At 39.5% G+C, this 115,343-nt stretch carries 105 protein-coding genes (2 of these 105 running past the window's edge); 103 read left to right on the top strand and 2 right to left on the bottom strand.

The features are described from left to right. The 10 genes from J2S10_RS08355 to J2S10_RS08400 all read left to right on the top strand — a co-directional run. Positions 1 to 87 carry the end of a carbamoyl phosphate synthase small subunit gene (locus tag J2S10_RS08355; protein WP_307406408.1) on the top strand. 1,005 nt of this gene lie to the left of the window's left edge, so 87 of the gene's 1,092 nt are visible here — the last part of the coding sequence; its start codon lies beyond the left edge, outside the window; its stop codon occupies positions 85 to 87. Further along, positions 80 to 3,286, top strand: a complete 3,207-nt coding sequence (carB, locus tag J2S10_RS08360; protein ID WP_307406409.1) for a carbamoyl-phosphate synthase large subunit — start codon at positions 80 to 82, stop codon at positions 3,284 to 3,286. The genes J2S10_RS08355 and carB overlap by 8 nt, the downstream gene beginning before the upstream one ends. Then, positions 3,283 to 4,053: a dihydroorotate dehydrogenase electron transfer subunit gene (locus J2S10_RS08365; RefSeq protein WP_307406412.1), complete on the top strand. Its 771-nt coding sequence runs from the start codon at positions 3,283 to 3,285 to the stop codon at positions 4,051 to 4,053. The genes carB and J2S10_RS08365 overlap by 4 nt, the downstream gene beginning before the upstream one ends. Further along, positions 4,050 to 4,991, top strand: coding sequence for a dihydroorotate dehydrogenase (locus tag J2S10_RS08370; RefSeq protein ID WP_307406415.1), 942 nt, complete (start codon positions 4,050 to 4,052; stop codon positions 4,989 to 4,991). The genes J2S10_RS08365 and J2S10_RS08370 overlap by 4 nt, the downstream gene beginning before the upstream one ends. Next, a complete protein-coding gene (gene pyrF, locus J2S10_RS08375) occupies positions 4,963 to 5,679 on the top strand; it encodes an orotidine-5'-phosphate decarboxylase (protein ID WP_307406417.1) in 717 nt (238 codons plus the stop codon). The genes J2S10_RS08370 and pyrF overlap by 29 nt, the downstream gene beginning before the upstream one ends. Then, a complete protein-coding gene (gene pyrE, locus J2S10_RS08380; RefSeq protein ID WP_307406419.1) occupies positions 5,676 to 6,305 on the top strand; it encodes an orotate phosphoribosyltransferase in 630 nt (209 codons plus the stop codon). The genes pyrF and pyrE overlap by 4 nt, the downstream gene beginning before the upstream one ends. Positions 6,306 to 6,415: 110 nt before the next feature. Beyond that, positions 6,416 to 7,930, top strand: a complete 1,515-nt coding sequence (locus J2S10_RS08385) for a helix-turn-helix domain-containing protein (protein ID WP_307406421.1) — start codon at positions 6,416 to 6,418, stop codon at positions 7,928 to 7,930. Between the two features lie 206 nt (positions 7,931 to 8,136). Beyond that, positions 8,137 to 9,810 (top strand): urocanate hydratase, encoded by a 1,674-nt coding sequence (gene hutU, locus J2S10_RS08390; protein ID WP_307406422.1) that lies wholly within the window; start codon positions 8,137 to 8,139, stop codon positions 9,808 to 9,810. Between the two features lie 21 nt (positions 9,811 to 9,831). Beyond that, complete coding sequence (gene hutI / locus J2S10_RS08395; protein WP_307406425.1) at positions 9,832 to 11,130, top strand: imidazolonepropionase; 1,299 nt, start codon at positions 9,832 to 9,834, stop codon at positions 11,128 to 11,130. Beyond that, the gene (locus J2S10_RS08400; protein WP_307406427.1) at positions 11,102 to 12,094 is read left to right on the top strand and encodes an agmatinase family protein; all 993 of its coding nucleotides are present in this window, start codon (positions 11,102 to 11,104) and stop codon (positions 12,092 to 12,094) included. The genes hutI and J2S10_RS08400 overlap by 29 nt, the downstream gene beginning before the upstream one ends. 41 nt (positions 12,095 to 12,135) lie before the next feature. Here the strand turns inward: J2S10_RS08400 and J2S10_RS08405 are convergent, their stop codons facing one another. After that, positions 12,136 to 13,851 carry an Rqc2 family fibronectin-binding protein gene (locus J2S10_RS08405; protein ID WP_307406430.1) on the bottom strand — a complete coding sequence of 572 codons (1,716 nt, stop codon included), beginning with the start codon at positions 13,849 to 13,851 and terminating at the stop codon, positions 12,136 to 12,138. Between the two features lie 163 nt (positions 13,852 to 14,014). Between J2S10_RS08405 and J2S10_RS08410 the strand changes: the two genes are divergently transcribed. The 17 genes from J2S10_RS08410 to spoVM all read left to right on the top strand — a co-directional run bounded on the left by J2S10_RS08410 (position 14,015) and on the right by spoVM (position 31,859). After that, complete coding sequence (locus J2S10_RS08410; protein WP_307406434.1) at positions 14,015 to 16,693, top strand: cation-translocating P-type ATPase; 2,679 nt, start codon at positions 14,015 to 14,017, stop codon at positions 16,691 to 16,693. 96 nt (positions 16,694 to 16,789) lie between these two features. Next, a complete protein-coding gene (locus J2S10_RS08415; protein WP_307406785.1) occupies positions 16,790 to 17,665 on the top strand; it encodes a YicC/YloC family endoribonuclease in 876 nt (291 codons plus the stop codon). A gap of 59 nt (positions 17,666 to 17,724) precedes the next feature. Beyond that, positions 17,725 to 17,988 (top strand): extracellular matrix/biofilm regulator RemA, encoded by a 264-nt coding sequence (remA, locus tag J2S10_RS08420; RefSeq protein WP_307406436.1) that lies wholly within the window; start codon positions 17,725 to 17,727, stop codon positions 17,986 to 17,988. Positions 17,989 to 17,999: 11 nt separating this feature from the next. After that, positions 18,000 to 18,614, top strand: coding sequence for a guanylate kinase (gene gmk / locus J2S10_RS08425; RefSeq protein ID WP_307406787.1), 615 nt, complete (start codon positions 18,000 to 18,002; stop codon positions 18,612 to 18,614). 1 nt (position 18,615) lies between these two features. Beyond that, positions 18,616 to 18,834, top strand: a complete 219-nt coding sequence (gene rpoZ, locus J2S10_RS08430; protein ID WP_307406438.1) for a DNA-directed RNA polymerase subunit omega — start codon at positions 18,616 to 18,618, stop codon at positions 18,832 to 18,834. A gap of 199 nt (positions 18,835 to 19,033) precedes the next feature. Continuing rightward, positions 19,034 to 20,254: a bifunctional phosphopantothenoylcysteine decarboxylase/phosphopantothenate--cysteine ligase CoaBC gene (gene coaBC / locus J2S10_RS08435; RefSeq protein WP_307406440.1), complete on the top strand. Its 1,221-nt coding sequence runs from the start codon at positions 19,034 to 19,036 to the stop codon at positions 20,252 to 20,254. Next, positions 20,241 to 22,652 (top strand): primosomal protein N', encoded by a 2,412-nt coding sequence (gene priA / locus J2S10_RS08440; RefSeq protein WP_307406442.1) that lies wholly within the window; start codon positions 20,241 to 20,243, stop codon positions 22,650 to 22,652. The genes coaBC and priA overlap by 14 nt, the downstream gene beginning before the upstream one ends. Before the next feature lie 111 nt (positions 22,653 to 22,763). After that, positions 22,764 to 23,249: a peptide deformylase gene (gene def, locus J2S10_RS08445; protein ID WP_307406444.1), complete on the top strand. Its 486-nt coding sequence runs from the start codon at positions 22,764 to 22,766 to the stop codon at positions 23,247 to 23,249. Further along, positions 23,246 to 24,190, top strand: coding sequence for a methionyl-tRNA formyltransferase (gene fmt / locus J2S10_RS08450; RefSeq protein ID WP_307406446.1), 945 nt, complete (start codon positions 23,246 to 23,248; stop codon positions 24,188 to 24,190). Before def ends, fmt begins: the two co-directional genes overlap by 4 nt. Position 24,191: 1 nt before the next feature. Then, positions 24,192 to 25,541 (top strand): 16S rRNA (cytosine(967)-C(5))-methyltransferase RsmB, encoded by a 1,350-nt coding sequence (rsmB, locus tag J2S10_RS08455; RefSeq protein ID WP_307406447.1) that lies wholly within the window; start codon positions 24,192 to 24,194, stop codon positions 25,539 to 25,541. A gap of 3 nt (positions 25,542 to 25,544) precedes the next feature. After that, entirely contained in the window at positions 25,545 to 26,636 is a 1,092-nt protein-coding gene (gene rlmN / locus J2S10_RS08460; RefSeq protein ID WP_307406449.1) for a dual-specificity RNA methyltransferase RlmN, read from the top strand. Positions 26,637 to 26,642: 6 nt separating this feature from the next. Further along, the gene (locus J2S10_RS08465) at positions 26,643 to 27,392 is read left to right on the top strand and encodes a Stp1/IreP family PP2C-type Ser/Thr phosphatase (RefSeq protein ID WP_307406451.1); all 750 of its coding nucleotides are present in this window, start codon (positions 26,643 to 26,645) and stop codon (positions 27,390 to 27,392) included. Between the two features lie 6 nt (positions 27,393 to 27,398). Further along, positions 27,399 to 29,366: a Stk1 family PASTA domain-containing Ser/Thr kinase gene (gene pknB, locus J2S10_RS08470; RefSeq protein WP_307406453.1), complete on the top strand. Its 1,968-nt coding sequence runs from the start codon at positions 27,399 to 27,401 to the stop codon at positions 29,364 to 29,366. Between the two features lie 79 nt (positions 29,367 to 29,445). After that, a complete protein-coding gene (rsgA, locus tag J2S10_RS08475) occupies positions 29,446 to 30,327 on the top strand; it encodes a ribosome small subunit-dependent GTPase A (RefSeq protein WP_307406455.1) in 882 nt (293 codons plus the stop codon). Positions 30,328 to 30,329: 2 nt separating this feature from the next. Continuing rightward, a complete protein-coding gene (gene rpe / locus J2S10_RS08480; RefSeq protein WP_307406457.1) occupies positions 30,330 to 30,974 on the top strand; it encodes a ribulose-phosphate 3-epimerase in 645 nt (214 codons plus the stop codon). 57 nt (positions 30,975 to 31,031) lie between these two features. Continuing rightward, positions 31,032 to 31,679: a thiamine diphosphokinase gene (locus tag J2S10_RS08485; RefSeq protein ID WP_307406459.1), complete on the top strand. Its 648-nt coding sequence runs from the start codon at positions 31,032 to 31,034 to the stop codon at positions 31,677 to 31,679. 96 nt (positions 31,680 to 31,775) lie between these two features. Further along, the gene (gene spoVM / locus J2S10_RS08490; protein ID WP_035445740.1) at positions 31,776 to 31,859 is read left to right on the top strand and encodes a stage V sporulation protein SpoVM; all 84 of its coding nucleotides are present in this window, start codon (positions 31,776 to 31,778) and stop codon (positions 31,857 to 31,859) included. 191 nt (positions 31,860 to 32,050) lie between these two features. On the opposite strand, the gene rpmB is transcribed toward spoVM, so the two are convergent. After that, positions 32,051 to 32,239: a 50S ribosomal protein L28 gene (rpmB, locus tag J2S10_RS08495; RefSeq protein ID WP_307406461.1), complete on the bottom strand. Its 189-nt coding sequence runs from the start codon at positions 32,237 to 32,239 to the stop codon at positions 32,051 to 32,053. Positions 32,240 to 32,536: 297 nt separating this feature from the next. Between rpmB and J2S10_RS08500 the strand changes: the two genes are divergently transcribed. The 76 genes from J2S10_RS08500 to J2S10_RS08875 all read left to right on the top strand — a co-directional run. After that, positions 32,537 to 32,899 (top strand): Asp23/Gls24 family envelope stress response protein, encoded by a 363-nt coding sequence (locus J2S10_RS08500; protein ID WP_307406463.1) that lies wholly within the window; start codon positions 32,537 to 32,539, stop codon positions 32,897 to 32,899. A gap of 35 nt (positions 32,900 to 32,934) precedes the next feature. Beyond that, the gene (locus J2S10_RS08505) at positions 32,935 to 34,614 is read left to right on the top strand and encodes a DAK2 domain-containing protein (protein WP_307406465.1); all 1,680 of its coding nucleotides are present in this window, start codon (positions 32,935 to 32,937) and stop codon (positions 34,612 to 34,614) included. A gap of 139 nt (positions 34,615 to 34,753) precedes the next feature. Continuing rightward, positions 34,754 to 35,416, top strand: coding sequence for an L-serine ammonia-lyase, iron-sulfur-dependent subunit beta (sdaAB, locus tag J2S10_RS08510; RefSeq protein WP_307406467.1), 663 nt, complete (start codon positions 34,754 to 34,756; stop codon positions 35,414 to 35,416). A gap of 237 nt (positions 35,417 to 35,653) precedes the next feature. Next, positions 35,654 to 36,544, top strand: coding sequence for an L-serine ammonia-lyase, iron-sulfur-dependent, subunit alpha (sdaAA, locus tag J2S10_RS08515; RefSeq protein ID WP_307406469.1), 891 nt, complete (start codon positions 35,654 to 35,656; stop codon positions 36,542 to 36,544). Beyond that, a complete protein-coding gene (gene recG / locus J2S10_RS08520) occupies positions 36,534 to 38,582 on the top strand; it encodes an ATP-dependent DNA helicase RecG (RefSeq protein WP_307406471.1) in 2,049 nt (682 codons plus the stop codon). Before sdaAA ends, recG begins: the two co-directional genes overlap by 11 nt. 169 nt (positions 38,583 to 38,751) lie before the next feature. Then, a complete protein-coding gene (gene fapR, locus J2S10_RS08525; RefSeq protein ID WP_307406789.1) occupies positions 38,752 to 39,318 on the top strand; it encodes a transcription factor FapR in 567 nt (188 codons plus the stop codon). A 12-nt stretch (positions 39,319 to 39,330) separates the two neighbouring features. Continuing rightward, the gene (gene plsX, locus J2S10_RS08530; protein ID WP_307406473.1) at positions 39,331 to 40,335 is read left to right on the top strand and encodes a phosphate acyltransferase PlsX; all 1,005 of its coding nucleotides are present in this window, start codon (positions 39,331 to 39,333) and stop codon (positions 40,333 to 40,335) included. A 13-nt stretch (positions 40,336 to 40,348) separates the two neighbouring features. Continuing rightward, complete coding sequence (fabD, locus tag J2S10_RS08535; RefSeq protein ID WP_307406475.1) at positions 40,349 to 41,296, top strand: ACP S-malonyltransferase; 948 nt, start codon at positions 40,349 to 40,351, stop codon at positions 41,294 to 41,296. Then, entirely contained in the window at positions 41,293 to 42,036 is a 744-nt protein-coding gene (gene fabG, locus J2S10_RS08540; RefSeq protein ID WP_307406477.1) for a 3-oxoacyl-[acyl-carrier-protein] reductase, read from the top strand. The genes fabD and fabG overlap by 4 nt, the downstream gene beginning before the upstream one ends. Before the next feature lie 71 nt (positions 42,037 to 42,107). Continuing rightward, positions 42,108 to 42,341 carry an acyl carrier protein gene (acpP, locus tag J2S10_RS08545; RefSeq protein ID WP_307406479.1) on the top strand — a complete coding sequence of 78 codons (234 nt, stop codon included), beginning with the start codon at positions 42,108 to 42,110 and terminating at the stop codon, positions 42,339 to 42,341. 161 nt (positions 42,342 to 42,502) lie between these two features. Then, positions 42,503 to 43,246, top strand: a complete 744-nt coding sequence (gene rnc, locus J2S10_RS08550) for a ribonuclease III (RefSeq protein WP_307406482.1) — start codon at positions 42,503 to 42,505, stop codon at positions 43,244 to 43,246. Positions 43,247 to 43,298: 52 nt separating this feature from the next. Continuing rightward, complete coding sequence (gene smc / locus J2S10_RS08555; protein WP_307406486.1) at positions 43,299 to 46,865, top strand: chromosome segregation protein SMC; 3,567 nt, start codon at positions 43,299 to 43,301, stop codon at positions 46,863 to 46,865. A 16-nt stretch (positions 46,866 to 46,881) separates the two neighbouring features. Beyond that, entirely contained in the window at positions 46,882 to 47,868 is a 987-nt protein-coding gene (gene ftsY / locus J2S10_RS08560) for a signal recognition particle-docking protein FtsY (protein ID WP_307406488.1), read from the top strand. Between the two features lie 199 nt (positions 47,869 to 48,067). Beyond that, positions 48,068 to 48,400 carry a putative DNA-binding protein gene (locus tag J2S10_RS08565; protein ID WP_307406490.1) on the top strand — a complete coding sequence of 111 codons (333 nt, stop codon included), beginning with the start codon at positions 48,068 to 48,070 and terminating at the stop codon, positions 48,398 to 48,400. A gap of 12 nt (positions 48,401 to 48,412) precedes the next feature. Continuing rightward, positions 48,413 to 49,765 carry a signal recognition particle protein gene (gene ffh, locus J2S10_RS08570; protein WP_307406492.1) on the top strand — a complete coding sequence of 451 codons (1,353 nt, stop codon included), beginning with the start codon at positions 48,413 to 48,415 and terminating at the stop codon, positions 49,763 to 49,765. 89 nt (positions 49,766 to 49,854) lie between these two features. Then, positions 49,855 to 50,127 (top strand): 30S ribosomal protein S16, encoded by a 273-nt coding sequence (rpsP, locus tag J2S10_RS08575; RefSeq protein ID WP_307406496.1) that lies wholly within the window; start codon positions 49,855 to 49,857, stop codon positions 50,125 to 50,127. Positions 50,128 to 50,139: 12 nt separating this feature from the next. Then, complete coding sequence (locus J2S10_RS08580) at positions 50,140 to 50,370, top strand: KH domain-containing protein (RefSeq protein WP_307406498.1); 231 nt, start codon at positions 50,140 to 50,142, stop codon at positions 50,368 to 50,370. Positions 50,371 to 50,464: 94 nt separating this feature from the next. After that, on the top strand, positions 50,465 to 50,851 hold the full coding sequence (locus J2S10_RS08585; protein ID WP_307406500.1) for a YlqD family protein: 387 nt from the start codon (positions 50,465 to 50,467) through the stop codon (positions 50,849 to 50,851). Between the two features lie 14 nt (positions 50,852 to 50,865). After that, positions 50,866 to 51,381 carry a ribosome maturation factor RimM gene (gene rimM, locus J2S10_RS08590; protein ID WP_307406502.1) on the top strand — a complete coding sequence of 172 codons (516 nt, stop codon included), beginning with the start codon at positions 50,866 to 50,868 and terminating at the stop codon, positions 51,379 to 51,381. Further along, positions 51,381 to 52,124, top strand: a complete 744-nt coding sequence (gene trmD, locus J2S10_RS08595; RefSeq protein ID WP_307406504.1) for a tRNA (guanosine(37)-N1)-methyltransferase TrmD — start codon at positions 51,381 to 51,383, stop codon at positions 52,122 to 52,124. Before rimM ends, trmD begins: the two co-directional genes overlap by 1 nt. A 145-nt stretch (positions 52,125 to 52,269) precedes the next feature. Beyond that, positions 52,270 to 52,614, top strand: a complete 345-nt coding sequence (gene rplS, locus J2S10_RS08600) for a 50S ribosomal protein L19 (protein WP_307406791.1) — start codon at positions 52,270 to 52,272, stop codon at positions 52,612 to 52,614. Positions 52,615 to 52,838: 224 nt separating this feature from the next. Beyond that, complete coding sequence (gene lepB / locus J2S10_RS08605) at positions 52,839 to 53,396, top strand: signal peptidase I (RefSeq protein WP_307406506.1); 558 nt, start codon at positions 52,839 to 52,841, stop codon at positions 53,394 to 53,396. 19 nt (positions 53,397 to 53,415) lie between these two features. Continuing rightward, on the top strand, positions 53,416 to 54,294 hold the full coding sequence (gene ylqF, locus J2S10_RS08610) for a ribosome biogenesis GTPase YlqF (protein ID WP_307406508.1): 879 nt from the start codon (positions 53,416 to 53,418) through the stop codon (positions 54,292 to 54,294). A gap of 58 nt (positions 54,295 to 54,352) precedes the next feature. Beyond that, positions 54,353 to 55,150: a ribonuclease HII gene (locus tag J2S10_RS08615; protein WP_307406510.1), complete on the top strand. Its 798-nt coding sequence runs from the start codon at positions 54,353 to 54,355 to the stop codon at positions 55,148 to 55,150. Positions 55,151 to 55,368: 218 nt separating this feature from the next. Beyond that, entirely contained in the window at positions 55,369 to 56,529 is a 1,161-nt protein-coding gene (gene sucC / locus J2S10_RS08620) for an ADP-forming succinate--CoA ligase subunit beta (protein ID WP_307406513.1), read from the top strand. 23 nt (positions 56,530 to 56,552) lie between these two features. Beyond that, complete coding sequence (sucD, locus tag J2S10_RS08625) at positions 56,553 to 57,455, top strand: succinate--CoA ligase subunit alpha (RefSeq protein WP_307406515.1); 903 nt, start codon at positions 56,553 to 56,555, stop codon at positions 57,453 to 57,455. A 171-nt stretch (positions 57,456 to 57,626) separates the two neighbouring features. Then, positions 57,627 to 58,508, top strand: coding sequence for a DNA-processing protein DprA (gene dprA, locus J2S10_RS08630; RefSeq protein ID WP_307406516.1), 882 nt, complete (start codon positions 57,627 to 57,629; stop codon positions 58,506 to 58,508). Between the two features lie 505 nt (positions 58,509 to 59,013). Further along, the gene (topA, locus tag J2S10_RS08635) at positions 59,014 to 61,092 is read left to right on the top strand and encodes a type I DNA topoisomerase (protein ID WP_307406518.1); all 2,079 of its coding nucleotides are present in this window, start codon (positions 59,014 to 59,016) and stop codon (positions 61,090 to 61,092) included. Positions 61,093 to 61,260: 168 nt separating this feature from the next. Further along, a complete protein-coding gene (gene trmFO, locus J2S10_RS08640) occupies positions 61,261 to 62,568 on the top strand; it encodes an FADH(2)-oxidizing methylenetetrahydrofolate--tRNA-(uracil(54)-C(5))-methyltransferase TrmFO (RefSeq protein ID WP_307406520.1) in 1,308 nt (435 codons plus the stop codon). 61 nt (positions 62,569 to 62,629) lie between these two features. Continuing rightward, complete coding sequence (xerC, locus tag J2S10_RS08645) at positions 62,630 to 63,529, top strand: tyrosine recombinase XerC (protein ID WP_307406521.1); 900 nt, start codon at positions 62,630 to 62,632, stop codon at positions 63,527 to 63,529. A 98-nt stretch (positions 63,530 to 63,627) separates the two neighbouring features. After that, positions 63,628 to 64,170, top strand: a complete 543-nt coding sequence (hslV, locus tag J2S10_RS08650; protein WP_307406523.1) for an ATP-dependent protease subunit HslV — start codon at positions 63,628 to 63,630, stop codon at positions 64,168 to 64,170. Positions 64,171 to 64,190: 20 nt separating this feature from the next. Further along, on the top strand, positions 64,191 to 65,597 hold the full coding sequence (gene hslU, locus J2S10_RS08655) for an HslU--HslV peptidase ATPase subunit (protein ID WP_307406525.1): 1,407 nt from the start codon (positions 64,191 to 64,193) through the stop codon (positions 65,595 to 65,597). A 123-nt stretch (positions 65,598 to 65,720) separates the two neighbouring features. Next, a complete protein-coding gene (gene codY, locus J2S10_RS08660) occupies positions 65,721 to 66,500 on the top strand; it encodes a GTP-sensing pleiotropic transcriptional regulator CodY (protein WP_307406527.1) in 780 nt (259 codons plus the stop codon). A 204-nt stretch (positions 66,501 to 66,704) separates the two neighbouring features. Continuing rightward, entirely contained in the window at positions 66,705 to 67,409 is a 705-nt protein-coding gene (gene rpsB / locus J2S10_RS08665) for a 30S ribosomal protein S2 (protein WP_307406529.1), read from the top strand. A gap of 267 nt (positions 67,410 to 67,676) precedes the next feature. Next, the gene (tsf, locus tag J2S10_RS08670) at positions 67,677 to 68,558 is read left to right on the top strand and encodes a translation elongation factor Ts (protein WP_307406531.1); all 882 of its coding nucleotides are present in this window, start codon (positions 67,677 to 67,679) and stop codon (positions 68,556 to 68,558) included. 271 nt (positions 68,559 to 68,829) lie between these two features. Further along, positions 68,830 to 69,558 carry a UMP kinase gene (gene pyrH, locus J2S10_RS08675; protein WP_307406532.1) on the top strand — a complete coding sequence of 243 codons (729 nt, stop codon included), beginning with the start codon at positions 68,830 to 68,832 and terminating at the stop codon, positions 69,556 to 69,558. Next, the gene (gene frr / locus J2S10_RS08680; RefSeq protein WP_307406534.1) at positions 69,558 to 70,115 is read left to right on the top strand and encodes a ribosome recycling factor; all 558 of its coding nucleotides are present in this window, start codon (positions 69,558 to 69,560) and stop codon (positions 70,113 to 70,115) included. The genes pyrH and frr overlap by 1 nt, the downstream gene beginning before the upstream one ends. Before the next feature lie 268 nt (positions 70,116 to 70,383). Further along, positions 70,384 to 71,163 (top strand): isoprenyl transferase, encoded by a 780-nt coding sequence (locus tag J2S10_RS08685; RefSeq protein WP_307406536.1) that lies wholly within the window; start codon positions 70,384 to 70,386, stop codon positions 71,161 to 71,163. 33 nt (positions 71,164 to 71,196) lie between these two features. Further along, positions 71,197 to 71,985 (top strand): phosphatidate cytidylyltransferase, encoded by a 789-nt coding sequence (locus J2S10_RS08690; protein ID WP_307406538.1) that lies wholly within the window; start codon positions 71,197 to 71,199, stop codon positions 71,983 to 71,985. 33 nt (positions 71,986 to 72,018) lie between these two features. Continuing rightward, positions 72,019 to 73,161 carry a 1-deoxy-D-xylulose-5-phosphate reductoisomerase gene (dxr, locus tag J2S10_RS08695; RefSeq protein ID WP_307406540.1) on the top strand — a complete coding sequence of 381 codons (1,143 nt, stop codon included), beginning with the start codon at positions 72,019 to 72,021 and terminating at the stop codon, positions 73,159 to 73,161. A gap of 17 nt (positions 73,162 to 73,178) precedes the next feature. Beyond that, positions 73,179 to 74,438 carry an RIP metalloprotease RseP gene (gene rseP, locus J2S10_RS08700; protein ID WP_307406542.1) on the top strand — a complete coding sequence of 420 codons (1,260 nt, stop codon included), beginning with the start codon at positions 73,179 to 73,181 and terminating at the stop codon, positions 74,436 to 74,438. A gap of 89 nt (positions 74,439 to 74,527) precedes the next feature. After that, complete coding sequence (locus J2S10_RS08705) at positions 74,528 to 76,231, top strand: proline--tRNA ligase (RefSeq protein WP_307406545.1); 1,704 nt, start codon at positions 74,528 to 74,530, stop codon at positions 76,229 to 76,231. A gap of 316 nt (positions 76,232 to 76,547) precedes the next feature. After that, complete coding sequence (locus J2S10_RS08710; RefSeq protein WP_307406547.1) at positions 76,548 to 80,873, top strand: PolC-type DNA polymerase III; 4,326 nt, start codon at positions 76,548 to 76,550, stop codon at positions 80,871 to 80,873. A gap of 214 nt (positions 80,874 to 81,087) precedes the next feature. Next, positions 81,088 to 81,558, top strand: a complete 471-nt coding sequence (rimP, locus tag J2S10_RS08715; RefSeq protein WP_307406551.1) for a ribosome maturation factor RimP — start codon at positions 81,088 to 81,090, stop codon at positions 81,556 to 81,558. 41 nt (positions 81,559 to 81,599) lie between these two features. Continuing rightward, positions 81,600 to 82,721, top strand: coding sequence for a transcription termination factor NusA (gene nusA, locus J2S10_RS08720; protein WP_307406553.1), 1,122 nt, complete (start codon positions 81,600 to 81,602; stop codon positions 82,719 to 82,721). 18 nt (positions 82,722 to 82,739) lie between these two features. Continuing rightward, on the top strand, positions 82,740 to 83,024 hold the full coding sequence (rnpM, locus tag J2S10_RS08725) for an RNase P modulator RnpM (RefSeq protein WP_307406555.1): 285 nt from the start codon (positions 82,740 to 82,742) through the stop codon (positions 83,022 to 83,024). Beyond that, a complete protein-coding gene (locus tag J2S10_RS08730) occupies positions 83,021 to 83,323 on the top strand; it encodes a YlxQ family RNA-binding protein (protein WP_307406557.1) in 303 nt (100 codons plus the stop codon). The genes rnpM and J2S10_RS08730 overlap by 4 nt, the downstream gene beginning before the upstream one ends. A 19-nt stretch (positions 83,324 to 83,342) precedes the next feature. Next, entirely contained in the window at positions 83,343 to 85,625 is a 2,283-nt protein-coding gene (gene infB / locus J2S10_RS08735; RefSeq protein WP_307406559.1) for a translation initiation factor IF-2, read from the top strand. Further along, positions 85,622 to 85,903, top strand: coding sequence for a DUF503 domain-containing protein (locus J2S10_RS08740; RefSeq protein WP_307406562.1), 282 nt, complete (start codon positions 85,622 to 85,624; stop codon positions 85,901 to 85,903). Before infB ends, J2S10_RS08740 begins: the two co-directional genes overlap by 4 nt. 17 nt (positions 85,904 to 85,920) lie before the next feature. Beyond that, positions 85,921 to 86,292, top strand: a complete 372-nt coding sequence (gene rbfA / locus J2S10_RS08745; protein ID WP_307406564.1) for a 30S ribosome-binding factor RbfA — start codon at positions 85,921 to 85,923, stop codon at positions 86,290 to 86,292. A gap of 182 nt (positions 86,293 to 86,474) precedes the next feature. Next, positions 86,475 to 87,398 (top strand): tRNA pseudouridine(55) synthase TruB, encoded by a 924-nt coding sequence (gene truB / locus J2S10_RS08750; protein ID WP_307406566.1) that lies wholly within the window; start codon positions 86,475 to 86,477, stop codon positions 87,396 to 87,398. 29 nt (positions 87,399 to 87,427) lie between these two features. Beyond that, complete coding sequence (gene ribF, locus J2S10_RS08755) at positions 87,428 to 88,387, top strand: bifunctional riboflavin kinase/FAD synthetase (protein WP_307406568.1); 960 nt, start codon at positions 87,428 to 87,430, stop codon at positions 88,385 to 88,387. A 165-nt stretch (positions 88,388 to 88,552) separates the two neighbouring features. Continuing rightward, positions 88,553 to 88,822: a 30S ribosomal protein S15 gene (rpsO, locus tag J2S10_RS08760; protein ID WP_307406570.1), complete on the top strand. Its 270-nt coding sequence runs from the start codon at positions 88,553 to 88,555 to the stop codon at positions 88,820 to 88,822. A gap of 227 nt (positions 88,823 to 89,049) precedes the next feature. Beyond that, the gene (pnp, locus tag J2S10_RS08765; protein ID WP_307406571.1) at positions 89,050 to 91,167 is read left to right on the top strand and encodes a polyribonucleotide nucleotidyltransferase; all 2,118 of its coding nucleotides are present in this window, start codon (positions 89,050 to 89,052) and stop codon (positions 91,165 to 91,167) included. A gap of 131 nt (positions 91,168 to 91,298) precedes the next feature. Then, on the top strand, positions 91,299 to 92,246 hold the full coding sequence (locus J2S10_RS08770) for a polysaccharide deacetylase family protein (RefSeq protein ID WP_307406573.1): 948 nt from the start codon (positions 91,299 to 91,301) through the stop codon (positions 92,244 to 92,246). 96 nt (positions 92,247 to 92,342) lie between these two features. Next, entirely contained in the window at positions 92,343 to 93,581 is a 1,239-nt protein-coding gene (locus J2S10_RS08775) for a M16 family metallopeptidase (RefSeq protein WP_307406575.1), read from the top strand. 102 nt (positions 93,582 to 93,683) lie between these two features. Beyond that, positions 93,684 to 93,926, top strand: a complete 243-nt coding sequence (locus J2S10_RS08780; RefSeq protein ID WP_307406577.1) for a YlmC/YmxH family sporulation protein — start codon at positions 93,684 to 93,686, stop codon at positions 93,924 to 93,926. Positions 93,927 to 94,168: 242 nt separating this feature from the next. Further along, positions 94,169 to 95,071, top strand: a complete 903-nt coding sequence (gene dpaA / locus J2S10_RS08785; protein WP_307406579.1) for a dipicolinic acid synthetase subunit A — start codon at positions 94,169 to 94,171, stop codon at positions 95,069 to 95,071. Then, positions 95,068 to 95,667, top strand: coding sequence for a dipicolinate synthase subunit B (dpaB, locus tag J2S10_RS08790; RefSeq protein ID WP_307406581.1), 600 nt, complete (start codon positions 95,068 to 95,070; stop codon positions 95,665 to 95,667). Before dpaA ends, dpaB begins: the two co-directional genes overlap by 4 nt. Before the next feature lie 201 nt (positions 95,668 to 95,868). Beyond that, complete coding sequence (gene asd, locus J2S10_RS08795) at positions 95,869 to 96,921, top strand: aspartate-semialdehyde dehydrogenase (RefSeq protein ID WP_307406583.1); 1,053 nt, start codon at positions 95,869 to 95,871, stop codon at positions 96,919 to 96,921. A 35-nt stretch (positions 96,922 to 96,956) separates the two neighbouring features. Beyond that, a complete protein-coding gene (gene dapG, locus J2S10_RS08800) occupies positions 96,957 to 98,201 on the top strand; it encodes an aspartate kinase (RefSeq protein ID WP_307406585.1) in 1,245 nt (414 codons plus the stop codon). 102 nt (positions 98,202 to 98,303) lie between these two features. Further along, positions 98,304 to 99,176, top strand: a complete 873-nt coding sequence (gene dapA, locus J2S10_RS08805; RefSeq protein WP_307406587.1) for a 4-hydroxy-tetrahydrodipicolinate synthase — start codon at positions 98,304 to 98,306, stop codon at positions 99,174 to 99,176. A 160-nt stretch (positions 99,177 to 99,336) separates the two neighbouring features. Beyond that, entirely contained in the window at positions 99,337 to 101,004 is a 1,668-nt protein-coding gene (locus tag J2S10_RS08810) for a ribonuclease J (protein ID WP_307406589.1), read from the top strand. A 111-nt stretch (positions 101,005 to 101,115) separates the two neighbouring features. Beyond that, on the top strand, positions 101,116 to 101,871 hold the full coding sequence (locus J2S10_RS08815; RefSeq protein WP_307406592.1) for a ClpP family protease: 756 nt from the start codon (positions 101,116 to 101,118) through the stop codon (positions 101,869 to 101,871). After that, positions 101,868 to 102,107: a YlzJ-like family protein gene (locus tag J2S10_RS08820; protein ID WP_307406594.1), complete on the top strand. Its 240-nt coding sequence runs from the start codon at positions 101,868 to 101,870 to the stop codon at positions 102,105 to 102,107. Before J2S10_RS08815 ends, J2S10_RS08820 begins: the two co-directional genes overlap by 4 nt. Before the next feature lie 135 nt (positions 102,108 to 102,242). Continuing rightward, positions 102,243 to 104,588, top strand: a complete 2,346-nt coding sequence (locus tag J2S10_RS08825) for a DNA translocase FtsK (RefSeq protein ID WP_307406596.1) — start codon at positions 102,243 to 102,245, stop codon at positions 104,586 to 104,588. Positions 104,589 to 104,981: 393 nt separating this feature from the next. Continuing rightward, on the top strand, positions 104,982 to 105,707 hold the full coding sequence (locus tag J2S10_RS08830; RefSeq protein ID WP_307406598.1) for a GntR family transcriptional regulator: 726 nt from the start codon (positions 104,982 to 104,984) through the stop codon (positions 105,705 to 105,707). Positions 105,708 to 105,800: 93 nt separating this feature from the next. Further along, a complete protein-coding gene (locus J2S10_RS08835) occupies positions 105,801 to 106,907 on the top strand; it encodes a BMP family lipoprotein (protein ID WP_307406600.1) in 1,107 nt (368 codons plus the stop codon). 219 nt (positions 106,908 to 107,126) lie between these two features. Further along, on the top strand, positions 107,127 to 108,662 hold the full coding sequence (locus tag J2S10_RS08840) for an ABC transporter ATP-binding protein (RefSeq protein ID WP_307406602.1): 1,536 nt from the start codon (positions 107,127 to 107,129) through the stop codon (positions 108,660 to 108,662). Further along, entirely contained in the window at positions 108,655 to 109,701 is a 1,047-nt protein-coding gene (locus J2S10_RS08845; protein ID WP_307406605.1) for an ABC transporter permease, read from the top strand. The genes J2S10_RS08840 and J2S10_RS08845 overlap by 8 nt, the downstream gene beginning before the upstream one ends. Then, positions 109,702 to 110,661, top strand: coding sequence for an ABC transporter permease (locus tag J2S10_RS08850; RefSeq protein WP_307406607.1), 960 nt, complete (start codon positions 109,702 to 109,704; stop codon positions 110,659 to 110,661). 208 nt (positions 110,662 to 110,869) lie between these two features. Continuing rightward, a complete protein-coding gene (gene yfmF, locus J2S10_RS08855; RefSeq protein ID WP_370876177.1) occupies positions 110,870 to 112,156 on the top strand; it encodes an EF-P 5-aminopentanol modification-associated protein YfmF in 1,287 nt (428 codons plus the stop codon). Beyond that, positions 112,156 to 113,448 carry an EF-P 5-aminopentanol modification-associated protein YfmH gene (gene yfmH / locus J2S10_RS08860; protein ID WP_307406610.1) on the top strand — a complete coding sequence of 431 codons (1,293 nt, stop codon included), beginning with the start codon at positions 112,156 to 112,158 and terminating at the stop codon, positions 113,446 to 113,448. Before yfmF ends, yfmH begins: the two co-directional genes overlap by 1 nt. Positions 113,449 to 113,524: 76 nt before the next feature. Continuing rightward, complete coding sequence (ymfI, locus tag J2S10_RS08865) at positions 113,525 to 114,247, top strand: elongation factor P 5-aminopentanone reductase (protein WP_307406613.1); 723 nt, start codon at positions 113,525 to 113,527, stop codon at positions 114,245 to 114,247. A 77-nt stretch (positions 114,248 to 114,324) separates the two neighbouring features. Next, positions 114,325 to 114,582 (top strand): DUF3243 domain-containing protein, encoded by a 258-nt coding sequence (locus J2S10_RS08870; protein ID WP_307406616.1) that lies wholly within the window; start codon positions 114,325 to 114,327, stop codon positions 114,580 to 114,582. A 172-nt stretch (positions 114,583 to 114,754) separates the two neighbouring features. Further along, positions 114,755 to 115,343: the 5' portion of a DUF3388 domain-containing protein gene (locus J2S10_RS08875; RefSeq protein ID WP_307406620.1), read on the top strand. It continues 203 nt past the right edge of the window; the window shows 589 of its 792 coding nt (coding positions 1–589); the start codon lies at positions 114,755 to 114,757; the stop codon falls past the right edge of the window.

Genomic DNA, 115,343 nt, shown 5'->3' on the forward strand with positions numbered 1-115,343 from the left:
CCGGGACCGGAAGATGCAAACGGATTATTTGAGCAGTTTCTTGAATTGATGGAAGCGAATAAACAGGAGGTTACAGCACATGCCTAAACGTACAGATATTAACTCCATTTTAGTAATCGGATCCGGACCGATTGTCATCGGGCAAGCAGCTGAATTTGACTATGCCGGAGCACAGGCTTGTATAGCCCTCAGGGAGGAAGGCTATAGCGTGATTCTTGTAAACTCTAATCCTGCAACGATTATGACGGATACAGAAATTGCTGATAGAGTTTATATTGAACCATTAACTGTTGAATTCGTTAGTCGAATCATTCGTAAAGAACGCCCTGATGCCCTCCTCGCAACACTGGGCGGGCAAACAGGTCTTAATCTGGCCGTTGAGTTATCAAAGTCCGGAGTTTTGGAAGAGTGCGGTGTTGAAATCCTTGGAACCAAGTTATCGGCTATTAAGCAGGCAGAGGACCGCGAATTGTTCCGCAGCTTAATGAATGAATTAAACGAACCTGTACCGGATAGTGAAATAATCCATGAATTAGATGAAGCAAAAGCTTTTGTTGAAAAAATAGGGTTCCCTGTCATTGTCCGTCCAGCCTATACGCTTGGAGGAACGGGCGGCGGTATTTGTCATAATCCAGAAGAACTTGAGGAAATCGTTACTAGCGGCTTGAAGAATAGCCCCGTTAACCAATGCTTGCTTGAAAAAAGTATTGCAGGCTTCAAGGAAATCGAATATGAAGTAATGCGCGATGCCAATGACAATGCGATTGTGGTATGTAACATGGAAAACATTGATCCGGTGGGTGTCCATACCGGCGATTCGATTGTAGTCGCACCAAGTCAGACATTAAGTGACAGAGAATATCAGCTTTTGAGAAATGTATCGCTTAAGATTATCCGCGCTCTTGGAATAGAAGGGGGCTGTAATGTTCAGCTAGCCTTGGATCCATATAGCTTCAATTACTATATTATCGAAGTAAATCCAAGGGTCAGCCGTTCCTCGGCGTTAGCCTCAAAAGCAACCGGATATCCGATTGCCAAGCTTGCTGCGAAAATCGCTGTTGGTTTAACGCTGGATGAAATGCTTAACCCGGTAACGGGTAAAACCTACGCTAGCTTTGAACCGGCATTGGACTACATCGTTACGAAAATTCCAAGATGGCCGTTTGACAAATTTGAATCAGGAAACCGTTCACTCGGTACGCAAATGAAAGCAACAGGCGAAGTCATGGCAATTGGACGTACGTTTGAAGAATCACTGTTAAAGGCCATCAGATCTCTTGAGGCTGGCGTCTATCATTTCGAATTAAATGGTGCAGCTGAAATTGATGATGAATTACTTGAGAAACGTATAAAGAAAGCCGGAGATGAACGGTTGTTTTACATTGCTGAAGGCTTAAAACGCGGATTAACGATTGAAACGATTCATCAATGGAGTAAAATAGACCTGTTTTTCTTAAAGAAAATGGCAAGGATTATTGAGCTGGAAGCAAAGCTTAGTGCGAATCCTTTCGATAAAGAAATTCTATTGGAAGCAAAGCAAAAGGGATTTACTGATAATAAAATTGCGGAGCTGTGGGGTAGTAAAGAAACAGAAATATACAACATGCGTAAGGATACTGGAATTGTTCCTGTTTATAAAATGGTGGATACCTGTGCGTCAGAATTTGAATCTGAAACACCTTATTATTACGGAACATATGAAGAGGAAAATGAGTCAATTGTTACTGAAAGAAAAAGCGTTGTCGTTCTTGGGTCAGGTCCGATACGGATTGGTCAAGGCATTGAGTTTGATTATGCAACTGTCCATTCAGTAAAAGCAATTAAAGAAGTAGGTTATGAAGCGATTATTATTAATAACAATCCTGAAACTGTATCAACTGATTTCAGTATTTCCGATAAGTTATACTTTGAACCGCTAACGATTGAGGATGTCATGAGTATCATTGATTTAGAAAATCCAATCGGGGTCGTGGTTCAATTTGGCGGGCAAACAGCGATAAACCTGGCTGCTAGCCTTGAGAAAAATGGAGTTAAAATTTTAGGAACAAGCTTAGAGGATTTAGACCGGGCTGAGAACAGGGATAAATTCGAACAGGCTCTCGAACGGCTAAACATTCCGCAGCCGCTTGGTAAAACAGCTTTATCGGTTGAGGAAGCGCTTGTCATTGCCGAAGAGATAGGCTATCCGGTACTTGTTCGCCCTTCCTATGTTCTTGGCGGCCGCGCGATGGAAATTGTTTACCGTAAAGAAGAATTGCTTCATTATATGAAAAATGCAGTAAAAATTAATCCTGAACATCCAGTCTTGATTGACCGCTATTTAACAGGGAAAGAAATTGAAGTAGATGCCATTTGTGATGGTAAAAATGTCCTGATCCCAGGAATTATGGAGCATATTGAGCGGGCAGGGGTCCATTCTGGTGATTCCATTGCTGTATATCCACCGCAAACCTTATCTGATACTGTGAAGAAAACACTTGTTGAATACACAGAAAAAATGGCAAAAGGGTTAAATATTATTGGGTTGTTGAATATTCAATATGTAATATCCGGGGATCAAGTATTTGTGCTTGAAGTAAACCCGCGTTCAAGCCGTACAGTTCCATTTTTGAGCAAAATAACAAACATTCCAATGGCAAAAATCGCGACCAAAGCTATTTTAGGGGCTTCAATCCTTGATCAAGGCTATACACCAGGGCTTGTACCGGAAAAAGAAGGCGTATTTGTTAAGGTTCCGGTCTTCTCCTTTGCTAAGCTTAAAGATGTTGATATTACATTAGGACCGGAAATGAAATCAACCGGTGAGGTAATGGGTAAGGATATTACGCTTGAAAAAGCTCTTTACAAAGGATTAGTGGCATCCGGAATGCACATCCAGAAATTTGGCACTGTCTTGTTTACGGTCGCTGATAAAGATAAACAGGAAGCATTAAAGCTGGCAAAACGTTTTTCTGCTATTGGCTATCGTCTAATGGCAACTGGCGGTACTGCTCATGTCCTAGAGTCTGCCGGGCTCCCTGTACAGGTTGTGGGAAAAATTGGCTCAGAAGGGCAAACACTATTAGATGTCATTCATCATGGGGAAGCTCAGTTTATTATTAACACGCTGACAAAAGGAAAACAGCCGGAACGAGATGGATTTAGAATTCGCCGTGAAGCAGTAGAAAATGGCGTTCCATGCTTAACCTCTTTGGATACAGCCAATGCAATTCTTAAAGTAATTGAATCCATGAACTTCTCAGCAGAAGCAATGGCAGTAGAGGAAAAGGAGGCAGTTTTTGCATGATACAAAAGGAATTATGCAAAATCATCAGCCAGCGGGAAATCGCCGCAGACATTTTTGAGCTTACAGTGGAAGCAAAATTAGTGAATGAAATAACCGAACCGGGTCAGTTCGTGCATATTCGGGTCTCAAATAGAGACCCGCTTTTACGAAGACCGATTAGTATTTCTTCCTATAATAAAAAAAGCGGGCAATTTACGATGATTTATCGTAAGGAAGGAAAAGGTACTTCACTGCTTGCAGATTTAACCGAAGGAATGGTACTTGATATACTTGGGCCTCTAGGAAATGGCTTTCCTGTGGATGAAGTCACTGCAGGGGAAACTGCCTTGCTTGTTGGCGGGGGGATTGGTGTTCCACCCCTTTATGAACTTTCCAATCAATTGACGGCGGGAGGGGTTAAGGTAATCCACGTATTAGGCTTTCAAACGAAATCTGCCGTATTTTACGAACATGAATTTTTGAAAAATGGGGAAACATTCGTTGCAACCGTTGACGGTTCATATGGGTCAAAAGGGTTTGTCACGGATGTGATAAAAGATTTACGTTTTGATTGTATCTACACTTGCGGACCAACACCAATGCTCCGAGCAATCGAGCAAATGTTTTCAGATAAGAAAGTGTTTCTATCGTTAGAGGAGCGAATGGGCTGCGGAGTCGGGGCTTGTTTCGCTTGTGTTTGCAAAAGTGCGGATGATCCAACGGGTGTTTCCTATAAAAAAGTTTGCAGCGATGGACCTGTTTTCCGTTCAGGGGAGGTATTGATATGAATAAATTAAATATCGAGTTACCTGGCTTAAAGTTGAAAAATCCGATCATGCCTGCCTCCGGTTGTTTTGGTTTCGGTAGAGAGTACAGCCAATTTTATGATTTAAGCACCCTTGGGGCGATTATGATTAAGGCAACCACTGTTGAGCCTAGATTTGGGAATCCAACACCGCGGGTGGCGGAAACATCAGCAGGGATGCTAAATGCAATCGGGCTGCAAAACCCTGGCCTTGAAAAAGTCATTAGCGTGGAGCTTCCATGGCTTGCGCAATATGATGTTCCGATTATTGCCAATGTTGCCGGTTCGTTAGAAGAGGATTATACGGCAGTTGCCAAAGCTATTTCCAAAGCACCAAATATTCATGCACTCGAATTAAATATATCCTGCCCAAATGTAAAAACAGGCGGCATTGCATTCGGAACAATTCCGGAGGTGGCAAAGCAATTAACTCGTAAGGTAAAGGAAGTTTCAGAGGTTCCTGTATATGTGAAGCTATCACCAAATGTAACCAATATCGTAGAGATGGCAAAAGCTGTTGAAGATGGCGGTGCAGACGGACTAACGATGATCAACACACTGGTTGGAATGAGGCTGGATTTAAAGACTGGGAAGCCGATTTTAGCAAATGGTACCGGCGGTCTTTCCGGCCCGGCGATAAAACCGGTTGCGATTCGAATGATCTATGAGGTTAGCCAAGCGGTTTCGATTCCAATTATCGGGATGGGCGGGATTGAGTCAGCAGAAGATGCAATTGAATTTTTTTATGCCGGTGCAAGTGCAGTAGCAGTGGGAACAGCGAATTTCGTCGATCCATTCGTTTGTCGGACTATAATTGACGAGTTACCGGTTTTATTAGAAAAATTAGGCTTTGATCACATTAATGAATGCCGGGGAAGGAGCTGGAAGGAGCATGGACAACTCGCTTATCATCGCGCTTGATTTTGCTAATGGCAGTGAAGTCAGACATTTTTTGAAGCCCTTTAGCGGCAGACAACTTTTTGTAAAAGTGGGTATGGAGCTCTATTACAGGGAGGGTCCTTCGATTATTCATCTATTAAAAGAATCAGGGCATCGCATTTTTCTCGATTTAAAGCTTCATGATATACCAAACACGGTGAAAAGTGCGATGAAGGGACTTGCACGGCTTGACTGTGATCTGGTAAATGTCCATGCAGCAGGCGGGAAAGAAATGATGCAGGCTGCATTAGAAGGCCTGGAGGCAGGTACGGATGCCGGACGAAAACGGCCTGCCTGCATCGCTGTTACTCAGCTAACAAGTACTTCCGAGGAACAAATGAATAACGAACAGCTTATTCCTGTTTCTTTAAAAGAGTCTGTTTTACACTATGCATCGCTTACGAAAGAAGCCGGCTTAGACGGGGTTGTATGTTCTGCTTGGGAAGCTGCTTCCATCAGGGAAAAACTGGGTCCTGCTTTTTATACGGTCACCCCGGGAATACGTATGAAGTCAGATTCTGTTGGGGATCAAAAGCGCGTGGCCACACCTGAATTTGCAAGAAATGCGGGTGTAACCTCAATTGTAGTAGGACGTTCAATTACAAGGGCAGCAGATCCTTTAAAAAGCTACCAACAATGGTTGGAATCATGGAAGGGAGTACAACTATGAAACAGACAATTGCCGAAAGACTTTTAGAAATTAATGCCGTAGCATTAAAGCCAAATGATCCGTTTACCTGGACATCAGGACTTCGGTCTCCAATTTATTGTGATAATCGCTTAACCTTATCATACCCTGCTGTGAGAAGAGAGATTGCATCCGGCTTGCAAAAACTCATTGCAGAGCATTTTCCTGAGGCTGAAGTAATTGCCGGTACGGCGACCGCGGGAATTCCTCACGCTGCCTGGGTCAGTGAACTTTTGGATTTACCGATGTGTTATGTACGTTCGAAGCCAAAAGGGCATGGCAAAGGAAATCAGATTGAAGGTAAAGCCCAAGAGGGTCAAAAGGTAGTGGTCGTTGAGGATTTAATTTCTACCGGCGGCAGTGTGATTACAGCTGTGGAAGCACTAAGGGAAGCAGGTTGTGTAGTACTTGGTGCCGTGTCCATCTTTACATATGGGCTTGAAAAAGGGAAAGAACTACTAAGTCAGGCAGAGATTAAAACGGAATCCCTTACTGATTTTCCCGCTTTAGTAGAGGCGGCGGTTAAAAAGGAATATATCAGTGTGAATGATCAGGAAAGTCTGCTTTCATGGAGCAAGGATCCATCCGCGTGGAGTTCAAAATTTTAGGATTATTAAAGAGTGTCGGAGCAATCTGACACTCTTTTTTCGCCTAACGACCTTTTTTCTTGATATAATCATTTGTATGAAGAGGCTTTTTAAAGAAGGTGGACAGTAAAGTGGAAGGAAAATGGCTGATTGCGGATCGCGATTTAAACGAACGAGAAGGCTTAAAATGGCTGTTAAAAACATCTTCTCTCCCTGTTACGAACATTTTATTAGCTGCTAATTATCAAGAGTTTATCGTCTTGTTTGAAAAGGAAACACCTGATATTGTCCTTATGGAGCTTGATATGATCAGCAAGGAAGAATGGTCAACATTCCGGGAACTGATGCAAATTTATGATCCTGTTCTGTTGTTAACGAGTGCCGAAGCGACCTTTGAAAGGGCACGGCTGGCAATTGACATGCAGGCCTTAGATCTTATGATTAAACCTTTTTCAACGACAAAGGTGAAATCGGCTTATCAAAAAGTTTCGAAAAGACTTGGTAAAAAAAATAATTCAAATAGTGCTAATCATCCCAACCATTATAAAGATATTTCGTACGAATCTTTATTTATCGCCCATTCAGTTTCTATAGACTACCATCATTTGGCAGCATTTCAAACAGAAAGTATCGAAACGAATGATTTACTCCATTCATTTTTATCTGAGTTTCCGTTTAAGGACGAGCACGGTATTTTCGCTTTAAGTGATATGGTAGTCCTATTGTTCAAGGAATCCTGTCTTCATATAACAGAACAATGCCAAAAAGCGATGCGAAAATGGGAGGAGGAATTTTCTGATCCTCTTGCAATTGTTATCTTCAGCGGGAAATCTTCCTTGACGCTAAACCAAAAATACATGCAAACGAGAAGGATGCTCGAGTTTACTTATTATAAAGGATACCGTCAGCTGGTTGAGTTTGATTCCCCGCAGGACTGGGTGCATATTGATCCCTTCTTAGCTCCTCCAGAACAAAGAGCATGGATTGATATGCTGACAAATTTTGATTTAGAAAAAATAAAGACATGGCTTTACGATGAATTTTTAAAATTTCAGGATCCTTATCCTGACCCTGGATTAATACGAATCAGGCTGACTAGTATCCTTGCTCAAATTAGAAGGTATATGAAGACCTATAACCTCGATGAACAAATAAGTTTTGAAAACGAATACCGTTATATTTTCAATTCGATTTTATACGATAAGGTCTTATATCGAACAGTTCAAAATCTTATATTGTTTATCCAGAAAACCTTTAATGGCGCCGAGATTAGTTCAAGAAATTTCAAGCAGGACCCAATTGAGCGGGGAATTTCCTTTATGGAAGCAAATTTTTCAAATGCTGATCTTAAGCTGGAGAATGTTGCCCAATATGTAGAGCGAAATTCCTCGTATTTTAGTCATCTGCTTATTTCTAAAACCGGCATAGGTTTTACTGAGGTATTGGCCAGAATCAGGATGAAGGAGGCTAAAAGGTTATTAATCGAAACAAATAAACCAATTAAAGAAATTTCGTATCTGGTTGGTTTTCATAATTCGAACTACTTTAGCCGTATGTTTAAAGAGTTAATCGGTATTTCGCCAAGAGAATATCGCATGAATAAACTTGATATGATGAAAGGTGAAATGGCTCAGTCTGAAAACTGAGTCTTTTTTCTATGAAAGTAACATTTGAATCTAAAAATAATATCATTTATATAAAAATTTTATAAATATAAATCAAGACAATCTATATAATACTGTCCATAACAAAAAATATTATCTATTTTCTATGCTTTGATTCGTATTTATCAGAAGATTTCAATTCTATAATACAAATAGAGTAATCAAAGTATTTAAAAGGAGTGGAAAATATGGAAACGAAGACTTCAAAACCAAGAGTGATTGAAAATTATAAAGGCACAGAATTACATGCTAAGGGCTGGATACAAGAGGCAGCACTTCGGATGTTGATGAATAATCTTGATGCAGAGGTAGCAGAAAGACCTGAAGATTTAGTTGTTTACGGCGGTATTGGAAAAGCGGCTCGAAACTGGGAGTCTTATGACGCAATTGTGAAAACGCTTTTAGAATTAGAAGAAGATGAAACTCTGTTAATTCAATCCGGTAAGCCAGTGGTAGTTTGGAAATCTCATAAGGACGCACCGCGCGTATTGCTTGCAAATTCAAACCTCGTTCCTGCATGGGCAAACTGGGAGCATTTCCATGAGCTGGATAAAAAGGGGCTAATCATGTACGGACAAATGACAGCCGGCAGCTGGATCTATATCGGCAGTCAAGGAATTGTACAAGGAACATATGAAACCTTTGCAGAGCTTGCGCGTCAAGAATTTGAGGGGTCATTAAAACACACGATTACTCTGACTGCCGGTCTTGGAGGTATGGGCGGGGCACAACCATTAGCTGTGACCATGAACGATGGTGTATGTATTGCGATAGATGTAGATGAAACGAGAATCGACCGACGGATTGAGACGAGATACCTTGATGTTAAAACCGGCAATTTAGATGAAGCACTTAAATTGGCATTTGAAGCGAAAAAAGAAGGAAAAGGCTTATCAATTGGTTTATTAGGGAACGCAGCAGAAATTTTACCTTTAATGACTGAAAAAGGCTTTAATCCTGATGTATTAACAGACCAAACATCGGCACATGACCCATTAAATGGATATGTACCAGTAGGCTTTTCTTTAGAAGAAGCAGCGGAATTAAGAAAAGCATATCCTTCTAAATACGTACAGCTTTCAAAGCAAAGCATGGCAATGCATGTGAAAGCAATGTTAACAATGCAGCAAAAAGGTGCAGTAACATTTGATTATGGTAACAACATCCGTCAGGTGGCTAAGGATGAAGGCGTTGAAAATGCATTTGATTTCCCTGGCTTCGTTCCAGCGTATATCCGTCCATTATTCTGTGAAGGAAAAGGTCCTTTCCGCTGGGCAGCATTATCTGGAGATCCAGAAGATATCCGTAAAATTGATGAAGCATTACTTCGTGAATTCAAACATGATGAGCACCTTTGTAAATGGGTGAAAATGGCTCAAGAAAGAATCGCTTTCCAAGGCCTTCCAGCTCGGATTTGCTGGTTAGGATACGGAGACCGTGCCCGTTTCGGTAAAGTCATTAATGACATGGTTGCTTCTGGAGAAGTTTCCGCTCCAATCGTAATCGGTCGTGACCACTTAGATGCAGGTTCCGTTGCCTCTCCAAACCGTGAAACCGAAGCAATGAAGGACGGCAGTGATGCAGTTTCTGACTGGCCGATTCTAAATGCGATGATCAATGCTGTTGGCGGTGCAAGCTGGATTTCACTTCACCACGGCGGCGGAGTAGGCATGGGTTATTCACAGCATTCCGGAATGGTTATTGTTGCTGATGGTACGAAAGATGCTGAAGTTCGTTTGCAGCGAGTATTAACAACCGACCCTGGTATGGGTGTCGTCCGACATGCGGATGCAGGTTATGATATTGCCATTAAAACTGCAAAAGAGAAGGGCATTAAAATGCCAATGTTACAACAAGATTAAAACAAAGGGGATGGGAAGCAAATGAGTACACCAATTTTTATCAGAAATGCTTCTCAGCTCGTGACTTTACAGGGGAGTTCGAATGCTCCCCTTGTAAAGGGTGCGATGTCTGAGCTTGGTATTATTGAAAACGGCAGTATTTGGATTGAAAACGGAGTGATTCAAGCTGTAGGTAAGGATTCGGAGTTGGTCGAAAAGTATAAAGGCCGGCTTAACGAAGCAGATGTAGTCGATGCGTGCGGAAAACTTGTTACCCCGGGACTTGTTGATCCACATACACACATTGTTTTTGCCGGCAGCAGGGAAAATGAATTTAATATGCGCCTCCAGGGTGCTACCTATATGGAAATCATGAACAGCGGCGGGGGAATCCACGCCACAACAAGAGCGACAAAGGCCGCTACACATGAAGAACTTTTTAATGAAAGCTATGAACGTTTAAATAAATTTCTCCTTCACGGTGTTACGACTGTTGAAGCAAAAAGCGGATACGGAATGGAATGGGAAACGGAATTAAAACAGCTTGAAGTAGCAAAAGAACTAAACGAAAAGCATGTGATTGATTTAGTTCCAACCTTTATGGGCGCTCATGCAATCCCAAAAGAATTTAAAGAATGTCCCGATAAATTTGTGGACCTGCTGATTAATGAAATGATTCCAAAGGTGGCAGAACTCGGCCTGGCGGAATTTAATGATGTTTTCTGTGAACATGGCGTTTTCACACCGGAACAATCAAAACGAATTCTTGAAGCAGGAAAGCGTTACGGATTAATTCCAAAGATTCATGCCGATGAAATTGAACCTTATGAAGGAGCAGAACTTGCTGCTAAAGTAGGAGCAATTTCCGCAGATCATTTATTAAAGGCATCAGAAAAAGGTATGAAGGCTATGGCTGAAAATGGGGTAGTGGGCGTTTTACTTCCGGGTACAGCTTATTTCTTAATGGCTGAGTCGGCAAACGGCAGAAAAATGATTGATTTAGGGGTACCTGTGGCACTTTCAACAGATTGTAATCCCGGTTCATCACCGACGGTTTCACTGCCATTTATTATGAGCTTAGGCTGTCTGAAAATGGGAATGACACCTGCTGAGGTGATTACTGCTGCGACGATTAATGCGGCACATGCGATTAATCGCGGTAAGGAAATTGGGAGCTTAGAAGTTGGTAAAAAAGCTGACATTACTATTTTTAATGTGCCAAATTATATGAAACTTCAATATTCCTATGGTGTAAATCATACCGAAACAGTTGTAAAAAATGGTCAGGTGGTGGTAAGAGGAGGTCATTTGTTTGAAGAGCTTTCTCTCTCCAACCATTAATCCTCCCTGCTTTACCTGGGTAAGACCTGAGCAAGGAGAAGTTGCTAAGGTCCATGAATGGATACAGCCGATTTCGAGTGAAACAGATGTAGAAAAAAGCAAGGACGCTGACTTTGTTGTAGTCGGTGTCCCGCTTTCACGTTCATCGATCAGCGCATCAGGCGCATCGGAATTTCCTGACTACTTCAGACGTGCATGGAAGGGCTTCACTACCTATAATCTTGACTTTGACATCGATTTGTCTAAGATGACGGCTCTGGATGCAGGTGATGTTCCAATGCATGTCACCGATATTCAAAAATGCCACACCAACATCATCCAAGCATCGGCGGCGCTTCATACCCATTTCCAAACCTCTAAGGTATGTGCCATTGGCGGTGATCATTCGATTACCGCCATGATGGTTAAGGGTCTGCACAGAGCAAAACCGTCTGAAAAAATCGGCATTTTGCAATTTGATACTCATTTTGATTTAAGGGATCTTTCAGATCACGGTCCATCCAACGGGACACCAATGCGAAACCTGATTGAAAGCGGAGTCGTCGAAGGCAGCAATATGTACAACATCGGTCTGCACGGATTTTTTAATACGAAGGATTTAAAAAACTATGCAGATGAAAAAGGCGTCAACTACATTACTCTCCGCCAGGCAAGGAAAAAGGGGATTGAAGAAACTGTCCGTCATTGCTTAGATGAACTCGCTTCAAAGGTAGATACGATTTATTTAACCGTTGATATGGATTGTTTGGATATCGCATATGCTCCCGGGGTACCGGCTTCAACTCCCGGAGGAATGAGAACAGAAGAATTGCTTGAAGGAGTATTAGCCGCAGGAAGCCATCCAAAAGTAAAGGCGATGGACATCGTCTGCCTCGATCCGTTAAAGGATACATTAGTCCAGCCAACGGTAAAGCTCGGAACACATGTGTTATTAACCTTTTTAACCGGAGTCATGCTTCGATAAAAATAGTATATGAAAGACCCCGGAAAAGCCGGGGTCTTTCTTTAATTATTCTTCTTCAACTCCAAAACCGTTTCTTCATCGGGTGTGACATATACCGTTTGCTGATTCTCATAAATGACAAACCCCGGCTTCGCACCGCTGGGTTTTTTAACAAAACGTACCCTCGTAAAATCAACCGGAACAGAACTTGACTCACGGGCTTTACTATAATACGCTGCCAAAATCGCTGCTTCTTTTATCGTTTCTTCCGCTGGTTCTTTGCTGCGAATGACTACATGTGAACCTGGAATATCTTTCGTATGCAGCCAAAATTCATCCCTTGCCGCAAGTTTATTTGTCAGATAATCATTTTGTTTATTATTTTTTCCGACGATTATATCGGTGCCATTTGATGATAAGAAATGATCAAGAACCGGTTTGATATTCTGTACCTTTTTGCTGTTCCGCTTCCTGCGGTCACGAATATAGCCGCCTTCAACCAGTTCCTCGCGAATCTCTTGAACATCTTTTGGAGATGCTGCTTGCACTTGCTGCAGTAAATTTTCAAAATAAGCGACTTCCTCATTCGCTTTTTCAATCTGTTCAATTACAATGGAAACTGCATTTTTAGCTTTTTGGTATCTTGAAAAATACTTTTGGGCATTTTCAGATGGTGTCTTTCTTGGATCAAGGGGAATCGCGATTGTTCCTCCCGATTCATCATAGTAATTGATAACTTCAATTTCAGGCATGCCTTTTTTCGCAGCATAAAGATTCGCAGTTAATAGTTCTCCGTAACGTTGGTACTGTTCCGCTCGTTCAGCTTCTTTTAAAGTCACCTTTAGCTTATTAATTTTCTTTTCATTTTTTTCTTTTTCATTAATGATTAATCGTTCGATATCATTTCCTTGCTGCTTGACGCGGTCCCGTTCTGCCTTGCCAAAATAAAACCGGTCAAGCATTTCACTTAAGGTTGTAAATGATCTCGATTCACCCTTTAAATGAGTAAGCGGAAGCAGATAAAATGCTTCTTTACCACTTGAAGTCATAATTGAAGGAGAAATAATGCCATCCTGAATCTTTTTGAGCATATTAATGAATGTTTTTGGTATTGTTGTGCGATTGGCAAGGCCGCTTTGAAAAATTACTTCTTTGGCGAAAAGAGGTGAGATTCCCGCAAAATGCTCAACAAGCTGGCGATCAAGCCTACCGCTATTAAAATCAATTTTTCGTAAAACATCCTCTTCAATTGCTTGAAAGGGATTTTGCTTGTGCTGTTCCGGCGGATAGATATATGGTTGACCTGGCAAAATTGCCCTATGACTGTTAACAGCAAAAGAGACATGCTTGATGCTATCGAGAATAATGTTACGTGTTTTATCAACCAGGACAATATTACTGTGCCTTCCCATGATTTCAATAATTAACTGTTTATAGCTTATATCGCCGATCTCATTTCGGCCTTTTATTTCAAGAATAATCATCCGATCAGCTTCAACTTGATATAAATCTTCTAAAATATATCCCTCAATATGCTTCCTGAGCAGCATGCAAAACATCGGAGGTTCACTTGGATTATCGTAAGCTTCGGTTGTTAGCTGTACCCGTGCATAGCTTGGATGAGCAGATAATAACAGCTTTTGATTAACTCCGTTTGCACGGATTGTCAAGATTATTTCATTTTTATATGGTTGATGAACTTTATTAATTCGGCCGCCCTTTAAAGAACGGGAAAGCTCATCAACCATTGCTTTAGTAAATAAACCATCAAATGACATCGAAAACATCCTCTTCTATTTTCATATAGTTCAATTATAGCTTACATTTTTTATTTACGCCTCATTCTGAAGTTTCACTACAGATAGCATTTTTTTGGACAGGTCTGAATAAGCTTTCTTTAGAGAATGTCTCTTATTATTAAAGGGGAAGTGAGATGGTCGGATGAAGTTCCATGAAATGGAGATAAAACAAGTAGAAAAGGCCTTAGAAACCGACTTTTCGACTGGATTATTATCGGAAGAAGTAAAAAAGCGGATCAGCAAATATGGACTTAATGAACTGGACGAAGGAGAAAAGCAATCTGCTTTACTCTTATTTTTTAGTCAATTTAAAGACTTTATGGTCTTGATCCTGCTGGCAGCTACATTAATTTCCGGATTGCTTGGAGAATATATTGATGCCATTGCGATTATTGCAATCGTCATTATAAATGGGTTTCTGGGTTTTTTTCAAGAACGAAAAGCAGAAAAATCACTTTCTGCCTTAAAGGAATTATCCGCACCGCAGGTATCTGTGTTAAGGGAAGGTCAATGGGTAAAGGTACCTTCAAAAGATATTGTCATAGGAGATATTTTGAAATTTACCAGTGGGGATCGTATCGGGGCAGATGTTCGTGTAATCGAGTCAAGGAGTTTAGAAATTGAGGAGTCTGCTCTTACCGGAGAATCAGTTCCTGTATCGAAGCATATTGATCCCTTAACAACAGTGAATCCGGGAATTGGTGATATGGAAAATATCGCTTTTATGGGTACGATGATTACCAGAGGAAGCGGAATAGGGGTTGTCGTTGCAACTGGAATGAAAACCGCAATGGGCCAAATTGCAGATTTACTCCAAAATGCTGAGAGCGGGGAAACGCCGCTGCAGCGCCGTTTGGAACAACTTGGAAAAATATTAATTTCTGTAGCATTGCTGTTAACTGTCCTTGTTGTCGCAATCGGCGTTTTACAAGGACATGCATTATATGAAATGTTTTTAGCAGGCGTTTCACTGGCTGTAGCAGCAATACCTGAGGGATTGCCGGCGATTGTCACGGTTGCATTGTCTCTTGGTGTTCAAAAAATGATTAAAAAAAATGCGATTGTCCGTAAAATACAAGCGGTGGAAACACTTGGTTGTGCATCTGTTATTTGTTCAGACAAAACCGGTACGATGACACAGAACAAAATGACCGTTACCCATTTATGGAGCGGTGGACATACCTGGACCGTCGATGGAGTCGGCTATAAACCACAAGGGAATTTTTATCGAAATGAAAGACCACTTCATCCGAAAGATGAAAAAGCCTTACAGCAAATGCTTATTTTCGGTATGTTGTGTAATCATTCTGAATTAGTCATGAAAGAGGAAGAAATTATTTTAGATGGGGATCCAACGGAAGGAGCGCTTCTCGTCAGTGCCATGAAAGCGGGATTTGAACGGCCTACCCTGCTGAATGAGTTTACTATTATCAATGAATTCCCATTTGATTCAGCAAGAAAGATGATGAGCATGCACGTAAAAGATAAACAAGGCAGACATTTCATTGTTACAAAAGGAGCTCCGGACGTTATTCTCGGAATCAGTGAATCTATCCTTTGGGAAGAAAAAACACAATACTTAGGAAAAGAAATGAAAATCAGGGTCCAGGAAGCGATTAATGGTCTTGCCTCAAAAGCGCTTAGAACAATCGCAATCGCCTATAAACCTGTTCCGGCCAATACGGTTATTTTAAGTGAACAAGAAGCCGAGAAAAAATTAACCTTTATAGGTGTCCAAGGAATGATTGATCCTCCGAGACCTGAAGTGAAAGAAGCTGTAAAGGAATGCAAGGCTGCAGGAATTAAAACAGTCATGATTACCGGTGATCATGTAATAACGGCAAAAGCGATTGCGGCTCAGCTTGGGATTTTATCAAACAAAAGTAAAGTGCTTGATGGAAAAGCATTATCCAATATGTCGGTTGAAGAGCTGGAAGTAGTGGTTGACGAGGTTTCAGTTTTTGCCAGGGTATCTCCTGAACATAAGCTGAAAATTGTAAAAGCATTACAAAATAGAGGACATGTTGTGGCGATGACCGGCGACGGCGTGAACGATGCACCGGCAATCAAAGCGGCAGACATCGGGGTAGCAATGGGGATTACGGGGACAGATGTGGCAAAAGAAGCATCGGCTCTCGTTTTGTTAGATGATAATTTTGCTACTATAAAAGCAGCAATCATTGAGGGACGAAATATTTATGAGAATATTCGTAAATTCGTCCGTTACTTGCTTGCCTCTAACGTCGGTGAAATTTTGGTTATGTTGTTTGCGATGATATGTGGTCTGCCGTTACCACTGATCCCGATTCAAATTCTTTGGGTGAATTTAGTAACGGACGGTCTGCCTGCGATGGCACTTGGACTTGACCGGCCGGAAGAAAATGTGATGAAACGGAATCCGCGCAGCCCGAATGAAGGTGTTTTTTCCCGTGGATTAGGCTGGAAGGTGGTTTCGAGAGGGTTCCTGATTGGAATAGTTACATTGTTTTCATTTATCATTGTTTATCATAATGATACAAGTCGGCTCCAATATGCTCAAACCATTGCTTTTGCAACGCTTGTAATGGCACAGCTAATCCATGTTTTTGACTGCCGCAGTGAAAAATCGGTATTATCGCGAAATCCTTTCGGAAATCCATACCTTGTTTGGTCTGTAATTTCTTCATTAGCATTAATGCTCGTGGTTATTTACTATCCACCGTTACAGCCTATTTTCCACACACTTGCGATCCGTGGTCAGGACTGGCTGTTGATTCTGGGATTATCGTCGATTCCAACTTTTTTACTAGCCGGTTCATTTTTGTTAAGAAAAACAAAATAAATTGTGTTATAATCCAAAAGGTAGTAGAGTGAACAATTCTATTACCTTTTGTGTTTATTTAAAAAAGACCGTTTTTGTGGATTGGAAGTGCAAATGATGGTTATTAGTATGACGGGCTTTGGCAGAAGCAGGGTGGAATCTGATTCTTTTTCAGTAAATGTTGAAGTAAAAACGGTTAACCATCGTTTTTGTGAAATCAATATTCGCATGCCGAGGCAGTTGTTAAAAATCGAGGATAAAATAAAGAAAAAATTAAATCAGCAAATCCGCCGTGGCAGAGTAGAAGTATATGTGAGTATTGAAGGGGAAGGCGCTGTTACCCGTAAAGTCCATGTTGACTGGAAGTTGATTGAAGAATACTACCAATTCATTAAACAGGCACACGAGAAGTATGAGCTTGAAGGAAAAGTATCGCTTCAAGACCTGCTCAATCGCAGTGAGCTTTTACATATTGAAGAAAGTGAAGTAGGGAATGAAACGCTTGAAAATTTAGTCCTTACCGCAACGGAACAAGCTGTGAATTTGTTAAAACAAATGCGAATTGCAGAAGGGGAAGAACTCAAAAAGGATTTGCTCGCCTCTTTATCCCAAATAGAAACAAATGTAACTGAGCTTCAAAATTACGCGCCGCTTGTAGTTCAACTATATAAAGAACGTATAACGAAAAGAATGCAAGAATTTGTGAATGGGATGATTGACGAATCGAGAATTTTAACTGAAGTAGCTGTATTTGCCGATAAGGCAGATATAAATGAAGAAATTACGAGACTAAGAAGTCATATTCAGCAATTCATCCAAACTCTTAATGAAAATGAGCCCATTGGAAGAAAACTTGATTTCCTTGTACAGGAGATGAACAGGGAGGCAAACACAATTGGCTCAAAAGCGAATGATTCCAATATTGCGAAAAAAGTAGTGGAAATAAAAAGTTTGCTTGAGAAACTGAAAGAACAGGTTCAAAATATTGAATAGGACTTGTTTAGAAATGGTTTGACACGGTCAAAATATATTATTGATGATTGGATGATAACATGTCGATAAAATTGATTAATATTGGCTTTGGAAATATTGTTTCTGCCAATCGGATTATTTCCATTGTTAGCCCTGAATCTGCTCCGATAAAAAGGATAATCCAAGATGCCCGTGATCGGGGATCATTAATTGACGCAACATACGGAAGACGTACACGCGCTGTAATTGTAATGGACAGTGACCATGTCATTTTATCAGCTGTACAGCCGGAAACGGTTGCCCATCGCTTAACGGACCGTGATGATATTATTGATGAAGGGTAGGATTTTTGAACATGCAAGAAAAAGGATTGCTTATCGTACTTTCCGGACCATCCGGTGTTGGAAAAGGAACGGTTCGAAAAGAGATATTTTCATATCCGGATACGGCATTTGAATATTCCATTTCAATGACGACGCGCGCACCTCGCACCGGGGAAGTAAATGGAGTTGATTATTTTTTTAAGACCCGTGAAGAGTTTGAAGAATTAATTGGACAAGGCAAGCTATTAGAGTATGCCGAATTTGTGGGCAACTATTACGGTACACCTGTGGATTATGTTAGGGAAACCTTAGATAACGGCAAAGACGTCTTTTTGGAAATTGAGGTTAAGGGTGCCCGTCAGGTACGTGAAAAGTTTCCTGAAGGATTATTTATCTTCCTCATGCCGCCAAGTCTTTCCGAATTAAAAAATCGGATTGTGACGAGAGGTACGGAGACAGAGGATCTCATTAACAATCGGATGCTTTCTGCCCGCGAAGAAATTGAAATGATGGAATTATACGATTATGTTGTTGAAAATGATCAAGTTGAACACGCCTGTGAACGGGTAAAAGCGATTATTACTGCAGAACATTGCCGTAGAGAACGAGTCGAACATCGCTACAAAAAATTGCTGGAGGTTGATTAATATGTTATATCCTTCTATTGATTCCTTGCTTGAAAAAATTGATTCAAAATACTCACTTGTTTCAGTTGCTGCAAAACGTGCACGTGCCATGCAGCATGCAAGGGACGAAAGATTGCCCAAATATGTTTCCTATAAGTTTGTCGGTAAAGCTTTAGAGGAAATTTACAGCGGTGAACTTACGTATCGGATCTCAAAAAAAGCGGAAGCCAGTGCTGAGTAACCAAAAACTTAATTTGTACGTAAAAACGCAAGAAAGGTCTGACAACAAAGGGAAATTCCTTATCTGTCAGCCTTTTTTATTTGTTAGTAAACAAACGTTGATTTTTGTCGAATGATTGATATGAAAAAGGTGAAAATTTGCTGTTTTTCTATCATAATGGAGAAAAGAGAGTGTGTTAAATAGACTTGGGGGTTCAATGATGCTAAATGATAAAAAAATTTTATTATGTGTCACAGGAGGAATAGCTGTTTATAAAGCTGCAGCTTTGACGAGCAAGCTTGTACAAGCAGGTGCCCGGGTAAAAGTTATATTAAGTGATTCTGCCGCAAAATTTGTTACCCCATTAACCTTTCAAGCATTATCCCGCAATGAAGTATACCGTGACACCTTTGATGAAAAAAATCCTCAGGTAATTGCCCATATTGATCTTGCTGATTGGGCTGATCTGATTTTGGTTGCACCTGCGACAGCAAATACAATTGCAAAGCTTGCTAACGGAATCGCAGATAATATGATTACTACTACGTTATTGGCGACAACAGCACCGGTGTGGATTGCTCCGGCAATGAATGTCCATATGTACGACCATCCTGCTGTGAAAAAGAATCTTACCGTTTTAGCCGATTTTGGATACAAATTTATCGAACCCGGTGAAGGTTATCTTGCATGTGGATATATTGGTAAGGGGCGCTTAGAGGAACCAGAAAAAATCGTGGAATCAGTTCTAAATTATTTTCAAAATGATGTCGAATTGCTTAAAGGGAAAACAGTTGTAATTACCGCAGGCCCTACAAGGGAAAAAATTGACCCGGTCCGCTATATATCTAATCATTCAACAGGCAAAATGGGCTATTCATTGGCTGAAGAAGCGAAAAAATCGGGGGCGCATGTGGTATTAATCTCCGGTCCCGTTCAATTACCGCCTCCTCAAGGAATGGAAGTGGTGAAAGTAGAAAGTGCCGAAGAGATGTATAACGCTGTAATGAACCATTTTGGCGACGCGGATGTGGTGATTAAAACGGCAGCTGTTGCAGATTACCGTCCAAAAATTGCTTATGACCATAAGGTGAAGAAAAAGCCGGGCGATACATTCATTGAACTGGAACGGACCAAAGATATTTTGCTGGAGCTTGGGAAGCAGAAGAAGAAGCAAGTGCTTGTTGGATTTGCCGCTGAAACGGATAATGTGGAAGAATATGCCCAAAAAAAATTGTACACAAAAAATGCCGATATGATTGTTGCAAACAATGTAAAAGCTGAGGGAGCGGGATTTGGGACAGATACAAACATTGTGACCCTCTTTAAACGGCAAGGTGAAATTAAAGAATTACCTCTTATGTCAAAACGGGCGGTAGCGGAAAAAATTATTGAAGAAATTGCTTTTCTCTTGAAGGATTTGGATGAGAATGAAAATTGCTAGTGTGATTGTTGATGTTCCAACAAAACAAACAGATAAGACCTTTGATTATCTGATTCCGGATCAATGGATTGACACCATACAGCCCGGGATGCGAGTGGTAGTCCCTTTTGGTCCGAGAAAAATTCAGGGCTTCGTTACCGGGATCAAAATCCATTCTGAATTTCAGAAGTTAAGAGAAATAGTGGAGCCAATGGACCTTGAGCCTGTCCTTAATCATGAATTATTAGAGCTTGGAAACTGGCTGACTGAAAAAACGCTCTGTTTTAAAATTTTTGCCTTTCAGGTAATGCTGCCGGCGGCACTAAAAGCGAAATACGAAAAGAGTGTTGAGCTTGCAAACGGTGTGAAAACGAGTGACCTCCCCGGGCAACTTCAGACTTTTTTTAAAAGCAATAGTAAAATTAATTGGGAAGAGGCATTAAAAAGCGGAATTGTTCCATTGTTACAACGGGAAGCTTCTAAGGGGCATCTTGAAGTACTGTATGAAGTGAAGGAAAAAATGAAGAAAAAGCAGTTAAAATTTGTAAGCCCGCTACTTTCAATAACAGAATTACAAGATGAATTAGACCGTTTGCCTGCAAGAGCTGAGAAGCAAAAGGAGGTCTTAAACTTTTTTGTTCAAAATTATAAACCGGTTGAATTAAGGCAATTGTTAGTGGATTTAAGTATCTCCTCTGCAACCGTAAAAGCCCTTGTTGAAAAGAATTTTCTTATTGAACAGGATAGGGAAGTTTATCGGGACCCTTATGAAAATCGAACCTTTGAACGGACAAGCCCATTGCCATTGACGGATTCACAACAAAAAGCAATCCAACCGATTCTTAATTCGATTGAACAAAAACAACATGAAGTGTTTTTACTTTATGGTGTAACAGGAAGCGGGAAAACTGAGGTCTATTTGCAATCTATCCGGGAAGTTATTGAAAAAGGTCAGGAAGCGATTGTCCTTGTTCCGGAAATTGCGTTAACCCCGCAAATGGTAAATCGGTTTAAAGGCAGATTCGGGGACCTCGTTGCCGTTTTGCACAGTGGTTTGTCCTCCGGTGAAAAATATGATGAGTGGCGAAAAATTCAGCGCAAGGAAGTTAAAGTGGTTGTGGGTGCCAGGTCAGCGATTTTTGCACCATTTGAAAACCTAGGAATTATTATTATCGATGAAGAGCATGAAACGAGCTATAAACAGGAAGAAATGCCGCGCTATCATGCAAGAGATGTGGCCATTGAAAGGGCGAAAACGTATAATTGTCCAGTTGTGCTGGGAAGTGCGACACCTTCGTTGGAGTCTTTTGCCAGAGCGCAAAAGAAAGTTTATCAACTCCTATCCCTTCCAAGCCGAATGAATAATCAGTCGCTTCCATCAGTAGAAATTATTGACATGCGTGAAGAGCTTCGTTCCGGGAATCGGTCAATGTTTTCAAGTAAGCTTTTTGACATGCTGAAGGAACGAATTGAGCGTAAAGAACAATCTGTCTTATTTTTAAATAAACGGGGCCACTCTTCCTTTGTTATGTGCAGGGACTGCGGGTATGTCGTAAATTGTCCGAATTGCGATATTTCCTTAACCTTCCATAGTAAAGCTGGACAAATGAAATGTCATTACTGCGGTTATGAAAGCTTTGTGCCAAAGCATTGCCCGGAGTGTTCCAGTGAATATATCCGCTATTTCGGTACAGGGACTCAAAAGGTTGAAGAGGAGCTTGGAAAGATACTTCCTGAGGCAAGGGTCATACGGATGGATGTGGATACAACAGGACGAAAAGGCGCACACGAAAGACTTTTAAAGGATTTTCAGGATGGAAAGGCCGATATTCTTTTAGGTACCCAAATGATTGCAAAAGGACTTGATTTTCCGAATATCACGCTTGTTGGCGTCCTTTCAGCGGACACGATGCTGCATTTACCGGATTTTCGCTCATCGGAAAAAACCTTTCAGCTATTAACACAAGTTAGCGGGAGAGCAGGACGGCACGAATTACCCGGAGAGGTTATTATCCAAACCTATACACCTGAGCATTACAGCGTCGAACTTGCAGGTACTCAGGATTATGATCTCTTCTACTCAAAAGAAATGATGGTCCGTAAATCGCATCATTATCCGCCATTCTACTACTTATCACTCATTACAGTAAGCCATGAACAGCTAATGGCAGCCGTTGCGACGACTGAAAAAATCACTGCTTATATACGCTCGAGGGTTTCTGATGAAACAGTTGTCCTTGGACCGGCAGCCTCGCCAATCCCACGGATAAATAATAGATATCGCTATCAATGTTTGATAAAATACAAGCGGGAACCGGACCTGCCAATGACATTAAAAACAATACTTGACCAATATCAGAAGGATACTGCAAGTGGATTGCAAGTTTCCATTGATATAAACCCATTTATTTTAATGTAAAGTGCCCAATAAACCAAGCCTTTTAAAGGTTAGACTAAAGTTTTTTGGGTGAAAATGAATAATAATTGTACAATGCTACTCATGGAAGAACGGAATAATGGAGGAAGAAATTTGGCGATACGTAAAATTGTAAATTATCCTGCTGAGATACTTGAGCAGCCATGCAGAACCGTGATGAAGTTTGATCGGAAGCTTGGTAAATTGCTTGATGATATGTACGAAACAATGATTGAATTTGATGGGGTCGGACTCGCTGCACCTCAAATTGGAATTGATGAGAGAATCGCGATTGTCGATATTGATGATGATTCAGGGACAATTGAAATGATCAATCCGCAGATTTTAGAAACATCAGGCGAACAAACAGGTCCGGAAGGTTGTTTAAGTTTTCCCGGACTCTATGGTGAAGTGACAAGACCTTATTTTGTGAAAATTGAAGCCTTTAATCGAAAAGGGAGAAGATACACGCTAAAAGCAGAAGATTTCCTTGCCAGGGCGATTCAACATGAAATGGACCATCTGGATGGAATTTTATTTACATCCAAGGTGACGAGATACCTCGAACAGGATGAGTTAAAAGGAGTAGAAAGTGAATGACGAAAATTGTTTTTATGGGTACCCCCGATTTTTCGGTCCCTATATTGCGGCAAATCATCAGTGATGGTTTTAATGTTATTGGTGTTGTAACCCAACCGGATAGGCCAGTAGGCAGGAAGAGAATTTTAACACCGCCTCCAGTCAAAATGGAAGCGCTGAAACATGGTATTCCGGTATACCAGCCGGAAAAAATTCGCCAAAAAGAAGATCTTGAAAAAATTCTTTCCTTAAAGCCTGACTTAATTATCACCGCTGCCTTTGGCCAAATTTTACCGAATGAGCTGCTTGAAGCACCACCCAATGGTTGTATTAACGTTCATGCATCACTGCTTCCTGAATTGCGCGGCGGAGCTCCGATTCATTATGCTATTATGCAAGGAAAAAAGAAAACAGGCATAACGATTATGTATATGGTTGAAAAACTTGACGCAGGAGATATTTTGACAAGAGTTGAGGTTCCAATCACGGATGCGGACAATGTCGGCACGCTCCATGATAAATTGAGTAAAGCAGGTTCCGACTTATTATCAGAAACCTTGCCAATGCTGTTAGCAGGAAAACTTAATCCGATCCCGCAAAATAATGAGGATGCCACTTTTGCCAGGAACATTAAACGAGATCAGGAGAAGATTGATTGGACAAAAACAGGTGATGATATATATAACCATATTCGCGGCTTAAATCCCTGGCCTGTTGCTTTTACAAGCCTGGACGGCACTGTTCTTAAAATATGGCAGGCTGAGAAGGTTGCAGGATTGCCTCGGCACGAGCCCGGTACCATTTTAAAATTGGAAACTGATGGGATCATTGTAAGCACCGGCAACGAAATAGCGATTAAAATTAAAGAGCTTCAGCCTTCGGGTAAAACAAAAATGACCGGCGAAGAATTTTTAAGGGGTGCCGGTACTAAAATTTCAACCGGTAGTAAATTGGGAGATTAACATGAAATTAATGAAGAAAACTGTGCGTGAATCCGCAATGGACCTCCTGGTAGCCATTGAGAAAAATCAATCCTATAGTAATATACTTCTTAACAACACGATCGAAAAAAATGAAGTACCCGCTAAAGACGTCGGCTTATTAACAGAATTGACATATGGAACCTTGCAAAGACGTATGGCATTGGACTTCTTTTTAGAGCCTTTCATTAAAGACCATAAAAAATTGGCCAATTGGATTCTCCATTTACTAAGACTGACGCTCTATCAAATGGTTTATCTTGATAAAATCCCTGATAGAGCAGCTATCTATGAAGCAGTAGAGATTGCTAAAAAACGGGGGCATAAAGGGATTGCCAGTTTGGTAAATGGGGTGTTAAGGAGCATTCAGAGAGAAGGACTTCCATCTATAAATGAAGTCGCAGATCCAATTGAGAGGCTGTCCTTAGAAACCAGTCATCCAAAATGGCTTGTTACTAGATGGGTTAATCAATTTGGCTATGATAAAACAAAAGAAATGTGTGAAATTAACTTAACAGCCCCATTGCAAACCGCAAGAGTCAATCTCACAAGAATCTCAAGAGACGAATGTATCGCGTTATTGAAAGAAGACGGATTTCAAGTCGAGAAAAGTCCGATTATTCCTGAGGCGATAAGGTGTTTAAAGGGGAATTTAGCTTCGTCAATTCCCTTTAAATATGGGATGCTCACGATTCAAGATGAAAGCTCGATGCTTGCCTCTTATGCCTTAGGTGCTGAGGAAAACGAATCTATCCTCGATGCTTGTGCGGCACCGGGAGGGAAAAGCACGCATATTGCTGAAAAAATGCACAATACAGGTGAAGTGATTTCCATTGATCTTCATGAACACAAAGTAAAATTAATTAATGATAATGCCCGGCGTTTAGGCTTAGCAAACATCAATACAATCGCAATGGATTCCAGACTTGCAGGAGACCATTTTAAAGAAGAATCTTTTGACAGAGTGTTACTCGATGCCCCTTGCTCCGGACTTGGTGTAATGAGAAGAAAGCCTGACATGAAATATACGAAAACAGAACAAGATATAGTGCAATTAAGCAGTATTCAACAAAAATTGCTTAAATCAGTTTCCGGACTAGTGAAAAAGGGTGGAATTCTAGTCTATAGTACGTGTACAGTAGATAAAGAGGAAAATGAAAAGATGGTAGCCGCATTTTTAACGGAAAATTCTCAATTTGAGGAGGATTCAATGTTTAGAGATCGGATGCCGGAGGCGATCAGACCACTGATTTCGAGTTATGATCTACAAATTTTCCCACAGGATTTTGGTTCAGATGGATTTTATATTGCAGTTTTAAGAAAGAAGGTGTAACAGTTGGAACAATTAAATACAACTGAGATGCAAACAGCAGCGGACAAAAAGAAAAGATCCATCTATTCATTGGAACTTCATGAAATAAAGGACTGGTTATCAAAAAACGGAGAAAAGCCTTTTCGTGCTGAACAAATTTATGATTGGCTTTATAAAAAAAGAACTACTGCCTTTGAAGATATGAGCAATTTATCAAAAGGATTAAGAGATAAACTTACCGAACAGTTTCAAATAACCACTTTGAAAACTGTGATTCAACAAACATCCAGTGACGGAACCATTAAATTTCTCTTTGAACTCCATGATGGATATTCAATTGAAACGGTTCTTATGCGTCATGATTATGGTAATTCTGTTTGTGTAACCACTCAAGTCGGCTGTCGTATTGGGTGTACGTTTTGTGCTTCGACGCTTGGAGGATTAAAAAGACACCTCGAAGCAGGTGAAATTGTTGCTCAGGTTGTTACGGTACAACAGGCTCTTGATCAAACAGATGAGCGTGTAAGCTCCGTTGTAATCATGGGGATAGGTGAACCGTTTGATAATTACGACAATATGCTTTCCTTTTTAAAAATTATTAATCATGATAAAGGCCTAATGATTGGTGCCCGCCATATCACAGTTTCGACAAGTGGAATTATTCCAAAAATATATCAATTTGCTGATGAAAATATGCAAATAAATTTTGCCATATCACTGCATGCATCAAACACTGAATTACGCTCAAGATTAATGCCGATTAATAAAGCCTATAAACTTGATGACTTAATGAAAGCTGTAAAGTATTATATCGATAAGACAGGACGTCGCATTAGTTTTGAATATGGTCTTTTTGGCGGTGTAAACGATACAGTCCCGCATGCTGAAGAATTAGCCACCCTTTTAAAAGGGATAAAATGCCATGTTAATCTAATTCCTGTTAACTATGTCCCTGAAAGAGACTATGTCCGCACACCAAGAGACAAAATTTTTGCCTTTGAAAAAACGTTAAAAAATCATGGAATTAATGTTACTATTCGCCGGGAGCACGGTCATGATATTGATGCAGCATGTGGACAGCTTCGTGCAAAGGAGCGGAAAGAGGAGACGAGGTGACAAAAAGTGAAGGCTGTGTTTAGAACGGACCAGGGTAGAATTCGCTCAAATAACGAGGATAATGGCGGAACTTTTATAAATCAAGACGGTCACCGCTTAGCCATTGTAGCAGATGGAATGGGCGGTCACCTTGCAGGTGATGTTGCCAGTGAAATGACGATAAGGCTTTTACAAGAGAGATGGGAACAATCTGAAAGGATTGAGACTGCTGATCAAGCGGAAGCTTGGTTAAAAAAACATATTCTCGAAGTAAATAAATTGTTATATATACATTCGATGAGCAACACTGAATGTGAAGGAATGGGAACAACAATTGAAGCAGTCATTGCTACAAATCTTTTTACAACCATTGCACATGTAGGGGATAGTCGTTGTTACATATTAAATGATTCCGGATTTAAGCAATTGACAGAGGATCATACGCTCGTAAATGAGTTAGTCCGTACAGGCCAAATAACAAAAGAGGATGCCGAGCATCACCCTCGGAAAAACGTAATACTGCGAGCTTTAGGAACAGAAGAGGATGTAAAAATCGATATAAAAACGATTATGTTTGAAGAAGGCGATTTTCTTCTTCTATGCTCTGATGGACTTTCAAATAAAGTACAAGAAAAAGAAATGGTTCAAATTCTTCAGTATGAAGATTCGCTTGAACAAAAAGCTTCAGCCCTCATTGATATGGCAAATGAAAATGGCGGCGAAGATAACATCACCCTAATCATATTAGAGTTTAACGACGAAATTGAAAGAAGGTGATGATCAATGATAATTGGGAAAAGAATAAGCGGCCGCTATAAAGTCCTTGAAATGATTGGCGGAGGCGGCATGGCAAATGTCTATTTAGCACATGATATGATATTGGACAGAGATGTTGCCGTGAAAATGCTCCGCCTTGATTTTGTTAATGATGAGGAATTTATTCGCAGGTTTCACAGGGAAGCTCAATCGGCAACGAGCCTTGTTCACCCGAATATCGTTAATATTTATGATGTTGGCGAAGAAAATGATTTATACTACATTGTTATGGAATATGTGGAAGGACAAACTTTAAAACAGTACATACAACAAAATTCACCATTAAGGGTTGAAACCGCCATAAAGATTATGAGACAGCTGACATCAGCGATTTCTCACGCTCATCAAAACCATATTATTCATCGTGATATTAAGCCGCATAATATTTTGGTTGATCTGGATGGTAACGTTAAAATAACTGATTTTGGAATAGCAATGGCGCTAAGTGCAACAAGTATTACTCAAACTAATTCTGTGCTTGGTTCCGTCCATTATCTATCTCCCGAACAAGCACGGGGCGGGATGGCAAATCGAAAGTCGGACATCTATTCATTAGGAATTGTGATGTTCGAGTTGTTAACAGGAAGGCTTCCTTTTTCAGGGGAATCTGCTGTTTCCATCGCATTGAAGCATCTTCAATCTGAAACACCGTCGGTAAGAAGATGGAATCAAACGATTCCTCAAAGTGTAGAAAATATTGTCCTTAAGGCAACGGCGAAGGACCCGTTTCATCGCTACAATAGTGTGGATGAAATGGAGGAGGATTTACGTACCGCTCTTGATTCCGAAAGAATACATGAGCCAAAATTTATTATTCCAATAGATGAGGAAGTAACAAAGGCGATACCGGTAATTACGGACGAACGACCGTTGCAAAATCTTGATGAAACATTAGTACATAGCAGTGATAAAAATACACCTAGTGGCAAAGATGTTTCCAAGCAGAGCAAAGATAAGAAAAAACGGAAAAAATGGCCACTTTTCTTAATTTCTACTTTTATCTTTCTGGCAATTTTGGGAATTTTATCTTTTACTATTTTACCTGGATTATTAGCTGCTAAAGATGTAAAGATCCCGGATGTTAGCGGGAAGGATTTAAATGATGCCATTGTCAAGCTTCATTCAAAGGGCCTGCAGGTTGGAAAAAAAATTGAGATGACCAATGAAGAAATTGCAACAGGAAATGTGATAAAAACAGATCCCAATGCAGGCAGCACTGTAAAAGAAAACTCGAAAATAACGATTTATATAAGCTCCGGCAAAGAAAAATATGATTTATCCGATTTTGTCGGACGCCAATATGATGATGTTGTTCTTATATTAGCAAAAAATAATTTTAAGGATATAAAGAAAACGGAAGTTTATAATGACAGTGATCCCGGAACCATTATTAGTCAAAATCCTTCGGGAGGTCAAAAAGTCGTACCGGAGGATACTGTTTTGGAATTTGAGGTCAGTAAGGGTCCGGAAAAAATTCTTTTGAAAGACTTATCACAATACAATTTAAAAGCTGCACAGGATTATGCCGCCTCCGTCGGGCTTACTCTTGATGCCTCCCAGGAACAATATAATGATACGATCCCAGTGGGAAATGTAATTTCCCAATCACCTTCAGCTGGAACGGAAATGAAAAAAGGTGATAAGGTTTCTGTTGTGATTTCAAAAGGGAAAGAAGAAAAACCGCCCAAAACAGTTATAAAGGATATCACAATTCCTTATGATCCAACAACAGTGGGTCAGCAGCAAACAGTTCAAATCTTTATTGATGATATGAATCATAGTATGACCGAACCTGCCGAAACGTTTACAATATCAGACACGAAAAAAATACAGATTGAACTAATAATTCCATTCGGACAGACTGCCGGATACAAAGTAGTCCGAGATAACAAAGTCATTGATGATGAAAATATCAATTATGCGGATACGCCATAAATAAAATAGCCCATTTTCATTTGTTTCTTCAAGCTCTTAAATACGTCAAACCGGAAGTAAATGGGCGAGGAGTGTAGCTATGCCTGAAGGGAAAATTGTAAAAGCATTAAGCGGTTTTTATTATGTACTGCACAATGGAGCATTAATCCAATGTCGAGGTAGAGGAGTTTTCAGGAAAAACAAGATAACACCCCTTGTTGGAGATGAAGTTGTTTTTCAGGCTGAAAATGATCTGGAAGGGTATATTCTGGAAGTGAAAAAAAGAAAAAATGAATTGGTACGTCCGCCTATTTCCAATGTGGATCAGGCTATCCTTGTTTTTTCAGCAGTAGAACCTGATTTTAGTACTGTACTATTGGATCGTTTTCTTGTGTTGGTCGAATTTAATCATATTAAGCCACTTATTTGTATTACAAAGATGGACCTTACAAACGAGTTACAAAAGCAAACCATCTCGGAATATGCAAAACAATACCGTGATGCAGGCTATGAAGTGCTTTTAACTTCTTCAGAAACTGAAGTTGGAATTGAACGGTTAAGCCCGCATGTGGAGAATAAAATCTCTGTCTTTGCAGGGCAATCAGGTGTTGGGAAGTCGTCATTACTCAATGTTTTACGGCCTGGCCTTGAGCTGAAAACGAATGATATTTCTTCACATTTAGGCAGAGGGAAGCATACGACACGTCACGTTGAACTTATCGAAATAGGAAATGGTCTTGTAGCTGATACACCCGGCTTTAGCTCACTTGAATTCACCGATATCGAAACAGAAGACCTAACCTTTTGTTTTCCGGAATTAGCGAGGATGAGTGAGAATTGTAAATTTCGCGGATGCCTGCATGTTAGTGAGCCAAAATGTGGTGTGAAGGCAGCTGTTGAAGCAGGGGAAATTCCTAACTATCGATATGAACATTATCTGGATTTCCTACAGGAAATAAAAGATAGAAAGCCGAGGTATTAAATATGGTAAAAATAGCACCCTCAATCCTTTCAGCTGATTTTGCAAAATTGGGTAACGAGATTTTAGATGTTGAAAAAGGGGGGGCAGACTATATTCATGTCGATGTAATGGATGGTCATTTTGTTCCAAACATTACAATTGGACCATTAATAGTCGAAGCGATTCGTCCGATAACAAAGCTTCCCTTAGATGTACATCTTATGATTGAAAACCCTGACCAATATATTGAGACATTTGCCAAAGCAGGTGCTGATTACATTACAGTCCATGTTGAAGCATGCAGACACCTGCACCGTACCATCCAACATATTAAATCATTTGGAGTAAAAGCAGGGGTGGTTTTAAATCCGGCAACACCTGTTGATTCGATTCAACATATTATTGGTGACATTGATATGGTCCTGCTAATGTCGGTAAATCCCGGATTTGGTGGTCAAAAGTTTATTCCTGAGGTCCTTCCAAAAATAAGAAAAGTAAAAGAAATGGCTGAGCAAAAAGGGGTAGACCTTGAAATAGAAATTGACGGCGGTGTAAATCCTGAAACAGCAAAACAGTGTATTGAAGCCGGCGCAAATGTTCTCGTTGCCGGATCGGCTATTTATAATGAAAAGGACAGAGCAAAGGCTATATCATTAATAAGAGGATAAACGTGGAAAAAGCCGGCTGCTTGCCGGCTTTTTGCTTACGATGAGAGGAGATGTCCGATGATTATCAATATTGTCGCAGGAGGCCCTGAAAACCTTCTTCCAGATTTGAATAAATTTACCGGTGAAAATGTTATTTGGGTAGGAGTGGACCGAGGAGTTTTTCATTTAATACAAAGGAATATAAAACCAATGATTGCTTTCGGAGACTTTGATTCTGTAACTACAGAAGAATTAACGGCTATCGAAAGCCAAGTAAACGAAATGAAGAAATTTAAACCGGAAAAGGATGAAACAGATACAGAGCTTGCCCTGGAATGGGCGTTGGAGCAAAATCCTGAAAGAATTCAACTGTTTGGGGGAACCGGTGGAAGACTGGATCATCTATTTGCAAATGTTCAATTATTGGTTAACCCGCTTATCAAAGGATATCCGACAAGCATCTATCTTATTGACCGGCAAAATGTATTGACAGTCAAAGGTCCGGGGCATTATACAATTGAAAAAAAGAGTTCAGAAAAATACATTTCATTTGTTCCTGTAACGATTAATGTTACAAACCTCACCCTCGAAGGTTTTAAATTTCCGTTAAAAGATCGTCATATTTTCCTCGGTTCCACATTATGTATTAGTAATGAACTTATTGATGATCATGGTACTTTTTCATTTTCCGAAGGCATATTAATAGTGATAAGAAGTCATGATTAATATGGTAAATTAGCAGGTACTGATTTCGTTCGTTTGAATAATATGTAAGGGCGCACGAAAAAAGTGGATATGTGTGAGATGCTGAGGAGGGACAGTATGAAATTTTATACGATTAAACTGCCGAAATTTCTAGGCGGACTTGTCCGGGCGATGATTGGAGCGTTTAAGAAAAACGAATAGATAAATGAGTTTATAAATTCGTTATATGGTATACAACCATCAAAACCATTAAGGCACCCATATGATTTGGGTGCCTTTTATTTTGAGTATGAATGGATATTCTAAAAACATGGGAATTTAGGATAAGGGGTTAATTGTTCTATTTTGTTCAAAAAATAAGAAAGGGCATCCTTTCGGATACCCTATCATTATTATACGCGTTCTACTTTACCGGCTCTTAACGCTCTTGCAGAAACCCAAACACGCTTAGGCTTTCCATCAACAAGAATACGTACTTTTTGTAGGTTAGCACCCCATGTACGCTTGTTAGCGTTCATAGCGTGAGAACGTGTGTTACCAGTTGTGGTTTTCTTTCCTGTTACAACACATTTACGTGGCATAATGATTTCCCTCCTTAACTACCAAAAGCTTATGCAGCATTTACATGATTTCAGATGCTTCCATCTGGATATAGAAAAATGGTCTTGCCATATTTTCTAGTCTAAAGATACCTTAATAATTTATCATACAACTTATCTGATTGCAATAGTTGTGAAAAAACCTTTCAAGAAAAATACCTTGACATCATATATTAGAGGATGCACTTATTAGAGACCCGTAAGTATGTCTTTTAATATTCCATTGAGTATAGTAAAATGACCTTAGTCAAGGAGCAATTTCCAAAGGGGGAACGATTCATGTCCATTGAATTAAAAACTAAGTTCGGACAGATTGATATTTCAAACGAAGTAATCGCTACCATTGCTGGAGGCGCAGCAATCGATTGTTATGGAATCGTCGGTATGGCTTCTAAAAATCAAATTAAAGACGGTTTTACAGAAATATTAAGAAGAGAGAATTTTACCCGCGGTGTTATTGTCCGCCAAGAGAATGAGGAAGTACATATTGATATGTATATAATTGTTAGCTATGGAACGAAGGTATCCGAGGTTGCCCACAACGTGCAATCAAAGGTTAAATACACGCTAGATAAGACTGTTGGACTTGCCGTTGACTCGGTAAATATTTACGTTCAGGGGGTACGTGTGACGAACCTTTAAGTTCGTGTAACAACCCCAGTGAGGAGGAAAGTTTTGTGTCAATAACAGCATTAGATGGAAAACGTTTTGCGGAGATGGTGATACAAGGTGCCAATCATCTAGCAGCAAATGCGAAAATGGTCGATGCGTTAAACGTTTTTCCTGTGCCCGATGGTGATACCGGAACAAATATGAATTTATCTATGACTTCAGGTGCAAAGGAAGTAAAAAATAATGTTCACGAACATATCGGTAAGGTTGGGGTGGCACTATCAAAAGGATTGCTAATGGGAGCCCGTGGAAATTCCGGTGTAATCCTATCACAGTTATTCCGTGGATTTTCAAAAGCGGTTGAAACTAAATCCGTAATTTCAGGAAAGGATTTTGCTTTGGCACTGGAGTCAGGGGTAGAGACGGCTTATAAAGCGGTTATGAAGCCTGTGGAAGGAACAATCCTAACTGTAGCAAAGGATTCGGCGAAAAAGGGCGTCCAGATTTCTCAAAAAACAGATGATATTATCGATATCATGGAGGAAGTTCTAAAGGAAGCGAAAGCATCGCTTAAGCGGACACCTGATTTACTCCCGGTTTTAAAGGAAGTTGGAGTTGTTGATAGCGGCGGCCAAGGTCTTGTTTTTGTTTACGAGGGATTCCTAGCGGAGTTAAAAGGTGAAAAACTTCCCGATTCTCCATCAGCACTTCCATCAATGGAAGAACTTGTTAGTACTGAGCATCATAAGAGTGTGCAAAGTCATATGAGCACAGAAGATATCATATTTGGATATTGCACAGAATTTATGGTGAGGTTTGAAAAGGAAAAGATAGAAAAGCATCCTTTTAAAGAGGATGTTTTTCGAAATGATCTTAGCCGATTAGGGGACTCTTTACTTGTGATTGCCGATGAAGAGTTGGTTAAAGTTCATATTCACTCAGAACAGCCTGGAGACGTATTAAGCTATGGACAGCGTTACGGCTGTCTTATTAATATGAAAATTGAAAATATGCGTCAGCAGCACTCCAATATTGTCGGAGAAACGCATAACCCTCTAGTTTCCGGGAAATCGAAGCCAAAAGAAAAACAGGAGTACGGAATTGTAACGGTTTCAATGGGTTCAGGGATTGCAGAGTTATTCAAAAGTATCGGTGCTCATGCGGTTATCGAAGGCGGGCAGACGATGAATCCGAGTACAGAGGATATAATAAAAGCTGTCAAGGAAGTAAATGCTAAAAAAGTATTTATTTTGCCAAATAACAAAAACATTATCATGGCGGCACAACAAGCGGCAGATGTAGCAGAAGAAGAAATTTATGTTATCCCCTCTAAAACTGTACCGCAGGGAATGAGTGCTCTTCTGTCTTTTAACCCCGCAGGAGAGGTAAAAGCTAATGAGAAAGCGATGACAGAAGCATTGCAGCATGTTAAAACAGGGCAAATTACCTTTGCTGTACGTGATACCCATATTGACGGATTGAAGATTGAAAAAGATGATTTTATGGGAATCTCTGATGGGAAGATAATTGTTAAAAACAAAGATAAAATAACAGCGGCTCAAGAATTACTAGCTACAATGATAAATGAAGATTCAGAAATACTCACGATTTTATACGGTGAAGATGTTTCCGAAAAAGAAGTTACCCCTCTTGTAGAATATATAGAGGAAAATTTCGGTGATATTGACGTAGAAATCCATAATGGCCAGCAACCATTATATTCTTTTATCTTTGCAATTGAATAAGGAACATATAAAATAGAAGGGGGGAATCCCTTCTATTTTTTTGCCTAATTTAGGTTTTCCCTTGATTGAAATTCATTTATTTAAACGGAAAGCAGTAGAAATAGATATCCCCGCTTTCCAAATAAGGGAGAGAATATTAGTGAAATATAGAAGTGTGTTTGATATCATTGGCCCGGTAATGATCGGCCCATCAAGTTCACATACAGCAGGCGCAGCTAGAATTGGTAGAGTTGCAAGAAGTTTATTTGGCAGGGAACCTAAATGGGCCAATATCTCTTTATATGGTTCATTTGCAAAAACCTATAAAGGTCATGGAACGGATGTAGCCATTGTTGGCGGAATATTAGACTTTGAAACTGATGATGTCCGAATTATAAATGCAATTGATATAGCTAAGGAACGTGGAATAAAACTGCGTTTTATCGAAGAAGATGCAATTACTGACCATCCCAACACTGCCAGAGTAATTATTGGAGATGATATGGGCGAGCTTGAATTAGTAGGAATTTCCATTGGCGGCGGAAAAATGGAGGTGACTGAACTTAACGGTTTTGAACTCAAGCTTTCCGGCAATCATCCTGCTATTTTAGTTGTCCACAATGATCGTTTTGGTGCAATTGCGAGCGTTTCCAATATCCTCGCAAAATACGAAATCAATATTGGGCATATGGAAGTATCCCGTAAAGAACAAGGAAAGCTAGCGTTAATGACCATCGAAGTTGACCAAAATATCGACAGTAAAATTTTAGACGAAATAGAACAGCTTCCTAACATCTTGAAAGTAACCAAAATAGTAGATTAATCGAAAAGCGGAAGCGCCTTCGGAACAAGCACAGCTTGTTCCTGCGAGGATTATTCTAAGGAGTTTTCCTTAGTGGTCAGGGGCGACAAGCATAAGACGAGCCGGCGGGAAGGTTGCTCTTTACCTTCCTGTCGGATTGGCTGTAGACCAAAGAGCCCCTAGGCGCTGGAGCTAGACAGTTTTCTAACTTCAATGTTGAAACTATCTATTGCCAATAACAACAAGGAGTGAAGTCATTTGTTTCGCAATGTAGCAGAATTAGTTGAACTCGCTATCAGTCAAAATAAAAAAATATCAGAAATTATGATTGAACAAGAAGTAACGGTAACAGGGAGATCAAAAGAAGAGATCATTGCTTTTATGGACCGCAATTTGACCGTTATGGAAGAAGCTGTCGAACGTGGAATAAAAGGAGTGAAATCCCATTCAGGATTAACGGGAGGGGATGCCGTTCTAATGCAGAATTATATTGAAAAAGGAAATTTTTTAACAGGTGAAACTGTCCTTGATGCCGTAAGTAAGGCAGTCGCTACAAATGAAGTGAATGCTGCAATGGGAACGATTTGTGCCACACCTACTGCCGGTTCAGCCGGTGTAGTTCCCGGAACATTGTTCGCACTGAAAAAAAAGCTTAATCCATCCAGAGAACAAATGGTATCATTTCTATTTACAGCGGGAGCTTTCGGATTTGTTGTCGCTAACAACGCTTCGATTTCGGGTGCTGCCGGGGGCTGTCAAGCAGAGGTCGGTTCCGCCTCGGGTATGGCTGCTGCGGCTATTGTTGAGATGGCAGGAGGAACACCTGAGCAATGTGCCGAAGCAATGGCAATTACCTTGAAAAATATGCTTGGTTTAGTATGTGATCCGGTTGCAGGACTTGTTGAAGTACCTTGTGTAAAAAGAAATGCGATGGGTGCGGCAAACGCCATGGTCGCAGCAGACATGGCCTTAGCAGGAATTACTAGCCGTATTCCCTGCGATGAAGTTATCGACGCCATGTTTAAAATAGGCCAATCCATGCCAACGGCACTTAAAGAAACAGCGCAGGGAGGGTTGGCGGCAACGCCGACAGGTCGTGAACTAGAAGCAAAGATCTTCGGTATTCCGCTAAAGAAAAGTGAATCCTAATCTTAACCAAACCATTCTTAATATAAAAGGTATTGGCGAGGAAACAGCGGAATCCTTCGCCGAAATGAACGTTTTTACAATTGAAGATTTATTGGAATATTTTCCATATCGTTATGAGGATTATCGTCTTCGCGATTTAGCGGACGTTTTGCATGAGGAGAAAGTTACCGTAGAAGGGAAGGTTCATAGTGAACCTTCTCTTGTCTATCATGGAAGAAAGAAATCAAGGTTAACAATCCGATTGCTTGTGGACCGGTATCTCATCAAGGTAGTTTTTTTTAACCAACCGTATTTGAAAAATAAAATCATCATGAATGAAACAATTACAGTTACAGGTAAATGGGATGCACACCGGCAAACGATTACGGCAAATGAAATGCAAGTAGGAACGAATGCGAAAGCTAAGGATTTTGAACCTGTTTATGCCTTGAAGGGAAAGCTCACCACGAAGGGCATCAGAAAATTTATGAATCTGGCATTTAAGCAATTTGGAAACTTGATTTCAGAAAATCTACCCGTAACGTTAACGAATAAATACAGGCTGTTAAATCGCCGCGATGCTCTTTTGGCGATGCATTTTCCGCAAAACTCCGAGGATCTAAAGCAAGCACGGCGGCGATTTGTTTATGAGGAATTTCTTTTGTTTCAATTAAAAATGCAAGCATTGCGGAAGTTTGAAAGAGAGCACTCACCCGGGCTCACACTTAACTATGATCTAATCAAATTAAAAAAGTTTATTGAAAGTCTTCCGTTTCCATTAACGAATGCTCAAAAACGGGTCGTTAATGAAATTTTAACAGAACTTAAATCGCCATACCGAATGAACCGTCTCCTGCAAGGGGATGTTGGTTCGGGAAAAACAGTAGTAGCTGCCATCGGATTATACGCAGGAGTTACAGCCGGTTTCCAAGGTGCGTTAATGGTCCCGACGGAAATTTTAGCGGAACAGCATGCCGAATCACTTAAAAGTTTACTTGATCCTTTTTCTATCAGGTGCGAATTATTAACCAGTTCTGTGAAAGGAAAACGAAGAAGGGAAATTCTTCAGGATTTAGCTGAAGGAAAGATTGATATTTTAATAGGGACACATGCTCTGATTCAAGATGAGGTTTCTTTTCAAAAATTAGGATTTGTCATTACTGATGAACAGCACCGTTTTGGTGTTGAGCAGCGGAGGGTACTGCGTGAAAAAGGTGAAAATCCTGATGTTCTATTTATGACAGCAACTCCTATTCCCCGAACACTCGCGATTACAGTTTTTGGCGAAATGGATGTTTCAATTATTGATGAAATGCCTGCAGGAAGAAAAGCCATTGAGACATATTGGGCTAAGCCTGAGATGCTTGAACGTGTCCTCACATTTGTGGAAAAAGAATTAGTAAAAGGACATCAAGCCTATGTTATTTGCCCATTAATCGAAGAATCAGAAAAGCTTGATGTACAAAATGCAATTGATGTGCACACTACACTTACACACTATTTTCAAAACCGCTATAACGTTGGACTCATGCATGGGCGATTAAGCTCAGACGAAAAGGACACTGTCATGAAGGCATTCAGTTCAAATGAAGTACAGGTCCTTGTTTCAACAACCGTTGTGGAGGTAGGGGTCAATGTTCCAAATGCGACGATGATGGTTATCTATGATGCCGAAAGATTCGGCCTATCTCAACTTCATCAGCTTCGCGGCCGTGTCGGAAGGGGCAGCGACCAATCTTTTTGTATCTTACTTGCCGCACCAAAGTCGGAAGTGGGGCAGGAACGAATGAAAATCATGACCGAAACTAACGATGGCTTTGTTTTAAGTGAAAAGGATTTAGAGCTAAGAGGTCCTGGGGATTTCTTTGGAAAAAAACAAAGCGGAATCCCTGAATTCAAAATTGCCGATATGGTTCATGATTACCGGGCGCTTGAAACGGCTCGGTCAGATGCGTCCATTTTGATCCAATCTCAAAGCTTTTGGACCTCACCTGATTATGTACACTTAAGAAATACGCTGGAGGAATCAGGAGTTTTAGAAGGGGAAAAGCTCGACTAACATGATTTTAGTAGGAAATTCCCTTTTCGGGAGGAAAACGGAATTTATTAAATACGATTTTAGAGAAAGCAGAGGGCGAGTTTTGAAAGTAAATCTTGCAATCTGCTTTTTCAAATTTTATACTACTATTAGTACCTAGTCATAAGATCTCGGACGGTGTGAGTTAATGATGAGAAGAAGAAAAAAAGACCGGCAGCAATTGTTAATGACTACAATTAAAGACAATCCCTTTATAACCGATGAAGAACTTGCGGAAAAATTTCAAGTGAGTGTTCAGACCATTCGCCTTGATCGATTAGAATTATCTATTCCGGAATTGCGCGAACGGATAAAACATGTTGCTGAGACGAGATTTGACGATGAAGTTCGCTCATTACCCATAGAAGAAGTGATCGGTGAAATTATTGATATAGATTTAGACCATAGTGCGATATCAATTTTTGACGTAAAAGAAGAGCATGTTTTTAAGCGGAACCAAATTGCCCGGGGGCATCATGTTTTTGCCCAGGCCAATTCTCTTGCAGTCGCCGTCATTAATGATGAATTAGCATTGACCGCAAAAGCGAATATTCAATTTAAACGTTCCGTAAACCAAAATGAGCGGGTCATTGCCAAAGCCAAGGTATTGAAAATAGATGAGGAAATTGGAAGAACGTTTGTTGAAGTCAACAGCTATGTGAATAATGAGCTTGTTTTTTTAGGAGAATTTGAAATGTACCGGTCGAAAAACAATTAAAGGATGAGGAAAATGAAACTAGCAATCGATGCAATGGGCGGTGACCACGCACCCAAGGAAATCGTAATTGGGGCAATGAAAGCCGTAGAAGCATTTCCTGATATACAGATCACCCTCGTCGGCGATGAAAATAAAATTAAAGAATGTTTAACGAAACATGATCGAATTACAATTTTACATACAACTGAGGTAATATTGGGAACAGATGAACCGGTAAGGGCGGTGCGTCGCAAAAAAAATGCATCGATGGTTCTTGCTGCACAGCAAGTAGCGGATGGTTCGGCAGATGCATGTATTTCAGCAGGTAATACGGGGGCATTAATGGCTGCAGGACTTTTTGTAGTAGGGAGAATTGAAGGTATCGATCGCCCCGCCCTTTCCCCTACACTTCCGACCATAGGCGGAGAGGGGTTTTTGCTGCTTGATGTAGGCGCAAATGCCGATGCGAAACCTGAACATATCCTGCAATATGCGATTATGGGTTCTATCTATAGTGAAAAAGTTAGAGGAATCAGTAATCCGAGAGTTGGCCTTTTAAATATTGGAACAGAGGAAAAAAAGGGTAATGAACTGACAAGGTTGTCATTTGACCTTCTAAAAAATGCCGATTTGAATTTTGTCGGTAATGTGGAAGCACGGGACTTGCTTGAAGGTGTAGCCGATGTTGTGGTAACCGACGGATTCACGGGCAATATGGTTTTGAAAACAATTGAAGGTACCGCACTTTCTATGTTTAAGATGCTAAAAACAGTTTTAACTAGCAGCCTCAAAAGTAAATTGGCTGCAGCGGTTTTGAAGCCGAATTTATATTCATTAAAGAATACCATGGATTATTCGGAGTATGGCGGTGCTGGTTTGTTTGGCTTAAAAGCTCCAGTCATTAAAGCCCACGGCTCTTCAAATGGACAAGCAATATTCAGTGCTATTCGGCAAACACGGGAAATGGTAGGAAAAGATGTTGTTACACAAATAAAAAAAACGGTGGAAGAATCCAAAACCTCTAAATTAGAACGCTAAAAGGAGTGCTGAAATGGGAAAGATAGCTTTTGTATTTCCAGGTCAAGGGTCACAAACGGTCGGAATGGGAAAAGATTTGGCTGAAAAGAATTCTGAGGTAATGATGTATTTTACGAAAGCAGACGAGGTGCTGAAAGATCAGCTAAGTAACGTCATTTTTGATGGACCGCAGGAAAAGCTTACTTTGACGGTAAATGCTCAGCCTGCTTTGCTGACGACTAGTATCGCGATTTTAGACTTATTCAAAAAATCCGGAGTAGAAGCAGATTTTGTGGCAGGTCATAGTCTCGGTGAATATACCGCCCTTGTGGCAGCCGGTTCACTAACCTTTGAAGAAGGGGTGTACGCAGTTAGAAAAAGAGGAGAGTTTATGGAGCGCGCCGTCCCGAATGGTGAAGGAACGATGGCGGCTGTTCTTGGCCTGGACCGCGACCGTCTTTCAACTGTTACAGCCGAAATTGATCAATCTGGTTTTCCAGTTTCTCTTGCTAATTTAAATTGCCCGGGTCAAATTGTTATTTCCGGTTCAAGGAAAGGTGTGGACCTGGCAGGGGAAAAAGCAAAAGAAGCAGGTGCGAAGAGAGTTATTCCATTAGAGGTAAGTGGACCATTCCACTCTTCCTTAATGAAACCGGCATCCGCCCAACTTCGGGAGGTATTGGATGGTTTGAAAATGCAGGATGCAATAATTCCAGTCGTGGCAAATGTAACGGCTGAACCGATGAGTACAGCCTCTGATATCAAGGAAAAATTAATTGAACAGCTTTATTCCCCGGTTTTATGGGAGGATTCTGTCCAAAAAATGATTGACCTCGGGGTAGATACGTTTATCGAGGTAGGTCCGGGTAAGGTACTTTCCGGTTTAATTAAAAAAATTAACCGTTCGGCAAAAACGTATTCCGTTTCGGATGAAGAAAGCGCTCAAGCAGTAATTGACGCGCTAAAGGAGGAAAGACTATGAATTTAGCAGGGAAAACAGCTCTTGTTACGGGTGCATCAAGAGGTATCGGCAGAGAAATAGCCTTGGAACTTGCAAGACAGGGAGCAAATGTAGCCGTCAATTTTGCCGGCAGTGAAGCAAAAGCAAATGAAGTAGTCGATGAAATAAAAGCCCTTGGTAGAGATGCATTTACCGTAAAGTGTGATGTTTCAAATTCAGAAGAAGTGAATGAAATGGTAAAAACAACCATTGATCGTTTTGGTAAACTTGATATTCTTGTTAATAATGCCGGAATAACAAAGGATAATTTATTAATGAGAATGAAGGAAGAAGAATGGGACGATGTCATTAATATTAATCTTAAAGGCGTATTCCTATGCACGAAAGCAGTGACAAGGCAAATGATGAAGCAACGCCTTGGCAGGATTATCAACATTGCTTCTATTGTTGGTGTCAGCGGCAATCCCGGCCAAGCGAACTATGTTGCAGCAAAAGCCGGCGTTATTGGCCTCACCAAAACGACGGCAAAAGAGCTTGCTTTACGCAATATTACGGTTAATGCGATCGCACCGGGCTTTATAACAACCGATATGACGGATAAATTAACTGAAGAAATAAAAGCAGAGATGTTAAAGCAGATACCTTTGGCCAGATTAGGAGAACCTAAAGATATTGCAAAAGTAACAGCTTTTCTTGCATCCGATGATTCAGCTTATATGACAGGACAGACCCTCCATATTGATGGCGGTATGGTAATGTAATTTTTTTATTAAATTTGCATTTATTATTTTAGGCAAATACTCTATAATAGCTTGAGGGGAGGTGAACAAGCATGGCAGATGTATTAGAACGTGTAACAAAAATCATCGTTGACCGTTTAGGAGTAGACGAGTCTCAAGTTACGCTTGAAGCTTCTTTTAAAGAGGATCTTGGCGCTGATTCCCTTGACGTAGTTGAACTAGTAATGGAATTAGAAGATGAGTTCGATATGGAAATTTCTGACGATGATGCTGAGAAAATCGGCACAGTTGGTGATGCTGTTAATTACATAAATAGCACGAAGTAATCGTTGGATTTACTCACAAAGCTCCGTTTTCAAACGGGGCTTTCTTCTGTAAAATAGAACTTGGCAGTTCAATATTGCTGCCAAGTTTCTTTGCGTTTTGACAGCAAGTTTTTTAAACTAAAGTAATGAAGTGTGTAAACTAAATGCAAGGTGGAGACTTTATGCGCAAAAATGGGAATGAAAAAGAATTGAACAATCGCGCAAAAGAAAATCAATTTAAAGATTTTCAACAATATATTGGCTTTTGTTTTGAAAATGAAAAATTATTAAAGCAAGCTTTTACCCATTCATCCTATGTGAATGAGCATCGCAGAAAGCCTTATGAAGATAATGAAAGGCTGGAATTTTTAGGAGATGCCGTACTCGAGCTTACCGTATCCCAATTTCTTTTTAAAAAATATCCAATGATGAGTGAAGGGGAATTGACAAAACTCCGGGCAGCGATTGTTTGTGAGCCGTCGTTAGTAACACTAGCCAATGAACTTTGTTTTGGAAAATTAATTCTGTTAGGAAAAGGGGAAGAAATGACCGGCGGAAGAGAGCGTCCGGCACTCCTTGCAGACGTTTTTGAAGCATTCATTGGAGCACTTTATTTGGATAAAGGAATTGAAAGTGTCATTGAATTTCTCGAGAAAGTGGTGTTTCCTAAAATTAATGCAGGTGCTTTTTCTCATGTGATGGATTTTAAAAGCCAACTGCAGGAATTAATTCAACGTGATGGGACAGGTGTGATTGAATATCGCGTTCTCCAAGAAAAAGGACCTGCTCATAATAAGGAATTTGTTTCCAGAGTCTTGTTAAATGAAGAACAATTGGGGATAGGTACAGGAAAATCCAAAAAAGAAGCGGAACAGCATGCAGCCCAGATGGCGTTGGAGGTACTAAAAGCAAAAACAACCTTATAACGACAATTTGAATGCTTAGGAGAAATCCCGGTCAGTAAAGGGAGGATAAGAAATGTTTTTAAAACGGTTGGACATCATTGGATTTAAATCTTTCGCTGATCGAATTGGAGTGGATTTTGTCCCTGGAGTAACAGCAGTGGTAGGTCCTAATGGAAGCGGTAAAAGCAATATTACCGATGCAATCCGCTGGGTATTAGGAGAGCAATCGGCTAAATCACTGCGAGGCTCCAAAATGGAGGATATCATTTTTGCGGGAAGTGATTCGAGAAAAGCTCTAAATTATGCTGAAGTTACCTTAACACTTGATAATCAGGATCAAGGATTATCAATTGATTACAATGAGGTAAGTGTGACCAGAAGAGTATCTCGCTCGGGTGAAAGTGAATTTTTAATTAATAAGCAGGCGTGCAGGCTTAAAGATATAATTGATTTATTTATGGATTCCGGCCTTGGAAGAGAAGCATTTTCGATTATCAGCCAAGGAAAGGTAGAAGAAATCTTAAACAGTAAAGCGGAGGACCGCAGAACAATTTTTGAAGAGGCTGCGGGGGTTTTAAAATATAAAAATCGTAAGAAAAAAGCCGAAGCAAAACTGATGGAAACACAGGAAAATTTAAACCGAGTTAATGATATTTTACATGAGCTTGAAGGCCAAGTAGAGCCCTTGAAAATTCAAAGTTCAATGGCAAAGGACTATTTAGAAAAAAAAGAAGAGCTGGAAAAAATAGAAGTTGCCTTAACGGTTTATGAAATTGAAGACCTACATCAAAAATGGGAAATGCTCACCAAGCAGCTTGGGGAACATCAGCAAGAGGAACTTACGCTTTCTGCCCGCCTGCAAAAAAAGGAAGCGCAAATCGAAGAAACCAGGGATCATCTTACCGCCTTGGACGAATCAATCTCCGATTTGCAAAATGTTCTCCTCCATGCAAGTGAAGAACTTGAAAAGCTGGAGGGGAGAAAAGAAGTTTTAAAGGAACGGAAAAAAAATGCCTCCCAAAATAAAGAGCAGCTGGAAAAAAACATTACTGACTTAACCGAAAAGTTAAGGACGCTAAAAAACAATCGTGAAACACAGGCGGAGTCTGTAAAAGCCCTTGGCGAACAAGCAAAAAAACTTCAGGCAATGTTAAAGGACAAGCAGGATAAACTGCTGCTATATACAGAAAATATTGATGAAAAAATTGATTCATTAAAAAGTGAGTACATTGAGCTTCTTAATGATCAAGCAGGTGCAAAAAATGAGCTGAAGTATATTGAACAACAGCTCGAAGCTCAGGGGAGAAAAAGCTCCCGCCTTGATGCCGAAAATGAAAAATTCATTCAAGACCGACAAATTGCACAAACAAAAAAGTTTGAAATCCAACAAGCTTTGGAAGAGATTCAAAAGAAACTGGCCGATCAAGTGGTAGCATTTCGCGAACAACAGCGTAACTTTGAATCATTGAAAACCAATTATGAAAAACAAGAAAAGACTTTATACCAAGCTTATCAAATTCTTCAACAGGCGAAGTCAAGAAAAGAAATGCTTGAAGAGCTGGAAGAGGATTATTCCGGTTTCTTTCAGGGAGTAAAAGAAGTTCTTAAGGCCCGCGGGAAAAATCTAAATGGGATTGAGGGGGCTGTTGCGGAACTCGTGGCCGTTCCGAAAGAGTACGAGACAGCTCTTGAAACAGCCTTTGGAGGAGCTCTGCAGCATATTGTCGTTGATACAGAGCAGAATGCTCGAGTGGCAATTCAATATTTAAAGCAGAATTCATATGGCCGGGCCACTTTTTTACCCTTAAGTGTGATTAAAGGCAGACCGTTATCTTCAGCACAATTATCATCCATCCAGAACCATCCGTCATTAATAGGTCCTGCGGTTAGCCTTGTTAAGTTTGAGCAAAAGTATGCAGAGGTCATGAATAACCTATTGGGCAATGTAGTAATAACGAAGGACCTTAAGGGTGCAAATGAATTGGCGAAGATTCTCCAATATCGCGTACGTTTGGTTACGATCGATGGTGACATCGTTAACCCCGGCGGATCAATGACAGGTGGAGCCGTTAAGCAAAAAACTTCTTCACTCTTAACACGAAAAGGTGAGCTTGAAGATTTAAAAGAAAAACTGGTTTTCATGAATGACAAAACAGTTAGTTTAGAAGCAACCGTTAAAACATTAAAAGAAGATATTCAAAAGGATCAATTCCAGCTGGAAGACATGCGAAAAGACGGAGAAGAATTAAGATTAGCGGAACAGTCATTAAAAGGAGATCTTCTTCATGCAGAGCTCGAAGAAAAGAATATTAATGACCGTTTAGCAATTTATGATCTGGAGAAGGGACAATTTACCGAAGATCAAGAGACATTATTGAAAAGAAAACAAGAATTGTCCAAGGCAATGGAAACCTATATCGCGGATATTGCTGCTTTGGATGATCAAATTGTGAAGCTAACACAACAAAAGACAAGTGATTTGACATCGAAAGAAACACTTACAAATGAAATAAGTGATTTAAAGGTAGAGTTTGCATCAAAAAATGAACAGTTTTTAAATTCGAAAGAACGGTTAGCCTTGATAAAAGATGACTTGGTAGAAAGTGAACATAGGCTTACGATTTACACGGAAGATCTGCAATTGTTATCATCTGAAATGACGAATAGTTCATCGGGCGAAGAACAATTAGATGCGGCTGCCAAGCGAAAGCAGCAGGATAAAGAAGAAACAATTAAACTTATTTCTTCAAGAAGACAGGAACGCCTGGAGCTTCAAACGGTCCTTGAAGATTCAGAAATAGAAGCAAAAGAATTAAAGCGGCTTCATAAGGGTATGGTCGAGGTTCTAAAGGATGAAGATGTGAAGATTAACCGCCTGGATGTGGAGCTTGAAAATCGCCTTGCCCATCTTCGGGAAGAGTATTTATTATCGTTTGAAGGTGCAAAAGAGCAATTTCCATTAACGATTCCGGTAGATGAAGCTCGTAAAAAGGTAAAACTAATAAAATTAGCAATTGATGAGCTCGGAAATGTTAATCTTGGAGCAATTGAAGAGTATGATCGTGTTTTCGAGCGCTATGAGTTTTTAAATGAACAACGAACTGATCTTCAGGAAGCTAAAGATACCCTTTTTCAAGTTATTGAAGAGATGGATGAAGAAATGAAGAAACGTTTTCAACAAACGTTTGAAGGAATTCGCGAACACTTTGCACCGGTTTTTCGCGCTCTTTTTGGCGGCGGCAGAGCAGACCTTAGGCTTACGGAACCAGTGGATTTATTGAATACCGGTGTTGAAATTGTTGCGCAGCCCCCCGGAAAAAAGCTTCAAAATTTAGGGCTTTTATCAGGAGGGGAGCGGGCACTGACGGCAATTGCCCTGCTTTTTTCAATTTTAAAAGTACGTCCTGTCCCCTTCTGTATCCTTGATGAGGTGGAAGCGGCACTTGATGAAGCAAATGTCCATCGGTTCAGCCAATATTTAAAACGATATAGCACTGAAACTCAGTTTATCGTCATTACCCATCGAAAAGGAACGATGGAGGAGGCAGATGTGCTTTACGGAGTAACCATGCAGGAATCCGGTGTCTCTAAACTGGTATCTGTTCGATTAGAAGATACAAAGGAGCTTGTTGAATCTTAAAGAAGGAAGTGAAAAAATGAGCTTTTTTAAAAAATTAAAAGAAAAGATCACAAAACAAACGGATACGGTCACGGAAAAATTTAAGGAAGGTTTAACCAAAACAAGGAATAACTTTTCCGGGAAGGTAAACGATCTTGTTGCCAGGTACCGTAAAGTCGATGAAGATTTTTTTGAAGAATTGGAAGAAATTTTAATCCAAGCAGATGTCGGCTTTGATACTGTGATGAAGTTGATTGATGAGTTAAAAATGGAAGTGAAGCGCCGCAATATCCAAGACCCCGTGGAAGTCCAAAGTGTCATTTCCGAGAAGCTTGTCGAAATTTACAACACAGGCGGTGAACAATCCTCAAAATTGAATTTTCAAGCGGATGGACTGACAGTAATTTTATTTGTCGGGGTAAATGGTGTAGGCAAAACAACAACTATCGGGAAGCTCGGTCATAAATTTAAGAGTGAAGGGAAAAAAGTGCTAATGGCGGCAGGGGACACTTTCCGTGCCGGTGCGATCGAGCAGTTGGAAGTTTGGGGAGAAAGAGTGGGTGTCGATGTCATTAAGCAGGCTGAAGGGTCTGATCCCGCAGCTGTAATGTATGATGCGATTCAAGCTGCAAAATCGCGGAAAGCAGATATATTATTATGCGATACAGCCGGTCGTCTGCAAAATAAAGTGAACCTGATGAAAGAGCTCGAAAAAGTGAAGCGGGTAATTGAAAGAGAAATTCCCGGTGCACCGCATGAAGTGCTGCTGGTCCTTGATGCAACAACCGGTCAAAATGCGCTAATCCAGGCAAAGACTTTTAAAGAGGTAACAAATGTTAGTGGTATTGTTCTTTCTAAGTTAGATGGAACAGCAAAGGGCGGAATTGTACTTGCCATTCGCAATGAATTAAACATCCCGGTAAAATTCGTCGGTTTGGGTGAAAAAATGGACGATCTTCAAGAATTTGATGCTGAAAAATATGTTTATGGGTTATTTGCAGACCAAGTGGAAAAATCTGAATAAAGAATGATTGAAAAGCAGTATTCTTTATAAATACTGCTTTTCATTTTACGAAGAATTGGGAATCTATAAAAATATCTTCTCCGTAAATCTTTAAAGTTTTTAAACTCTTAACATGTAAAGACATATTCTTGACAGACCGAGTCTGACTGTGTAAACTACATTTGTAAAGGCTTTTCACTTAACACAAGGAGGGATTAGCATGCTTGAAAAGACGACACGAATGAATTATCTTTATGATTTTTACTATTCGTTGTTAACGCCAAAGCAGCAAAGCTATATGTCTCTCTATTATTTAGATGATTACTCTCTTGGAGAAATTGCTGAAGAATACGATGTTAGCCGCCAAGCCGTATATGATAATATAAAGCGTACGGAAGCAATGCTGGAGGAATATGAGGAGAAACTGTTATTATTCCGGAAATTTCAAGAGCGCAGCAAGCTTTTAAAGCATTTCAAAGAAATGCTTAATGAGGAACATCCTTCAAAGCAGGCAATGCTAATTGCAATTGCCGAGCTTGAGAAACTTGATTAGGAGGCGGCATGAATGGCATTTGAAGGATTAGCCGACCGACTGCAGAATACAATCCAAAAAATCCGTGGAAAAGGGAAAGTATCGGAAGCGGATGTAAAAGAAATGATGCGTGAAGTCCGACTTGCACTACTCGAAGCAGACGTAAATTTCAAAGTTGTAAAAGATTTTGTTAAAAAAGTTAGTGACCGCTCTGTAGGCCAGGAAGTGCTGAAAAGCTTAAGCCCCGGTCAGCAAATCATTAAAATTGTTAATGAAGAACTGACTGAATTAATGGGGGGCGAGCAAAGTAAAATTGCTGCCTCTAACAGGCCGCCTACAGTCATTATGATGGTTGGATTACAGGGAGCCGGTAAAACGACAACGACCGGTAAACTTGCCAACCTGCTTCGAAAAAAGTATAACCGCAAACCGTTACTTGTTGCTGCAGATATTTACCGCCCAGCGGCCATCAAGCAGCTTCAAACACTTGGGAAACAACTTGATATGCCGGTTTTCGCGCTGGGAGATCAAGTGAGCCCGGTGGAAATTGCGAAGCAAGCGATTGCCAAAGCGAAAGAAGAGCACCATGATTATGTGCTGATTGATACGGCGGGACGACTTCATGTTGATGAAGCTTTAATGGACGAGCTAAAGGACATTAAAGAATTAACAAAACCCGATGAAATTTTTCTTGTTGTCGATGCCATGACAGGTCAAGATGCTGTGAATGTAGCGCAAAGCTTTAATGAACAACTTGGATTAACTGGAGTTGTGTTAACTAAGCTTGACGGTGACACTCGTGGCGGAGCTGCTCTATCGATTCGTGCTGTCACTCAAACCCCTATTAAATTCGTTGGTCTTGGCGAGAAAATGGATGCTCTTGAGCCGTTTCATCCTGAGAGGATGGCTTCCAGAATCCTTGGCATGGGTGATGTGCTGACACTTATTGAAAAAGCACAGGCTAATGTTGATGAACAAAAGGCGAAAGAGCTGGAGCAGAAAATGCGGACAGCCACATTTACGCTTGACGACTTTTTAGATCAGCTTGGGCAAGTTCGCAAAATGGGTCCACTTGATGAATTATTAAAAATGATGCCCGGTGCAAACAAAATCAAAGGTTTGAATAATTTGCAAATCGATGAAAAGCAAATAGCTCATGTTGAGGCGATCATCAGGTCGATGACCAAAGAAGAAAAAAGTCATCCCGAAATCATGAATTCAAACCGCAAACGACGGATCGCCAAAGGAAGCGGACGTACTGTCCCTGAAGTAAACCGCTTGTTGAAGCAGTTTGAAGATATGAAAAAGATGATGAAGCAAATGTCAGGAATGCAGCAAAAAGGAAAGAAAAAAGGCGGATTTAAATTTCCGTTTAAACCATTCTAATTCCTGTAAAGAAAAAAGACTTTACAAACATATTAACATTCTGGTAATATAATTTATTGTGTTAGACTATTCGGAGGTGCTTATTTAAAATGGCAGTAAAAATTCGTTTAAAACGTATGGGAGCTAAAAAAACTCCTTTCTATCGTATTGTAGTAGCAGATTCTCGTTCACCACGTGATGGACGTTATATTGAGATTGTTGGAACATACAATCCAGTTACACAACCAGCTAAAGTTGAAATCAACGAAGAATTAGTTCTTAAATGGTTACAAGACGGTGCTAAACCATCTGATACAGTTCGTAACCTGTTCTCAAACCAAGGCATCATGGAAAAATTCCATAATGCTAAATTAAGCAAGTAATCGAAGTCGACGATGAAACAATTAATCGAAACGATTGTTAAGCCCCTTGTTGATTTTCCGGAAGACGTTCATGTGGATGTCGTCGAAGATGACAACCGGGTAACCTATCAGCTTTCTGTCAACAAGACGGATATGGGAAAAGTGATTGGTAAGCAGGGGCGCGTTGCAAAGGCCATTAGAACTGTTGTTTATGCAGCAGGATCATCACAACAAAAGAAAATTTTTCTAGAAATTGGTGAATAGCTTTTTGCATCTAGATGAAGGGAGGGGTAAAAACCCTCCCTTTTTGCTCATTCAAAAAAGATAAAATCTTAGAATGGATGAAGGTGGCAGAGGAATGCAACTAATTCAAACTGTTGTGGTAAAGCAGATTTTAACGGAAACCAGCAAACAAAAACTACTTGAAAAATATTTTGCCCGGAAGCTGCAAATGCAAAAAGAATACGAACAACTACAATTTGAATTAAAGAAACTTGAAAAAACGAAAAAGTTTCAACCAAGTGCACTAAAGAAACACTTTGAAAAAGAAATTCAAAAGCGATATGAAAAAGAAAAGCTCCTTGAGTTTCAAATTGAACAACTACATATGCTACCATTAGGCAGTGAATTAAAGGAAAAAGATGTACAAGCCCTTATTGAAATAAAGGTTGGAGACATATGGGATGAACGTATGGGACAACCGACAATTATTATAAGGGATGGCGTCATTGAAGAAATACGATAGAGGTGAAAAACGAGATGGAAAAATGGTTTAATGTCGGGAAGATCGTCAATACCCACGGGATAAGAGGTGAAGTTCGGGTTATCTCTCGGACCGATTTCCCTGAGGAGCGTTATAAGGTCGGGAATGTTTTGAATTTATTTTTACCGAAATCGAATACACCGATTGAATTAACAATCAAAAACCATCGTAGTCATAAGAATTTTGAGTTGCTTACTTTTGAAGGGTTAGAAAACATCAATGATGTTGAAAAGTTTCGCGATGGTATTCTGAAGGTTCCGGAATCACAACTCGGTGATTTGGAAGAAGACGAATTCTATTTTCACGAAATTATCGGCTGTCATGTTGTAACAGTAAATGGAGAAGAGATCGGTAAAATTACTGAAATTCTTACTCCGGGTGCTAATGATGTTTGGGTGGTAAAAGGCAAGGGTGGTAAAGAATTGTTGATCCCTTATATCCATGACGTGGTTAAAAAAGTAGATGTAAAAGAAAAAGTCATTGTTATCGACCCAATGGAAGGGTTATTTTAATGATGAAGATTGATGTTCTTACGCTTTTCCCGGAAATGTTTACCGGTGTTTTCGGGCAATCCATATTGCAAAAGGCAGCTGAAAAATCAGCTGTCCAATATAATGTTGTCAATTTTCGCGACTATGCTGATAACAAACATAATTCCGTCGATGATTACCCATATGGGGGCGGTGCAGGAATGGTGCTAAAGCCACAGCCGATTTTCGATGCTGTTGCTACGCTAAAGGAAAATACGGACAGCAAAAATACAAAGGTAATTCTTCTTTGTCCGCAAGGAGAACGTTATGACCAGAGGAAAGCCGAAGAATTGGCCAGGGAAGATCATTTAATCTTTATTTGCGGGCATTATGAAGGCTATGATGAGAGAATTCGTGAACATGTGGTCACAGATGAAATCTCTATCGGTGACTATGTTTTAACGGGAGGAGAGCTCGGGGCAATGGTCGTAATCGATAGTGTGGTTCGGCTCTTGCCTGAAGTGTTGGGCAATCAGGAGTCACATATGAAGGACTCATTTAGCACAGGTTTGCTTGAACACCCGCACTACACAAGACCTGCCGATTTTCGCGGAATGAAGGTCCCGGACATCCTATTATCAGGTAATCATAAATTAATCGAAGAGTGGCGTAACAAAGAGGCACTGCGTCGCACGCTTCTTCGCCGTCCGGATTTATTAGATAATATGGAATTGACTGCAGAGCAGGAAAAATGGTTACAAGAAGTGAAAAAAGAATACAAGTAATGATTGCACAGGTCTTTCATTTATGTTAAGATACTTCTTGTGACTTAAGATGAATTAAATTCGGACAGAGTCTTATAACGATGTTCCGCTGCAATGGAAATGTAGATAGATATGCATGAGCGTCTGTTGGAAGGAGTTGAAAACGATGCAAAAATTGATTGAAGAAATCACAAAAGAACAACTTCGCACTGATCTTCCAGCTTTTCGTCCTGGTGATACTGTACGTGTACACGTTAAAGTTATCGAGGGTACTCGTGAGCGGATTCAGTTATTCGAAGGTGTTGTGATTAAGCGTCGTGGTGGTGGAATTAGCGAAACTTTCACAGTTCGTAAAGTTTCTTACGGTGTAGGCGTTGAGCGTACATTCCCGGTTCACACACCAAAAATTGCGAAGCTTGAAGTAATCCGCCGCGGTAAAGTCCGCCGTGCTAAGCTTTACTACTTGCGTAAACTTCGCGGTAAAAAAGCAAGAATTAAAGAGATTCGATAATATGAAAAGTAAGGAGCTTGCTTGTGAGCAGGCTCTTTTTTCATACATATCTTTTCCTCCTTATGTAAAAATAATGTTAGTGGGCTAAACCAAATTGTTTCTGATTTTTAAACAAACGATTAAAGTTTGATTAAAAACTTTATCCCATCGTGTTAAATGTACTGAAGTTATGTAAAATAGGCTTTATAAAACATTTTTTTGCAGAGATTGGTGGGGACTATAGAATGACTAAAAAGAAAAATGAACTATGGGAATGGACGAAGGCCCTTTTAATTGCTGTTTTGCTTGCAGGGGTTATTCGCTACGTTCTTTTTGCTCCAATTGTGGTAGATGGGTTGTCGATGATGCCGACCTTACACGATCAGGATAGAATGATTGTTAATAAACTGGCCTATAAAGTAGGACAGCCAAAGCGCTTTGATATCATTGTCTTTCATGCACCGGAAAATAAAGATTACATAAAAAGGGTAATTGGTCTTCCAGGTGACCGAATTGAGTATAAAAATGATACGTTATATGTAAATGGAAAAGCGTATAAAGAACCATATTTGGATGAATATAAGAAACAGGTAGAGGACGGACCATTAACAGACCCATTTACCTTAAAGGAAAAAATTGGCCGTGAAACAGTACCGCCGGGGGAATTGTTTGTCATGGGAGATAATCGCCGCTTTAGTAAAGACAGCCGTCATATCGGGGCGATTCCGATGAGCAAGGTAATCGGTAAAGCAAGTATTGTTTATTGGCCTTTAAAAGACGTACATATCGAATCAGTGAAATAGAGATTGGGAGGTGGCAGCTTTGACGATCCAGTGGTTTCCAGGCCATATGGCCAAGGCTCGCAGAGAGGTCACAGAAAAATTAAAGCTTGTAGATATAATTTTTGAATTGGTCGATGCAAGAATACCATATTCTTCACGAAATCCAATGATTGATGAAATAATTCAGCATAAACCAAGATTGGTTTTATTAAATAAAGCGGATATGGCGGATAAAGAGGCAACAAGGGAATGGATCGCCTTCTTTGCGGAAAAAGGGATTAGGGCACTTGCTATTAATTCTCAAGCAGGAGAAGGAATGCGGGACATTGCCCAAGCTTCACAAGAAATTTTGAAGGAAAAGTTTGACCGTTTAAAGGCTAAAGGGGTAAAACCGAGAGCGATTCGAGCCATGATTGTCGGAATCCCAAATGCAGGCAAATCGACGCTTATTAATAGGCTCGCTAAGAAAAATATCGCAAGAACCGGCAATACTCCGGGGGTAACAAAATCACAGCAATGGATTAAAGTTGCCAAAGAGATGGAATTATTGGATACTCCAGGGATATTATGGCCTAAGTTTGAAGATCAAGAAGTTGGGATGAAACTGGCGATTACAGGTGCGATTAAAGACACGTTATTAAATCTGCAGGATCTTACCGTCTATTCATTAAGGTTTTTGGAGGATACGTACCCTGACCGCTTAAAGGACCGCTATCAATTTGATTCTCTTCCTGAAGATGTGGTCGAATTATTTGACCATATCGGTAAGCTGCGAGGCTGCTTAATGGGCGGAGGGCTCGTGGATTATGATAAGGTGGCGGAATTGGTCATTCGAGAAATAAGATCTGAAAAATTCGGACCTCTATCATTTGAGAGGCCCGGAGATTTATCGATGCATGAAAATGAGGAATTGGAATAACGGCTCTCCATTTGGAGAGCTTTATTTATCTATGTAATAAGACAAACGGGTGAGTGAGATGAAAAGACTATCTATTGAACAAATTGAAAAGCAACTGGAGAGTATTTTTGATGAAAAGGATCCATTCTTATTAGAGCTTGGAAAGGACGAACGAAAAGGTGTCCAAAACAAGTTAGTCAAATGGAGAAAGCAAAGGGAACAGGAAAAAATCCTCCAAGCAAAATTTAATGAGATGAATTTTTTTGAGAGAAAATATCGTAAAATGGGCTATCAGCATATTGCGGGTGTGGATGAAGTTGGCCGGGGACCTCTCGCAGGACCTGTTGTAGCTGCTGCGGTTATTTTACCTGAGGATTTTTTCTTGGCGGGAATAGACGATTCTAAAAAGCTTTCTGAAAAAAAAAGACTGGAATACGACAAGGCTATTCGAAAAGAAGCTCTCGCCCTCAGTGTGTCAATGATTCATGCCAATGAGATTGATGAAATAAATATTTATGAAGCAACAAAAAAAGCGATGAAGAACGCGATAGTCTCGCTTTCACTTACACCGGATTTTTTGCTGATCGATGCAATGAAGTTAGATACCCCATATCCTACAGATTCCATTATAAAAGGGGATGCAAAAAGCATTTCCATTGCTGCTGCTTCCATTGTTGCGAAGGTTGCAAGGGATCAACTTATGAAGGAACTATCCACTTGTTACCCTGCTTACGGCTTTCAGCAAAACATGGGCTATGGAACAAAAGAGCATATTTTTGCCCTCGAGCAGCATGGAATAACTCCCTATCACCGCAAAAGTTTTGCTCCGGTTAAAGATCTTCTTATAGGCAACTTATGGAATTTTGGTAGAAATTAACAAAACAGGCTTTTTGCCTGTTTTTTATTTTTTTAAGAAAATAAAATGCAGTAAAATTAATGCTAAAGTCTTTTAAATACACCCGCACTAACGTGATTTAATTATTCTGAATTTAAAGATTAATACAGTTCCTTTTCATAATGGTGGACAAGGTATGTGTCATTATATAAAATGAAAACGGAGTCAATTTTTTGAAGAGTTTGATAGGAGGATGGGAAATGAATATCCATGAGTATCAAGGAAAAGAGATCCTCAGAAAATATGGGGTTACAGTTCCAAATGGAAAAGTGGCATTCACGGTTGAAGAAGCTGTAGAAGCTGCTAAAGAACTAGGTACACAAGTATGTGTTGTAAAGGCGCAAATCCATGCAGGCGGACGGGGGAAAGCCGGTGGTGTTAAAGTTGCCAAGAACCTTGATGAAGTTCGTACATATGCTAACGAAATCTTAGGGAAAACATTAGTAACACATCAAACAGGTCCTGAAGGTAAAGAAGTAAAACGTCTGCTAATCGAAGAAGGCTGCGACATTAAAAAAGAATATTATGTTGGGTTAGTATTAGACCGTGCCACTTCTCGCGTTGTGTTAATGGCTTCTGAAGAAGGCGGAACCGAAATAGAAGAAGTTGCCGCAAAAACACCTGAGAAAATTTTTAAAGAAGAAATTGATCCGGTGATTGGCCTGCAGCCATTCCAAGCACGCCGAATTGCATTTAATATCAATATTCCAAAAGAATTAGTTAATCAAGCAGTAAAATTTATGACGGCATTATATAATGCATACATCGATAAGGATTGCTCTATCGCTGAAATTAACCCGCTTGTCGTTACTGGAGATGGGAAAGTAATGGCGTTGGATGCAAAATTAAACTTTGACTCCAATGCTTTATATCGTCAAAAAGACGTACTGGCGTATCGTGATCTTGAAGAAGAAGATGCAAAAGAAATCGAAGCATCTAAATATGATCTAAGTTATATTTCTTTGGATGGAAACATTGGCTGTATGGTTAATGGTGCCGGACTTGCTATGGCTACGATGGACATCGTAAAACACTATGGCGGAGACCCTGCAAACTTCCTTGATGTTGGGGGCGGTGCTACAGCTGAAAAGGTTACTGAAGCATTTAAAATTATCCTTTCTGATCCTAATGTAAAGGGTATTTTTGTCAATATCTTTGGCGGAATCATGAAGTGTGATGTTATAGCTGAGGGCGTAGTAGAAGCTGCTAAGCAGGTTGGACTAAGTGTTCCACTTGTCGTTCGTTTAGAAGGAACGAATGTTGACTTAGGTAAGAAAATCCTTGCTGAATCAACTCTTAACATTATTGCTGCTGAATCCATGGCTGATGGTGCACAAAAAATCGTTTCATTAGTGAAATAGGATCATAAGAAAGGGGAATTAACGTGAGCGTTTTTATTAATAAAGATACGAAGGTTATTGTTCAAGGGATAACAGGTTCGACTGCCCTTTTTCATACAAAACAAATGCTGGAATACGGTACCCAAATCGTTGCAGGAACTACTCCAGGTAAAGGTGGTATGGAAGTAGAAGGTGTACCTGTTTATAACACAGTTAAAGAAGCTGTTGAAGCAACAGGTGCTAACGCTTCGGTTATCTATGTACCTGCACCATTTGCAGCTGATGCGATCATTGAAGCTGTTGATGCAGAATTGGATCTTGCTATTTGTATTACTGAGCATATCCCGGTATTGGATATGGTAAAAGTAAAACGATACATGGAAGGTAAAAAGACTCGTCTTGTTGGTCCTAACTGTCCAGGTGTTATTACTCCGGATGAATGTAAAATCGGAATTATGCCCGGTTACATTCATACAAAAGGCCATGTAGGTGTTGTTTCCCGTTCCGGAACATTAACCTATGAGGCTGTTCATCAATTAACACAGGCCGGAATCGGTCAAACTACGGCTGTCGGTATCGGAGGAGACCCTGTTAACGGTACGAACTTTATTGATGTACTTAAGGCATTTAATGAAGATCCCGAAACATATGCGGTTATCATGATTGGTGAAATCGGCGGAACAGCAGAAGAAGAAGCTGCTGAATGGGTAAAAGCAAATATGACAAAACCTGTTGTCGGCTTTATCGGCGGACGTACTGCACCTCCAGGAAAGCGTATGGGGCATGCCGGTGCCATTATTTCCGGAGGAAAAGGAACAGCAGATGAAAAAATCCGCGTTATGAACGAATGTGGTATTAAAGTAGCTGACACTCCATCTGTTATGGGTGAAACATTAATTGAAGTATTAAAAGAACAAGGCTTATATGAAAAGTGTAAAACACACTAGAAAAGCGGAAGCGACTTCGGAACAAGCACAGCTTGTTCCTGTGAGGGCTAGACGCTGGAGTTGGACAGTTCTCAAAGTTTAAATTACTTCTTAGAATTGTGAACAGATAGTCCCTCGTAGTATGAGGGGCTATTTCTTCATATTTTAGAAAAATAAAAAAGGAGAATTTATATGGATGACTTTAAAGAAAAGCTTATTTCCTTGCTTCATTATCCAAATATCACATGGAATAGCGTTTTTCAAATATTAAAAAAAGACCCGACTCTCCAAACACTGAATCCGCAATTATTACAACAGAATTTCCTGCTCTCACCTAAAAACATTTTTATCACTTCTTCGAACTCTTCGATCATAAACCTTCAGTCCGAAATCATTCATGAACAAATCCGTCAATATAAAACTAACGACATAGCAGTGATTTCATTTTTTGATAAAGAATATCCTGTTGCTTTAAAAGAAATATATCAGCCACCATGGGCTTTGTTTGCAAAAGGTGACCTCTCTTTACTTGAAAAAAAACCAAAGCTAGCCGTAGTCGGTTCACGGCAAGCTACACAATATGGAAAAAATGCCATTCGTCTCATTTTCCCCGGATTGATTGAAAAAGGAGTACTAATTGTTAGCGGATTAGCTAAGGGAATTGATGCATTGGCACATGAATATGCGATTAAAAATGGTGGAAAAACGATTGCTGTTATTGCAGGTGGTTTGTACCATATATATCCAAAAGAAAATAGGGACCTGGCATTAGAAATGATGAAAACCCAGCTAATTCTTTCAGAATATCCCCCGGATACAAAGCCTCTTAAATGGCACTTCCCAGCCCGAAATCGTATAATAAGCGGTCTTTCAAATGGCACTTTTATAATTGAAGCAAAAAGAAAAAGCGGATCCCTGATTACAGCAAACTTTGCGGTTAATGAGGGAAGAGATGTTTTTTCACTGCCGGGCAGTATTTTAAACCCTTTTTCGACAGGGACGAATGAATTAATCCAGCAGGGAGCAAAGTTAGTTATGAGAGCAGAGGATATTTTAGAAGAAATTAGATTATAAATAAGGTTAAATAAAATTATTCAGATGCTAAGTGTTCTGTTTATCGGAAAAAAATTAGAAAAAATCTTTAAGTTTGCAGGTTTTTTTTGAATAAATGGGGAATTTAGCTAAAAAAGGTTGAAATTATTTCTAATATGTTATACATTTTCCATCAGATATTCGAAAAAACTGGTTTTCAATCTATATTGTCAGATAAATTATTATTTAATAGTTGTAAACGATTACATCAAAATGCATGTTCATTGACAATATCAGGTGATTTATTCAATAATAATTGATATTTTATGAATAAATAATGCATAACTTTGTTAGAAAGATAGTTAGGTAAAAATAATTTTTATAAGGAAACTTTGGGATAAGGCATTTTTGTAAAGTATTTTCTCCTGTCCAAATTGAATAAATTGGAATTTAGGAAAACTTCTCAAATTGTAAGCATCTTAGAAACAGGCATTTGCCGGTTCGGGGCGCTTCCACACTTCTTATACCCTCTTAAGGAGGATTTTGAATGTCAGATTTTCTTGTTATCGTAGAATCGCCGGCAAAAGCGAAAACGATAGAACGTTATCTAGGGAATAAATATAAAGTCAAAGCATCCATGGGACATGTACGTGATTTACCCAGAAGCCAAATGGGTGTCAATGTAGAAAATAGCTTTGAACCAAAATATATTACGATTCGCGGAAAAGGGCCGGTTTTAAAGGAATTAAAAACGGCAGCAAAAAAGGCAAAAAAAATCTATCTGGCGGCTGACCCGGATCGTGAAGGGGAAGCAATTGCTTGGCACTTGGCCCATAGTCTTGATGTTGATATTACTTCCGATTGCCGTGTTGTGTTCAATGAAATTACGAAGGATGCGATAAAAGAATCTTTTAAACACCCGCGACCAATAAATATGGACCTTGTGGATGCTCAGCAGGCCCGGAGGATTCTCGACCGTCTAGTAGGCTACAATATCAGCCCGTTACTTTGGAAAAAAGTAAAGAAAGGGTTAAGTGCAGGACGTGTACAATCTGTTGCAGTCCGTTTAATCATTGACCGTGAAAAAGAAATTCAAGCTTTTATACCGGAAGAGTATTGGACAATTGAAGGAGATTTTTTAAAGGGGAAAGATCATTTTAGCGGGATGTTTCATTCCTTAGCCGAAAAAGAAAAAACGGAACTTAAGTCCGAGCAAGATGTCGAAAATATTTTAAAACAAATGGATGGAAATAAGTTCAAAGTCGTTTCTGTTACGAAAAAAGAACGAAAAAGATATCCTGCCCCTGCGTTTATCACCTCTTCCTTGCAGCAGGAAGCAGCGAGAAAGCTTAATTTTCGAGCTAAGAAAACGATGATGCTGGCTCAGCAGTTGTATGAAGGTATAGAACTTGGAGCACAAGGTACGGTTGGTCTTATCACCTATATGAGAACAGATTCAACAAGGATCTCTGAAGTTGCTCAAGTAGAGGCTGCGGATTATATCCGATCTGAATACGGTGAAAATTATTTAAAAGAAGAACAACGAAAAGAAAAGAAACAATCAAATGCACAGGATGCGCACGAAGCGATTCGGCCAACCAGCACATTACGGGATCCAAATAGTTTGAAGGAGTTTTTGTCCAGAGACCAATTCCGCTTATACAAATTAATATGGGAAAGGTTTTTAGCCAGTCAAATGGCACAGGCAGTTATGGATACGATGAGTGTTGATTTGCAGAACGGTGCTGTCATTTTCCGGGCAACAGGCTCAAAAGTTAAATTTCCGGGTTTTATGAAGCTCTATGTGGAAGGAACTGACGATCAGGTTGAAGAAAGAGATAAAATGCTTCCTGATTTAAAGGAAGGGGATGAAGTGTTTAAGAAGGATATCGATCCGAAACAGCACTTTACACAACCGCCGCCAAGGTATACCGAAGCAAGACTTGTGAAGACACTGGAAGAATTGGGAATTGGGCGTCCATCTACCTATGCTCCGACATTGGACACAATTCAAAAGCGCGGGTATGTCGCTCTTGATAACAAACGCTTTATTCCAACTGAACTGGGCGAGATTGTTCTTGAATTAATATTAGAATTCTTTCCCGATATTCTTGATGTGGAATTTACTGCAAAAATGGAGCAAGGGTTGGATAATATTGAAGATGGAAAAGTTCGCTGGGTCGAAATTATCGACGGCTTCTACCAAGACTTTGAAACTCATCTAGAGAAGGCTGAAAAAGAAATGCAGTCAGTAGAAATTAAGGATGAACCTGCGGGCGAGGATTGTGAACAATGTGGAAACCCAATGGTATTTAAAATGGGTAGATACGGCAAATTCATGGCCTGCAGCAATTTCCCCGATTGCCGGAACACAAAACCTATTGTTAAAGAAATCGGGGTGACTTGTCCAAAATGTAAAGAAGGACAGATCATTGAGCGGAAAAGTAAGAAAAAGAGATTGTTTTATGGCTGCGACAAATTTCCCGGCTGCGATTTTATTTCCTGGGATAAGCCATTACCAAGAAGCTGTCCTAAATGTGAAGGGCTTCTTGTAGAAAAGAAATTGAAAAAAGGCGTTCAAGTACAATGTACGGAATGTGATTACAAAGAGGAACAACAAAGTTAAGGGTGGGCAAAGCTCACTCTTTTCGTTTGAAAAGAAAACTAAAAACTTTTTTGTTTTTGATTCGTATAGTACAATGCAAGATGGACTTGAATAAGGGAAAAGTAATCATAGGTTAAAACAAAACCTTATTTTGTATATTAAGCAAGAAAGATTTCAGGAGGTCACTAGATGAGAGACGTTACAATAAACGTAATTGGTGCAGGATTGGCAGGAAGTGAGGCTGCCTGGCAGATTGCGAAACGAGGAGTTAAGGTACGCCTTTATGAAATGAGACCGGTAAAGCAGACACCTGCCCATCATACCGATAAATTTGCTGAACTGGTTTGCAGTAACTCTTTAAGGGCCAATACATTAACAAATGCTGTCGGTGTGTTAAAAGAAGAAATGAGAATGCTTGATTCAGTAATTATTGCTGCTGCTGATGCTTGTTCAGTTCCAGCAGGCGGTGCGTTGGCTGTGGATCGTCATGAATTTGCCGCAAAAGTTACTGAATTGGTGAAAAACCACGAAAATGTGACGGTTATCAATGATGAAGTGGTTGAGATTCCCGAAGGACCGACTGTCATAGCGACAGGACCGCTAACAAGCCCGGCTTTATCCGAGCAGCTCAAAACAATGACAGGCGAAGAGTATCTTTATTTTTATGACGCAGCTGCACCGATTCTTGAAAAAGAGAGCATTGACATGAATAAGGTGTATTTAAAATCCCGTTACGATAAAGGGGAAGCAGCATATCTAAATTGCCCGATGACTGAGGAGGAATTCAACCGATTTTATGAAGCACTAATAAACGCTGAAACGGTGCCATTTAAAGAATTTGAGAAGGAAGTCTTTTTTGAAGGTTGTATGCCAATAGAAGTAATGGCAAATAGGGGCAAGAAAACGATGCTTTTCGGTCCATTAAAACCTGTGGGGTTAGAAGATCCAAAGACGGGTAAACGACCATTTGCGGTTGTACAGCTTCGTCAGGACGATGCAGCAGGAACCCTTTTTAATATAGTCGGATTCCAAACCCATTTAAAATGGGGAGCACAAAAAGAAGTAATCAGCCTAATTCCCGGTCTGGAGAATGCAGAAATTATTCGCTACGGTGTTATGCATCGGAATACATTTATTAATTCACCTAAGGTATTAAAAGCAACCTATCAGTTCCGAAATCGTGAGAATTTATTCTTCGCGGGGCAAATGACAGGGGTGGAAGGTTACGTCGAATCTGCAGCAAGTGGATTAATAGCAGGGATCAATGCCTCTAGAATCGTTCTTGGAAATGAACCAGTCGAATTTCCAGCGGAAACAGCGATTGGAAGTATGGCCCGATATATTACATCTGCAAACCCTGATAATTTCCAACCGATGAACGCCAATTTTGGATTATTTCCGGAATTGCCCGTTAGAATCAAAGGGAAGCAGGAAAGAAATTTACAACACGCAAACAGAGCTTTAGAAACAATTCAGAACTTTGTGAAAGTTTTGTAAAATTTATTGCAAGGGCTATGGAAGTATGTTACGATTTAGTAGCCCTTGTGAGGTGAATGATATGGCAAATGTAAATGTTTTATTAAATTTATTTATCGAGTATTTACAAATGGAGAAAAATTACTCACAATATACCATTGTACATTACCAACATGATATCCGTGAATTCTTTTTGTTCATGGCTGAACAAGCAATTAATGATGTGGAAACTGTACAATATTCTGATGCCAGACTATATTTGACAAAATTATATGATAAAAAGCTTTCAAGAAAAACAGTTGCGAAAAAAATATCGACTTTAAGGAGCTTCTATAAATTTTTACTTCGTGAAAAATATGTAGTGGAGAATCCATTTGCACTTGTGACGATTCCAAAGGCTGAAAAGAGGCTGCCGAATTTTTTCTATGAGGACGAACTTCAAATTCTTTTTCGCACGTGTGAAACCGATACACCATTGGGGGAAAGAAACAAGGCTTTACTTGAATTTCTATACGGAACAGGAATCCGTGTTAGTGAATGCTGTCAGATTCGCTTAAAGGATCTCGATTTTTATTTATCCACGGTATTGGTTCACGGAAAAGGTCAGAAAGAACGCTATGTACCATTCGGAAGTTTTGCAAAAGACTCCTTGGAAAAATACATAAACAACGGCAGGAAGAAGCTTTTAGAAGGTAAAGAAAGAATTGAAGCCTTATTTGTCAATCACCGCGGCGGCCCCTTAACTACAAGGGGAGTGAGGGAAATTTTGAATAAAATGATTGAAAAATCGGCACTGGACAGTCGTATTCACCCGCATAAGCTCAGGCATTCATTTGCCACACATTTGCTGAATAAAGGTGCCGATTTACGTTCCGTTCAAGAGTTATTAGGGCATTCCTTTTTATCGTCCACACAGGTGTACACACATGTTACAAATGAACACTTAAGGAAAACGTATATGAGCCATCATCCAAGGGCATAAATGAAGACAGTTTTCATAATTTTCCAGTTTAGGTTCATTGTATAAGAGTTAGTGCTATTTCTATAGGACTGAAAAACTCCAAAAGGAGGAACATCGTAATGTCTCAATTTCATGCAACTACTATTTTTGCTATTCACCATAATGGTGAATGTTCCATGTCAGGCGATGGCCAGGTGACATTTGGAAACGCTGTTGTGATGAAGCACACAGCTAAAAAAGTAAGAAAGATATTTAATGGTAAGGTACTTGCAGGTTTTGCAGGTTCAGTTGCCGATGCTTTTACCCTTTTTGAGTTATTTGAAGGGAAATTGGAAGAATTCAATGGAAACCTTCAGAGAGCGGCAGTCGAGCTTGCTAAACAATGGAGAAACGACAAAATGCTGCGAAAACTGGAAGCGATGTTGATTGTTATGAATCATGAATATTTACTTCTTGTGTCCGGAACCGGTGAAGTAATTGAGCCTGACGATGGAATTCTTGCAATTGGTTCAGGTGGTAACTATGCCTTGGCCGCAGGACGTTCATTAAAGAAATATGCCGGTGACCACCTGTCAGCTAAAGAAATTGCCAAGGCTTCTTTAGAAATAGCTGCTGAGATTTGTGTGTACACGAACCACAATATTATTGTGGAAGAGCTATAACGGGAAGGAGACCAAAAATCATGGGAAAAACAACGAGCTTAACCCCCCGCCAAATTGTTGAGAAACTTGATCAATATATTATTGGACAGAAGGATGCAAAGAAAGCAGTCGCCGTTGCCCTTCGAAATCGATACAGGAGAGGTTTGTTATCTGAAAAGCTCCGGGATGAAATTATTCCAAAAAATATCTTGATGATAGGACCAACCGGTGTTGGGAAAACAGAAATCGCCAGAAGAATCGCAAAGCTTGTGGGTGCACCCTTTATAAAGGTTGAGGCCACTAAATTTACAGAAGTGGGCTATGTTGGCCGTGATGTTGAATCAATGGTACGGGATCTGGTTGAAACATCTGTAAGATTAGTTAAAGAAGATAGAATGTTAGCGGTGAAGGAGCGCGCAGAGGAAAATGCAAATACCAGGTTAGTTGATTTGCTGGTTCCATCTGCAAAAAAAGCATCCGGCTACAAAAACCCATTGGAAATGTTATTTGGAGGAGGCGGTAATTCATCAACCGACCAGGATACTCAGCAAGAAGACTATTCTATTAACGAAAAACGGAAGATTGTCAAAGAAAAGCTTGCACTTGGTCAATTAGAAGATGAAATAGTTACCGTTGAAGTCGAGGAACAAACACCATCCATGTTTGATATGCTTCAGGGCTCAGGCATCGAACAAATGGGTATGAATATGCAAGATGCATTAAGCAGCTTTATGCCAAAAAAACGGAAAAAAAGAAAACTAACGGTTCGTGAAGCTAGAACAGTTTTAACAAATGAAGAAGCCGGAAAGCTAATCGATATGGATGAGGTTTCATCAGAAGCCGTTTTCAGGGCAGAACAGACTGGGATCATTTTTATTGACGAAATTGATAAAATTGCCAGTAAAAATTCAGGAGGTTCATCCGCTGATGTCTCTCGCGAAGGTGTTCAAAGAGACATTTTACCTGTAGTCGAAGGATCGACAGTAGTAACGAAATATGGTTCAGTTAAAACTGACCATGTTCTATTTATTGCGGCCGGAGCATTCCATATGGCAAAACCTTCTGATTTAATTCCCGAATTACAGGGACGTTTTCCCATTCGCGTTGAGTTAACAAAATTGACCGTAGAAGATTTCTTTAGAATTTTGATCGAACCAGATAATGCCCTAATAAAGCAATATCAAGCATTATTGGAAACAGAAGGTATACAAATTGAATTTTCTGACGATGCTATACGTAGAATAGCCGAAGTTGCCTTTGATGTGAATCAAAATACCGATAACATTGGGGCAAGACGTCTTCATACGATTTTGGAAAAGCTTTTAGAGGACTTATCCTTTGAAGCACCAGATATTACAATGGAGAAAATCACCATCACACCAAAATATGTTGATGATAAGCTCGGTGCTATTTCGAAAAATAAAGATTTAAGTCAGTTTATCCTATGAAATTGGCCTAATAAAAGCCAAAGTGTAAAAATAAATAGGAAAACGCCTAATTCTGTAGATGTGATTGAAGAAAAAATATAACAATTTAATAATGGTTTTAGTTAATTAGGAGGAAGAAACACAATGGATTTACTTACAAAAACAAGAAAAATTAATGTATTATTACAAAAGGCTGCCGGAAAACCAGTTAACTTTAAAGAAATGTCCGAGACATTGAGCGAAGTTATTGAGGCCAATATTTTCATTGTCAGCCGCCGTGGAAAACTATTAGGTTTTTCAATTTATCAACAAATTGAAAACGAAAGAATGAAAAAAATGTTTGAAGACCGTCAATTTCCTGAAGAGTATACGAAAGGGCTATTTGCGATTCAGGAAACCTCTTCAAACCTCGGTATTGAAAGCGAATATACAGCTTTCCCTGTTGAAAACAGAGATTTATTCCGTGAAGGTTTGACAACAATTGTTCCGATTATTGGTGGCGGGGAACGCCTTGGAACATTAATACTTGCAAGATTACAGGAAAAGTTCCATGATGATGATTTAATCCTTGCTGAATATGGTGCTACTGTAGTCGGCATGGAAATTTTACGCGAAAAATCAGAAGAAATCGAAGAGGAAGCAAGAAGTAAGGCTGTTGTACAGATGGCAATCAGTTCACTGTCATATAGTGAGCTTGAAGCTATTGAGCACATTTTCGAAGAACTTAATGGCCATGAAGGCTTGTTAGTTGCTTCAAAAATTGCTGACCGTGTCGGTATTACTCGTTCTGTCATTGTTAACGCTTTAAGAAAGCTTGAAAGTGCCGGTGTAATTGAGTCCCGTTCACTTGGTATGAAAGGAACCTATATTAAGGTATTAAATGATAAGTTCCTTATTGAACTTGATAAATTAAGAGCTAACTAATAAATTTTCGTAAAAGAATCCCCGGTTTTCAACCGGGGATTCTTTTACGAAACTAATCCTTGATTGTTTTTTTAACATGTGCTATATTATGACATGGTGTTAATACACACGTTCATTGATTTAAACAGACGGTGCTGTTTCACTAACAGTTTCTGTTTAAAAATGAGATGAGCGGAGGAAAACAAACCATTAGGAGGAAAAAACATGTCAGTAATTTCTATGAAGCAATTGCTTGAAGCCGGTGTTCATTTCGGACACCAAACTCGTCGTTGGAACCCTAAGATGAAGAAATATATCTTCACAGAGCGTAACGGCATCTATATTATCGACCTTCAAAAAACAGTTAAGAAGGTTGAAGAAGCATACAACTGGGTAAAAGATCTAGCTGGTAACGGCGGAACTATGCTTTTTGTTGGTACAAAGAAACAAGCTCAAGATTCTGTTAAAGAAGAAGCAGCTCGTTCAGGTATGTACTATGTTAACCAACGTTGGTTGGGCGGTACATTAACAAACTTTGAAACAATCCAAAAGCGTATTGGCCGCTTAAAAGATATTGAAAGAATGTCTGAAGACGGTACTTTCGAAGTATTACCTAAAAAAGAAGTTGTTCAATTAAAGAAAGAACAAGAACGTCTTGAAAAATTCCTTGGCGGAATCAAAGACATGAAACAGCTTCCAGATGCATTATTCATTATCGACCCTCGTAAAGAGCGTATCGCAGTTGCTGAAGCAAAAAAATTAAACATTCCTATCGTAGGTATTGTTGATACAAACTGTGATCCAGATGAAATCGATGTTGTTATCCCAGCTAACGATGATGCAATCCGCGCAGTTAAACTTTTAACAGGTAAAATGGCGGATGCAATCCTTGAAGCTAAACAAGGTGAAGAAGCACAACCTACTGCATAGAAAAGCGGAATCGCCTTGGTCAGCCCCGACAAGCATAAGTCGAGCACTGAGGAAGGCGCTCTTTGCCTTCCACATTGATTGGCTTAGACCAAAGAGGGGCTAGGCGATGGGACTGGACAATTCTAGCAGTTGTGAAACCATAAAAAGGTGATAAGAGGGAGCACCCTTTATCACCTTTTTTTAAAGAAAACTCGCAAAATGTTTATCTTGGCATTCAATGGCTAAGATATGAGTATAGTACATAGAAATTAAAGGAGGAAATAAATTATGGCAGTAACAGCTCAAATGGTTAAAGAACTACGTGAAAAAACCGGTGCAGGTATGTTAGATTGTAAAAAAGCACTTACTGAAACTGATGGTGATATGGAAAAAGCAATTGATTTCTTACGTGAAAAAGGTATTGCAAAAGCAGCTAAGAAAGCTGACCGTATTGCAGCAGAAGGCTTAACGAATATCTTAACAGAAGGTAACGATGCCGTTATTCTTGAAGTAAACTCAGAAACTGACTTCGTAGCGAAAAACGAAGGCTTCCAAACTCTTGTTAAGGAACTCGCTTCACATCTTCTTAAAAACAAACCGGCAACTGTTGAAGAAGCTTCAGCTCAAACGATGGAAAACGGTGCAACTGTTGCAGACCATATCAATGCAGCGATTGCTAAAATTGGGGAGAACCTTACACTTCGCCGTTTTGCGGTAGTGTCTAAAACTGATAATGATGCATTTGGTGCATACCTTCACATGGGTGGACGTATCAGTGTGTTAACAGTTCTTGAAGGATCTACTGATGCAGATGCTGCAAAAGATGTTTCTATGCACATTGCAGCACTAAAACCAAAATATGTTTCCCGTGATCAAGTATCACAAGAAGAAGTTGAGCGCGAGCGTCAAGTATTAACTCAACAAGCTCTTAACGAAGGCAAGCCTGAAAACATCGTTGCAAAAATGGTGGAAGGCCGTCTTGGCAAATACTTTGAAGATGTTTGTGTCCTTGACCAAACATTCGTTAAAAACCCTGATCAAAAGGTTCGTCAATTCGTTGAATCCAAAGGTGCTAAAGTTCGCGAATTCGTTCGTTATGAAGTAGGAGAAGGTATCGAAAAACGTGAGGATAACTTCGCTGAAGAAGTTATGAACCAAATTAAAAAATAATAGTCAAATGTTCTCGGGTTTCAAGGTGTTTATTCCTTTGCCCAATATGATTTTTGGGAATGTTTCTGAAATAAGTTTTTGAATAGGGGACACGGCGTGTTCCCTATTTTTAAAGAAAATGAAAAATTATCTAGCTCCAGCGCCTAGCCCCTCGAGGTCGCTTCAGACAAGACGATGAAGTCAAAAAACGCGACTTCACCGTCTTGTCTGAAGCGCTTGACGGGGCTGACCGAGGCGCTTGCGCTTTTAAATCTTACATACGGAGGTTCATATGAGCAGCGGTCCTAAGTACAAACGCGTGGTCTTAAAATTGAGCGGGGAAGCACTCGCAGGTGAATCGAGCTTTGGAATTAAACCTTCCGTTATTAAATCGATTGCCATCCAGGTGAAAGAAATAGCTGAACTTGGTGTAGAAGTAGCCGTAGTTGTCGGCGGAGGTAACATTTGGCGTGGGAAAATAGGCAGTGAAATGGGAATGGATCGAGCTACAGCTGACTATATGGGAATGCTGGCGACGGTAATGAATTCTTTATCATTACAGGACAGTTTAGAACAGTTAGGTATTGAAACCCGTGTACAAACATCAATTGAAATGCGCCAGGTTGCAGAACCATATATTAGACGCAGAGCGATTAGACATCTTGAGAAAAAGCGCGTCGTGATTTTTGCTGCAGGTACTGGAAATCCATATTTCTCTACTGACACAACGGCAGCTTTAAGAGCAGCAGAAATTGAAGCTGATGTGATCCTGATGGCAAAAAACAATGTTGATGGTGTCTATTCTGCTGATCCACGACTGGATGAAAATGCTACAAAATACGAGGATTTATCGTTTTTAGATGTTTTAAAAGAAGGATTGGCTGTTATGGATTCAACCGCTTCTTCATTATGTATGGATAATGATATTCCATTAATTGTATTTTCAATCATGGAGCAGGGGAATATTAAACGTGCCGTTATGGGTGAAAAAATTGGTACAATTGTCAGGGGGAAAAATTAATGCCGAAACAAGTCATCGCAACTACAAAGGATAGAATGACAAAAGCAATTCAATCGTATACACGTGAACTAGCAAGCATCCGTGCGGGTAGGGCAAGTGCATCGTTATTAGACAGAATTACTGTTGACTACTACGGGGCACCTACTCCCGTAAACCAATTAGCCGGTATCTCTGTACCTGAAGCTAGATTACTTGTAATTCAGCCATATGATAAATCCATATTAGGTGAAATTGAAAAAGCAATTCTTAAGTCTGATTTAGGTTTAAATCCTTCCAATGATGGAATGATAATTAGACTTGCTATTCCCCAATTAACAGAAGAACGTCGTAAGGAACTTGTGAAAGTTGTGAAAAAAGAGTCGGAAGATGCTAAAATCGCAATTCGTAATATTCGCCGCGATGCTAACGACGATTTGAAAAAGCTCGAAAAGAATGGTGAAATAACTGAAGATGCACTTCGCGGCTATTCTGATGACATTCAGAAATTAACAGACGAGTTTATAACAAAAGTTGATCAAATAACAAAAGATAAAGAGAAAGAAATTATGGAAGTATAATTTTTAATTAAAAAGACCCTCTATATAGGGGGTTTTTTCACTATTTTTTGATATTTTTTGGATGAATTGGCATTCTGACATGTTTTCTGAACATAATTCTTAATACCTTATATTTTACATAAGCTATTTAATAGAGATATCTATTTGCTTTTTTGGTATGATAAAGGCATGCTAAAACCTACTATTATTACATATCAACAGACTGGTACGATTACGTAAAGATCTATTATCGGAGGAAATGATAAACTTTATTTGGAGGAGCAAGATCATGTTTAATAAAATAAGGCCCTGGAAGAATCAAAAAAACTCTTCCACTCTCCGAGAAAAAATAGAAAAAGTAAAAAAATTGCCGGTTCCTGAACATGTTGCGATTATTATGGATGGCAATGGGCGCTGGGCTAAGAAAAGAGCATTACCACGGATTGCCGGACATCATGAAGGCATGAAGGTGGTTCGAAAGACAACAAGGCTAGCTTCTAAGCTGGGTATCAAGACACTTACCTTGTATGCTTTTTCAACAGAGAACTGGAAAAGACCGAAAAATGAAGTGGAATATATTATGAAATTACCGGAAGAATTTCTAGGTACATTTTTACCGGAATTGATAGAAGAAAATGTTCAAGTGAAAATGATGGGATATAAAGACCAACTCCCTGTACATACATTGCGTGCTATTGAAAGAGCAATCGAAGATACAAAAAATAATACTGGACTTGTTTTGAACTTTGCTCTGAACTATGGAAGCAGGGCTGAAATCCTCGATGCTGTTAAGCAAGTCATAAATGATTGTAAAAGTGGTATAATGAAGGAGAATGAGTTAGACGAAAAAGTTTTTTCCTCTTATCTTATGACTTCAAATATTGCCGATCCTGATCTTTTAATCCGAACAAGTGGTGAAATTCGCTTAAGCAATTTTATGCTCTGGCAATTAGCTTATACTGAATTTTGGTTTACTGAAGTACTCTGGCCGGATTTTAATGAAGACCATTTGCTGGAGGCAATAAAAGACTTCCAAAATCGCCAGCGTCGTTTTGGAGGCGTAAAATGATTTTATAGAACTTCAAAGGTGTTGAACTAATAGATGAAGCAAAGAATCATAACAGGAGTCGTAGCAGCGGCACTATTCGTGCCAATCGTTTTCTATGGTGGACTTCCTTTTGTTTTATTAACGTATTTTTTAGCAACCATCGGCTTATATGAATTATTAAAAATGAGAAATCTCACTATTTTTTCGGTTTATGGATTGCTATCGACCTTGTTTCTTTGGGTTATTTTATTCCCTAAGCAATATACTCATGTACTTAGTACTTTTAATTATTCAAAAACAGAGCTTGGTATTGCGTTTATCCTTTTACTTTTAGCATACACAGTAATTACTAAGAATCGGTTTACGTTTGATGATGTTGGTTTCTCAATTATTTCAGCCATATATGTTGGCATCGGCTTTTATTTCTTTATTGAAACGCGTAATGCAGGTCTGGTTTATATTTTCTATTCCTTGTTTATGATGTGGGCAACTGATTCCGGCGCTTATTTTATCGGAAAAGCAACTGGCAAAACGAAATTATGGCCTGAAATCAGCCCAAATAAAACTGTGGAAGGCTCGATTGGCGGTGTGGCTTGCGCACTGATTGTAGCGATTTTATTTGTTTTATTTTCAAATATCAATGCAACGATACTATCTTTAATGGGGATAACAGTGGTCTTGTCTGTTTTTGGACAAATTGGCGACCTGGTAGAATCTGCCTTCAAACGTCATTTCAATGTAAAAGATTCAGGAAAAATTTTACCTGGACATGGGGGAATCCTCGACCGTTTTGATAGCCTATTGTTTGTTTGGCCGTTATTACACTTTTTCCACCTTTGGTAAAAGGTGCGCTGTTCTTTTTAGGAGTTGACTATATTGAAGACAATTAGTTTATTGGGGGCTACAGGCTCGATCGGCACCCAAACGTTGGATATTCTTAGGACTCATCCAACAGAATTTAATTTAGCAGCAATGTCGGTAGGAAAAAACATAGAATTAGCAAGGAAAATGGTTGGTGAATTTAAGCCTGAGCTAGTTTCTGTACAAGATTATCAGGACTGTGTAACATTAAAAGCTGAATATCCCAATACAAAATTTACTTTTGGTATTGAAGGGTTAATTGAGGTTGCCGTTTATGACAAATCAAATATCCTGGTAAATGCTGTACTTGGAAGTGTTGGTTTAAATCCTACGCTTCAGGCAATTGAGAACGGAAAAATAATCGCCATTGCCAATAAAGAGACACTTGTGACCGCAGGTCATTTAATTATGGAAGCAGCAAAAAGAAACAATGTTCCCCTACTTCCGGTAGACAGTGAACATTCCGCTATTTTTCAGGCGCTTCAAGGGGAAAAAGAAAGAAACATCGAAAGATTAATCATTACCGCTTCAGGTGGAAGCTTTCGAGAGCGAACTCGTCAAGAGCTTGAAAATGTAACTGTGAAAGAAGCACTTAACCATCCAAATTGGTCAATGGGTGCTAAAATCACAATCGATTCGGCAACAATGATGAATAAAGGTTTGGAGGTCATCGAAGCCCACTGGCTTTTTGACATGCCGTATGAAAAAATCGATGTTTTACTCCATAAAGAAAGCATTATTCACTCGATGATTGAATTTCATGATAGCAGTATCATTGCCCAACTCGGAACGCCGGATATGAGAGTGCCCATTCAATATGCCCTCACATATCCGGAACGATTACCGCTTCCATCATCTAAAAGGTTGAATTTGGCGAATGTTGGAAAACTGCATTTTCAGGAAATGGATGTTGAACGGTTCCGCTGTCTGCGTTTTGCATATGAGGCAGGTAAAATAGGAGGAACCTTGCCAACTGTTTTAAATGCTGCAAACGAGGTAGCAGTTGCATCATTTTTAGAAGGTAAAATTCGTTTCTTACAGATTGAAGATTTAATTGAGAAAGCATTAAATAGTCATCAGTCTATTGATTACCCAAGTTTAGACACGATTCAAGAGGTAGACATAGAAACGAGACAGTTTGTACATTCACTTCTATAAAAAAGGTGGTTTTATTATTGACTACAGTTATTGCCTTTATTGTGATTTTTGGCGCACTCGTCTTCTTTCATGAATTAGGTCACTTTGTATTTGCAAAAAGGGCAGGAATTTTATGTCGTGAATTTGCCATTGGCTTTGGTCCCAAAGTATTCTCTCATAAAAAAGGCGAAACAACTTATACCATCCGTTTATTACCTATTGGAGGATTTGTCCGCATGGCAGGCGAAGATCCTGAAATGATTGAAATCAAGGCCGGATATCGGATTGGTCTTTTATTTGATAAAGAGGATAAAGTAAAAAAAATTATTTTAAATAATAAAGAAAAATATCCCAATTGCCGGATAGTTGAGGTTGAGCATGCGGATATTGAAAGGGATTTGCTGATTAAAGGGTATCCCGAAGACGAGGAAGAAAGCTTAAAAACTTTTTTGATCAATCCGAAAGCTGTTATTGTTGAAAATGGAATAGAATCACAAATTGCCCCAATTGACCGCCAATTCGGCTCAAAAACATTAGCGCAAAGAGCGATGGCGATTTTTGCAGGGCCGATGATGAACTTTGTTTTGGCATTCGTGGTGTTCGTAATTATTGCATTACTTCAAGGAGTTCAAACGAATGACCCTAAATTGGGTGAAATCACTCCTGATGGTGCAGCCAAAGCTGCAGGGCTGCAAAAAGGTGATATTGTTCAAAGTATAAATGGGTCAGAAATATCCAGTTGGTCTGATGTGGTGGAGATCATCAGAAAAAATCCAAATCAAAAGCTTAATTTTTCAATTAGCCGGGACGGTAAAGATAAAGCGATAACGGTCACCCCGATTGAAAAAACGGTTGATGGAAAAAAGATGGGGATTATCGGTGTTTACAGTCCTGTCGAGAAATCACCGGTTCAAGCCATTTCCTCAGGATTTACAGAAACCTACTTTTGGACAAAGCAAATTTTTGTTATGCTGGGTAAATTGGTTACGGGTCAATTTTCAATCAATATGCTTTCAGGACCTGTAGGAATCTATGTTTCCACAGATACTGTTGCCAAATCAGGTATTTATTATTTGATGAAATGGGCTGCGATTTTGAGTATTAACCTGGGAATTATGAACTTACTGCCGATTCCGGCACTTGACGGTGGCAGGCTAATGTTTTTTGCAGTAGAAGCAGTTAGAGGCAAACCGATTGACCGCCAGAAGGAAGGGATGGTCCACTTTATTGGATTCGCTCTCCTCATGTTGCTGATGCTCGTTGTAACCTGGAATGACATTCAAAGGTTCTTCCTTTAAGATTTTATCATTTATTTTTCAGTGCCCCTGTTAATTTTAACAGGGGTATCTATTTGTTCAAACAATATTATTAAATAGAGGTGCCAAAAATGAAGCAAAGCCAAACGTTAATTCCTACTCTAAGGGAAATTCCTGCGGATGCAGAAGTTAGAAGTCATCAATTATTACTCAAAGCCGGGTTTATCCGGCAAAATGCAAGTGGTGTATATAGCTATATGCCGCTTGGTAAGAGAGTTCTCCAAAAGGTCGAAACAATTGTCCGTGAAGAAATGGATCAAGCGGGTGCAGTTGAACTTTTAATGCCGGCACTACAACAAGCGGAATTATGGCAGGAATCAGGCCGGTGGTATACATATGGTCCGGAATTAATGAGAGTAAAGGACCGTCATGAGCGCGATTTTGCTCTTGGTGCAACACATGAAGAGGTAATAACCAGTCTGGTTCGCGATGAAGTAAAATCATATAAAAGATTACCGCTTACTTTATATCAAATTCAGACTAAATTCCGTGATGAAAAGCGACCTCGTTTTGGCTTATTACGTGGAAGGGAATTTGTTATGAAGGATGCCTATTCCTTTCATTCCTCCCATGGTAGCCTTGATGAAGTGTATCAAAAGCTTTTTACTGCTTACAATAATGTATTTACCCGCTGCGGATTGAATTTCCGGGCAGTAATCGCAGATTCCGGAGCGATGGGTGGCAAGGATACACATGAATTTATGGTATTATCTGATGTAGGGGAAGATACCATTGCCTATTCTGATTCCTCCAATTATGCCGCCAATATCGAAATGGCACCAGTAAATCCTACATATTCTAAGAGTGAGGAAGCACTAAAAGAAATAGAAAAGGTAGAAACGCAGAACCAAAAAACAATTGCAGAAGTATCTGAATTTCTAAATGTTGATGCTGAAAAATGTATAAAAACACTCGTATTTCAAGTAGACGACAAGAATGTGTTGGTATTGGTTCGTGGTGACCATGAAGTAAATGATACTAAACTAAAAAACCTATTTGAAGCCAGTTCAGTGGAATTGGCCAGCCCTGAAAAAACAAAAGAAATAGTAGGATGTTCCGTTGGGTCTCTTGGACCGATTGGAGTAAAGAATATTGAAGTGGTTGCGGATTTTGCAGTTGAAGCAATTGTGAATGGTGTTTGCGGGGCAAATGAAGAACATTTCCATTATATTAATGTGAACCCCGAGCGTGATTTTACAATAAACAAATATGAGGATTTACGCTTTATCCAAGAGGGGGATTCTTCTCCGGATGGTGAAGGAAGCATAGTGTTTGCAAAAGGAATTGAGGTTGGACATGTCTTCAAGCTTGGCACCCGTTACAGTGAGGCAATGAACGCCCTTTATTTAGACGAAAATGGAAAGTCTCAGCCAATGATTATGGGCTGTTATGGTATTGGTGTATCAAGGACAGTCGCTGCTGTTGCGGAACAGTATAACGATGAAAATGGCTTTACTTGGCCTGCTAATATTGCACCATATCATCTCCATATAATTGCAGTAAATATGAAAGATCAGGTACAAGCAGAACTTTCAGAAATGCTTTATAAAGATTTAACCAAAAATCGTTTTGAAGTGTTGTTAGATGATCGCGGTGAAAGACCAGGAGTAAAATTTGCTGACTCGGACTTAATTGGTCTTCCGATACGAATCACCGTTGGTAAAAAAGCATCAGATGGAATTGTTGAATTGAAAATTCGTAAAACAGGTGAAATGTTCGAAGTTCATCAGAATGAACTTTTGGAAAAAATAACTTCAATCATTCAAACACTTTAATTTAAGAGGGGACTGCTCATGCGGTTCCTTTTCGCATTTTAAGATTTAAGAAAGTATTAATTTTTTGAACTAAGATAACTGTCTAGCTCCACAAGAAAAGCTTCGGCAGTATTAGCATCGCACGGAGGAAAAGCGTTAGCTTTTCCGAGGAGCGCCCAGCGACTAGTGTACTTCGCTAGACGGGCGCTTGCGCTTTTCTTACTAAATTGGATGTAGTTTTCTGTCGAATAAACCCGAATCAGTTTGTATCATATGGTATAATTATTTTTTGATATAGAATATGATGACTGAATTAACATAGATGGGAGAGAGAACGATGAGCGAACATGCCACAGGCAAAAAAGAGCGATTCCTACTCTTGCTCCAGCAGCTGAAACTGAATGAGGATGCTGTAGTAGCACATTTTCCAAATGCACAAATTGACAGGCTATTGGTAGAAAAAAAAGCGCGAAAGTGGCATTTTCAATTTTTACTTGAAAAAATTCTACCATTCAATATTTTTATCCGTTTTACTGCACAATTAGAAAGAGAATTTTCAACTATTGCTAGAATTTCATATGAAATTCAAGTGGCAGAGCAAAGCTTTTCACAAGAACTATTATTGGAATACTGGAATCATTGTGTTCAGCAGATTGATGGCATAGCTCCACCGCTATTGAAGCTGCTAAATGAACAAATTCCTGCCGTTCATGGAAACAAGCTAACCCTATCGGTTAGAAATGAAACAGAAGGAATGGCTTTAAAACGCAAATATGCAGGAACCATTGCTACTATCTATCAATCATTTGGGTTTCCTGCCTTAACAATTGAAACAGAATTACAAACTGAAGAAAAAAATGATGAATATCAACAATTTTTACTCGCTAAGCAAAAAGAAGATCAAGAGCGCGGGTTTCAGGCAATGCTGGAGGTTCAGAAGAAAGAAGCTGAAAAGGACCAAGCAACCAGTGATGTACCTGAAGGACCTCTTTCCATTGGTCTTACCATCAAGGATGACAGTGATTTACGCAGCATGATTGATATAGTAGATGAAGAAAGACGAGTTACAGTTGAAGGCTTTATCTTTGCTGCAGAAACGAGAGAATTACGAAGCGGCCGGACGCTATTAACTTTTAAAGTGACTGACTATACTAGCTCAATCATGGTAAAAATGTTCTCCAGAGATAAAGAGGATGCAGCACTGTTTCAACACGTGAAAAAAGGAATGTGGGTAAAGGTTCGCGGCAGCATCCAAAATGATACCTTCGTACGTGACTTGGTTATGATAGGAAATGATATTAATGAAATCAAACCGGCTAGTCGCAAAGATACTGCATCAGAAAATGAAAAGCGTGTTGAACTGCATCTTCATACACCGATGAGCCAAATGGATGCCGTTACACCTGTCAGTGCATTAATTGTCCAAGCAAAAAAATGGGGACACAAAGCAATTGCGGTTACAGATCATGCCGGGGCCCAATCATTCCCTGAAGCATATGGTGCCGGGAAGAAAAATGATATAAAAATCCTCTATGGTGTTGAAGCTAATCTGGTTGATGATGGTGTACCGATTGCTTATAATGACGCACACCGGTTACTTGCAGAGGATACTTTTGTTGTTTTTGACGTTGAAACTACAGGGCTCTCAGCTGTATATGATACAATTATCGAGCTTGCGGCTGTTAAGGTGAGGGGAGGGGAAATCGTTGACCGTTTTGAGTCATTTGCCAACCCGCATCACCGCTTATCTGCAACGACGATTAACCTTACAGGAATAACGGATGATATGGTCGAAACTGCACCTGAAGTGGAGGAGGTATTACGAAAGTTTTCTGATTGGGCCTCTGACGCAGTCCTTGTTGCCCATAACGCATCATTTGATATGGGTTTCCTGAATGTCGGATATAAAAAAATCGGCTTTGACAAAGCAAAAAACCCCGTTATTGATACACTCGAGCTTGGACGTTTTCTCTATCCTGAGCTGAAAAACCACCGTTTAAATACATTGGCAAAGAAGTTTGATATTGAATTAACCCAACACCACCGTGCCATATATGATGCAGAGGCAACGGGGTATTTATTGATGAAAATGTTAAAGGACGCCCTGGAAAAAGGAATCGAATACCATGATCAATTTAACGATAACATGGGTAAAGGAAATGCCTTTCAGCGGGCAAGACCTTATCATTGTACTCTATTGGCTCAAAACGAAATAGGATTAAAGAACATCTTTAAGCTTGTATCAATTGCACACATTAATTATTTTTACAGAGTACCAAGAATACCCCGGTCTGTCCTTCAAAAATACAGAGAGGGAATCCTTGTCGGATCGGCCTGTGATAAAGGTGAAGTGTTTGAAGGAATGATGCAAAAATCTCCTGAGGAAGTAGAAGTATCCGCCCGTTTCTATGATTATCTCGAGGTTATGCCAAAACAAGTGTATGCACCATTGATTGAAATGGAACTAATAAAAAACGAAAAAGCACTTGAAGAAATAATAGGAAATATCGTTAAGCTTGGTGATAAGCTCGGTCTTCCGGTTGTTGCAACCGGTAATGTTCATTATTTAAATGAAAACGACAAAATTTACCGTAAAATTTTAATCAGCTCTCAAGGTGGAGCTAATCCGCTGAACCGTCATGAATTGCCGGATGTCCACTTCCGAACTACAAATGAAATGCTTGATGCATTCTCTTTCCTTGGTGCAGTAAAAGCAAAGGAAATTGTTGTCACAAACACCAATAAAATTGCTGATATGATCGAAGTAATAAAACCAATCAAAGATGATTTATATACACCGAAAATTGAAGGTGCCGAGGAAGAAATGCGTGAGATGAGTTATACAATGGCACGCAAAATCTACGGAGATTCACTTCCGGAAATTGTGGAGGCACGACTCGAAAAAGAATTGAAAAGTATTATCGGGCACGGATTTGCTGTTATTTATTTGATTTCACATAAACTCGTAAAAAAATCACTTGATGATGGATACCTTGTTGGATCGCGGGGTTCTGTCGGATCTTCTCTAGTTGCAACAATGACAGAGATTACAGAAGTGAATCCTTTGCCGCCGCATTATGTGTGTCCAACCTGTAAGCATTCTGAGTTTTTTAATGATGGATCTGTTGGTTCGGGATTTGATTTGCCTGATAAAGACTGTCCGCAATGCGGCGAAAAATATCACAAGGACGGACATGATATTCCATTCGAAACGTTCCTTGGCTTTAAAGGGGACAAGGTGCCCGATATCGATTTAAACTTCTCAGGTGAATACCAGCCGCGTGCCCATAACTATACAAAAGTTCTTTTTGGTGAGGACTATGTATATCGTGCGGGAACGATCGGTACCGTTGCTGATAAAACGGCATTTGGATATGTAAAAGCCTATCAACAGGATAATAATCTTCAATTGCGAGGAGCAGAAATTGAGCGGCTTGCTTCAGGGTGTACGGGTGTAAAAAGAACGACCGGCCAGCACCCCGGTGGAATTATCGTAATTCCGGATTACATGGATGTTTATGACTTTTCACCGATCCAATTCCCGGCCGATGATAAAAATTCCGAATGGAAGACAACCCATTTTGATTTCCATTCCATTCACGATAACGTGTTAAAGCTTGATATTCTCGGACACGACGATCCGACGGTAATCAGGATGCTCCAGGACCTAAGCGGGATGGATCCAAAAACTATTCCAACTGATGATCCTCAAGTAATGAAAATCTTTAGTGGAACTGAATCACTCGGGGTAACAGAACAGCAAATCATGTGTAAAACAGGAACTCTCGGTATCCCTGAATTCGGTACACGGTTTGTCCGCCAAATGCTTGAAGATACAAAACCAACGACATTTTCCGAACTTGTACAAATCTCCGGTTTGTCCCATGGTACAGACGTATGGCTTGGAAATGCCCAAGAATTAATTCACAATAAGATCTGTAACCTAAGCGAAGTAATCGGCTGTCGTGACGATATCATGGTTTACTTAATTTATCAGGGACTGGACCCATCCTTCGCGTTTAAAATTATGGAATCAGTCCGTAAGGGAAAAGGTTTAAGTGAAGAAATGGAAGCAGAAATGCGGAAAAATGAAGTGCCTGAATGGTATATTGATTCATGTAAAAAAATTAAATATATGTTCCCGAAAGCACACGCGGCAGCATATGTGTTAATGGCGGTTCGGATTGCCTATTTTAAAGTTCATTTACCGCTTCTATATTACGCAGCGTATTTTACTGTCCGTGCCGAAGATTTTGATATTGAGGCAATGTCACGCGGATCAGAGGCAATACGGTCCAAAATAGAAGAAATAAATGCCAAGGGACTTGAAGCATCTAACAAAGAGAAAAACTTGCTGACTGTTCTCGAACTTGCCCTTGAAATGACGGAGAGAGGCTTTTCATTCAAAAAAATTGATTTATACAGATCATCTGCATCAGAGTTTATTATTGATGGTGATTCTTTAATTCCACCTTTTAATTCGATTCCGGGCCTTGGAACGAACGTTGCTTTAAGTATTGTAAAGGCAAGGGAAGAAGGGGAGTTCTTATCAAAAGAAGACCTGCAGCAGCGTGGGAAGGTATCGAAAACAATTCTTGAATATTTAGATAAACAAGGATGCCTTGAAGCACTGCCGGACCAAAATCAACTTTCGCTTTTCTAACGTAGAAGCCCGTTGATTAACCTTTAACAGGTTTGCATATAATTGTTGGTTATGGTATAGTTTTATTGGAAATACTAAGAAATACTCTCGTGATTAAGAGTGGGGAAACCCGCTCTTTCGTTTTTGTGTCCACCTTTTTTGCTGGAGTAAACTATTTAAACTTTCCGTGAACTACATATAATATGGGTAAAAAAATCGGTAAAGGAGGTTAAGCATGAGCAAAGTAACGGAAGTAATAGAAGGGCTTGTCTCACCAATTATCCAAGAACTAGGTTTGGAATTGGTAGAAATTGAGTATGTGAAAGAAGGAAAAAGCTGGTTTCTACGCGTATATATCGATAAAGACAACGGTGTTGATATTGAAGACTGCGGACTTGTTAGTGAACGACTCAGCGAACAACTCGATAGTGTTGACCCGATTCCCCATAACTATTTTTTAGAAGTGTCCTCTCCCGGAGCAGAGCGTCCATTAAAAAAAGACAAGGATTTTGAAAAGGCAATCGGTAAGAATGTTTTTATCAAAACCTATGAGCCAATTGATGGTGAAAAAAGTTTTGAAGGGAAATTGCTTGAATTTGCCGGCGGACAGCTAAAAATTGAGGTAAAGATAAAAACCCGTAAGAAGGCTATTGAGATTCCATACGATAAAGTAGCGAATGCACGGCTTGCTGTTATTTTTTCGTAATTGAAGAATAAATTGAAAAAAGATTAGGGGGATACAATCAGATGAGCAGCGAATTATTAGATGCTCTTACAATACTGGAAAGAGAAAAGGGTATATCCAGGGATGTTTTAATCGATGCGATCGAGGCAGCACTTATTTCGGCCTATCGCCGCAATTTCAATCAGGCCCAGAATGTTCGAATTGATTTAAATTTACAAACAGGATCAATGAGAGTTTTTGCAAGAAAAGAAGTTGTGGATCAGGTTTTTGATCCGCGTCTTGAAATATCTATAGAAGATGCCAGACATATAAATCCCAACTATCAAGTAGAAGATGTAGTTGAGATGGAAGTAACTCCGAAAGATTTCGGCAGAATCGCTGCACAGACGGCTAAACAAGTGGTTACCCAAAGGGTAAGAGAAGCAGAAAGAGGCATCATTTATTCAGAATTTATTGATCGTGAAGAAGATATCATGACAGGTATTGTTCAAAGACTTGATGCAAAATTTATTTATGTTAGCCTTGGAAAAATTGAAGCATTGCTTCCTGTTAATGAGCAAATGCCCAATGAGCGCTATAAGCCGCATGATCGAATCAAGGTATTTATTACAAAAGTAGAAAAAACAACAAAAGGTCCGCAAATTTTTGTATCACGCACACATCCGGGCCTATTGAAAAGGTTATTTGAAATTGAAGTACCTGAAATTTATGACGGAACAGTCGAAATAAAATCGGTGGCCCGCGAGGCAGGTGACCGTTCAAAAATCTCTGTACATTCAGAAAACCTTGAGGTTGACCCCGTTGGTTCATGTGTTGGTCCAAAAGGAACAAGGGTTCAGGCTGTCGTGAATGAATTAAAAGGGGAAAAAATTGATATTGTAAAATGGTCAGATGACCCTGTCGTGTTTGTTGCTAACTCCCTTAGCCCATCAAAGGTCTTAGACGTTATGGTAAATGAAGCCGACAAGGCAACGACTGTTGTAGTACCTGACTATCAATTATCTCTGGCAATTGGTAAACGTGGACAAAATGCACGTTTGGCAGCCAAATTAACAGGCTGGAAGATCGATATTAAATCGGAAACTGAAGCACGTGAAATAGGCATTTATCCACGTGAAGAAACGATTAGACTTTTTGATGATCAAGTAGAAACTGATTTTGAATTTGAAGAAGAATTAGATTAAAAAGTGAGGTGAATGATCGTGAACACTCGTAAAAAAGTTCCTATGCGCAAGTGTGTAGCAACCGGTGAAATGAAGCCGAAAAAAGAACTCGTTCGCATCGTTCGCTCTAAAGAAGGGGATGTATCCATCGACCTAACGGGGAAGAAATCGGGTAGAGGTGCATACCTTTCAAAGGACAAGGAAGCTGTCCTGCAAGCCAAGAAAAAAAATACCTTATCTAACCACTTACAAGTTTCTATTGATGAGACATTATACGAAGAACTACTAGAGCTAATAGAGAAGGAGAACCGACTATCCAAATGAAATCAAATCAATGGATGTCATTGCTTGGCTTGGCCAATCGAGCACGGAAAATAATATCGGGTGAGGAGCTAACCGTTAAACAGATTCAAAGCGGGAAAGCAAAGCTCATTTTATTATCGGCAGATGCATCTGCAAATACGACAAAAAAAATTACAGATAAATGTAAATCGTATGAAATTCCATTTAAAATTGTGGAAGACCGCCACCTTCTAGGCCAAGCAATTGGCAAAGAAGCCCGCGTTGTTGTAGCTGTATTAGATGATGGATTTGCAAAAAAACTGGTAACGTTGCTCGATTAAATCTAGCGGGGGTGAAAAAATGAGTAAAATACGTGTTTATGAGTACGCAAAGAAACACAACATTTCAAGTAAGGACGTTATTACAAAATTAAAAGAAATGAATATAGAGGTTTCCAACCATATGGCAACAATTGAAGATGCAGATATCGTCAAGCTTGACGCAACCTATAACAAAAAAGAAGACAACACACAACAGAAACAGGCAAAACCACAGCAGCAGAATCGCCAAAACCAAAGACCTACGGTGTCAAATCAAGTTAAAAAGCCACAAGTTCAGGTTAAAACGACTCCAAAAGCATTTGAGGATGACGATGATAAAATTGCTGTTCCCAGCAAGGTGAAAGTGGTCTCTCCTCCAAAAACAATTGAAGGCAAAAAGCAAAACCAGGAATATCAATCAAAAGAAAATAAGGTCTTCAATTCTGGAAAAGGAAATAAAAAACCATTTAATAATAATCAAAATCGCAATAATAATAATAATAATAAAAAGAAGAATCATCATACACCTGTTCCGCAAACGCAACCGCAAAAGAAAAAAGAGCGGGAGCTTCCTGCAAAAATCACATTTAGTGAATCTTTAACAGTGGCCGAACTTGCAAAAAAACTTTACCGCGAACCTTCTGAAATAATCAAAAAGCTCTTCTTACTTGGTGTTATGGCTACAATTAACCAAGTATTAGATAAAGATGCAATTGAGTTGATTGCGGGAGAATACGGCGTTGAAGTTGAAGAAGAAATTAAAGTGGATACAACTGATCTTGAAGTTTATTTCACTGAAGATACCGCTGAAAATCTAGTGGAAAGACCATCAGTCGTAACGATTATGGGACACGTTGACCACGGGAAAACAACTTTGCTTGACTCTATTCGTAACACGAAAGTTACTGAAGGTGAAGCAGGTGGTATTACCCAGCATATTGGTGCCTATCAAGTGGTGGAAAACGGTAAAAAAATTACTTTTCTAGATACTCCGGGACATGCTGCTTTCACGACAATGCGTGCACGGGGAGCTAAGATTACCGATATTACCATCCTTGTAGTTGCCGCTGATGACGGCGTTATGCCTCAAACCGTTGAAGCAATTAACCATGCAAAAGCTGCCGAAGTTCCTATTATTGTTGCTGTTAATAAAATGGATAAAGAGGCAGCAAATGCTGACCGTGTTATGCAAGAACTTACCGAACATGGATTGGTATCAGAAGCATGGGGTGGGGATACTATCTTTGTTCCTCTATCTGCAAAAACAGGTGAAGGAATTGACAACCTACTTGAAATGATTCTTCTTGTCGGTGAAGTCGAAGAATACAAAGCAAATCCAAATAGAAATGCTGTTGGTACTGTTATCGAAGCACAATTAGATAAGGGGCGCGGATCTGTTGCTACCTTGCTTGTTCAAAATGGTACCTTGAAAATCGGGGATCCAATTGTTGTCGGTAATACATTTGGCCGTGTCCGTGCAATGGTAAATGACAAAGGACGCCGTGTTAAAGAAGCGAGTCCATCCACTCCAGTTGAAATAACAGGACTAAGTGATGTTCCGCAAGCCGGAGACCGCTTTGTAGTATTTGAAGATGAAAAAACTGCCCGTCAAGTTGGGGAAGCCCGTGCCCAACAAGCATTAGTAGCCCAACGCGGTGAAAAGTCCATAGTCAGCCTGGAAACGTTATTTGATCAATTGAAGCAAGGCGAAATGAAGGACTTAAACATCATCCTTAAAGCAGATGTTCAAGGTTCCGCTGAAGCCGTTGCCGCTTCGTTGCAAAAAATAGACGTACAGGGTGTCAACATCAAAATTATTCATAGTGGTGCAGGAGCGATCAATGAATCGGATATCAGCCTTGCAGCTGCGTCTAATGCCATTGTCATCGGCTTTAACGTTCGCCCTGATGTAAATGCGAAGCGTGCAGCTGAAGCAGAAAAAGTTGATGTTCGTCTTCATCGCATCATTTATAAAGTAATTGAAGAGATTGAAGCGGCAATGAAGGGAATGCTTGACCCTGAATTCCAAGAAAAAATTATTGGTCAGGCTGAAATTCGTCAAACTTTCAAAGTATCAAAGGTTGGAACGATTGCAGGTTCCTATGTAACCGATGGTAAAATTACTCGTGACAGTGGTATTCGATTGATTCGTAACGGGGTAGTTATATTTGAAGGACAAATTGATGCCTTAAAACGTTTTAAAGATGATGCCAAGGAAGTAGCACAAGGATATGAATGTGGTATTACCATCAAAAACTTCAATGATGTTAAAGAAGGCGATATCATTGAAGCATATGTGATGGAAGAAATTGAGCGTAAATGATCATTGGCGTTGCCGTTTGTGAATGTATCATTTATGATGCCCATTCTTTAAAAGAAAAGCGTGCCGTTTTGCAACGAATCCTTACTCGATTAAAACAAAAATTTAATGTATCTGTATCAGAGGTTGACTATCAAGATGTATGGCAAAGGACAAAAATTGCCATTGCTGTGGTCACCTCTTCACGGGTTTCGACTGAGCATGAATTGCAAAACACATTTAAGTTTATCGACTCTTTTCCTGAAATAGAAAGAACGATCACCGATATAGAATGGTTTTAAGTTAAGAGGTGAAAGTAATGAGCCACAGAGCAAATCGTGTTGGAGAACAAATGAAAAAAGAACTAGGTGACATCATCAGTCGGAAAATCAAAGATCCTCGGATCGGATTTGTGACTGTTACAGACGTGGAAGTAACTGGAGATCTACAGCAAGCCAAAGTTTACATTTCTGTATTAGGTGATGATGAGCAAAAAGAGAATACCTTAAAAGGTCTAGCCAAAGCAAAAGGGTTTATCAGAACCGAAATTGGCCACCGTATTCGACTTCGTAAAACACCTGAAATTATTTTTGAATTCGATGAATCCATTGATTACGGAAATCGAATTGAAAATCTACTTCATCAGTTACATCATGATGATAAACCTGTTGAAAAAAATGATGAAGAATAATAATTAAACGAAGGCAATATTAGCTCCGGAAGATACTCCGATTTCGACCTCTGGTGGAGTAAAATAATTGGGGTGAATGGATAGACAAACGTCTATCCATTTTTTTCTAAGAAAAGCGGACGCGACCGTTAGCACATAGTTAAAGATTAATTTTATTTTTTATTTAGATCGGAGAGAACAGGGTGGAAGGAATTTTACCATTATTTAAACCAGCCGGGATGACGAGTCATGATTGTGTCTTCAAATTACGGAAAATATTAAAAACAAAAAAAGTCGGTCATACCGGCACACTTGACCCGGACGTAACCGGAGTTCTTCCTATATGTATTGGAAAAGCAACCAAGGTGGCAGAGTATATTACCGATGCAGGAAAAAGCTATGAAGGAGAAGTAACAATCGGCTTCTCGACAACAACCGAAGATGCATCTGGAGAGGTTGTTGAAAAGAAAAGTGTGAATCAAACCATTTCAAGAAATGAAATCATTCAGGTTCTTGATTCATTGACCGGTGAAATAGAACAAACCCCACCTATGTATTCAGCAGTGAAAGTGGGGGGAACCCGCCTTTACGAATATGCACGAAAAGGAATAGAAGTGGAGCGCCCAACCAGAAAGGTGACAATTAATTCGATTCAACTACTCGATGACAGGAATGAATTTTCAGGTGAGTCGTTTCACTTCCGTTTTCGAGTAAGCTGTAGCAAGGGGACATATATCAGGACTTTGGCGGTGATGATAGGCGAACGGCTCGGATATCCCGCACATATGTCAAATTTGATTAGAGTTCAATCAGCAACATTCACTTTAGAAGATTGCCTTACTTTCGAACATATTGAAAGGATAATGGAAGCAGGGACCATTTCAAGTGCATTAAGACCATTGGAATCGGCTCTTTCTCATTTGCCGAAATACGTGATTAGTGATAAAGTAGCAGAGAAAGTGAAAAATGGCGCACTTTTACAAATACCAGAACATTTGAAATATAGTAACGGACCTATTATCGCTGAAACAGAAGAAGGGCTGGCACTTGCCATTTATTCAAAGCATCCAAATAAGCCGGGTCTTCTCAAGCCAGTTAAGGTATTGCGAAATGAACAAGAACAATAAAGGTACGGTATAGAAAAGGTGAGTTTCAATTGGAAGTAAAGAAGCTTAGTTTTCCTCTTAATTTAGATAAAAATATATATCCGCCACTTTCTATGGCGTTAGGCTATTTTGATGGTGTACATCTTGGTCATCAGGAGGTCATTCTTGAAGCAAAGAAGCAGGCAGAAGAAAAAGGGCTCCATAGTGCTGTCATGACCTTTGACCCTCATCCATCTGTTGTTTTAGGTAAAAACGAAATGCATGTTCAGTACATTACTCCGTTAGAAGAGAAAATTCACATTATTAAAAAAATGGGTATCGATTATCTTTTTATTATTCATTTCACAACTGAGTTTGCTAATCTTTTGCCGCAAGAGTTTATCGATCAATATGTAATTGGATTAAATGTAAAACATGTTGTTGCGGGGTTTGATTTTACCTATGGTCGAATGGGCAAGGGGAATATGGAAACATTACCATTTCATTCGCGTGAGCAATTTACTAATACAATTGTTCCTAAATTTACTAAAAGCAACGAAAAAGTAAGTTCAACTCAGATTCGTAAATTCCTAAAAGAAGGTAGAACAGATGAACTTCCTGCATTACTCGGTAGATTTTATACAACTTCAGGTATCGTCATTCATGGTGATAAACGCGGGAGGACGATTGGCTTTCCAACGGCAAATGTAGATGTGAAGGATGAATATATCCTACCGCCTCTTGGAGTTTATGCAGTCAGAATGGAGATTGACGGGGTCTGGCATCAGGGGGTGTGTAATGTTGGTTTCAAGCCCACATTTAATCAGCCGGCTTTAAGGCCATCCGTTGAAGTTAACGTATTTCATTTTGATCAAGATATTTATGGAAAAGAAGTAATCGTCGAATGGCATCTTTTTTTACGGAAAGAACAAAAATTTTCCGGTATCGAAGAACTCGTTTCCCAAATAGAAAGGGATAAACAGCTTGCAATCGATTACTTTGTTAAAAGTCGACATTTTTTTTATGAATGATTGTAAAATAAAGTCTTTCTTACATTAATGATAAGGTTTTAGCTTGCATTTTGGCGTAAAACATTGTATACTTATTAACGTATTAAAAAATAACCTTTGCTTGGCAAGTCGAATCACCGACGCTTGCTCAGTAACAGGGGATTCATATTTAGGAGGTGAAACAGGATGGCAATCACACAAGAACGTAAAAATGAAATTATCAATGAGTACAAAACTCATGAAAGCGACACTGGATCTGCAGAAGTTCAAATCGCTGTCCTTACTGAATCAATCAACAATTTGAATGAGCACTTACGTACTCATAAAAAGGACCACCACTCTCGTCGCGGTCTGTTGAAAATGGTTGGTAAACGTCGTAATCTTTTAACTTACCTACGTAACAAAGATGTTCAACGTTACCGTGAGTTAATCAATAAGCTTGGTCTTCGTCGATAGTCTTCAGAAGCGGGATTTTTCCCGCTTTTTTGTTAGGTTTAAAAAAATTTAAGAATCTTCTATACATATTTTTAAGACGCAATTTTTTGTGCATACTATAATTACATTTGTGTTTAAACAATAAGCTTTTAGGCTTTTTTTATATTTGTTAAATAAAGATGATTACAGCGAAATATTATTTTTTCGCATCATCCTCCGAAGTGATTTAGATTGAGAGGGGTAAAAATATGGAACAAACGAAACATGAGTATTCCATGAATTGGGCCGGACGCAAGTTAACTGTTGAAATAGGTCAATTGGCTAAACAAGCTAACGGTGCTGTAATGGTTCGTTATGGAGATACTGCCGTATTAAGTACAGCAACAGCATCAAAAGAACCTAAAAACCTTGATTTTTTTCCGTTAACAGTTAACTACGAGGAACGTTTGTATGCAGTTGGGAAAATACCGGGTGGATTTATTAAACGTGAAGGTCGTCCAAGTGAAAAGGCGATTCTAGCTAGTCGTCTAATTGACCGCCCGATCCGTCCGCTTTTTGCTGATGGTTTCCGTAATGATGTACAAGTTATTAGCATCGTTATGAGTGTTGATCAAGATTGTTCTACCGAAATGGCAGCCATGTTTGGATCTTCATTGGCTCTTAGTACATCCGACATTCCGTTTGAGGGTCCAATAGCCGGTGTTGTTGTTGGTCGTGTCAATGGTGAGTTTGTTATTAACCCAACCGTTGAACAAGCAGAATTGAGTGACATTCATTTAACTGTTGCCGGGACAAAAGATGCGATTAACATGGTTGAGGCAGGTGCAAATGAAGTTCCTGAAGAAACAATGCTTGAAGCAATTATGTTTGGTCATGATGAGATCAAACGCCTAATTGAGTTCCAGGAAAAAATTGTTGCTGAAATTGGCAAGGAAAAAAGACAAATTTCATTATTCGAGCTTGACCGAGAGCTGGAAGATAAAGTAAAAGAAATGTGCGAGGCAGACTTGATTAAAGCGATTCAGGTTCAAGAAAAGCATGCTCGTGAAGATGCAATCAAAGAAGTGAAAAATCAAGTTTTGGCTAAATTTGAGGAACAAGAAACATCAGATGAAGACTTAAAACAAATAAAGCAAATTTTGGACAAAATGGTCAAAGGTGAAGTACGCCGCTTAATTACAGTGGAAAAGATTCGTCCTGATGGCCGGAAAGTAGATGAAATTCGTCCATTGTCATCACAAGTAAACATTTTACCGCGTACACATGGTTCAGGGCTGTTTACACGTGGACAGACTCAGGCATTAAGTATTTGTACCCTTGGTGCAATGGGTGATGTGCAAATCCTTGATGGTCTAGGAATTGAGGAAGAGAAACGGTTCATGCATCACTATAACTTCCCTTCCTTTAGCGTAGGGGAAACAGGACCAATCCGTGGACCGGGCCGCAGGGAAATTGGGCATGGAGCTTTAGGTGAACGGGCACTTGAGCCGATTGTTCCGAATGAAAAGGACTTTCCATACACTATCCGACTTGTTTCGGAAGTTTTGGAATCAAACGGTTCTACCTCTCAGGCAAGTATTTGTGCAAGTACACTTGCAATGATGGATGCCGGTGTTCCGATTAAAGCTCCTGTAGCAGGTATTGCAATGGGACTTGTAAAATCCGGAGAGCACTATACCGTGTTAACGGATATTCAAGGGATGGAAGATCACCTTGGTGACATGGACTTCAAAGTAGCCGGTACATCAAAGGGTGTAACTGCATTGCAAATGGATATTAAAATTGAAGGACTATCCCGTGAAATTCTAGAGGAAGCCCTTCAGCAGGCAAAAATCGGAAGAATGCAAATTTTAGATTCTATGCTTGCAACCCTTTCCGAACCAAGAACAGAGCTTTCTCAATTTGCTCCGAAGATTTTAACGATGGCTATCAATCCGGATAAAATTCGCGATGTAATTGGACCTAGCGGAAAACAAATCAATAAGATCATTGAGGAAACCGGTGTTAAGATTGATATTGAGCAAGACGGTACTATTTTTATTGCCTCAACTAATCAGGAAATGAACCAAAAGGCGAAGAAGATTATCGAGGATATTGTTCGTGAGGTAGAGGTAGGTCAAATCTATCTCGGTAAGGTAAAACGAATTGAAAAATTCGGTGCCTTTGTAGAAATCTTCGCTGGAAAAGATGGACTTGTTCATATTTCAGAACTAGCTGAAGAGCGCGTTGGAAAAGTGGAAGATGTAGTTGCAATTGGCGATGAAATCTTAGTAAAAGTAACTGAAATTGATAAGCAAGGCCGTGTGAACCTTTCCCGTAAAGTGATTTTAAAAGAACAGCGAGAAAAGGCTGAAGAAAACCGTTAAAGTATAAACCGGACTTGGGCCGGAAAAATAGGCAAGTCAGGGGGAACCCTGACTTTTTCCATGTTACGGTTCTCAGTTTCGTTCTACCTTGTCCTTCCTAAACATAATGTGTATGGAAGGGGGAACGGCGGATGAAAAAGGTTAGTATTTTTATGGTAATTAGTTTGGCTGCGTGGTTCTCGGTTAATAACCCGATTGTAAATCCATATGTTGAATCTTTAAAAGATTCATCAATATCAGTGACAAAGCAGGCAGATTCTCTATATCAAAGTATAATTAAGAATGCTTCTACATATGAAATCCCGCCTTCTGATGCAAAAATTGATCCGGTTTGGAAGGCGATTCCCGGATATAATGGGCTTAAGGTTGATATTTCAGCCTCTTATAAAAAAATGAAAAAAATCGGTGTATTTGACGAAAAGAAACTGGTTTTTACCCAAACCAAACCAATGGTTCACCTTAAGGATCTACCGGCATCACCGATATATAAAGGTCACCCGGAAAAGCCGATGGTAAGCTTCATTATCAATGTGGCATGGGGAAATGAGTATTTATCAGGTATTCTTGCTACTTTAAAAAGGCACCACATAACCACCAGTTTTTTTCTGGAAGGGAATTGGGTCAAGAAAAACCCTGAGCTCGCGAAAATGATTGCAAGCAGCGGTAATGAAATTGGAAACCATTCTTACTCTCATCCTGATATGAAAAGGCTAACTGCCGATCAGGCAAGAATGGAAATGATAAAAACAAATGAAGTAATTGAGGCAGCGACTAAAGTCAAATGCACATGGTTTGCCCCTCCAAGCGGCAGTTACCGAGAGGAGACTGTAAAAATTGCTGATGAATTAAAAATGGGGACGGTTATGTGGACTGTCGATACTGTAGACTGGCAAAAGCCTTCTCCGGAAACGCTGATCAATCGTGTTATGTCTAAAATTGATAACGGTTCAATGGTTCTTATGCACCCAACAGCCTCGACAGCAAAAGCGCTTGACCGTTTAATTACCATGATAGAACAAAAAAATTTGAAAATTGTCACGGTAACGGAACTGATGAATGAAGAAAGAATCTTGAAATAAGAGAGCAAGAAATGCAAAAATGGGAAAATATATTCTTAAAGTAAGTCGAAAAAAATTGGAATCAAAATAGAATTGCCCATTGTTAGGAGGAATTAGATGATTAATAAATATACATGCCAAAATGGAGTAAGAATTGTACTGGAACATATTCCGACCGTTCGATCTGTTGCGATTGGCGTATGGATTGGAACCGGGTCCAGATATGAAGATCAACAAAATAATGGGATTTCCCATTTTCTCGAGCATATGTTTTTTAAAGGCACCACTACCAGATCGGCAAAGGAAATAGCAGAATCGTTTGATAGTATCGGTGGTCAAGTAAATGCTTTTACATCAAAAGAATATACTTGTTATTATGCTAAGGTCCTTGATACACATTCTCAATTTGCACTGGATGTTTTAGCAGATATGTTCTTTAATTCAACTTTTGTCGAAGAGGAATTAAATAAAGAAAGAAATGTTGTTCTTGAAGAAATCAAAATGTATGAAGATACACCTGACGATATTGTCCACGATTTATTGAGCAGGGCTGTTTATGGCGATCATCCGCTTGGCTACCCGATTCTCGGAACAGAAGAAACACTTAACACGTTCACAGGAGAAACACTAAAGGAATATATCCATGAAAGATACACTCCTGAAAATGTTGTGATTTCAATAGCAGGAAATATTTCGGAATCTTTTATTCAAGAGGTTGAGAAATATTTTGGTTCCTATGAGGGTGGGAATAAACAACCGCTTGAAAATATTCCTGTTTTTCATTCCAATCGTATTTCACGGAAAAAGGAAACGGAGCAGGCTCATTTATGCATCGGTTTTGAAGGTTTAAAGGTGGGTCATGAGGATGTTTATAGCTTAATCACCTTAAATAATATTTTAGGCGGAAGCATGAGCAGCAGACTTTTCCAAGAAGTCCGTGAACAAAGGGGCTTAGCTTATTCAGTTTTCTCTTATCATTCAGCCTATCAGGATAGCGGGATTGTAACTGTCTATGGTGGAACAGGTGCAAAGCAGCTTAATGTATTATTCGAAACGATTCAGGAAACACTCGATAAATTAAAGCAAGACGGGATTACTGAAAAAGAACTCACTAACAGTAAGGAACAATTAAAGGGAAGCTTGATGTTGAGCTTGGAAAGCACGAACAGCCGAATGAGCCGTAACGGTAAAAACGAGCTTTTGTTAAAACGCCACCGTTCATTGGATGAAATTATTGAACAAATCGATTTAGTTACTAAGCGTAGTGTGGATGAGATGGCAAGATCCGTATTTACTGATAAATACTCTGTTACATTAATTAGCCCTGATGGGGAATTTCCTGAAAATCTTAAGTAATTATAAAAAACAGTTCATCTTCGAACTGTTTTTTTAATTAGTCTAAATTGGGACTTCTTTCTATAAAATAGTAGAAATAGGGTCGGGAAGGGAGTTTATGCGATGCGTTTAAGTGAATTAAGCGGGAAAGAGATTGTCGATGTAAAAAAAGCGGAACGCCTCGGAGTACTTGGTCAAACGGATCTTGAAATAAATGAAGGAACGGGGCAAATTCAGGCATTACTTATTCCTTCATTAAAATGGTTCGGATTAAAAAAACAGGGAGGAGAAATCAGAGTTCCATGGCAGCACATAAAAAAAATTGGCTCAGACATGATAATTGTTGATGTCCCTGAAGAGGAGTAAAGAATATTTTTTTAAATTGAATAGCGTAAGTTCCGTGCGCCATCAGCTTTTTTGTTTAAGCTGATATGAAGCTGCCTTCCAGTTTTTCCAAAGCCCAAGCAAATTAACTTTTGCCTTGGGCTTTTTTTATAGAACTATTGATGGAAAACTCACCGAATGATTGTTGCTTACATAAGATGTTGAAGTGATAAAGAAGAAATGATTTCCTGTTTGGATTTTTTGAAAAGAAGGTGAATGTTTTCATGCTGACAGGGATGCAGATAGCCGTTATTGGTGGAGATGCCAGACAGCTGGAAATTATCCGGAAGTTAACCGAATTAGATGCCCGACTATCGCTAATTGGTTTCGAACAGCTTGACCATGCCTTCACTGGTGCTGTTAAGGAAAAGTTGGATGAGGTTGATTTTTCGAATATAGACGCTCTTATTTTGCCGGTAGCTGGAACAAATTTAGAAGGTCAGGTAGAAACAATTTTCTCAAATGAGAAAGTGGTTTTAACTGAGGAGGTACTTTCACATACTCCTGAACATTGCACAATTTATTCAGGAATTAGCAACACATTTTTAAATGGAATTATTAAGCAATCTAAAAGAACACTTGTCCAGCTTTTTTCAAGGGACGATGTTGCTATCTATAATTCTATTCCCACAGTTGAAGGAACAATCATGATGGCAATACAGCATACTGACTTTACTATCCATGGGTCCAATATAACCATCCTAGGATTAGGAAGATGTGGAATGAGTACAGCGAGGGCTTTTCATGCCCTGGGTGCAAAAGTAAAAGTCGGAGCAAGAAAAAGTGAACATCTTGCAAGAATTACTGAAATGGGGGTAACACCATTTCATCTAAGCAATATCGAGAGAGAAGTAATTGGGACGGATATTTTAATCAATACGATTCCCTATCCAATCGTAAGTGCGGCAGTAATTTCAAAGTTACCTGCTCATACGCTCGTTATAGATATTGCCTCAAAACCGGGCGGAACGGATTTCCGTTATGCCGAAAAAAGGGGGATAAAAGCCTTGCTCGCTCCAAGTTTACCGGGAATTGTTGCTCCAAAAACGGCAGGGCTAATTCTAGCGGATGTTCTTACACAGCTACTCCATGACGACCTGATAAACCGAAAGGGGAAAGTGAAATGAGTTTAAAGGGTAAGAGAATTGGCTTTGGATTAACAGGATCGCATTGTACGTATGATGCTGTATTTCCAGAGATAGAAAAACTTGTTCAAGCAGGGGCAGAGGTTATGCCGGTGGTAACGTCAACGGTAAAAAATACAGAGACCCGTTTTGGTAAAGGTGAAGATTGGATTCAAAGAATTGAGGACTTAACAGGAAATAAGGTCATTGATTCAATCGTTAGAGCAGAACCTTTAGGACCAAAGATTCCCCTGGATTGCATGGTAATTGCTCCGTTAACGGGTGTATCAATGAGTAAATTTGCTAACGCGATGAATGATAGCCCCGTCCTAATGGCGGCAAAAGCTACCTTAAGAAACTTAAAGCCTGTTGTCCTTGGAATTTCAACCAATGATGCACTGGGTTTAAACGGTGTCAATTTAATGAGGCTAATGGCAACTAAAAATATCTATTTTATTCCATATGGGCAGGATGACCCTATTAAAAAACCAAATTCAATGGTGGCAAGAATGACTTTGCTTTCCGATACAGTTGAAGCTGCAATACTTGGGCAGCAAATTCAACCGGTGCTTGTAGAAAGGTATCGTGACGGCGACTAAATCTTCACCCTTTCGTCAAAAAAGGTTATTTCTTTCAAGGAATATGTTAAAATAAATTAATCATTCATCAGCGGGATTACTTTATCCTGCTGATGAGATAAAGTGTTAAAGCATTGCTGGATCAACAATAGAAGCAGCTTCCTTTGAAAATAAAAATAACCAGCCATGTAACTATAGATAAGGATTGAAAGGGGTACTAAAATGAGCCAAAAAGGATTTCACGTTGCTGTTGTTGGAGCAACAGGAGCAGTTGGACAACAAATGATCCAAACTTTAGTTAAGGAAAACTTTCCAATCAAGCAATTATCCCTATTGTCATCAGCACGTTCAGCAGGGAAAAAAATTGTTATCAATGGTGAAAAATATACGATTCAAGAAGCAAAGCCTGAGAGCTTTGAAGGCGTCGATATTGCTTTATTTAGCGCTGGTGGCAGCGTCTCAAAAGAACTTGGTCCCGAAGCAGTTAAACGCGGTGCCGTCGTTGTAGACAACACGAGTGCTTTTCGCATGGACACAAATACTCCTCTGGTTGTACCAGAAGTTAACGAAAATGATTTACATCAGCACAATGGAATTATTGCGAATCCAAATTGTTCAACCATTCAAATGGTTGTTGCATTAGAGCCGATCCGTCAAAAATTCGGCTTGAAAAAGGTGATTGTTTCGACTTATCAAGCGGTTTCCGGTGCAGGTGCGGCGGCAGTTCAGGAATTAAACGAACAAGCACAGGCGATTTTAAATAATGAACCATATGAGGCACAGGTGTTGCCGGTTAAATCCGACAAGAACCATTACCAAATTGCTTTTAATGCCATTCCGCAAATAGATAAGTTCGAGGAAAATGGATTCACTTTTGAAGAAATGAAAATGATCAATGAAACGAAAAAAATCATGCATTTACCAGAATTACAGGTTTCGGCAACATGCGTTCGTCTTCCAGTTGCAGTCGGTCATTCTGAATCTGTTTATTTTGAAGTGGAGGAAGAAGGCGTTAGTGCAAAGGAAATTAAAGCATTATTAAGTGATGCTCCGGGTGTCGTCCTTCAAGATGATCCGGAAAATCAATTGTATCCAATGCCAGCTAATTGTGTGGGTAGCAATGATGTTTTTGTTGGAAGAATTCGTAAGGACCTTGATGAAGACCTTGGGTTCCATATGTGGGTGGTCTCTGACAACTTACTTAAGGGAGCAGCATGGAATTCTGTTCAGATTGCTGAAAGATTAATTAGCCTTGGTTTAGTTAAAGAAAAATAAAAGAAAGCATCAAAAAGGCAGGTTTTGGTGTCACCATGAAAATTATTGTGCAAAAATTTGGCGGGACTTCTGTCAAAGATGAAAAAAGCAGGAAACATGCGGAAGGCCATATTGAAAAAGCTTTAGCAGACGGCTACAAAGTAGTTGTTGTGGTATCGGCGATGGGGAGAAAGGGCGATTCGTATGCAACAGATACACTTCTTTCCTTAGTCGGCGGCAATTTAAGCAAAATCAGCAAAAGGGAACTTGATCTTCTTTTATCGTGCGGTGAAACAATTTCGAGTGTTGTTTTTGCAAATATGTTATTGGATAAAGGAATTAACGCTGTGGCCTTAACAGGTGCTCAAGCCGGATTCCGTACCAATAGTGACCATACAAACGCAAAAATTATTGAAATGAAATGTGATCGGCTGCTTAGAGAGTTGGAGCATGTCGATGTTGTTGTTGTTGCAGGCTTCCAAGGGGCTGCAAAAAATGGTGATATAACCACGATTGGCCGTGGTGGAAGTGATACATCTGCTGCAGCTTTGGGTGCGGCACTTAATGCTGAATGGATTGACATATTTACAGATGTTGAAGGAATTATGACAGCTGATCCTAGAATAGCAGAAAATGCAAGACCATTATCTGTAGTAACCTATACAGAAGTATGCAATATGGCCTATCAGGGAGCAAAAGTTATACATCCCAGAGCGGTTGAAATTGCCATGCAGGCAAAAGTGCCGATTAGAATACGCTCAACCTATTCCGATAATTTAGGAACGCTTGTCACAACACTTAATAAAGATAATCGCGGCAGTGATATTAAAGAACGAATTGTGACCGGGATTGCTCATGTATCAAATGTGACGCAGATCAAGGTATTTGCCAAAAAAGATCAATACTATCTACAGGCAGAAGTGTTTAAAGCAATGGCAAAAGAAAATATCAGTGTTGATTTTATCAATATTTCACCTAATGGTGTTGTATACACTGTTACCGATGAAATGACGGACAAAGCCATATCTGTCTTAAATGTATTGGGGCATGACCCTGTTGTCGAGCGTAACTGTGCAAAGGTTTCTGTAGTAGGCGCAGGTATAGCAGGTGTCCCGGGCGTAACCTCTAAAATTGTTTCGGCATTATCAGATCACGGAATTAGGATTCTTCAATCAGCTGATAGCCATACCACTATATGGGTACTTGTGAAACAAGAAGATTTAGTTAAATCAGTTAATGCCCTTCATGACGCCTTTCAATTAGAAGAAGAGTCGATTGATTTTAATCGGACGTTTTTTTAAGATAGTGTAAAATCGATATTAATGTAATTGGTAGAGTACATTGGTATGGTTTTAGAGCATTCTTTATCGGCGTAAACCATAGGAATGGGAAGGAGTATTAAAATGGTTAATTTTGGTCGTGTTTCCACGGCGATGGTTACCCCTTTTGATAAAAAAGGGCATATTGATTTTGCAAAAACTACTCAATTAGTTAATTATTTAATTGAAAATGGAACGGATTCTCTTGTGCTTGCAGGTACAACAGGTGAATCTCCTACATTATCAAAGGAAGAAAAGCTCGCATTATTCGCTCATGTAGTTAAGGTTGTTGACAAAAGGATTCCAGTAATCGCCGGTACGGGCAGCAACAATACGTATGCATCGATTGAATTGACTAAAAAAGCGGAGCAAATAGGTGTTGACGCCATCATGGTGGTTGCACCTTATTACAATAAACCAAATCAGGAAGGCTTATATCAACACTTTAAAGCTGTCGCGGATGCAACTTCACTTCCGGTAATGGTTTATAACATTCCAGGCCGGTCAGTTGTTACAATTCATCCGGAGACGGTGATTCGCCTTTCCAAGATCCCGAATATTATTGCGATAAAAGAAGCAAGTGGAGACCTAAGCGCCATGACACATATCATTGCGAATACAGACGAAGATTTTCTTTTGTACAGTGGTGATGATGGATTGACAATTCCTGTTCTATCCATAGGCGGTGCTGGTGTTGTCTCTGTTGCTTCGCATGTAATTGGCAATGAAATGCAGGAAATGGTCAAATCATTCTATGCAGGTGAGAATAGCAAGGCTGCAAATTTACATCAACAGCTTTTACCAATTATGCAAGGGTTATTTGCTGCGCCAAGTCCTGCACCTGTTAAAACAGCATTACAAGTAAATGGCTTGGATGTTGGTTCAGTAAGATTGCCGTTAGTTGGATTAACTGAACAAGAACGTACTACTCTTATTACTCTTTTAAATAAAAAATAGTAAGAAAAAGCCAATCGATGTAACTTCGGTTGGCTTTTTTTATTCTGGAACTTATGTGATGGATAATTTAACTAATATTGGTTGTAATGATTTTCGAATATCAAGTATAATAATCATAACTGATTTCGATCGGGCTATATCAACAAGGAGGATTCAAACATTGACAAAGAGAAAAAATAATTCCATTAAGGTTGTTGCACTTGGTGGTATTGGAGAAATCGGGAAAAATATGTATCTTGTTGAAGTGGACAAGGATATCTTCGTTATCGATGCTGGCTTAATGTTCCCCGAGGAAGAAATGCTTGGTATTGATATCGTGATTCCTGATCTTACTTATTTAAAAGAAAACAAAGAAAGGGTAAAAGCGATTTTCTTAACACACGGTCATGAAGACCATATTGGAGCGCTATCGTATTTGTTACGTCAAGTTGATGTTCCGGTTTATGGAACAAAGTTAACTCTTGCCCTTGCTCAAGCAAAACTACGGGAACAAGATTATAATGGTAAAACGAATTTTTTTGAAGTGGATTCAGATTCAGTCATTGAAATGGCTTCGGTTGAAGTGAGCTTTTTTAGAACCAATCATAGCATTCCTGATTCAGTTGGTGTTTGTGTTCATACCTCTGAAGGAATTATTGTTTATACCGGTGACTTTAAATTTGACCAAGCCGCAACGAAACTTTATAAACCGGAAATCGGAAAAATGGCAGCAATCGGTGAAAAAGGGGTATTATGCCTGATGTCCGATAGTACAGAAGCTGAAAAGCCCGGATACACAACATCTGAAGCCATCGTCGAACGGGAAATGTCGAACGCATTTTACAATGCACCTGGAAGAATTATTGCTGCTTGCTTTGCATCGGATATAAATAGAATTCAGCATATATTCGATGCCGCGAAAGAAAGCCGCCGTAAAGTTGCAGTTGTAGGGAAAAGTCTAGAACGTATCTATCATATTGCTCTTGATTTAGGGTATTTGGAAGTAGATGAAGACTTAATCATCCCGATTACAGAAATTAATGAATATAATGATAAAGAAATTTGTGTATTAATGACAGGAAGCCAGGGAGAGCCCATTGAAGGTCTGCAGAAAATGGCTAAACAAACGGCAAAGCTTGTTAATATTCAACCCGGAGATACCGTATTAATTGCTGCATCCCCGCTTAGAGGCAGTGAAGTATATTTATACAAAACTGTAGATATGTTATTTAGAGCGGGTGCAAATGTTATCTCCGGAAAAAGAACCATCCATGTCTCAAGTCACGGCAGTCAAGAAGAATTAAAATTTATGATTAACTTAATGAATCCTAAATTCTTTATTCCGGTTCATGGTGAATACCGGATGTTGAAAGCCCATCGAAAATTAGCTATAGAATGCGGACTTACGAATGAACAGATTTATATACCTGACCGCGGAGAAATGATTGAATTTAAGGATGGAAAATTGGCCCCTGGCAGTAAAGTTCCATCGGGAAATATCCTAATTGATGGAATTGGAGTGGGGGATGTAGGAAATATTGTTTTACGTGACCGCAGGCTCTTATCACAGGATGGAATCCTAATTGTGGTTGTTACCTTAACAAAGCAGGAGAAGAAAATTGCGTCCGGACCTGAAATTATCTCAAGAGGGTTTGTTTATGTTCGTGAATCAGAAAAATTAATGGATGATTCAACCAAATTAGTACGGGATATTGTCGAAAGGAATATAGCTAAAGAGTCTTTTGAATGGGCAAGCCTTAAGCAAGAAATAAGAGATGAATTAAACCGCAATTTATACGAAAAAACAAAAAGAAGACCAATGATACTTCCAATAATTATGGAAGTTTAGCTGCAAAAGACACTGGATTTTCCAGTGTCTTTATTTATTGGCAAATATTCAGGCATGATTTTACGTTTAAAATGCAATACTAAAAATATCATGCTTGAAGGGAGTATTGGGATGGATAAAGATTTACAAAAAAATGATTCCGAAAATCAAGAAGGTCAAGATCCACAAAAAGAAGAAAAACCTTCTTCCACTTTAATAGAGAAAATACAGCAGCTTGGACAAACAAATGTGCCGCAGCTTTCACCAGATTCAAGAATACATTGTTTAACCATCATTGGACAAATTGAAGGTCATTTAGCCTTGCCACCGCAAAATAAAACGACAAAATATGAGCATTTACTGCCTCAACTTGTTGCAATTGAACAAAATCCTAAAATTGAAGGAGTTCTTATTATATTAAATACGGTGGGCGGAGATGTCGAAGCGGGGCTTGCCATTTCTGAAATGATCGCATCGATATCAAAGCCGACTGTCTCAATTGTTTTGGGTGGAGGCCATTCCATTGGTGTTCCAATTGCTGTTTCCACTGATTATTCTTTTATTGCCGAAACAGCAACGATGACGATTCATCCTATCCGCTTAACAGGACTTGTTATTGGGGTTCCGCAAACCTTTGAATATTTGGACAAAATGCAGGAGCGGGTAGTTAATTTTGTTAAAAAGCATTCCAAAATTACTGAGGAGACCTTTAAAGACTTAATGTTTGCCAAAGGTAATTTAACAAGGGATATTGGAACAAATGTAATCGGTGTGGATGCCGTAAATTACGGTTTAATAGATGAAGTGGGTGGACTCGGGCCGGCAATGAAAAAGTTAAATGAAATGATAGACCTTAAACAAGAGGGAAATGAGGGGTTGATTCAATGATTCTGTACACGATGATGCCTCAAGAGCTCATCTTTCCCAATGAAACAGTAGTGGCTACTAAACAACAAACTCTAACCTATCAAGGGATTCCGCTTTTAGTTGAGTTAACAGATCAACAAAATGTTCAAGTGATCCGTGTCCTAAGCAGTGATCCTCAACATTATTTGGATGATCGGGTTAGTCCGGGAACAAAAATTTCTTTTGCAAACCTCGACGGTTTGTCCGCCTTCTCGTAGTAAATTATGGTATAATCAAATGAGAAAACTAGAGCAGCCCTAAAGGCTGCTTTCTCCATTTTACCCATATTCAATTATAATGAAATGAATGATTTGATAATAAAGTGATACATATTATGCATTTAAGGTGATTACATGGCAAAAAAAAAGAGAAGACAAGCAAAAAAACGGGACACGCAATTAAAACGGACTGTCCAATTTGAATTATCAGCAATAGCCCTGCTGGCTTTAACAATTATTTCAATGGCAAAATTAGGTGCTGTCGGTAAGGCAACTGTATTATTTTTTCGCTTTTGGATGGGCGAATGGTACATGCTCAGTTTAATTGGGCTCCTTTTGTTAAGTATTTATTTAATGTGGAAGCGGGAAATTCCTTTTTTCTTTCATCCAAGATTAATTGGTTGTTATTGTATAATCTCATCCATTTTACTGTTGAGTCATTTAACCTTTTTTCAATTGCTGACAAATGGCGGGAAATTTAAAGATCCCAGCGTTATTCGCACTACTTGGGAAGTATTTATGATGGAGGTTCGAGGTGAAACAAGTACTCAAGACCTTGGGGGCGGAATGATTGGAGCAGTTTTATTTGCCCTTTTCCACTATCTCTTTGCAGATACCGGGACGAAAATTATTGCCGTTATTTTTATTATAATCGGCTTTATCTTAATAACAGGAAAATCATTTGGAGATTTTATCGGAAACATTATGAGTGCCATCTTCAGTTTTTCTAAGGGCCAATGGGGAGCCTTTAAAACGGATTTGGCAGATTGGAAGCAAAAGCAGGAGGACCGTCGGGCTGAAAAAAATGCACGTCAACAGGAAGTTCGTGAAAATCGAACAACGAGAAGCCGTCCTGAAATAAATGTATCTGAAGTTACTATGCCGGAAGAAAACCGTACACCTGAGCCACTTATCTCGAGTTTTGCAGATCGTGCATATTCAGAAGATCCTCCGATTAGTTTGCCGCAGCAGGAAGTGAATAGGAATCAAGAAGGGAAAACAGCAGCAGATGACGAAGAAATTACCCCTCCAATTACCTTTACTGAGGTAGAAAATACTGCTTATGAATTACCGCCATTAAAATTGTTAAAGCTTCCTAAGAAAACAGATCAAAGCGGTGAATATGAACTGATTCATGCCAATGCTGCAAAACTGGAAAGAACCTTTCAAAGCTTTGGTGTGAAAGCAAGAGTAACTCAAGTACATTTAGGCCCTGCAGTTACTAAGTATGAGGTTCACCCTGATGTAGGTGTAAAAGTTAGTAAAATTGTCAGCTTAAGTGATGATCTTGCATTGGCACTTGCGGCAAAAGATATTCGAATCGAAGCACCGATTCCCGGTAAATCGGCAATCGGAATTGAAGTTCCGAATTCTGAGGTTGCAATGGTATCACTTCGTGAAGTATTAGATGCTACTCAAAATGATAAGCCTGACGCAAAGTTATTAATCGGTTTAGGACGGGATATTACCGGAGAGGCTGTTTTGGCTGAACTGAATAAAATGCCTCACTTACTCGTTGCCGGAGCAACGGGAAGCGGAAAAAGTGTATGTATTAATGGAATTATTACCAGCGTCCTCATGCGTGCAAAACCTCATGAAGTAAAATTAATGATGATTGACCCGAAAATGGTAGAATTAAATGTTTATAATGGGATTCCTCATTTACTTGCACCTGTTGTAACAGATGCCAAAAAAGCATCACAGGCATTAAAAAAGGTAGTTAGTGAGATGGAAAGACGGTATGAATTATTCTCTTACACAGGAACGCGTAATATTGAAGGATATAACGATCACGTAAGACGGCATAATATGGAAGAAAATGATAAGCAGCCATTACTGCCGTATATTGTAGTAATCGTTGACGAGTTGGCAGACTTAATGATGGTTGCTTCCTCAGATGTTGAAGATTCCATTACCCGACTTGCGCAAATGGCACGTGCAGCAGGAATCCATCTAATCATTGCTACGCAACGGCCGTCTGTTGATGTCATTACTGGAGTTATTAAGGCAAATATACCGTCACGGATTGCCTTTGCAGTTTCCAGTGCAACAGATTCAAGAACGATTTTGGATATGGGAGGTGCTGAAAAGCTTCTTGGTAGAGGTGACATGCTGTTTCTCCCTGTAGGAGAATCTAAACCGATCCGTGTTCAAGGAGCCTTTTTATCAGACGAAGAAGTTGAGGACACTGTTAATTTTGTTATTTCACAGCAAAAGGCACAATACCAAGAAGAAATGATCCCTGATGATATTCCGGAAGCCGCAGGTGCGGTTGATGATGATTTATATGAAGAAGCTGTTGATTTAATAATTGACATGCAAACAGCTTCCGTATCGATGTTACAGCGGAGATTTCGAATCGGCTATACGAGAGCCGCACGACTCATCGATGAAATGGAGGCGCGCGGTGTCGTTGGTCCATATGAGGGAAGTAAGCCACGGGCAGTTTTACAATCTAAGCCAAAAGAAGAAGCTAACTAAAGAAAAGCTGAAACGTTTGGAATTAGAGCCTGCCAATTCTCTACGTTTATTCATTTTGCTTTTATCTAAAAAAAGAGCCGTTTGGCTCTTTTTTTATTATAAATATTTAGAAATTCCATACTATATTATTAGATGCGGGCGGCTTGTATCCAATCGAATACAACAATTTGTTAATCGCAATATCCATTTGGCCTATTTTTAACAATAAATTATAGCAGATTTTTTTATTAAAAACATAAGAAAATATGACAATTTTTATCTGGATAGCTTTTTTCGACAAAATCTTTAATTCCTATTTATTTATACTAAGAAAAGTGTTATATTAATTTCGATTAGTAGGAATGATAATACATCAGATGTCTGATGTCTTAGAAAAAGGCTGGAGGAACCTGCATGTCTATTAAGTCAGATAACCGACATCTTTACTTACAAGTGATTGATCGGTTAAAGCAAGATATTGAACAAGGGATTTATAAAGAAAAAGAGAAATTACCTTCAGAATTCGATCTTGCCAAACATCTAGGTGTAAGCAGAGCTACACTTCGGGAAGCATTGCGCATTCTTGAAGAGGAAAATGTTATCATCAGGCGCCATGGTGTCGGCACTTTTGTTAACGCTAAGCCGCTGTTTACTTCAGGGATTGAACAACTTAATAGTGTAACTGAAATGATATTGGAAGTTGGAATGAAACCAGGTACTATTTTTCTAAGTTCATCAACTCAGTGTCCAACCGAGGAGGATATTCGTCGTTTCTCATGTTCAATAGAAGAGGAAATTGTTATCATGGAGCGGGTTAGAACTGCAAATGGAGAGCCGGTTGTCTATTGTATCGACAAGGTACCTAAACACATTTTGCCTGAAACATTTTTCCATGGAGAAAAATCAATCTTCAGAATTTTGGAAGAGGAGGCAAATAGACGTATTACATACGCAGTTGCTCAAATTGAACCCATTGGTTATCATGAGAAAATTTCCCCAATTCTGGAATGTGACCCCGAAACCGCATTACTTGTTTTAAAACAAATGCACTTCGATGAAATGGATGAACCTATCCTATTTTCGGTAAACTATTTTAAGGCAGATAAGTTTAGTTTTCGTGTTTTGCGAAAAAGAGCGTAGTTTTTTTTTTAGCGAATATGAAAACGGAAACAATTTTACTTGATTTGTCATTGCTACTAAATCAAATAAACAATCATTAGGGGGTACAATTCCTTGAAAAAGCGTAAAATTGGTATGGTATTATCGCTTGTCCTAGCAGCAGGAACACTTTTGGGTGCTTGTGGAAAGGCAACTGACAACACTAAGAATAATACAACTGGCGGAAACAAAGGGAATACGTTTTCTGTTGGGATGGTTACGGATGTCGGCGGTATTGATGACAAATCCTTTAACCAATCAGCCTGGAAAGGCCTTCAGGAGTTTGGTAAAGATAACAACATGCAAAAAGGTAAAGGTGGATATGATTACCTTCAATCTCAATCAGATGCCGATTATGCAACTAACTTAAATACGCTATCTCGTCAAGGCTTTAGTTTGGTTTATGGTATTGGTTTCATGATGCAAAATGATGTCGATAAGATTGCAAAACAACAACCTAAGAGCCATTTTGCAATTATCGATGCTGAAGTAAAAGAACCAAACGTTGCAAGCGTTCTTTTTAAGGAAAATGAAGGTTCATTCCTAGCTGGTATTGCTGCCGGAATGACGACCAAATCGAATAAAATTGGTTTTATCGGCGGAATGGAAAGCGCAGTAATTGAGCGCTTTGAAGCAGGGTTCGTTGCAGGGGTTAAAGCTGCTAATCCAAATGCAACTGTAGATATTCAATATGCTGCAAGTTTCACTGATGCTGCAAAAGGGCAAGCAATTGCATCAAGAATGTACTCATCCGGTGATGATGTTATATTCGCAGCTGCCGGTGCAACCGGTAACGGTTTATTTAAAGAAGCTCGTGACCGCAAATCTAAAAACCCTGATCAAGCTATTTGGGCAATCGGTGTAGACTCTGATCAAAGCCCTGAAGGTGTTGTAACTGCGGGCGGAAAACAAACAAATGTTGTGATTACATCTTCAATGAAGCGCGTAGATAATGCTGTTAAAGACCTTTCTACTAAAGCGAAAAATGGTAATTTCCCTGGTGGAAAAACAACTACTTACGGTTTAGCAGAAGACGGTGTTGGTCTAGCACCCATCAATCCGGATATTACGAATAAGGCAGATATCGAAAAAGCTGTAAGTGACTGGTCCGGTAAAATTAAATCAGGATCATTAAAAGTTCCTGCTACTCGTGCGGAATTAAAAACTTTTAGCGCAAAATAATAGTATTGATTTTTAAGTGATGTGATGAGGAAGTGCGGGCGCCTAATGCCCGCCTCCTTAAAATAGGAATAAAATCTTAATTGAAGTGTAGAAATCTTCTACACTTCACTTAGGACTTTAGGGGGGAGAAGTTCCCTGTTTTTTTAAAGCTTTAAAAGGTCTGACCTCTTACTACTTATGAATCTACTTTTTATACCTTAGTAAAGGAAGTGAGAAAAGATGGAATACGTAATTGAGATGCTTAATATCCGCAAAGAATTTGGCGGTTTTGTTGCAAATGATAATATCACTCTTCAAGTTAAAAAAGGCGAAATCCATGCTTTGCTCGGAGAAAACGGTGCAGGAAAATCAACATTGATGAATGTACTATTTGGATTATACCAGCCTGAACAAGGAGAAATACGGGTTAAGGGGAAATCTGTAAAAATTTCTAATCCAAATATTGCAAATGAATTGGGAATTGGGATGGTCCATCAGCACTTTATGCTTGTAGATAAATTTACAGTTACTGAAAATATAATCCTTGGAAAAGAAATAACTTCAGGCGGCCGAATCAATCTGAAAAAGGCTGAAAAAGAAGTTCGTGAAATATCTGAGCGTTATGGATTAGCCGTTGACCCACAGGCAAAGATATCTGAGATCAGTGTAGGCATGCAGCAGCGTGTTGAAATCTTAAAAACACTGTACCGTGGTGCAGAAATCTTAATTTTTGACGAACCATCGGCAGTATTAACACCGCAGGAAATTATAGAACTTATGCAAATTATGAAAACCCTTATTAAAGAAGGAAAGTCCATAATCCTTATTACCCATAAACTTAAAGAAATTATGGAAGTGGCAGACCGATGTACAGTTATTCGAAAAGGAAAAGGAATTGGGACCGTTAATATCAGCGAAACGAACCCCAATGAGCTTGCGAACTTAATGGTCGGCCGTGAGGTTGTTTTTAAGACAGAAAAAATTGCAGCAAATCCAAAACAAGATGTACTTGATGTAAAAGACTTGGTTGTAAAAGATGCCCGTGGGGTTACTGTAGTAGATGGATTGGATCTATCCGTAAGAGCAGGCGAAATTGTAGGAATTGCCGGGGTTGACGGTAATGGTCAATCCGAATTAATTGAAGCAATTACCGGTTTAAGGAAAGCAGAAAGCGGAAGCATAAAAGTAAATGGCAAAGAACTTCTAGGGTTCTCTCCAAGGAAAATCACGGAATCCGGGGTAGGACATATACCTCAGGACCGACACAAGCATGGATTGGTATTGAATTATCCGATTGCAGAAAACATGGTTTTGCAAACTTATTATAAGAAACCGTTTTCAAAAAGCGGGATATTAAATTTCAAAGAGATTTATAGTAAAGCGAAAAAATTAATAACAGAATTTGACGTTCGCACACCAAGTGAATATACATTAGCACGTGCCCTGTCAGGTGGAAATCAGCAAAAAGCAATTATTGGGCGTGAGGTTGACCGTAACCCGGACTTGCTAATTGCGGCACAGCCGACGCGCGGTTTAGATGTAGGAGCAATTGAGTTTATTCACAAACGGTTGATTGAGCAGCGTGATCATGGGAAAGCTGTTCTATTAGTGTCATTTGAGTTAGATGAAGTCATGAATGTCAGCGATCGAATTGCTGTTATATATGAAGGGAAAATAGTAGCAGTTGTTAATCCAAGGGAAACTACTGAGCAGGAGCTTGGATTGTTAATGGCTGGCTCGAATAGAAAAGAAGCGGGGGAAGGAACGCATGTCTAAACGCTTTCGTAATATTTTAACACCTCTTATTGCCTTATTGCTCGGTATAATAGTAGGAACAATCATAATGGTTGCCACAGGCTACAATGCTGCGGATGCATTTGGCGCATTATGGGGCGGAGCATTCGGCAGTTCCTATTATTTCGGTGAAGTAATACGCCAGGTTACTCCGTATATTTTAGCCGGTTTAGCAGTTGCCTTTGCCTTTAGAGTAGGATTGTTTAATATCGGGGTTGAAGGTCAATTTATTGTTGGCTGGCTCGCTTCTGTTTGGGTCGGACTGGCATTCCACCTTCCGAAAATCATTCACCTGCCTTTAGCGATTCTAGCTTCTATCGTTGCGGGTGCACTTTGGGCATATATTCCGGGTTTATTAAAAGCACGATTCCGTGTTCATGAAGTTATCGTAACGATTATGATGAACTACATTGCTCTGCATTTTTCAAATTATATTATTCAACACGTTATTACAAATGGAAAAGAGAGAACGCCGAATATTCCGGATTCTGCATCCCTGGCTTCTCCATGGCTTCAGAGTTTAACTCAGTTTTCACGGTTACATTGGGGAATTGTTCTAGCTGTTATCTGTTGCTTCATCATGTGGTTCCTGTTAGAGAAGACGACAAGAGGATTTGAATTGCGTGCTGTTGGATATAATCAGGATGCTGCGCATTATGCAGGGATGAGCGTTAATAAGAATATCATTTTGTCCATGGTCATTTCCGGAGCATTTGCGGGATTGGCAGGCGCAATGGAAGGTTTAGGAACTTTCGGTTATATTGCCATGAAAAGCTCCTTTACCGGTGTTGGTTTTAACGGGATTGCCGTTGCGTTATTAGGTGCAAATAGTGCAATCGGTGTATTTTTTGCCGCGATTTTATTTGGTGCCTTGGAGGTAGGGGCATTAAACATGCCTCTTCAAGCAGGTGTTCCTAATGAACTTGTTGATATTATTATTGCTTTAATTGTTTTCTTTGTAGCATCAAGTTATATTATTCGCTGGTTTCTTGAGCGCATTAGTAAAAAGGAGGCCAAATAAGTGAGCTTAATGCAGGTATTAATGATCATCATTCCTTCGACATTACTTTGGGCGGCTCCACTTGTTTTCACAGCATTAGGTGGTGTATTCTCTGAACGCTCCGGTGTAGTAAATATTGGATTGGAAGGTTTAATGTGGGTTGGAGCATTTACTTCAATTGTTTTTAACTTAACGTTTGTTCACACATTTGGAGATGCAACGCCATGGGTATCTTTGTTTGTTGCTATGATTGCCGGAGCAATATTTTCTATTTTGCATGCTGTTGCTTCGATTACGTTTCGAGCCGATCATACAGTATCAGGGGTAGCAATTAACCTATTAGCCTCGGGATTAACTTTGTTCTTAGTGAAATTTATCTATAATAAAGGTGAAACAGATATCATTCAAAAAGGGTTTAATAAGATTGATATACCTGTCCTAAAAGATATTCCTTTTTTTGGAAAAGTGTTTTTTCAAAATACGTACTGGGTTTCTTATCTTGCTATTATAGTTGCAATAATTGCTTGGTATATTATTTATAAAACTCCATTCGGTCTGCGTCTTCGTTCTGTTGGTGAACACCCAATGGCAGCAGATACAATGGGTATTAACGTAACAAAGATGCGTTATTTAGGAGTTATTATTTCCGGAGCCCTTGGGGGAATTGGCGGTGGAGTTTACGCGGAGGCAATCTCCTCTAACTTCAGTCATGCAACCATCAGCGGTCAAGGATTTATGGCATTAGCCGCGATGATTTTCGGTAAATGGCATCCACTGGGTGCAATGGGCGCAGCATTATTCTTCGGTTTCGCTCAAAGTATAAGTATCATTGGATCCAGTTTACCTTTCTTAAAGACAATTCCAAGTGTGTACCTTTTAGTTGCGCCTTATGTGCTGACAATTTTAGCATTAACCGGATTTATCGGTCGAGCTGAAGCACCAAAGGCAGATGGCGTACATTATATAAAAGGAAGCCGTTAGGCTGTTCCAGGGTCCCCTGTATTTAAAAAATACCAGGGGTCTTTTTTTGTTCTTTTACTAAAAATAAGGTTTTAATAGGTAAAATCACTTGTATTGAACAAGCTTGGCAAATTATAGTAAGAATAGGGATATATTACAATGGAAAAGATATAAAGTAAAATGTTTACATATTGTAATTTAACTTATCGCCTTATTAAAAGAAGGAGGAATGCAAGTGGATTCAACTGCAGAAAAATTGACAAAAATGCAAGGATATAGCCTCCATGTTGTGGAGACAAGCAAATACAAAACCAACACATTTGTTTGGAAAATGAAAGCGCCGTTAACGAAGGAAGATGTTACAAAACGAGCGCTTCTTCCTCAAGTATTACAGAGCAGTTCGGCAAAATATCCATCGACTACATCCCTCCGCTCCTATTTAGATGAACTGTATGGAGCGACACTATTCGTGGATTTAGGGAAAAAAGGCGAATACCATGTGGTAAGCTTCTCCATTGAAATAGCCAATGAAAAATTTTTAGGTGACCAAACTCCATTGTTAAAAAAGGGTTTTGAATTATTAGCTGAAATTTTAACGAAACCTAATCTAACAGGTCATGCTTTTGATCAAGACACTGTGGAAAAAGAAAAGCGGACGTTAAAGCAAAGAATCCAATCGGTTTACGATGATAAAATGCGATTTTCGAATGCCAGACTCGTAGAAGAAATGTGCGAAGGGGAACCGTACGCACTTCAAGTAAATGGCAGAATGGAGGATGTTGATTCCATCACGCCTGAAAATTTATTTGCCTATTATAAAAAAGTCTTTTCAGAAGATGAAATGGATCTTTATGTTATTGGTGATGTAAAAGAGGAAGAGGTAAAGCAATATGCAATGGAACTGCTTCATTTTGAAGAACGTACACCGAAAACTTTGGAAACACGTGATATAAAGAAAAAGGAAAAGGTCCATGAAGTAAAAGAAGAGCAGGATGTAAAACAAGGGAAATTAAATATCGGGTACCGCACAAATATCGTCTATGGAGATCCTGATTATTTTGCTCTTCAAGTGTTTAATGGCATCTTTGGCGGTTTCTCGCACTCCAAACTGTTTATTAATGTCCGGGAAAAAGCCAGTCTTGCCTATTATGCAGCCAGCCGCTTAGAAAGCCATAAGGGTCTGATGATAGTCGTTTCAGGAATCGATTTAAAGAACTATGACCAGGCTGTAAGGATTATTAATGAGCAGATGGAAGCAATGAAAAAGGGAGACTTCACAGACGGGGAATTAAAGCAGACCAAAGCCGTTATCCAAAATCAAATTCTCGAAACCATTGATACAGCAAGAGGACTAACGGAAATTTTGTACCATAATGTTGTATCACATGTGGCAATACCTCTTGACAAATGGATCACTGAAATGCAAAAAGCAACGAAGGAAGAAATAATTGAGGTAGCGAAAAAGATTGAATTAGACACAATTTATTTTTTAACAGGAATGGAGGCGGGCAAATAATGGAGAAAATTACGTTTGACCAGCTTCAAGAAGAACTTTTTCATGAAAAAATGCCCAATGGGCTAAATGTTTATATTTTGCCAAAAAAAGGATTTAATAAAACGTTTGCTACCTTTACGACGAAGTATGGATCGGTTGACAATACCTTTGTCCCATTAGGTAAGGAAGAGTATGTCAAGGTACCGGATGGGATTGCTCACTTTTTAGAACACAAGCTTTTTGAGAAGGAAGACGGTGATGTTTTTCAACAGTTTAGCCGTCAAGGAGCTTCAGCAAATGCCTTTACCTCCTTTACTCGTACAGCTTATTTGTTTTCGAGCACTTCGGATGTTGAAAAAAACCTGGAAACATTAATTGATTTTGTTCAGGATCCTTATTTTTCCGAAAAAACAGTGGAAAAAGAAAAAGGAATCATCGGTCAGGAAATTACGATGTATGATGATAATCCCGATTGGCGCTTATATTTTGGACTAATCCAAAATCTTTATCAAAATCATCCGGTCAAAATCGATATAGCCGGAACCATCGAGTCTATTTCCCATATTACAAAGGATTGGCTTTACGAATGCTACAACACGTTTTATCATCCGAGCAACATGCTTTTGTTTATAGTTGGGCCTGTAGATCCTGAAGTATATATGAATCAAGTGCGCGAAAACCAAGCGAAAAAAGAGTACAAAGATCAGCCTGAAATCAAACGTAAATTTGAGAATGAGCCGACTCAAGCTGCCGAAAAGAAACAAGTGCTTGAAATGAATGTGCAAACGTCTAAATGCTTACTTGGTATTAAGGCAATGCATGTTGATCAAACAGGTGATAAGCTATTAAAAAATGAGTTAACGATGAATGTCCTACTCGATTTACTTTTTGGTAAGAGCTCAGAAAACTATAATCAGCTCTATAATGAAGGGTTAATTGACGAAACTTTCTCTTATGATTATACGCAAGAGCAGGGATTTGGGTTTGCAATGATTGGCGGGGATACCGGTGACGCGGATAAGTTAGCAGACAAACTTGAAAAAATGTTGCTTGAGGCTAAAAAGGGGAGTGTCATTACGGAGGAGCAATTAGAAAGAGCGAAAAAGAAAAAAATTGGTTCATTTTTACGGGCCGTCAATTCACCTGAATATATTGCCAATCAATTTACTCGATATGCGTTTAACGATATGAACTTGTTTGATGTCGTCCCAACGCTCGAGAAAATTACTTTAAAAGATGTCCAATCACTGGCCTCAGAAGTTATTTCAGAAGAACGGTTTTCGGTATGTCAGGTAGTACCAAAGAAAAAATAATAGAAGAAAAAGCGTCGCTCGCCGGCGCTTTTTTTACATGGTAAAATAAAAGGATATTAGGGAAAGAGTGACTTAGATGAAAAAATTTGCACTCATTACGGGTGCTAGCGGGGGCATTGGCCAATCTATTGCCTTATTACTAGCTGAAAAAGGGTATCATTTATATTTACATTACAATAAAAATGAACAAGCAATGAAAGAATTATTGAATAATCTCCACCCATATGGCGGAGAATATATGCCTATACTTGCGGACTTGGCAGAGGCTGATGGATACAAAAAGGTTTGTTCACAAATATTTTCTCTTGATGCAATCATTCATTGCGGCGGTAACAGCCATTATGGTCTTCTGGTTGATTTAAAACTAGAAGAAGCTGAATCGTTAATGAATGTGCACGTGTTAAATCCCCTAATGATTACGAAGGAATTACTTCCAAAATTTCTTACCAAAGGGTCCGGTAATATAATTGTGATTACTTCTATATGGGGACAAACAGGTGCCGCCTGTGAAGTCGCCTATTCAATGGCTAAAGGTGCACAAATTGCTTTTGTTAAGGCGTTGAGTAAAGAAGTAGCCCTTAATGGAATTCGAGTCAATGCCATTGCCCCGGGTGCCGTAGAAACCCCGATGATAGACCGTTTTTCGGTTGAAGATAAGGAGCGTCTCAATGATGAAATTCCAATGGGCAGACTCGGTCACTCTGAGGAAATTGCTAAAGGAGTTTCATTTTTGTTATCAGCAGAATCGTCCTATATTACAGGACAGGTCCTTGCGATAAATGGAGGCTGGTATACATAAATTTAAATTTTTAAATGAATATTTTCATTCCTCCTTTCGCACAATAATCTTGTACTATTATAAAGGAGGGTTAATAGATGTCTGTTTTAGATAACTGGAAGCAGTGGGAAGATTTTTTAGCTGATCGTCTTCATCATGCACAAAATGAGGGTATGAGTGAAGGAGCAATTAGTGGCCTAGCCACGCAAATTGGTGATTACTTGTCTAAGAATGTGGATCCAAAAAACGAGCAACAGAGAGTTCTTTCTGACCTTTGGTCAGTAGCAGATCCAGGTGAGCAGCAAGCTATCGCCAATATCATGGTAAAACTTATTCAGAATAACGGTAATCGTTAAGAGAGAGGAAAGTCCTCTCTTCTTTTTTTCGTTCTTTAAATCTTTTGTTATATAAATGAATGTTCTCCTTGTTTTTGCTTTCATCTTCTAACAAAATCATTTATTATAAGGTTTAGATATGGTAATGTGAAAAAATTGTCGTTTTATGCGCTAAACTGAGGAGGTTTTTTTTATGGAGAAAAAAGAATGGTATTTAGAATATGAGATTCAAAAAAACCGTCCCGGTTTATTGGGCGACATTTCATCCCTCTTGGGAATGCTGTCAATTAATATTGTAACGATTAATGGAGTAGATGAAGGTAGACGCGGTTTGTTGATTTTAGCAAAAGATGATGACCAAATTAAACGGCTAGAGTCAATTTTACATACAATGGACACAATAAAAGTAATCAAGCTTAGAGAACCGAAACTTCGAGACAGGCTTGCCGTTCGACATGGCCGATATATTCAAAGAGATGCCGATGATAAAAAAACTTTTCGCTTTGTAAGGGATGAGCTTGGATTATTAGTTGATTTTATGGCAGAATTGTTTAAGCAGGAAGGACATAAGCTGATAGGAATCCGAGGGATGCCGCGGGTTGGCAAAACAGAATCTCTTGTTGCAGCGAGTGTTTGTGCAAATAAACGCTGGTTATTTGTATCTTCTACCCTATTGAAACAAACCATACGAAATCAACTGATTGAGGACGAGTACAATGAGAATAATCTATTCATACTTGACGGAATTGTCTCAACTAAACGGGCAAACGAGCGACATTGGC

The sequence above is a fragment of the Neobacillus ginsengisoli genome (assembly GCF_030813055.1).

Coding starts and splice junctions, on each gene's coding strand:
- carB (WP_307406409.1), top strand. CDS start 80: ATGCCTAAACGTACAGATATTAACTCCATTTTAGTAATCGGATCCGGA.
- J2S10_RS08365 (WP_307406412.1), top strand. CDS start 3,283: ATGATACAAAAGGAATTATGCAAAATCATCAGCCAGCGGGAAATCGCC.
- J2S10_RS08370 (WP_307406415.1), top strand. CDS start 4,050: ATGAATAAATTAAATATCGAGTTACCTGGCTTAAAGTTGAAAAATCCG.
- pyrF (WP_307406417.1), top strand. CDS start 4,963: ATGGACAACTCGCTTATCATCGCGCTTGATTTTGCTAATGGCAGTGAA.
- pyrE (WP_307406419.1), top strand. CDS start 5,676: ATGAAACAGACAATTGCCGAAAGACTTTTAGAAATTAATGCCGTAGCA.
- hutU (WP_307406422.1), top strand. CDS start 8,137: ATGGAAACGAAGACTTCAAAACCAAGAGTGATTGAAAATTATAAAGGC.
- hutI (WP_307406425.1), top strand. CDS start 9,832: ATGAGTACACCAATTTTTATCAGAAATGCTTCTCAGCTCGTGACTTTA.
- J2S10_RS08405 (WP_307406430.1), bottom strand. CDS start 13,851: ATGTCATTTGATGGTTTATTTACTAAAGCAATGGTTGATGAGCTTTCC.
- J2S10_RS08410 (WP_307406434.1), top strand. CDS start 14,015: ATGAAGTTCCATGAAATGGAGATAAAACAAGTAGAAAAGGCCTTAGAA.
- J2S10_RS08415 (WP_307406785.1), top strand. CDS start 16,790: ATGGTTATTAGTATGACGGGCTTTGGCAGAAGCAGGGTGGAATCTGAT.
- remA (WP_307406436.1), top strand. CDS start 17,725: ATGTCGATAAAATTGATTAATATTGGCTTTGGAAATATTGTTTCTGCC.
- gmk (WP_307406787.1), top strand. CDS start 18,000: ATGCAAGAAAAAGGATTGCTTATCGTACTTTCCGGACCATCCGGTGTT.
- rpoZ (WP_307406438.1), top strand. CDS start 18,616: ATGTTATATCCTTCTATTGATTCCTTGCTTGAAAAAATTGATTCAAAA.
- coaBC (WP_307406440.1), top strand. CDS start 19,034: ATGCTAAATGATAAAAAAATTTTATTATGTGTCACAGGAGGAATAGCT.
- priA (WP_307406442.1), top strand. CDS start 20,241: ATGAAAATTGCTAGTGTGATTGTTGATGTTCCAACAAAACAAACAGAT.
- fmt (WP_307406446.1), top strand. CDS start 23,246: ATGACGAAAATTGTTTTTATGGGTACCCCCGATTTTTCGGTCCCTATA.
- rsmB (WP_307406447.1), top strand. CDS start 24,192: ATGAAATTAATGAAGAAAACTGTGCGTGAATCCGCAATGGACCTCCTG.
- pknB (WP_307406453.1), top strand. CDS start 27,399: ATGATAATTGGGAAAAGAATAAGCGGCCGCTATAAAGTCCTTGAAATG.
- rsgA (WP_307406455.1), top strand. CDS start 29,446: ATGCCTGAAGGGAAAATTGTAAAAGCATTAAGCGGTTTTTATTATGTA.
- rpe (WP_307406457.1), top strand. CDS start 30,330: ATGGTAAAAATAGCACCCTCAATCCTTTCAGCTGATTTTGCAAAATTG.
- J2S10_RS08485 (WP_307406459.1), top strand. CDS start 31,032: ATGATTATCAATATTGTCGCAGGAGGCCCTGAAAACCTTCTTCCAGAT.
- spoVM (WP_035445740.1), top strand. CDS start 31,776: ATGAAATTTTATACGATTAAACTGCCGAAATTTCTAGGCGGACTTGTC.
- rpmB (WP_307406461.1), bottom strand. CDS start 32,239: ATGCCACGTAAATGTGTTGTAACAGGAAAGAAAACCACAACTGGTAAC.
- J2S10_RS08500 (WP_307406463.1), top strand. CDS start 32,537: ATGTCCATTGAATTAAAAACTAAGTTCGGACAGATTGATATTTCAAAC.
- fapR (WP_307406789.1), top strand. CDS start 38,752: ATGAGAAGAAGAAAAAAAGACCGGCAGCAATTGTTAATGACTACAATT.
- plsX (WP_307406473.1), top strand. CDS start 39,331: ATGAAACTAGCAATCGATGCAATGGGCGGTGACCACGCACCCAAGGAA.
- fabD (WP_307406475.1), top strand. CDS start 40,349: ATGGGAAAGATAGCTTTTGTATTTCCAGGTCAAGGGTCACAAACGGTC.
- fabG (WP_307406477.1), top strand. CDS start 41,293: ATGAATTTAGCAGGGAAAACAGCTCTTGTTACGGGTGCATCAAGAGGT.
- acpP (WP_307406479.1), top strand. CDS start 42,108: ATGGCAGATGTATTAGAACGTGTAACAAAAATCATCGTTGACCGTTTA.
- rnc (WP_307406482.1), top strand. CDS start 42,503: ATGCGCAAAAATGGGAATGAAAAAGAATTGAACAATCGCGCAAAAGAA.
- smc (WP_307406486.1), top strand. CDS start 43,299: ATGTTTTTAAAACGGTTGGACATCATTGGATTTAAATCTTTCGCTGAT.
- ftsY (WP_307406488.1), top strand. CDS start 46,882: ATGAGCTTTTTTAAAAAATTAAAAGAAAAGATCACAAAACAAACGGAT.
- J2S10_RS08565 (WP_307406490.1), top strand. CDS start 48,068: ATGCTTGAAAAGACGACACGAATGAATTATCTTTATGATTTTTACTAT.
- ffh (WP_307406492.1), top strand. CDS start 48,413: ATGGCATTTGAAGGATTAGCCGACCGACTGCAGAATACAATCCAAAAA.
- rpsP (WP_307406496.1), top strand. CDS start 49,855: ATGGCAGTAAAAATTCGTTTAAAACGTATGGGAGCTAAAAAAACTCCT.
- J2S10_RS08580 (WP_307406498.1), top strand. CDS start 50,140: ATGAAACAATTAATCGAAACGATTGTTAAGCCCCTTGTTGATTTTCCG.
- J2S10_RS08585 (WP_307406500.1), top strand. CDS start 50,465: ATGCAACTAATTCAAACTGTTGTGGTAAAGCAGATTTTAACGGAAACC.
- rimM (WP_307406502.1), top strand. CDS start 50,866: ATGGAAAAATGGTTTAATGTCGGGAAGATCGTCAATACCCACGGGATA.
- trmD (WP_307406504.1), top strand. CDS start 51,381: ATGATGAAGATTGATGTTCTTACGCTTTTCCCGGAAATGTTTACCGGT.
- rplS (WP_307406791.1), top strand. CDS start 52,270: ATGCAAAAATTGATTGAAGAAATCACAAAAGAACAACTTCGCACTGAT.
- lepB (WP_307406506.1), top strand. CDS start 52,839: ATGACTAAAAAGAAAAATGAACTATGGGAATGGACGAAGGCCCTTTTA.
- J2S10_RS08615 (WP_307406510.1), top strand. CDS start 54,353: ATGAAAAGACTATCTATTGAACAAATTGAAAAGCAACTGGAGAGTATT.
- sucC (WP_307406513.1), top strand. CDS start 55,369: ATGAATATCCATGAGTATCAAGGAAAAGAGATCCTCAGAAAATATGGG.
- dprA (WP_307406516.1), top strand. CDS start 57,627: ATGGATGACTTTAAAGAAAAGCTTATTTCCTTGCTTCATTATCCAAAT.
- topA (WP_307406518.1), top strand. CDS start 59,014: ATGTCAGATTTTCTTGTTATCGTAGAATCGCCGGCAAAAGCGAAAACG.
- trmFO (WP_307406520.1), top strand. CDS start 61,261: ATGAGAGACGTTACAATAAACGTAATTGGTGCAGGATTGGCAGGAAGT.
- xerC (WP_307406521.1), top strand. CDS start 62,630: ATGGCAAATGTAAATGTTTTATTAAATTTATTTATCGAGTATTTACAA.
- hslV (WP_307406523.1), top strand. CDS start 63,628: ATGTCTCAATTTCATGCAACTACTATTTTTGCTATTCACCATAATGGT.
- hslU (WP_307406525.1), top strand. CDS start 64,191: ATGGGAAAAACAACGAGCTTAACCCCCCGCCAAATTGTTGAGAAACTT.
- codY (WP_307406527.1), top strand. CDS start 65,721: ATGGATTTACTTACAAAAACAAGAAAAATTAATGTATTATTACAAAAG.
- rpsB (WP_307406529.1), top strand. CDS start 66,705: ATGTCAGTAATTTCTATGAAGCAATTGCTTGAAGCCGGTGTTCATTTC.
- tsf (WP_307406531.1), top strand. CDS start 67,677: ATGGCAGTAACAGCTCAAATGGTTAAAGAACTACGTGAAAAAACCGGT.
- pyrH (WP_307406532.1), top strand. CDS start 68,830: ATGAGCAGCGGTCCTAAGTACAAACGCGTGGTCTTAAAATTGAGCGGG.
- frr (WP_307406534.1), top strand. CDS start 69,558: ATGCCGAAACAAGTCATCGCAACTACAAAGGATAGAATGACAAAAGCA.
- J2S10_RS08685 (WP_307406536.1), top strand. CDS start 70,384: ATGTTTAATAAAATAAGGCCCTGGAAGAATCAAAAAAACTCTTCCACT.
- J2S10_RS08690 (WP_307406538.1), top strand. CDS start 71,197: ATGAAGCAAAGAATCATAACAGGAGTCGTAGCAGCGGCACTATTCGTG.
- J2S10_RS08705 (WP_307406545.1), top strand. CDS start 74,528: ATGAAGCAAAGCCAAACGTTAATTCCTACTCTAAGGGAAATTCCTGCG.
- J2S10_RS08710 (WP_307406547.1), top strand. CDS start 76,548: ATGAGCGAACATGCCACAGGCAAAAAAGAGCGATTCCTACTCTTGCTC.
- rimP (WP_307406551.1), top strand. CDS start 81,088: ATGAGCAAAGTAACGGAAGTAATAGAAGGGCTTGTCTCACCAATTATC.
- nusA (WP_307406553.1), top strand. CDS start 81,600: ATGAGCAGCGAATTATTAGATGCTCTTACAATACTGGAAAGAGAAAAG.
- J2S10_RS08730 (WP_307406557.1), top strand. CDS start 83,021: ATGAAATCAAATCAATGGATGTCATTGCTTGGCTTGGCCAATCGAGCA.
- infB (WP_307406559.1), top strand. CDS start 83,343: ATGAGTAAAATACGTGTTTATGAGTACGCAAAGAAACACAACATTTCA.
- J2S10_RS08740 (WP_307406562.1), top strand. CDS start 85,622: ATGATCATTGGCGTTGCCGTTTGTGAATGTATCATTTATGATGCCCAT.
- rbfA (WP_307406564.1), top strand. CDS start 85,921: ATGAGCCACAGAGCAAATCGTGTTGGAGAACAAATGAAAAAAGAACTA.
- rpsO (WP_307406570.1), top strand. CDS start 88,553: ATGGCAATCACACAAGAACGTAAAAATGAAATTATCAATGAGTACAAA.
- pnp (WP_307406571.1), top strand. CDS start 89,050: ATGGAACAAACGAAACATGAGTATTCCATGAATTGGGCCGGACGCAAG.
- J2S10_RS08770 (WP_307406573.1), top strand. CDS start 91,299: ATGAAAAAGGTTAGTATTTTTATGGTAATTAGTTTGGCTGCGTGGTTC.
- J2S10_RS08775 (WP_307406575.1), top strand. CDS start 92,343: ATGATTAATAAATATACATGCCAAAATGGAGTAAGAATTGTACTGGAA.
- J2S10_RS08780 (WP_307406577.1), top strand. CDS start 93,684: ATGCGTTTAAGTGAATTAAGCGGGAAAGAGATTGTCGATGTAAAAAAA.
- dpaA (WP_307406579.1), top strand. CDS start 94,169: ATGCTGACAGGGATGCAGATAGCCGTTATTGGTGGAGATGCCAGACAG.
- dpaB (WP_307406581.1), top strand. CDS start 95,068: ATGAGTTTAAAGGGTAAGAGAATTGGCTTTGGATTAACAGGATCGCAT.
- asd (WP_307406583.1), top strand. CDS start 95,869: ATGAGCCAAAAAGGATTTCACGTTGCTGTTGTTGGAGCAACAGGAGCA.
- dapG (WP_307406585.1), top strand. CDS start 96,957: ATGAAAATTATTGTGCAAAAATTTGGCGGGACTTCTGTCAAAGATGAA.
- dapA (WP_307406587.1), top strand. CDS start 98,304: ATGGTTAATTTTGGTCGTGTTTCCACGGCGATGGTTACCCCTTTTGAT.
- J2S10_RS08815 (WP_307406592.1), top strand. CDS start 101,116: ATGGATAAAGATTTACAAAAAAATGATTCCGAAAATCAAGAAGGTCAA.
- J2S10_RS08820 (WP_307406594.1), top strand. CDS start 101,868: ATGATTCTGTACACGATGATGCCTCAAGAGCTCATCTTTCCCAATGAA.
- J2S10_RS08825 (WP_307406596.1), top strand. CDS start 102,243: ATGGCAAAAAAAAAGAGAAGACAAGCAAAAAAACGGGACACGCAATTA.
- J2S10_RS08830 (WP_307406598.1), top strand. CDS start 104,982: ATGTCTATTAAGTCAGATAACCGACATCTTTACTTACAAGTGATTGAT.
- J2S10_RS08840 (WP_307406602.1), top strand. CDS start 107,127: ATGGAATACGTAATTGAGATGCTTAATATCCGCAAAGAATTTGGCGGT.
- J2S10_RS08845 (WP_307406605.1), top strand. CDS start 108,655: ATGTCTAAACGCTTTCGTAATATTTTAACACCTCTTATTGCCTTATTG.
- yfmF (WP_370876177.1), top strand. CDS start 110,870: ATGCAAGTGGATTCAACTGCAGAAAAATTGACAAAAATGCAAGGATAT.
- yfmH (WP_307406610.1), top strand. CDS start 112,156: ATGGAGAAAATTACGTTTGACCAGCTTCAAGAAGAACTTTTTCATGAA.
- ymfI (WP_307406613.1), top strand. CDS start 113,525: ATGAAAAAATTTGCACTCATTACGGGTGCTAGCGGGGGCATTGGCCAA.
- J2S10_RS08870 (WP_307406616.1), top strand. CDS start 114,325: ATGTCTGTTTTAGATAACTGGAAGCAGTGGGAAGATTTTTTAGCTGAT.